This is a genomic window from Variovorax sp. 54 (genome assembly GCF_002754375.1).
Lineage (GTDB): Bacteria > Pseudomonadota > Gammaproteobacteria > Burkholderiales > Burkholderiaceae_C > Variovorax.
Genome location: NZ_PEFF01000001.1, coordinates 6,372,519 through 6,483,886 on the forward strand (window position 1 = coordinate 6,372,519; position 111,368 = coordinate 6,483,886).

Below are 111,368 nucleotides of genomic sequence, written 5' to 3' on the forward strand. Positions count from 1 at the left end.
TCGCGTCGCAAGGCGTGACCAAGGAAGTGACGCCGCCGTACTTCAGCGTGAAGGAAGCCGTGTTCCCGTTCGTCAAGTTCCCGGGCGTGGACACCATCCTCGGCCCCGAGATGAAGTCGACCGGCGAAGTCATGGGCGTGGGCAAGACCTTCGGCGAAGCCTTCGTGAAGTCGCAGCTGGGCGCGGGCACGCACCTGCCGAAGTCGGGCAAGGCCTTCATCTCGGTGAAGAACAACGACAAGGCACGCGCCGTCGAAGTGGCGCGCGGCCTGGCCAAGCTGGGCTTCGAGCTGGTCGCCACCAAGGGCACCGCCGCGGCCATCAACGCCGCCGGCATTGCCTGCGTGACGGTCAACAAGGTGACTGAAGGCCGTCCGCACATCGTGGACATGATCAAGAACAACGAGATTGCCTTGGTCATCAACACGGTGGAAGAGCGCCGCAACGCGATCACCGACTCGCGCCAGATCCGCACCTCGGCACTGCTGGCGCGCGTGACCACCTTCACCACGATCTTCGGCGCCGAAGCCGCGGTCGAAGGCATGGGCTTCATGGACGAGCTGGGCGTCATCTCGGTGCAGGAGATGCACGCGCAGCTGGCCGCTGCCTGATTGGGCACCGCCATCATGGAAACGCAGCTGGTCGAACTGGGCCTGACGGACTGGAACGCGGCCACGCCCAACGAGGCGTGGATCGCGCAGCTGGAAGCCGGCAAGGTGCTGTACTTCCCGCGGCTGGGCTTCGAGCTGCAGCCTGAAGAGCGCAGCCTGCTGACGCCCAGCCTGCTGTCGCCCGACGTGCGCAACATCAGCCTCGACGCCCACGGCAAGCTCAAGGGCGCCGTGGGTGACGAGGCGGTGCAGCGTGCCACGGCGGCGATGGTGAAGCGCTTCCGTACGCAAGCGCAGCAGCTCATCCACGGGCTGCTGCCGCACTACACGCCGGCCCTGCGCCTGGCGCCGACCAGCTACCGGCCGGCCCAGGTGGAGACGCGCGTGCAGTCGTGGCGCGCCGACGACCGGCGCCTGCACGTCGATGCATTTCCGTCGCGGCCCAACTACGGCGAGCGCATCCTGCGCGTGTTCACCAACGTCAATCCCGACGGCGCACCGCGTGTGTGGCGCGTGGGCGAGCCTTTCGAAGACATCGCCAAGCGCTTCCTGCCGCGGGCCAAGCCCTATGCGCGCTGGCAGGCCAAGCTGCTGCAGGCGCTGCACGTCACCAAGTCGTTCCGCAGCGAGTACGACCACCTGATGCTGCAGCTGCACGACGGCATGAAGTCGGACATGGCGTACCAGGAAAATTCACCGCAGGAAGCCGCCAAGTTCCCGCCGGGTTCGGTGTGGGTGTGCTTCTCGGACCAGACCTCGCACGCCGTGATGGCGGGCCAGTACATGCTCGAGCAGACCCTTCATCTGGCCGCATCGAAGCAATACAATCCAGATTCGAGCCCGCTCGCCATCCTGAGCCGGCTGACCGGACGCAATCTCGTCTGATCTGTCCCCCAATCGACCGCCGAACGGCATCGTTCGGCGGTTTCGCTTTATGGAGAACCAACAACATGGCCACCATTCCCATCACCAAGCGCGGCGCTGAAAAACTGCGCGCCGAACTGCACCAGCTCAAGACGGTCGACCGTCCCTGGGTCATCAACGCCATTTCCGAGGCGCGCGCGCAGGGCGACCTGAGCGAAAACGCCGAGTACGAAGTCGCCAAGGACCGCCAGGGCTTCATCGAAGGCCGCATCCAGGAAGTCGAAGGCAAGCTCTCCGCCGCCCAGATCATCGACCCGAGCGAGCTCGACGCCGGCGGCAAGGTGGTGTTCGGCTCGACCGTCGAACTCGAAGAAGAAGAGTCGGGCGAAGCCGTCAGGTACCAGATCGTGGGCGAAGACGAAGCCGATCTGAAGCTCGGCCTGATCAACATTTCCAGCCCGATCGCGCGCGCGCTCATCGGCAAGGAAGAGGGCGACACGGCCGAAGTGCAGGCGCCGGGCGGCCTCAAGCGCTACGAGATCGTGGCGGTCAGCTACCTCTGAACCGGATGAAAGACCGCGTCGCGCTGATGCTGGCCGCCCTCTGGTGGGGCAGCCTCACCACGATCGGCTTCCTGGTCGTGCCGATGCTGTTCGCGAAGCTCGGCAATCCGGCGGTGGCAGGCAATTTCGCCGCTCAGTTGTTCGAAGCGCAGAGCTGGATCGCCATCGGCTGCGGGCTGATCCTGCTGATCCATTTCCGCCAGAAGGCGGACGACGGCATGACCCAACCGGTGTTGACGGCCATCTTCCTGGTGCTGGCGGCGTTGCTGCTGGCGCTTCTGCAGCAGTACGCCGTGGCGCCGCGCATCGTGGCGCGCGACAACCTCAAGCTGTGGCATGCCGTGGGCACGGGTATGTATTTCGTTCAATGGGTGTGCGCCGGCACGCTGCTGTGGCGCATGGGCGGCGCCGCTCGGGCGCCACGCTGAACTGGAGGGGCGGCAGCGACAGAGGATGTCGCCGCCGCCTCCGGCTCTATTACTCTTTCCAGTGCCTGGCGACCCAGCTCGCCGGCCGGATGTAGCGGAAGGCGCGGTTGCGCCGTCCCGCCAGCGCATCGGGCGGGTTGCACTCACCGTGAAACACCATCACGCGGGCGCCTTCGGGCACGAAGGGCTCTTCCCAGTAGTTGGTCGGCCAGGTCGGGATGCCGTGGTACTTGAAACTCGGGCACCAGGCCGCGGGCCAGTAGGCCAGCTTGCCCTGCTTGTGGAGCACGTCCGACAGGTAGGCCTGCTCGTTGCGGTATTCGGCCTGCACCTTGTCCATGTTGGCGCGGAAGTACGCCAGCACGTCGGCGTGGGCACCCAGCTCGAAGCGGTAGACCGATGAATTGCCCGTGATCCGCTCGCGCCGCCAGGGGCGGGCGTAGTCGTGAATGATCAGGAACTCGCCGGGCTGCTCGAAGAAGGCGTCCAGGCTGCCGACGATCACCACGTCGACATCCAGGAAGAGGGCGGTGCCGCGCAGGCCGTGCAGGTCCTGCTCAAAGGTGGTGAGCTTCTTCCAGGCGCCGTCGCGCTGGCCCGGGGCCAGCTGGAGGTTGAGCGGCGGAATGGGCAGGCACGTCACTTCGGGGCGGATGCCGTTGCCGTCGTCGGTCAAGCAGACGAACTTGAAGTCGCCGCTGAGGTGGCGGCGCACCATGGCGTAGAGCCGGTTGACGTACTCGGGGCCGTACTTGGTGCCCCACTTCATGCAGAGGATATGGCGCTGGGCGCCTTGCGCTGCCACCAAGCTCAGTCCGCCTGGTTGCGTTTCTTGGCCGACAGCGGACGCTTGGCCTTGGCGCGCTTGATGGTGCCGCCAGGGGTGAGGCGCTGGTTGCCGAGCACGCGCAGGGTCTTGATTTCAGGGCGCTGGCCGCCGCGCTTGCTGTACTTGACGATTTTCACGTCGCGCGGGCCGGGCATGCGGTCTTCGTCGACCACACGCTCCTTTTCGGGCTTCGGACGCCACAGCACGAGCAGCTTGCCGATGTGCTGGATCGGGGCGGCGTCGAGCTCGTCGGCGAGCTCCTGGAGCATGGCGTCACGGGCGAGGCGGTCGTCGGAGAAGACGCGAACCTTGATCAGGCCATGGGCCTTCAGGGCCGCGTCGGCCTCCTTTTTCACGGCAGGGGTGAGCCCGTCTCCACCGACCATGACGATCGGATCCAGGTGGTGAGCTTCGGCGCGGTGCACCTTGCGCTCGGCAGGGGTAAGTTGAATGGCGGGCATCCCCGTATTATCGACGCGTACACGAACACCCTCATGAGCACCAAAGCCAAAAGCAAAAAAGTCAACAAGGCGTGGCTTCACGACCACATCAACGACCCCTACGTGAAGCTCGCGACCAGAGAGGGCTACCGCGCCCGCGCGGCTTACAAGCTCAAGGAAATCGACGAGTCGCTCGGGCTGGTCAAGCCCGGCCACCTCGTGGTCGACCTGGGTTCGACCCCCGGCGCCTGGAGCCAGTACCTGCGGCGGCGCATGTCGCCGGGCGGTGCGGCGGCCGGCGACCTCAACGGCACCATCATTTCGCTCGACCTGCTGCCGATGGAGCCCATCGAAGGCGTGACCTTCCTGCAGGGCGACTTTCGCGAAGATGCACTGCTGGAGCAGCTCCTGGCGGTGCTGGCCGGCCGCAAGGCCGATCTGGTGGTGTCCGACATGGCGCCCAACCTGTCGGGCATCCATTCGGCCGACGCGGCCCGCGTGGCGCACCTGATCGAACTGGCCATCGACTTCGCCCAGAACCACATGAAGCCCGAAGGGGCGCTCGTGGCCAAGGTATTTCATGGCAGCGGGTATGACGACCTGGTCAAGATGTTCAAGGCCAATTTCCGCGTCGTGAAGCCGCTCAAGCCCAAGGCGTCACGCGATAAATCGGCAGAGACCTTCCTCATCGGCAGGGGATTGAAGGCGCTCGATACGCATTGATACCTTGCCGCAGAGTGCCCTCCAGGGGCGCAAACCCTTGTCAGCCTATGGCTGCTATAGGGAAATGTCCGCTTTTCGCAGCTTGAAAAGCCTAAAATGGGGCGCAATTGCGTACCCTCAGCGCGTATTTCATATTCCCGTCACGCGCTTTCGACTGGAGCTTCGTTTGAACAATCAGTGGTTTTCCAAAGTTGCCGTATGGCTCGTCATTGCCATGGTGTTGTTCACTGTGTTCAAGCAGTTCGACACCCGCGGTGGCGTCGGCTCGGGAACGGTGAGCTATTCCGAGTTTTTGGACCAGGTCCGCAACAACCAGATCAAGAGCGCCATCATTCCTGAAGGCGCCGGCGGCGGCGAAATCGTCGCTGTCACCAATGACGATCGCAAGATCCGCACGACCGCCACGGTCCTCGACCGCGGCCTCGTGGGCGACCTGATCGACCACAGCGTCAAGTTCGACGTCAAGCCGCGCGAAGAAGGCTCGCTCCTCATGACCCTTTTGGTCAGCTGGGGCCCGATGCTGCTGCTGATCGGCGTCTGGATCTACTTCATGCGCCAGATGCAGGGCGGCGGCAAGGGCGGGGCGTTCAGCTTCGGCAAGAGCAAGGCCCGCATGATGGACGAGAACAACAACACGGTCACCTTCGCCGACGTCGCAGGCTGCGACGAGGCGAAAGAAGAAGTCCGTGAAGTCGTCGACTTCCTGAAAGACCCGCAGCGCTTCCAGAAGCTCGGCGGCCGCATTCCGCGCGGCCTGCTGCTGGTCGGCCCTCCGGGCACCGGCAAGACGCTGCTGGCCAAGTCGATCGCCGGCGAAGCCAAGGTGCCGTTCTTCTCGATCTCGGGTTCCGACTTCGTTGAAATGTTCGTCGGCGTGGGCGCGGCCCGTGTGCGCGACATGTTCGAAAACGCCAAGAAGAACGCTCCCTGCATCATCTTCATCGACGAAATCGATGCGGTGGGTCGTCAGCGCGGCGCCGGTCTGGGCGGCGGCAACGACGAGCGCGAGCAAACCCTCAACCAGATGCTGGTCGAGATGGACGGCTTCGAAACCAACCTCGGCGTGATCGTCGTGGCTGCCACCAACCGTCCCGACATCCTCGACGCCGCACTGCTGCGCCCGGGCCGTTTCGACCGTCAGGTGTATGTCACGCTGCCCGACATCCGCGGCCGTGAGCAGATCCTCGGCGTGCACATGCGCAAGGTCCCGCTGGGCCAGGACGTGAACCCGAGCGTCATCGCCCGCGGCACGCCCGGCATGTCGGGTGCCGACCTGGCCAACCTGTGCAACGAAGCCGCCCTGATGGCCGCCCGCCGCAATGCGCGTGTGGTCGAGATGCAGGACTTCGAGAAGGCCAAGGACAAGATCTTCATGGGCCCCGAGCGCAAGAGCATGGTCATGCCCGAGGAAGAGCGCCGCAACACGGCCTACCACGAGTCTGGCCACGCTCTCATCGGCAAGCTGCTGCCCAAGTGCGACCCGGTCCACAAGGTCACGATCATTCCGCGTGGCCGCGCCCTGGGCGTGACCATGAGCCTGCCGGCGCAAGACCGCTACAGCTACGACCGCGAGTACATGCTGAACCAGATCAGCATGCTGTTCGGTGGCCGCATCGCTGAAGAAGTGTTCATGCACCAGATGACCACCGGCGCCAGCAACGACTTCGAACGCGCGACCTCCATCGCCCGCGACATGGTCACGCGCTACGGCATGACCGATGCGCTGGGCCCGATGGTCTACGCCGAGAACGAAGGCGAAGTGTTCCTGGGTCGTTCGGTCACCAAGACCACGAACATGAGCGAGCAGACCATGGAAAAGGTCGACGGCGAAGTGCGCCGCATCATCGACGAGCAGTACGCCCTGGCGCGCGGCCTTATCGAAGCGAACAGCGACAAGATGCACGCGATGGCGAAGGCGCTGCTCGAGTGGGAAACCATCGACAGCGAACAGCTCGACGACATCATGGCCGGCCGCGCACCGCGTCCGCCCAAGGACTGGACGCCGCGCATTCCGCCTTCGGGCAGCGGCGGCAGTGGTGGCACGCCGGCCGTCACGACGGACCCGGCGCCCACTGCGGCCTGAGGTGGGCTTGCAATCAAGCAACAACGGGGCCTCTGGCCCCGTTTTCCATGGGAGCGCCGCATGAACAAGACGGCAACTGCTGTCTGGCAGACCTCGCGCTTCACGATCGACCTCGCGCAGCCGCGCGTGATGGGCATCGTCAACGTCACGCCCGATTCCTTTTCCGACGGTGGCGCGCATGCGTCCACAAGCACTGCGCTGGCGCATTGCGAGCAGTTGCTGAAGGAGGGCGCCGACATCCTCGACATCGGCGGTGAATCGACCCGCCCCGGCAGCCCCGCCGTGCCGCTCGACGCCGAACTGGCGCGCGTACTGCCCGTGGTGCGCGAGGCCGTGAAGCTGAACGTGCCGTTGTCCATCGACACCTACAAGCCCGAGGTGATGCGGGCCGTGCTCGACCTGGGCGCGGACATCGTCAACGACATCTGGGCGCTGCGCCAGCCGGGCGCGCGCGAGGTGGTGGCGGCGCATCCGACCTGCGGCATCTGCCTGATGCACATGCACCGCGATCCGCAGACCATGCAGGCGTTGCCGATGCAGGGCGACGTGATTCCCGAGGTGCTGGCTTTCTGGGACGAACAGCTGGCGCCGCTGAAGGCCCTGGGCATCGACCCCGCGCGCATCACGCTCGATCCGGGTGTCGGCTTCGGCAAGAGCGTGGCGCAGAACTTCGCACTCCTCGGTCGGCAGCGGGAATTGTTGGCGGCTGGTTACCCCTTGTTGCTAGGTTGGTCCCGCAAGTCCTCCATCGGGGCGGTCACGGGCATCGACAATGCGTCCGGGCGTACCGTGCCCAGCGTGGCAGCCGCCGTGCTGGCCGTGGACCGGGGTGCAGCGGTCGTGCGGGTGCACGACGTGCGCGACACCGTCGCCGCCCTCGCCGTATGGCGTGCCATGCGCGCAGAAGCACCGCAGCAGCAACGAACTTCACAACAAGAGCAATAACAGCAAATGACCCGTAAATACTTCGGCACCGACGGCATCCGCGGCACGGTCGGCCAATCGCCCATCACCCCCGACTTCGTGCTGCGCCTCGCACACGCCGTCGGCCGCGTGCTCAAGAAAACCCAGGCCCGCCCCACGGTGCTGATCGGCAAGGACACCCGCATCTCGGGCTACATGCTCGAGTCGGCGCTCGAGTCGGGCTTCAATTCCGCTGGCGTCGACGTGGTGCTGCTCGGCCCGCTGCCCACGCCGGGCGTGGCGTACCTCACGCGCGCCCAGCGCGCCAGCCTGGGCGTGGTGATCAGCGCCAGCCACAACGCCTTTCCCGACAACGGCATCAAGTTCTTCAGCGCGCAGGGCACCAAGCTCGACGACGCCTGGGAGCTGGCCGTCGAGGCCGCGCTCGAAGAAGAGCCGGTCTGGGTCGACTCGGCCAATCTGGGCAAGGCCCGCCGCCTCAACGACGCGGACGGCCGCTACATCGAGTTCTGCAAGAGCACCTTCGCCAACGACCTGTCGCTGCGCGGCATGAAGCTGGTGGTCGATGCGGCCCACGGCGCGGCCTACCAGGTGGCGCCGAACGTGTTCCACGAACTAGGGGCGGACGTCACGAGCATCGGCTGTGCGCCTGACGGGCTCAACATCAACAAGGGCTTCGGCGCCACGCATCCCGAGGCGCTGGTCGCCACGGTGATTGCGCAGAAGGCCGACTACGGCATTGCGCTGGACGGCGATGCCGACCGGCTGCAGCTGGTCGATGCCAGCGGCCGCCTGTTCAACGGCGACGAGTTGCTCTACCTGATGGTGGCCGAGCGCATTGCGCGCGGCGAAAAGCCGGTAGGCGTGGTCGGCACGTTGATGACCAACAAGGCCGTCGAGATGGCTCTGCGCGCACAGGACATCGAGTTCGTGCGCGCCAAGGTCGGCGACCGTTACGTGCTCGAAGAGCTCGACAAGCGCGGCTGGCTGCTCGGCGGCGAGGGCTCCGGCCATCTGCTGGCGCTCGACCGCCACACCACGGGCGACGGCATCGTGAGCGCGCTGCAGGTGCTGCAGGCCTGCGTGCGCAGCGGCAAGACGGTGGCACAGCTGCTTGAAGGCGTCACGCTGTTCCCGCAGACGCTCATCAACGTGCGCCTCGCGCCCGGGCAGGACTGGAAGAGCAACACAGCGCTCGCCAGTGAAACCAAGCGCATCGAAGCCGAGCTGGGCGACGCAGGCCGCGTGCTCATCCGCGCGAGCGGCACCGAGCCCCTGGTGCGCGTGATGGTCGAGGCGCGCGACGCCAAGCAGTCGCAGTCTTGCGCCGAGCGCCTCGCGGCCACGCTCAAGCCCGCCGCATGACGACGGCGGGCCGCATCGAAACGCGCATGGCCGACTACCGCGATCCGCTGCAGGCTGCGGCCGTGGTCGAGCTGCTCGACAGCTACGCACGCGATCCTGCCGGCGGTGGAACGCCGCTGCCGGCGTCGGTGCGCGAAGGCCTGCCTGCCGCACTCGCGGCGCGTCCGCAGGCGTTCAGCGTGCTGGCCTTCGACGGCGACACGCCCGTGGGTCTGATCAACTGCATCGAAGGTTTTTCGACCTTCGCCTGCCAGCCGCTGGTGAATGTGCACGACGTGGTCGTGCGCGCCAGCCACCGCGGCCAGCGCGTGGCGCAGCAGATGTTTGCGCTGGTGGAGCAAGAGGCTCATCGGCGCGGCGCCTGCAAGCTCACGCTCGAGGTGCTGTCGGGCAATGCGCCCGCGCTGCGCAGCTACGAGCGCGAGGGCTTCGTCAGCTACCAGCTCGACCCGGAATTCGGCCACGCCGTCTTCCTGCAGAAGAAGCTCTGACAAAGAAAAAGGGCCGAGGCGAATTCATCGCCGTCGGCCCTCACCCCAACCCTCTCCCCGAGGGGAGAGGGGGGAAGACAGTACCAATCAGAAGCGCGTGACAGGCGCGTCGGCGGTAGCGCCCGACTTGTCGGCGGCGTACTTGCCCAGCTCCCACTTGGCGATCGCGTTGCGGTGCACTTCGTCCGGACCGTCGGCAAAGCGCAGCGTGCGGGCCTGCGCATAGGCCGAGGCCAGCGGGAAGTCGTCGCACATGCCACCGCCGCCGTGGACCTGCATGGCCCAGTCGATGACCTGGCAGGCCATGGTGGGTGCCACCACCTTGATCATGGCGATCTCGGTGCGCGCGACCTTGTTGCCGGCCACGTCCATCAGCCACGCGGCCTTCAGCGTGAGCAGGCGGGCCATGTCGATCTTGCAGCGCGCTTCGGCGATGCGTTCCTGCGTGACGGTCTGCGAGGCGACGGTCTTGCCGAAGGCCACGCGCGACGAGGCGCGCTTGCACATCAGCTCGAGCGCGCGCTCGGCCAGGCCGATCAAGCGCATGCAGTGGTGGATGCGTCCGGGGCCAAGGCGACCTTGGGCGATCTCGAAGCCGCGGCCTTCGCCCAGCAGGATGTTGCCGACGGGCACGCGCACGTTTTCGAAGTGCATCTCGACGTGGCCGTGCGGCGCGTCGTCGTAGCCCATCACGTTGAGCGGGCGCACGATGCGGATGCCCTTGGTGTCGGCCGGCACGATGACCATGCTCTGCTGCGAGTGCTTGGGCGCTTCGGGATCGGTCTTGCCCATGGTGACGAACACGGCGCAGCGCGGGTCGGCGGCACCGGAGATCCACCACTTGTGGCCGTTGATGACGTACTCGTCGCCCTGGCGCTCGATGCGCGTGGCGATGTTGGTGGCATCGCTGGAGGCGACGTCGGGTTCGGTCATGGCGAAGGCCGAGCGGATCTCGCCTTCGAGCAGCGGCTTGAGCCAGCGCGCCTTGATCTCTTCCGAGCCGTAGCGGGCAATGGTTTCCATGTTGCCGGTGTCCGGCGCGGAGCAGTTGAAGGCTTCCGACGCCCATGGCACCCGGCCCATGATCTCGGCCAGCGGGGCGTATTCCTGGTTGGTCAGGCCCGCGCCCTCATAGCCCGAAGCCGAGGCGCTGTCGACCGGCAGGAACAGGTTCCACAGGCCTTGAGCCTTGGCCTTGGCCTTGAGCTTCTCGACGGTCTGCAGGGCGCTCCAGCGCTTGCCGGCGACCGTGTTGGCGGCCAGTTCGGCGCTGTACTCGGCTTCGGCCGGGTAGATGTGGTCTTCCATGAACGCGAGAACGCGCTTCTGAAGCTCCTTGGTTTTGGCCGAATATTCGAAATCCATGCTGTCTCCTGGTGGGGTTAAGGGGGAGGGCTGGCTATGCCTTTTGGGCAAATTGCCAGGCCATCTCGGCCATCGGCCGTGCGCCACGGGCGGACGCCACGGCTTGCTCGCTCGATGCGGTACCGGCTTCGACCCGTTTCGCAATGCCCTGCAGGATGGCAGCCATGCGGAACAGGTTGTAGGCCTGGTAGAAATTCCAGTCGGGCGCCAGCGCCTCGGGCGTGCTGATGCGCGTGCGCTCGCAGTAGCGGCGGATGTACTCGCTCTCGGTGGGAATGCCCAGCGCCGCCACGTCCACGCCGCCGATGCCGCGGCCGGTGGTGGGAGGCATGTGCCACGACATGCAGTGGTAGCTGAAGTCGGCCAGCGGATGGCCCAGCGTGGAGAGTTCCCAGTCGAGCACCGCGATGATCCGCGGCTCGGTGGCGTGGAACATCACGTTGTCCAGGCGGTAGTCGCCATGCACGATCGAGACCTTGGTCTCGTCGCGTGCGCTTGCCGGCATGTGGGCCGGGAGCCAGTCGATCAGGCGCTCCATGGCCTCGATGGGCTGCGACAGTTCGCCGGCGCCATCGGCCGAGGCCTTGTACTGCTTGCTCCAACGGCCGATCTGGCGGTCGAAGTAGTTGCCGGGCTTGCCGTAGTCGCCCAGGCCGCGCGCAGCGAAGTCGACCGTGTGCAGCGCCGCAATGACGCGGTTCATCTCGTCGTAGTAGGCGGCGCGCTCGGCGTTGCTGAAGCCGGGCAGCGACTGGTCCCACAGCACGCGACCCTGCATGAACTCCATGATGTAGAAGGCGCGGCCGATGATGGCCTCGTCTTCGCACAGGCAGTACATGCGGGGCACGGGCACATCGGTGCCCTGCAGGCCGCTCATGACCTTGAACTCGCGCTCGACCGCATGGGCCGAGGGCAGCAGCTTGGCGACCGGGCCGGGCTTGGCGCGCATCACGTAGCTCTGCGTGGGCGTGACGAGCTTGTAGGTCGGGTTGGACTGTCCGCCCTTGAACATCTCGACCGTCAACGGACCCTGGAAGCCCTCGAGGTTCTTTTCGAGCCAGGCCGCGAGCGCGTCCACGTCGAAGGTGTGCTGTTGGGACACCGCACGGGTGCCGATGAAACTGGAGAAGTCCTGGCTCATGTCGATTCTTTTAGTTGTCTGCTACGGAGATTTGCATCAGCGCCGAGCGGTCCAGCACGACCAGTCCGGCCGGCTCGATCCGGATGGTGCCCTCGCGCTCCATCGTCTTGAGTTCCTGGTTGACGCGCTGGCGCGAGGCGCCGAGCAGCTGCGCGAGTTCTTCCTGCGCCAGTTGCAGGCCGATGCGCGTCTGGCTGCCGTCGTCCAGGCTGGGCACGCCGTAGCTGCGCACCAGGTGAATGAGCTGCTTGGCCAGGCGTGCGCGCAAGGGCAGGGTGTTGAGGTCTTCCACCAGTCCGAACAGTGTGCGGATGCGGCGTGCCTGCAGCCGCATCAGCGCTTCGTACAGCTCGACGTGCGTGGCCAGAATTTTCTGGAAGTCGGCCCGCGCCACGCACAGCACGGTGGTGTCGCCGTGCGAGTACGTGTCGTGCGTGCGACGTTCCCCGTCGAACATCGCCACGTCGCCGAACCAGATGCCCGGCTCGACGTAGGTCAGCGTCACCTGCTTGCCCGACACCGCGGTCGAGCTCACGCGCAACGCCCCCTTGGCACAGGCGATCCAGTGCTCGGGCGGGTCGCCGCGCGCGGCGAGCAGGTCGCCGTCCTTGTAGCGTTTGACAAAGGCGCATCGGAGGATGTCGTGCCGTAGTGATGGAGATAGGGAAGAAAACCAGCGACCACTGTTGATCGCTTCACGTTCTTCGATGGTAAGAATGGGGTCGTCCATGGTCTGTCCTCTCGGCGACTGAAAAGCTGGGGGGTGTCACGGGAGCGACGCCGTCAGGCGTTACTCGTAGCGTGGCGGTGTCTTGTCGAGGAACGCGGCGATGCCGATGCCCGCGTTCGTGTGGTGCAGGTTGCGCACGAAATGATCGCGCTCCTGCGAAAGCTGCGAGGCCAGCGTGGCGCCGCGCGCTTCGCTCAGCAGCTCCTTGATGCTGGCCAGCGAATTGGGCGCGCGCGCGTTCAGGCGGGTGGCCAGGGCAATGGCCCCGGCCAGCGCCTGCCCGCTGTCGGTGAGTTCGTTGACGAGGCCGAAGGCATGCAGGCGCGCGGCCGCGATGCGCTCGCCGTTCATCAGCCATTCGCTCGCCAGCTGGCGCGGCAGCGCCTGCCCGAGGTGCCAGCTGAGGCCACCGTCGGGCGAAAGCGCCACGTTGCTGTACGAGGCCGCGAACACGGCGTCGCGCGCGGCCACGACGAAGTCGCAGGCCAGCGCGAGCGAGAAGCCGGCGCCGGCCGCCGCACCCTCGACGGCCGCGATGACCGGCTTGGGGAAGGTGCGGATCGAGTCGATCCAGTTGTGCAGGCCCTCGATGCTCTCGGCCTGCACCGAGCGGTCGAGCTGGCGGTTGGCCAGCAGCCGCTGCAGCGAGCCGCCGGCGCAGAACCAGGCGCCTTCGCCCACGATGACGACGCTGCGGATCTCGTCACTGCTCTCGGCGCCGTTCAGCGCCTCGATGCCGGCGGCATAGATCTCGGGGCCCAGCGCATTGCGCTGGGTCGGGTTGACGATGGTCAGCACCATGGTGCTGCCTTCGCTGGTGCTCTTGAGTTCGGCGGTCATGGCGTGTGTGCCTGTTCGTTTTTGTCTGTCTGTTTATTCTTCTTCGTGCAGCAGGCTCAGGCCCAGCGCGCCGCGGCGGCGCAGCCACGGGCTCGGGCGATAGCGCGGGTCGCCGTACACCGTCTGCAGGTTGAACAGCACCTCGAGCATGTTGGTCGGCCCGTAGAGGTTGCCCATGGCGAGCGGGCCGCGCGGATAGCCCAGGCCCAGCTGCACGGCGGTCTCGAGGTCGGCCGGCGTGCACACGCGCTGTTGGCACATGTCGGCGGCGATGTTGACGATGGCACCGATCACGCGCTGCGTGACGAAGCCGCCGCTGTCGCGGATCACGCTCACGGCCTTGCCGTCGCGCGCGAAGAGGGCGTGCGCGGCGTCACGCACGTCGCGGCGGGTGGCCGGGTTGGTGGCGAGCACGCGGCGCTTGGTGGCGGCGTCGTCGATCAGCATGTCGATGCCGATGGTGCGCGTGGCGTCCAGCCGCTCGACGGCTGCGACCGTCGTCACGTCGAAGCCCAGCGGTGCGACCAGGATGATCGACTGCGGTGCGGGGGCGCTGCCGGTGTCGATCTGCGCACCCAGCGTGTTCACCAGGCGCAACAGCTCGGCGCGGCGCGCAGCGCGCGGCGACACCCAGACCGCGGGCGTGCCCTCGACCACGGGCGCCGGTGCCTCGGTCGTCTGCTGCATCACGCCGTTGTCGTAGCGGTAGAAGCCTTCGCCGGTCTTGCGGCCCAGCGCGCCGGCGGCCAGGCGCTGCGCGGTGATCACGCTCGGGCGGAAGCGCGGTTCTTCGAAGTACTGATGATAGATCGACTCCATCACCGGGTGCGACACGTCGAGCGCCGTCAGGTCGAGCAGCTCGAACGGGCCGAGGCGAAAGCCCGCCTGGTCCTTCAGGATGCGGTCGATGGTCACGAAGTCGGTCACGCCTTCGCCGACGATGCGCAGCGCCTCCGTGCCGTAGCCGCGGCCCGCGTGGTTGACGATGAAGCCGGGCGTGTCCTGCGCCTGCACGGCGCTGTGGCCCATTTGCGCGGCATAGCCGGCCAGCTGCTGGCAGACCTCGGGCGAGGTCTTGAAGCCCGCCACCACCTCGACCACCTTCATCAGCGGCACGGGGTTGAAGAAGTGAAAGCCCGCAAAGCGCGCAGGGTGCTGCAGGCCGGCCGCGATGGCGGTGACCGACAGCGACGAGGTGTTGGTGACCAGCGTGGCGGTGGGCGCGACCACGTCTTCGAGCTCGCGGAACAGCGTGCGCTTGACCTCGAGGTTCTCGACCACGGCCTCGACCACGAGGTCGCAGCCCGCGAGCGCCTGCATGCCGTCGACCGCCTTCACGCGCGCCACATAGGCGTCGCGCGTGGGGGCGTCGATCTTGCCTTTTTCGTGCAGCTTGTTCCATTGGGCGGCGAGCGCCTCGCGGCCGCGCTCGGCGGCGCCTGCGAAGCTGTCGAGCAGCAGCACTTCGCTGCCGGCCTGGGCGGCGATCTGCGCGATGCCGCGCCCCATGGCGCCGGCGCCGATCACGCCGATTCGGGGGTAGTTCACTGTCATGGGATCAAGGTTCTCATGGGTTGGTGGGTGTCCGGGACGGCCGCGCCGGCGCGGGTGCGCGACGCGGACGAAAGCTCCGATTTTGCAATCTCGCGGGAGGCCCGCGCCCCGGGTGTTACGCGGGGCATCGGAATCAGGCCGGGCGGTGGCTGCGGTCGATGGCGATGCTCAGGCCCATGGCCAGCAGCATCAGCGTGAAACCGACCCGGCTCATCCACTCGGTGGCGTCGTTCGCCAGCAGCCAGCCGCCGAGCGCCGCGCCCAACGCCTGGCCGATGTAGATGCCCGAGCTGTTGAGCGCCACCGAGCCCGGCGCCAGGGCGGGTGCCAGCCCCACCAGCCGCGCCTGCTGGGAAGAGTTGGTGGCAAAGCAGCCCAAGCCCCAGGGCACGAGCACCACGGCGAGCCAGGCCAGCGTGCTGGCCAGCGGCCACAGCAGCAGGCTCAGCGCGATCAGCCCGGTCGTCAGCAGCACCATGCGCCCGGCGCCGACGCGGTCGATGTAGCGGCTCACCACCATGTTGCCCAGCAGGCCGAAGGCGCCGAACAGCGCCCACATCAGGCTCAGCGTGTTGGCGTCGGCGCCGAAGCCCTGCTTGAGCAGCGGGCCGAAATAGCTGAACAGCACGAACTGGCCCACGCCCTGCAGCGCCGTGACCGACACGATGCCCATCAGCACCGGGCTGCGCAGCACGCGCGACCAGGCCGCGGCCGTGAGCGCGGCGGGCCGGATGCCGTTGGGCAGTGTGAGCCACACCGAGGCGGCGCTCACGACGCTGAGCGCTGCGATGGCCATGAAGGCCATGCGCCAGCCCAGGTGACCGCCGATCAGCGCGCCGATCGGCAGGCCCAGCACCGAGGCCACCGACCAGCCAAGAAAGACGAAGGTCACGGCGCGCCCGCGCTGCTCGGGCGGCACCAGCATGCCGGCGCAGGCGGCGGCCTGGGGCGTGAAGATGGCCGGCGCGATCACCGTGAGCATGCGCACCGGCAGCAGCGCGCCGAAGCTGGGCATGAGCGCCGCAACCACGTGCCACGCGGCGTACCAGAGCAGGGTGAGGGCCAGCAGCTTGCGGCGGTCCCAACCGGCGACCGCGGCGGCCAGCAGCGGGGCGCCCAGGCACATCACGAAGGCGGCTGCAGTGATCAGCTGGCCCGCCGTGGCGACCTTGATCGCCAGCGAGACGCTGATTTCATTGAGGGTGCCGGGCACGACCATCACGCCCGTGCCGATCACGAAATTGCCGGCCAGCAGCGCCCAGAGCGCGCCCCGTGGCGCGGGCCGGCTCATGAACTCACCGGCGAACCTGCAGTGCGCCTGGATTCACGATGTTCGTGGGATTGCCATTGATGTAGCTCACGACGTTGTCGAACGCCTGGCCGAAGTAGCTTTCGTAGCTTTCCTGCTCGACGTAGCCGATGTGCGGCGTGCAGATGCAGTTCTCGAGACGCAGCAGTGCATGGCCCTGCAGCGGCGGTTCGCTCTCGAACACGTCGATGGCCGCCAACCCGGGGCGTCCACGGTTGAGTGCGGCCAGCAGGGCATCGGCCTCCACCAGCTCGGCGCGCGACGTGTTGACGAACAGCGCCGTCGGCTTCATGCGGGAGAGGTCTTCGAGCTTGATGAGGCCCTGGGTGTCCTCGTTGAGCCGCAGGTGCACCGACAGCACGTCGGCCGCGGCAAAGAATTCGTGGCGGTTCTGTGCCACCTGGAAGCCGTCGGAGCGCGCCTTGGCGCAGCTGGCCTCGCGGCCCCAGATCACGACCTGCATGCCGAAGGCCTGCCCGTAACGGGCCACCAGCTGGCCGATGCGGCCGTAGCCCCAGATGCACAGCGTCTTGCCCTTGAGCACCGAGCCCATGCCGAAATTCGGCGGCATCGACGCCGACTTGAGGCCCGACTGCTGCCAGGCCCCGTGCTTGAGGTTGCTGATGTACTGCGGCAGGCGGCGCATGGCCGCCATGATCAGCGCCCAGGTGAGTTCGGCGGGCGCCTGCGGCGAACCCGAGCCTTCGGCCACCGCCACACCGCGTTCGGTGCAGGCCGTGACGTCGATGTGGCCGCCGACGCGGCCGGTTTGGGAGATCAGCTTGAGCTTGGGCAGCTTCTCGATCAGTTGGCGGGATATCTGGCTGCGCTCGCGGATGAGCACGATGACGTCCGCATCCTTGAGGCGAACCGACAGTTGGCCGATGCCCTTGACCGTGTTGGTGTAGACCTTGGCGGCGTACGCGTCCAGCTTGGCAGCGCACTGCAGCTTGCGCACGGCGTCCTGGTAGTCGTCGAGGATCACAATGTTCATGGCATGCCATTGTGCCTCGCAGCATCGGCACGTCGCACGTGTGAACGTTTGGATACCCGGTGCCAGATGGCGTCCGGACGGCCTGTGCCAGACCGTTGGGGGTGAACCCACCGTGCGCGTACGGAGCACGCGGCTCCCGCAGACACGGCGGGTTTGTTCGCACTTTCTCAGTGCAGGTGGCCGGGGCGGGGCGTGCCGCTCCCGGTTTCCGCCGCTTCCAGTGCGGCGAGCCGGTCGAGTTCGGCACACACATCAGCCATGCGGCCGGAAATCACGACCCGGTTGGCACAGCCGCGCTGCGAGCCTTGGCGGTCGACCACGCGGACCACGCGCAGCGGACGGGCCGGCGTGGCAGCAGCGGAAGGCGAGCTGGCCGGCGTCGGGCTGCCGATGGCGCGTGCCGTGCAGGCCGGGCGGACCGACACGTAGCGCAGGCCGGCGGCAGCGTCACCACTGTCACCGCGCGACGGGCGGCGGGCGGGCATCCAGCGGGTGGCCAGCGATTGCAGGGGCGACCAGAAGTCGGCGATGGCGAGGAGGGCGATTCCCATGTGAACTCCAAAAAAGTATGAGGTTGAACACAGGCAGGATTTCTTGAATCGGCCGCAACAGGGTGATGGCGACTTCACGCCATACGCCCGCCACCTGTCGCGGCCGGATGAGGTGCTGCTGCTCGTGGGCAGCAGCAGGCCCCGGGCCTACATCAGCATGGTGTTGCGGATGAGGCCGACTGCGAGGCCTTCGATTTCGAAGGGCTCGCCGGGCTGGACGATGATGGTCGGGTAGTCGGGGTTCTCGGCGTGCAGCTCGATCACCTGCTTGTTGCGCTTCAGGCGCTTCACGGTGACTTCTTCGCCCAGGCGTGCCACCACGATCTGGCCGTTGCGCGCTTCCTTGGTGGCCTGCACGGCGAGCAGGTCGCCGTCCATGATGCCGGCGTCGCGCATCGACATGCCGCGCACCTTGAGCAGGTAGTCGGGCTGGCGCTGGAACAGCGTGTTCTCGACGTAGTAGGTCTGGTCGACGTGCTCTAGCGCAAGGATGGGCGAACCCGCCGCCACACGGCCGATGAGCGGCAGCGCGAGCTGGGCCATGCCGGGCAGCGAGAGCGAGAACTGGTTGCCTTCGCGGTGGCGCGTTTCGTGGAGCGAGCGCAGCGCATCGCCCTTGAGGCGGATGCCGCGCGAGGTGCCGCTGACGAGTTCGATGACGCCCTTGCGGGCCAGGGCCTGCAGGTGCTCTTCGGCGGCGTTGGCCGACTTGAAGCCCAGCTCGTTGGCGATTTCGGCGCGCGTCGGCGGCGCACCGGTGCGTGCGATGGCGGCCTGGATCAGGTCCAGGATCTGCTGCTGGCGGGCGGTAAGCTTCACTGCGAACTGCATAGTGGTTTCCTTGCGGCACTGGCTAGATATCCAGTACCTGTATTTTTAACCAGTTTTCAAAAGTTGACAAGCTATGACTCATTCCTCTTTGTCCGAGACGCGCCGCGTGGTGGTGCTGGGCACCGGCGGCACCATTGCCGGCAAGGCCGCCAGCAGCGGCGACAACATCGGCTACACCGCGGGGCAGGTGGGGGTGGCGGACCTGCTGGGCGGCATCGAGGCACCGACGGGCGTGACGCTGGTGGCGGAGCAGGTCGGGCAGCTCGACAGCAAGGACATGGACGCCGACACCTGGCGCCAGCTGGCCGCGCGCTGCGCGCATTGGCTGGCGCAGCCCGACGTGGCGGGCATCGTGGTCACGCACGGCACCGACACGCTGGAGGAAACCGCCTTCTTCCTGCACGCCGTGCTGATGCCGACAAAGCCGGTGGTGCTGACCTGCGCGATGCGTCCGGCGACGGCCCTGTCGCCCGATGGTCCGCAGAACGTGCGCGATGCGCTCGCGGTGGCTTCAATGGCGGGCGCGCAGGGTGTGACGGTGGTGTGCGCGGGCGCGGTCCACAGCGGCCTCGACGTGCAGAAGGTGCACACCTACCGCCTCGATGCTTTCGCGTCGGGCGATGCGGGGCCTGTCGGCTATGTGGAAGAGGGCGAGGTGCGGCGCGTTCGCGCGTGGCCGCAGGGGGCGTCGCTCGATGCTTCAAGGCTGGAGGCCGTGTCGAAGCCGTGGCCTCGCGTCGAGATCGTCATGAGCCATGCGGGCGCGAGCGGTGCGATCGTCGAAGCGCTCCTGCTTCCGTCGGCCGAGCCCTTGCGTGGGCTGGTCGTGGCCGCGACCGGCAATGGCACTGTGCACCACGCGCTGGAAGCCGCGGCGCTGAAGGCGCAAGCCACTGGCGTGGCGGTGCTGCGCGCCACGCGCTGCACGAACGGACGCATCCTGCCGAAGCCCGGTGACGGGCTGCGGGATGCAGGCGCACTCACGCCGGTGAAGGCGCGGGTCGCGCTGGTGCTGGAACTCTTGGGAGTGGCCGCCCTGCCGGAGTCGGAGGGCGGCTAAGAAGGCTGACGGATCAGCTGTTCAGCGCGGCAAGCGCGCGCTGCGTGATCTCGTCGACCGTGCCCACGCCCTGGATGGCGCGGTACTTCGGCGCGGCGACCGGGTCAGTCTTGGCCCAGGCCGAGTAGTAATCGACCAGCGGACGGGTCTGCTGGCTGTAGACGTCGAGCCGCTTGCGCACGGTTTCTTCCTTGTCGTCTTCGCGCTGGATCAGCTCTTCACCGGTCACGTCGTCCTTGCCTTCCACCTTCGGCGGATTGAACTTGACGTGGTAGGTGCGGCCCGATGCCGGATGCGAGCGGCGACCGCTCATGCGTTCGATGATGTCGCCGAAGGGCACATCGATCTCGAGCACGTAGTCGAGCTTGACGCCGGCCGCCTTCATCGCGTCGGCCTGCGGAATGGTGCGCGGGAAGCCGTCGAACAGGAAGCCGTCGTTGCAGTCGGGCTGCGCGATGCGTTCCTTCACGAGGTTGATGATCAGGTCGTCGCTGACCAGTGCACCCGAGTCCATGATCGTCTTGGCCTGCAGCCCGAGGGGGGTGCCTGCCTTGACGGCGGCGCGCAACATGTCGCCGGTCGAGATTTGGGGAATGCCGTATTTCTGGCAGATGAAGGTCGCTTGCGTGCCTTTGCCTGCCCCGGGCGCGCCCAGCAAAATAAGTCTCATGGTGTCCTCGGAAGGTTCTTAGATTTTGTGTCGCGCCCCATGCGCACCCTCAGGCGCGCCGAGGCGGAATTGCGTCGAGGATAGCATGCGTGCCCGTGACAAATTACCGCCGTTCCCCTCGGGGCGGCGGGCCGTTCACGCAGGCGAGCCGGCCGCGAAGACCGCACGCACGCGCGCCAGGTCTTCGGGCGTGTCGATCCCGGGGCCTGGGGCGACATCGCTCACATGCACCGCGATGCGGTGTCCGTGCCACAGCGCGCGCAGCTGTTCGAGCGCTTCAGTGGCTTCGACAGGCGCAGGCGACAGCAATGGAAATTGCCGCACGAAGCCTGCGCGATAGCCGTAGATGCCGATGTGGCGCAGTGGTGCGGGGCTGGGCAGCACCGAGGGTGCCGCGCCGCCCGAAGAACCGTCGCGCCACCAGGGGATCGGTGCACGGCTGAAATAGAGCGCATGGCCTTGCGCATCGAGCACGGCCTTCACGACGTTCGGATTCATGAAATCGGCCAGCGAGTCGATCGCGTGGACCGCGGTGCTCATCGCGGCCTGCGGATGGGTGGCCAGCGTGGCGGCCACGGCATCGATGAGCGCGGGGTCGATCAGCGGTTCGTCGCCCTGCACGTTGACGACGATCGCGTCGCCGTCGAGTCCGAGCTGCTCGCAAGCTTCGGCCAAGCGGTCGGTGCCGCTGGCGTGGTCCTGTCGGGTCAGCAGGGCCTCGACGCCGTGCGCCTGGCAGGCCTCGATGATGGACTCGTCGTCGCCGGCCACCACCACGCGAAGGGCGCCGGACTGGCGCGCGCGGTGCGCCACGCGCACGACCATCGGCAGGCCGGCAATGTCTGCCAGCGGTTTGTTGGGAAGTCGCGTCGAAGCCAGCCGGGCCGGCACCAGAACGGTGAAGGTCACAGGCCCAGCTCTTCGTCGGACAGTGTGCGGGCCTCGTTCTCGAGCAGCACCGGGATGCCGTCGCGCACCGGGTAGGCGAGCCGTGCGCTGCGCGAGCAGAGCTCCTGCTTCTCGGCGTTCCAGGTCAGCGGGCCCTTGGTGACGGGGCAGACGAGCAGTTCAAGCAGCTTGGTATCCATCGAGCGATGATAGCTTTGCGTCGAGGGCGGCGAAGAACGCCGGCGAGGGTTCGAAGTGCAGCGGCACGGCGAGCGCATCGGGCGCTTGGTGCCACAGCTTGACGGCGTCTTTTTCGGTGCAGATGAGGGGCAGTGCGGGGCCGGCCGGGCGTTGCCAATCGCTGAAGTCGTGGTGGTCGGGCAGCGCGAAGGTGTCCGCGAGCGTCAGGCCCCGTGCGCGCAGCATCGTGAAGAAGGCTTCCGGCCGCGCGATGGCGGCGAGCGCGATCACGGGCTGGCCGGCAAGCGTGTCCAGCGGGATGCGACGGCCGTCCCTTGCGAGGGCATACGGCGCCAGTTCGCGGGTGGCGGTGTAGCCGCCGGCGAAGGCGGGCCGCTCGCCGCTGTGCAGCAGCAGGTCGCAGCGGCGCGGCCACGGCTCACGCAAGGGGCCGGCGGGCAGCAGCCAGCCGTTGCCGACGCCGCGGTCGTCGAATACGCAGATCTCGATGTCGCGGGCCAGCGCCAGATGCTGGAGGCCGTCGTCGCTGACGATGACTTGGGTGGCCGGGTGCCGCTCGAGCAGGGCGCGTGCGGCCTCGATGCGCTGCCGGGCCACGAAGACGGGCGCGCCGGTCGCATGGTGGATCAGCGCGGGCTCGTCGCCGACGTCCTGCGGATCGCTGCCGCCCAGGACTTCGCGGCAGTCGTCGGTTCGCCGGCCATAGCCGCGCGACACCACGCCCACATGCAGCCCGCGCGCCTGCAGATGGCGCACGACGGCCATCACGACCGGTGTCTTGCCTGCGCCGCCCGCGATCACGTTGCCGACCACGATCACGGGAACCGGTGCGCGCCCGGTCTTCTGCCAATCCCATCGGTAGAAGGCGCGCCGCAGCGCGAAGAGGGCGCCGTAGACCTGCGACAGCGGCCACAGAAGGCAGGCCAGCGCACCGCGGCGCAGCCAGGCATCCTGCAGCCGCGCGCCAGTCGACACTCAGTGACCGGCCTGGGCCGTCGACTGGGCGGCGAAGGTGATCTGCATCAGGCCGGCGCGGCGCGCGGCCTCCATCACCGTCACCACGGCCTGGTGCGGGCTGGCCGCATCGGCGCTGATGATCACGACGCTGTCCTTGCCGCCGGTGGCAGCGGCGCCAAGCGCGGCGGCGACGGTGTCGACGCTGCGGTCCGCAAGCGGCGACTTGTTGATCACGTAGCGGCCATCGGCCGACACCGCCACGATCACCTCTTTCGGGTAGTCGCGCTGGGCTTCGACGTCCGCGGTCGGCAGCCGCAGCTGCATTTCGGTGAACTTGCTGTAGGTGGTCGACAGCATCAGGAAAATCAGCACGACCAGCAGCACGTCGATGAACGGGATCAGGTTGATCTCCGGCTCGTCGCGCGCGCCGTGGCGAAACTGCATGCGGCCCCGCGAGCTCATTTGCGCAGTGCGTTCAGGTGGCGCGCGAAGCGCTCGCCCGAAAGTTCGAGGTTCAGCAGGTACTCGTCGACGCGGCTGCGGAAGTAGCGCCAGAAGATCAGCGTCGGAATGGCCACGATCAGGCCGAAGGCCGTGTTGTACAGGGCGATCGAGATGCCGTGCGCCAGCTGCGCCGGGTTGCCCGAGCCGACCGCACCGCTGCCGGGCGACTGCGAGCCGAAGATTTCGATCATGCCGATCACCGTGCCCAGCAGGCCGAGCAGCGGCGCCGCCGAGGCGATGGTGGCCAGTGCCGGCAGGTAGCGCTCCAGCCTGTGCGCCACGGTGCGGCCCGAGGCCTCCATGGCGGCGCGCAGGTCTTCTTCGGTGCAGCGCGGGTTGGCGTTCAGCGCGCGCAGGCCGGCGGCCAGCACCTGGCCGAGCATCGAGTTGCTTTCGAGTTTGGTCACGACATCCGGGCCGGGAACCGCGCCGCGTGACACGGTGATGGTTTCGTCCAGCAGCTTCGGCGGCAGGACCTTGAGGGTCTTGAGGCTGGTGAAACGTTCAATGACCAGCGCGAGTGCGATGACCGAACAGGCGAGCAATGGCCAGATTGGCCAGCCCGCGGCAACAATGATGGAAAACAAGAAAATCCTCCGGCCCGTAGACTGCAAATGCGCGGCGATTATCCACCGAGCCACCATCGGCTCGCGGCTTGTTTGCGTGTCGGCAAGGACGCACAGATTCTGTGGATAACTTTGTGATTAACCCGTGGCGCCATGTCTCCGAACCCGCATGGGACGGGCTTTCCGTTAGATCGATTGAATTTTGAGCAGCACTTTTTTTAATGAAATCAACAGCTTGCACGAGAACTCGTGCATCTGTTCCACCATACCCCTCCAAAGTGGGGGACGCAGCGCCCGTTGTGGAAGAGTGGCGCTCGGTGGCGGAGGGGCGCGATGAGCTTCAGGGAACCGAATGCAGCGCCCGGGCCGCGTGTGTGGGCTGTGGGCGCGTTGTGCCGCGCGGTGGCCGATGCGCTCGATGCGCGCTTCAACCCGGTCTCGGTGCGCGGGGAAATCTCGGGTTTCTCGCGCGCATCGAGCGGTCATTGCTATTTCTCGCTCAAGGACGAGTCCGGTCAGCTGCGCTGCGCGATGTTCCGCCGCGCAGCGGGCCTGCTCGACTTCGCGCCGCGCGACGGCGACCAGGTCGAGGTGCGCGGCCGACTGGCGGTGTATGAGCCGCGCGGCGATCTGCAACTGGTGGTCGAAAGCCTGCGGCGCGCGGGGCAGGGCGCGCTGTTCGAGCAGTTCCTGCAGCGCAAGGCGCGTCTCGAAGCCGAGGGCCTGTTCGATCCGGCGCGCAAGCGGGCGCTGCCGTCCATGCCGCGTGCCGTGGGCGTCGTCACCTCGCTGGGCGCTGCAGCGCTGCATGACGTCGTGACCGCGTTGCGGCGGCGCGTGCCCCACATCCCCGTGGTGCTGGCCCCGGCGGCCGTGCAGGGCGCCAATGCGCCAGCCGAACTGGTGCGCGCCTTACAGTCGCTCTATACGCTGGAACCGGCCGTCGACGTGATCCTGCTGGTGCGTGGTGGCGGCTCGATCGAGGACCTCTGGGCTTTCAACGACGAAACGCTGGCACGGACCATCGTGCAGAGTCCCGTGCCAGTGATCAGCGGCGTGGGGCACGAAACCGATTTCACCATTGCCGACTTCTGTGCCGACCTGCGCGCACCGACGCCGACGGCCGCCGCGGAACTTGTCAGCGCGCCGCGCGACCTGTGGCTCGGCGCGCTCGATCTGCTCGACGAACGGCTCGGCGATGCCCTGGGCGGGCGACTCGACGTGCTCGGCCAACGGCTGGACCAGGCGGCTGCGCGGCTGGGCCGTCCCTCGGGGCTGGTGGCGCGCCAGCAGCTGCGGCTGGCGCATCACGCGCAGCGGCTGCACTACGCGGTGCTGTCGCGCCGCGAGCGCCTGGCGCAGGTGCCGCAGGCCATCGGCACCGATTTTTCCGCGAAGTTCACGCGAGCGCTGACGCAGCGCCGCGAGCGGCTCGAACGCGTGGCCCTGCGCCTGCGGCTGCTCGATCCGGCCTTGGTGCTGCAGCGTGGCTACGCCTTGTTGACCGACGGCGAGGGCCGCGCGGTCGTCAGCGCAGGCAGCCTGCAGGCCGGCGATGCCGTGGTCGCGCGCCTTTCGGATGGCTCGGTCGATCTGACCGTGACGCCCGGCGGCGCAACGGGAACACGTCCGACGCGGCCTCAATGATTACTTCCTAGAATCCTTCATTCCCCACAACCAACCCACGAGAAAAAATCATGGAACATGTGCTCCCACCCCTGCCGTACGCCATCGACGCACTGGCTCCCGAATATTCGAAGGAAACGCTCGAGTTCCACCACGGCAAGCACCACAACGCCTACGTGGTGAACCTGAACAACCTGCAAAAGGGCACCGAATTCGAAGCGATGACGCTCGAAGAGATCATCAAGAAGTCCAGCGGCGGCATCTACAACAACGCCGCGCAGATCTGGAACCACACCTTCTTCTGGAACTGCATGAAGCCGCAAGGCGGCGGCGCACCGACGGGCGCATTGGCCAAGGCCATCGACGCCAAGTGGGGCAGCTACGACGCCTTCAAGGAAGCCTTCGTGAAGTCGGCCGTGGGCAACTTCGGTTCGGGCTGGACCTGGCTCGTGAAGAAGGCCGACGGTTCGGTGGACATCGTGAACACCGGCGCCGCCGGCACGCCGCTGACCACCGCCGACACCGCGCTGCTGACGGTCGACGTGTGGGAACACGCGTACTACATCGACTACCGCAACATGCGCCCGAAGTTCGTCGAGACCTTCCTGGCCAAGCTGGCCAACTGGGACTTCGCAGCGAAGAACTTCGGCTGAAGCCGGACCTGGCGCTCGTGACCCGTCCTGCCCTAGGCTGACACCTAAGAGAGACACATAGCCGGCGTGTTGAAGCCGGCAATAGACGCCCGATGAACCTCATTAAAAGCCAGCGTGTAGTCCCGCTGGGTGCGTTTGACGCTTGATTCCATTGACTTGCCTTTTCTTGAGGGAAAAGGTGTCAACCCTGGGCAGGACGGGTCAGCGCCATGAAAAAAGCCGACCTGCGGGTCGGCTTTTTTGTGGGCGTTGGGCTCAGCGCTTGGCGGCGGAGAACAGCTCGCCGCCGAGCTTGGCCCCCTTCTTGATGTTCTTCTTGGCAAACCAGCCCTGGTTCATCTCGAGCACGTAGCGCACCGGCTCTTCGGAGCAATGCGAGTTCTCGGTCATCGGTTGCATGTCGACCAGGTTGACGATGCGGCCGTCATCGGCCACGAAGGCGGCGGTCAATGGCAACAGCGTGTTGCGCATCCAGAAGCACTGCGTGGCTGGCTGCTCGAACACGAAGATCATGCCCTCGGCCTGCGGCATCGTCTTGCGGAACATCAGGCCGATCTCGCGCTCGCGGGGCGATTGCGCCACCTGCGCGTCGATCTTGTAGAGGCCGACCGACAACTGCGTGCGTGCCAGATCGGTTTGGGGTTGCGGTTGGATTTGCTGCTGCGCGTGGGCCGGCGCCAGGAAGGACGCGGACACCAAAAGCAGCGCGGCGAGACGCTGAAACATCGGATGACTCTTTCGGGGCCGGGACACAGAAGGTCGGCCCGTGACCAATAAAAATGCCCGCTGAAGCGGGCATTGCCGGGAGCTTGAAAGCTTACACCTTCTTGGCGGCGGCCGCGTGGGCCTTGGACACGTGACGCACCTTGTGCTTCTTGACCGTGTGCTTGGCCTTTGCCTTGTGCGCGGCGGGAGCGGCCGGCGCTGCGGGCGCGGGTTCGGCGGCTTGGGCGAATGCACCGGCTGCGAAAAGGCCGGCGACCAGGGCTGCGATCAGCTTGTTCATGAGAAATCCTTTGAGATTGTTGATTTGGATCACCTCCCTGTGGAAGGTCTCCATTCAACGGGCCTCGGGAACCCCGGTTGACAGTGATCGAGCAAAACTTCAAACGAAAAAAAGCGCTCCGGAGAGCGCTTCTTTTGGGGACAGACCAGCTTACTTGGCGCCGGGCATGTCAGGCGTGCCGCCTTGGGTGGCCTTGCGCTTCACGCTGCCGTCCTTGTTGCGACGACGATCGTCGCGGGTCTTGGCGCGCTTTTCGCCAGCAACGCCAGCCTTGTCGGCGCCGAACGTGCCGCCTTCAGGCGTCTTGGCGATGTCGCCAGCAGCAGGAGCCACTTTGCCAGCGGGCTTGGCTTCCTTCTTGGCTTCAGCGCGGGCTTGCGACTTGCTGTTGGTCGCGTTGCCTTGTTCGGGCGTGGTACCGGCCGGGTTCTGGGCGTACGCGCCAGCGGCGAACAGGCCTGCGATCATGACTGCGAGAAGTTTGCTCATTGATGATTCCTCTATCGAGAATTGGTTGGAAACGCCTCCCGGCGAGCAGAAGGTCAGCCAGTAACGGGCTCTATCGCCCTACGGTTGACAATTGCTCGCTGATGGGTTGCGTCTAAAATGTACAGCGATTTGTTAGCGCGCTGTACAGCGATTCTCCCTCGCTGTCTGTATTCGCAGACAGTCGTTCGAATTACGTCATTTCCCGGAGTCAAGCCCCCTCATGTCCAGCTATCAGCACATCAAAGTCCCGACCGAAGGCCAGAAGATCACGGTCAACGCTGACAATTCGCTCAATGTGCCGGATCAGCCGATCATTCCGTTCATCGAAGGCGACGGCACCGGGCTGGACATCACGCCGGTGATGCTCAAGGTGGTGGACGCCGCAGTGGCCAAGGCCTACGGCGGCAAGAAGAAGATCCACTGGATGGAGGTCTACGCGGGCGAGAAGTCGACCAAGGTCTACGGCCCCGACGTCTGGCTCCCCGAGGAAACCCTGCACGCGGTGCGTGACTATGTGGTGTCCATCAAGGGCCCGCTGACCACGCCCGTCGGTGGTGGCATCCGTTCGCTGAACGTGGCGCTGCGCCAGGAACTCGACCTGTACGTGTGCCTGCGCCCCATCCAGTACTTCGAAGGCGTGCCCAGCCCGGTGCGCGAGCCGCACAAGACCAACATGGTCATCTTCCGCGAGAACTCGGAAGACATCTACGCTGGCATCGAGTTCGAAGCCGAAAGCGAGAAGGCCAAGAAGCTCATCAAGTTCCTGCAGGACGAGATGGGCGTCAAGAAGATCCGCTTCCCGAACACCTCGGGCATTGGCGTCAAGCCTGTCTCGCGTGAAGGCACTGAGCGCCTGGTGCGCAAGGCCTTCCAGTACGCCATCGACAACGATAAGCCCAGCGTGACCCTGGTCCACAAGGGCAACATCATGAAGTTCACCGAAGGTGGCTTCCGGGACTGGGGCTACAACCTGGCCGCGAAGGAGTTCGGCGCCGAGCTGATCGACGGCGGCCCGTGGATGAAGTTCAAGAACCCCCGAACGGGCAAGGAAATCACCGTCAAGGACAGCATCGCCGACGCGTTCCTGCAGCAGATCCTTCTGCGTCCCGCCGAGTACAGCGTGATCGCCACGCTGAACCTCAACGGCGACTACGTGTCCGACGCGCTGGCCGCACAGGTCGGCGGCATCGGCATCGCCCCGGGTGCGAACCTGAGTGACACCGTCGCCATGTTCGAAGCCACCCACGGCACGGCCCCCAAGTACGCCGGCAAGGACTATGTGAACCCGGGTTCCGAGATCCTGTCCGCCGAAATGATGCTGCGCCACATGGGCTGGACCGAAGCGGCTGACCTGATCATCAGCGCGATGAAAAAGTCGATCGCCAGCAAGAAGGTGACCTATGACTTCGCGCGCCTGATGGACGGCGCGACGCAAGTGAGCTGCTCGGGCTTCGGTCAGGTCATGATCGACAACATGTAATTGCAATCGCTGACGTTGAGAAACGTCAGACCCCTATCAAGCCCTCGAGCTTCCGGAAGGACTCGAGGGTTTTTTCTTGCCCGCCACACCCTCGATATCGTTGTTGAACTACCTCCTTTGTATTCCGAACGTAAGGAGCGGCGGGCAAACATCACAGATCAAGAGGCGGCCTCATTTGTTTAACTATTGGTAGAAACTGTGCTGCGATTTGCCTTGCAGCGAGCCGCCAGAATCGCGCCCATTCCAAGAAGCATAAGGGCGCGAAGTGGGGAAAAAGAACGCAGAAATCTGCTCGACGACCTCGGGCGTTGCAGGTGAGTCGACCGAACAAGGCGTGCACACCGCTCGACAGATCGCGCCATGACGATCTCCCGGCGTGCGCTGTTCGGCAAGCTCAATCTCACACTGTTTCGCGGCATCGAATCCGCCACCGCATTCGCCAAATTGCGTGGCAATCCGTACGTTGAACTGACGCACTGGATTCATCAACTCTGGCAGCTCAACGACAGCGACCTGCACCGCATCTGCCGGCACTACCAGATCGACTCGCAAGCCATCGAGAAAGACTTCGCATTGGCGTTGTCCAGCCTGCCATCTGGCGCGACGTCGTTGACCGATTTCTCGAGCCACATCGAAGCAGCCATCGAACGCGCGTGGGTGCTGTCCAGCCTCGAGTTCGGTGCGCATTGCGTGCGTGGTGCCTGGTTGCTTGCTGCGCTGCTTCAGACGCCGGAGCTGCGGCGCGTGCTGCTTGGTATCTCGCCTGCATTCCAGCGAATCCCCGCAGATCAACTGACAGAGGCCGTCAGCGCCATCGTGGCCGGCTCTCCCGAAGGGCAAGAAGGACCGCACGATGGCTCCGGTCTGCCGTCAGCGCTGCCTGGCGAGGCCAGCGGGGCGCTCGCGGATGCGACGTCCGACGGCAAGTCGGCATTGCGACGCTACTGCACGGATCTGACCGAGCGCGCTTTTCAAGGACAGATCGACCCCGTCATCGGGCGCGGACACGAAATCCGCACGATGGTCGACATTCTGCTTCGCCGTCGTCAGAACAATCCCTTGCTCACGGGCGATGCGGGCGTCGGCAAGACTGCGGTTGTCGAAGGGTTGGCACTGGCCATCACCCAAGGTGAAGTTCCTCCTGACCTGAAGAACTGCCGACTCTGGAGTCTCGATGTCGGGGCGCTGCTGGCCGGCGCGAGCATGCGAGGGGAGTTCGAGTCGCGCCTCAAGGCATTGTTGGAAGAGGCGGGCAAGTCCATCCAACCCGTCATCCTCTTCATTGACGAAGTGCACACCTTGGTCGGCGCGGGCGGGCAATCGGGAACCGGCGATGCCGCCAACTTGCTCAAGCCTGCGCTTGCACGGGGAACCTTGCGCACGATCGGTGCCACCACCTGGAGCGAGTACAAGCGCCACATCGAAAAGGACCCCGCACTGACGCGGCGCTTTCAGACATTGCAGGTGGCAGAGCCCGACGAGATTTCCGCGATCGAGATGGTGCGCGGCCTTGTCGCCACCTTTGCCGAGCATCACGGCGTGCTCGTGCTCGATGAGGCTGTGCGCGCTGCTGTGACGCTGTCACATCGCTACATCCCCGCACGCCAGTTGCCCGACAAGGCGATCAGCCTGCTCGACACCGCATGTGCGCGCGTAGCCATGTCGCTTCATGCGCCACCGCCTGAAGTCGAGCAATGGCGGCACCGCATCACAGCGCTTGAGGTCGAACTTGGGCTGCTTGCTCAAGAGGGCGTTGTCGCTCATGGCCGCGAGGAAAGAGTATTGCGCCTTGATGCCGCCAGAGTGCAACTCGATGCCGCGCAGCACACGCTGTCAGAGCACGAGGCGCGATGGCAAGACGAGCTGGCATTGGTTCGCACGATTCATGGATTGAGAACAAAGAAGAGGGAGGAGGCGGGAGAGCTGAGCTGCGCCGAGGGGAATGCACCCTCGGCGCAGCTGGTGACCCTGGAGCAAGAGCTTGCCGCGCACCAGAAGGAGCTGCCTCTGATTTTTCCCCAGGTTGACGAGGCGGTGGTTGCGAGCATCGTGGCCGACTGGACGGGAATTCCCGTGGGGCGAATGGTGACGGATGAAGTTGCCGCTGTCGTCGCACTTCAATCCAGGTTGGAGGCGCGCGTGATCGGCCAGGGGTCTGCGCTCGCGGTGATTGCGGAGCGCATGCAGACGGCGCGGGCACGCCTGACGGATCCGAACAAGCCTGTGGGCGTGTTCCTGCTGGCCGGCCCGTCGGGCGTGGGCAAGACAGAAACTGCGTTGGCACTGGCCGAGGCCATGTATGGCGGTGAGCAGAACCTCATCACCATCAACATGAGCGAGTTCCAGGAGTCGCACACGGTCTCGACCTTGAAGGGAGCGCCTCCGGGTTATGTCGGCTACGGCGAAGGTGGCGTGCTCACGGAGGCCGTGCGCCGCAAGCCCTACAGCACGATCCTGCTCGATGAAGTGGAAAAAGCCCACCCGGATGTCCACGAGATCTTCTATCAGGTGTTTGACAAGGGCTGGATGGAAGATGGAGAAGGGCGTCGTGTCGATTTCAGGAACACCACGATCCTGTTGACGAGCAACACCGGTGCAGAACTCATTGCCGCTCTCTGCGAAGACCCCTTGCTGGTGCCTGAAGTTGATGTCCTGCGTGATGCGCTTCAGCCGTCGCTGCGAACAGTTTTTCCTGCCGCCTTCCTCGGTCGATTGACCGTGGTGCCTTACCTGCCTTTGGCCCCGGGCGCGCTGCGCGACATCGTGAGCTTGCATCTGGATCGCGTGGTCGAACGCATGCGTGCGCAGCACGACATCGCGTTGGACTACACGCCTGCGCTGCTCGCCAAGATCGTCGGCCAGTGCGGCGCCTATGAAACGGGGGCTCGTCGTCTGATCGGCTTCATCGAACAACGAATCCTGCCGATTCTTTCCCGGCAATGGCTGGATGCGCTTCAAGCGCGGCGAAAGATCAAGCGCATGACTGCCGACGTGAAGGCGAGCGACAACGCCAACCCAGCCTTGCAAGGAGGAGGCGCCATCGTCTGTCACACCGAGTTCGGCTGAATCCACCGAGTGGCCTCGTTGGCCCTAGAGATGCATCGCCGCTTCGAAGCCGCGTGATGCCAGTTTCTTGTTTGTTTTTCATCAGGGAGTTTTTTCATGGCTACCAACAACAGCAGCAGTCAGAAGTTCATTGCCCGCAACAGGGCGCCGCGTGTGCAGATCGAGTACGACGTGGAAATCTACGGGTCCGAGAAGAAGATCGAGCTGCCCTTCGTGATGGGCGTCTTGTCCGACCTGTCTGGCAAACCGGCACAGGCCTTGCCGCCGGTGCCCGAGCGAAAGTTTCTCGATATCGACATTGACAACTTCGACGAACGGATGAAGGCGATCCAGCCGCGCGTTGCATTCGCGGTGCCTAACACGCTGACGGGTGAAGGCCAGCTCATGGTCGACATCACCTTCGAGAGCATCGAAGACTTTTCGCCGGCCGCCGTCGCTCGAAAAGTGGAGCCGCTCAGCCGGCTCCTGGAAGCCCGCACGCAGCTGGCCAACCTGCAGACCTACATGGACGGCAAGCCGCCGAGGCTGCGGCGCAGATCGTCGCCTGGGCCGGCCAGCACCTGGGGCAGGACACGCCTTCACTGCACGCGCTGGTGCGATTGCTGGCCCCGTTCCAGCGAACCGGCTCATCGGCACCGCCTGCCGCGGTCGCAACAATGCCAAGCCTGCTCCCGTCGTGGCCGGCAAGCACGCCAGTCGGCGAGGGCCTGGCGACACGCGACGACATCCTGCGTGACATTCGCAAGGCCCGCCGATGGTTCGAGAACCACGAACCGAGCAGTCCCGTTGCCGTGTTGCTCAAGCAGGCCGAACGCATGTCCGGTCAGCGGTTTTCACAGGTGGCCGATGCCATTCCGCTCGATCTGTTGCGCAAATGGGATGCCGACGAGGAGGTTCCGCTGTGACGCTGATCCAGGTCAATTTCCTTGTCGTCTGCTTCGCGGTCGGCGTCGCCGGGGCCTTGCTCGGTTTCTGGGTGTTCTCGCAACGGCTCGGCAGGCAGCTTGAGGCGCAGCGCCGTGCCCTGGATGCAGAGCGCGACCAGACGCGGCAGGTGATCCGCGCCGAATTGGAGTTGCTGGGTCAACAACAGATCGCGCACCAGGACGTGCAGCGCCTGGCCCTGGCGCTTTGGCAGGCCGAACAGGATGCGCGGCGCCGGGCCGAATGGCAGGCCTTGCGGCCAACGCCCCCGACCTTGCTGGCAAAAAGAGAGGGGCCGCTTGAGCGGCCTCTCGCACCACCGCAGCCAGTGCAGCCAGTGCAGCCAGTGCAGCCAGTGCAGCCACGATCGTCGCCGCCAGTCCCGGCGGTGCCCCCCGATCCGGAGCTGGCGACTTCACCGGCCCCCCTCGCACTGCCGACGGCGGCGCGCTGGGAAGCTCTGGCGCCACCCGAGCGCGAACTCACCGACGAAGAAATCGACGCCTTGCCGCCCGATCTACCGGTCGCGACCCGGGTGCCGGGCCGGAAGTTGCCGGCCCCCAAAGGCCCCGTGCTGCGCAATCTGTAAAAAAGACCGGCAATCTGCCGGTTTTTTTACGTCTGTCTTCGTGCTGTCGTACACGACGCATGCCCCTTGATTTGTCGAATAGGCGTCACCAAGTCTGTTGGCGTCGGCACGGTGCTTGCACGCTCTATAGAATCTTTTTCATGGCAACGAGAATTCCCAAAACTCCCAGCACCCCACCGGCGCAGAAACCGGCGGGCGACGACGGAGATTCGGTCGTTCTGGAGCGCCGCCCGCAAAAAACGGCACCGCCCCAGATGTACCAGGTCGTCATGCTGAACGACGACTACACACCGATGGAGTTCGTGATCGTCGTCCTGCAGGAATATTTCAGCAAGGACCGAGAAACGGCGACCCAGATCATGCTCAAGATCCACCTCGATGGCCGGGGTATTTGTGGGGTTTATTCCCGCGACATGGCGGCCACCAAGGTCAATCAGGTGATGGAGGCGGCGCATCAGGCGGGACACCCGCTGCAATGTGTCAGCGAACCGGTCGCGTGAACCAGTTGAATTGCACGCGCTCCAACCCATCTGAGAACTTATTTACAGCAAGGCAAAAGGAAATCACATGATTGCCCAGGAACTGGAAGTCAGCTTGCACATGGCCTTCGTCGAGGCCCGGCAGCAACGCCACGAGTTCATCACCGTGGAACATCTGCTGCTCGCTTTGCTGGACAACCCGAGCGCCGCGGAAGTTCTGCGCGCCTGCTCGGCGAACGTCGACGACCTGCGGGCGTCGCTCACCAACTTCATCAAGGACAACACGCCGCAGGTGGCGGGCTCCGACGATGTAGACACCCAGCCCACCCTGGGTTTCCAGCGCGTGATCCAGCGCGCCATCATGCATGTGCAGTCCACCGGCAACGGCAAGAAGGAAGTCACCGGCGCCAACGTGCTGGTCGCGATCTTCGGAGAGAAGGATTCGCACGCCGTGTACTACCTGCACCAGCAAGGCGTCACCCGCCTGGACGTGGTCAATTTCATTGCCCACGGCATCAAGAAGAGCGATCCGCCGGAAGCCGTCAAGGGCAGCGGCGAAGCCCCCCAGGGCGAAGGTGAAGAGGGCGGCGGCGAACGCAACGAGAAGGCCTCGCCGCTCGAGCAGTTCACCCAGAACCTCAATCAGATGGCCAAGGACGGCAAGATCGATCCGCTGATCGGCCGCGAGTACGAGGTCGAGCGCGTCATCCAGATCCTGTGCCGCCGGCGCAAGAACAACCCGCTGCTCGTGGGTGAGGCCGGCGTGGGCAAGACGGCGATTGCCGAGGGCCTTGCATGGCGCATCACCCAGGGTGACGTGCCGGAAATCCTGGCCGAATCGCAGGTGTTCTCGCTCGACATGGGCGCGCTGCTGGCGGGCACCAAGTACCGCGGCGACTTCGAACAGCGCCTGAAGGGCGTGATCAAGTCGCTCAAGGACAAGCCGAACGCCATCCTGTTCATCGACGAAATCCACACCCTGATCGGTGCGGGCGCAGCCTCGGGCGGCACGCTCGACGCGTCGAACCTGCTCAAGCCGGCGCTCTCCAGCGGCCAGCTCAAGTGCATCGGCGCCACCACCTTCACGGAATACCGCGGCATCTTCGAGAAGGACGCGGCGCTGTCGCGTCGCTTCCAGAAGGTCGACGTGGTCGAGCCGACGGTGCAGGAAACCGTCGACATCCTGAAGGGCCTGAAGTCGCGCTTCGAGGAGCACCATGGCGTCAAGTACGCCGTGGCGGCCCTGCAGGCTGCGGCCGAGCTCAGCGCCAAGTACATCAATGACCGTCACCTGCCCGACAAGGCGATCGACGTCATCGACGAAGCCGGTGCCGCCCAGCGCATCCTGCCGCCAAGCAAGCGCAAGAAGACCATCAGCAAGACGGAAGTCGAGGAAATCGTCGCGAAGATCGCGCGCATTCCCCCGGCCAACGTCAGCAACGACGACCGCGGCAAGCTGCAGACCATCGAGCGCGACCTCAAGAGCGTCGTGTTCGGCCAGGACAAGGCACTCGAAGTGCTGGCCTCCGCGGTCAAGATGGCGCGTTCGGGCCTGGGCAAGGGCGACAAGCCGATCGGCTCGTTCCTGTTCTCCGGCCCCACGGGCGTCGGCAAGACCGAAGCCGCGAAGCAGCTGGCCTACATCATGGGCATCGAGCTGATCCGCTTCGACATGTCGGAGTACATGGAGCGTCACGCGGTGAGCCGCCTGATCGGCGCACCTCCGGGCTACGTCGGTTTCGACCAGGGTGGTCTGCTGACCGAAGCTGTCACGAAGAAGCCGCATTCGGTGCTGCTGCTCGACGAAATCGAGAAGGCGCACCCGGACATCTTCAACGTGCTGCTGCAGGTCATGGACCACGGCACGCTGACCGACAACAACGGGCGCAAGGCCGACTTCCGCAACGTCATCATCATCATGACGACGAACGCGGGTGCCGAAACCATGAACAAGGCGACCATCGGCTTCACGAACGCGCGGCAGACCGGCGACGAAATGGGCGACATCAAGCGCCTGTTCACGCCGGAGTTCCGCAACCGCCTGGACGCCATCGTCAACTTCAAGGCGCTCGACGAAAACGTCATCCTGCGCGTGGTCGACAAGTTCCTGTTGCAACTGGAAACCCAGCTCAGCGAGAAGAAGGTCGAGGTCACCTTCACCGACAAGCTGCGCAAGCACCTGGCGAAGAAGGGCTTCGATCCGCTGATGGGCGCACGTCCGATGCAGCGCCTGATCCAGGACACGATCCGTCGTGCACTGGCCGACGAGCTGCTGTTCGGCCGCCTGACCGATGGTGGCCGACTCGAAGTCGACATCGACGAGAAGGACGAAGTGCTGCTCGACATCCAGCCGATCCCCAAGAAGGAAGGCAAGTCGAAGCCTGAAGCCGAAGAGGCCGCCACGGGCTGATCAAGCGCCTCTGAGGAACCCCGTCAAAGGCCGGTAGCATTCGCTGCCGGCCTTTTTCTTTGGGCAGGCCCCAAACACTCCGCCTTCATCCGCTTTCGCCTTGATCCTTCCCGAACTCAGCCACGAATGGAAAACCGGCCTCTCCCTGGCGTGGAGCGGCTACATCGCCGTGCTGTCGATCTGGATCGTGATGCAAAAGCGCGCGCCGGTGTCCACCATGAGCTGGATCCTGTCGCTGGCGCTGCTGCCGTTCGCGGGCTTCATCGTCTATTACTTCCTGGGACCGCAGCGGCTGCGCAAGCAGCGGCTCAAGCGCCTGCGCATCCGGGCGAGCGCGCATGCACAGGCCGACCTGGCGCGGCTGCGGGACGCCTCGCAGCATGCGCCGCCGGCGCTGCAGCAGATGGCCCGGCTGGGCACGGCCGCCTGCGGCCTGCCGGTGTCGAGCGCCACGAGCGTCGAGTTGCTGTCGGGCGGCGCGCGCACCTTCGACGCCATCTTCGAGGCCGTGCGCGCGGCGCGCGACCACATTCACCTCGAGTACTACATCTTCGAGCCTGACCGGATCGGCACCGCCTTGCGCGACCTGCTGATCGAGCGCGCGCAGGCCGGCGTGCGGGTGCGCCTGCTGCTCGACGCGCTCGGCTCCAAGCGCATCGGCCGAAAGTTCATGGCGCCGATGCTCGCGGCGGGCGTGGAGGTGGCGCTGTTCCACGACACCAAGATCGGCCGGCGCCTGCGCCCCGTGACCAACTACCGCACCCACCGCAAGATCGTGGTGTGCGACGGCCGTGTCGGCTTCACGGGCGGCGTGAACATCACCGACGAGGAAGACAAGCGCACCAACCCCAAGGACGCCTACCACGACGTGCATGTGCGCATCGAAGGCAGCGCGGTGCGCTGGTTGCAGACCACCTTCCTCGAAGACTGGAGCTACGCCACCGGCAAGAACCGGCACCGCTCGGACGAGCTCCTCGACGTGCTGCTGCCCCAGGTGGAAGCGGGCGACATCCCGGTGCAGATCGTCACCAGTGGCCCCGACAACGCACTCGAAGCCATCCACCGCATGCACGTCGAGGCCATCCATTCGGCCACGCGCCGGGCCTGGCTGACCACGCCGTACTTCGTGCCGGGCGAGCCTGCGCTGATGGCGCTGACGAGCGCTGCGCTGCGCGGCGTCGACGTGCGGCTGCTGGTGCCGCGCCGCAGCGATTCGGCCATCGTGAGCGCCGCGGCGCGTTCGTACTTCGACGAACTGATCGCCGCGGGCGTCAAGGTCTGGGAGTACAAGGAACGCATGCTGCACTCCAAGACGCTGGTGGTCGACGACCATTGCGCGATGATCGGCACCGCCAACTTCGACAACCGCAGCTTCCGGCTCAACTTCGAGGTCTGCGCCGTCGTCTACGGGCCCGCGCTGACCCAGCCGCTGGCGGCGCAGTTCGAAACCGACCTGCACAGCTCCGGCTCCGTGCGTGCCCATCGGCCGCAGACTTTCTGGCGCCGCCTCGGCGACGCCATTGCGCGACTGTTTTCTCCCTTGCTCTGAATGAACCACACCTTTCTCTGGCACGACTACGAAACCTTTGGCGCCGTGCCGCGCCGCGACCGTCCCTCGCAGTTCGCCGCGATCCGCACCGACGCCGAACTCAACGAGGTCGGCGAGCCGCTGATGATCTATTGCAAGCCCGCGCCGGACTACCTGCCCAGCCCCGAGGCCTGCCTGATCACAGGCATCACGCCGCAGATCTGCCTGGAGCGCGGCATTCCCGAGCACGAGTTCGCTGCGCACATCGAGCAAGCCTTCTCGCAGCCCGGCACCGTCGGCGTCGGCTACAACACCATCCGCTTCGACGACGAGGTCACGCGCTTCCTGTTCTGGCGCAACCTCATCGACCCGTACGCACGCGAATGGCAGAACGACTGCGGCCGCTGGGACCTGCTCGACGTGGTGCGCCTCACCTACGCGCTGCGCCCCGACGGCATCGAGTGGCCGAAAAAAGAAGACGGCAAGCCCAGCTTCAAGCTCGAAGACCTGGCGCGCGCCAACGGCCTGCTGCACGAGTCGGCGCACGATGCGCTGTCCGACGTGCGCGCCACCATCGCGCTGGCCCGGCTCATCCGCGACAAGCAGCCCAAGCTGTTCGATTTCGCCTTCAGCCTGCACAAGAAGGACCGCGTGGCGATTGAGCTCAGCCTGCCCGCGATGCGCGAGACGGCCAAGCCCTTCCTGCACGTGTCGGGCATGTTCCCAGTCGAGCGCGGCTGCCTGGCCGTGATGTGGCCGCTGGCCAGCCACCCGACCAACAAGAACGAGCTGCTGGCCTGGGACCTGTCGCAAGACCCGAGCGAGCTGCGCGACCTCGACGCCGAGACGCTGCGCCTGCGCCTGTTCACGCGCACCGCCGACCTGCCCGAAGGCGTGACGCGACTGCCGATGAAGAGCGTGCACCTGAACAAATCGCCGATGGTGGTCGGCAACCTGCGCACGCTGGCACCGGCGATGGCCGAGCGCTGGGGCGTCGACATGGACACCGCCATGCGCCACGCCGCCATCGCGCGCGACCTGCCCGACATGAGCGCCATCTGGTCGCAGGTTTTCTCCCGTCCGAAGGAGGCGACGCCCGATGTCGATGAAGACCTCTACGGCGGCTTTGTCGGCAACGGCGACCGCCGGCGCCTGAACCAGCTGCGCGGGTTGTCGCCCGAAGGACTCGCCAAGGAGCGCGTGGCCTTCGACGACGGGCGGCTCGACGAAATCCTTTTCCGCTACCGCGCGCGCAACTGGCCCGAGTCGTTGAACGAGGAAGAGACCGAGCGCTGGGAAGCGCTGCGCGTGGCGCGCCTGTTCAAGGGCGAGGGCGGGGCGCGCACCATCGAGGCGCTGTTCAGCGAGGTCGATGCGCTGTCCGAGAACGCGGACGAGCGCGGCGAGGAAATCCTTGGCGCGCTGTACGAGTACGCCGAGATGATCGCGCCCGAGGCCTGAAGAAAGACCGAGGTGCCGGCATGAGCGTCGCACGTCACACACTGTCTCGCGCAGGCGTGGCGGGCGCATTGGTCGCTGCGGTGCTTGCAGGTTGCGCCGCAGGGCCGCCCGGCAACTGCGCCACAGGCTTCGATGCCTTCGAGCGCGACACCCTCTATTTCGGCCGCGCCATCCCCACGGGCGGTCAGGTGTCCGACACCGACTGGGCCGACTTTCTCGACACCCGCGTGACCCCGGCCTTTCCGCAAGGCTTCACCGTGATCGACGCCGCCGGCCAGTGGTGGGGCGCGTCGGGGCAGGTCGTGCGCGAGCCTTCGAAGCTGGTCGTGCTGCTGCACCCGCGTGACACGAAGACCGATGACGCCATCGCCACGTTGATCGACACCTACCGCCAGCGTTTCGCGCAAGAGGCGGTGTTGCAGGAAAGGCAGTCCGTCTGTGCCCGTTTCTGACATCGTTCCCCACGTTCGCCGGTTGGCCCCCATCGACGCGCCGGCCTACCGCGCGCTGATGCTCGACGCCTACGCGCGGCACCCCGAGGCCTTCACCTCCACGGTCGAGGAGCGCGCCAGCCTGCCGCCGACGTGGTGGGAGACGCGCCTGCGCACGGACGCCGACGCCGCCGAAGTGGTGTACGGCGCCTTCGATGCCGATGGGGTGCTCATCGGCGCAGCGGGGCTCGGCCGCGAATCGCGGCAGCGCACACGCCACAAGGCCACTTTGTTCGGCATGGTGGTGGCGGAGCCAGCACGGCGCGCGGGCGCCGGTCGGCAACTGGTGCTGGCCTTGCTCACCCATGCACGCGCGCTTGACGGCGTGCGTGTGGTGCAGCTGACCGTGACGGAAGGCAATCGCCCGGCGCAGGCGCTGTACGAGCGTTGCGGCTTTCAGGTCTTCGGCGTCGAGCCGATGGCCACCGTGCTCGATGGTGCGTTTTCGTCGAAGGTCCACATGTGGTGCGACCTCGAGGCCGCACCGTCTTCGACTTAGCCGCCGCGCTCGCGCACCATCAGCAGCGCGGGCCCGTCGGGCGTGACCACTTCGCCCAGCGCGCGAAAGCCAGCCTTGGCGTAGCTGCGGATCGCGCGTGCGTTGCGTGGTGACGGATCGGTCTGAATGCGCGTCACCGCCGGGTCGGCGAACAACTGGTCCGTGAAGGCCCGCACCATCGCGCTGCCGAGTCCGCGATTCAGCTGGTCCGCGTGCGCCAGGAACTGGTCGATGCCCCGAGCGCCCGGGTCGCGTTCGTCTTCCCACCAGCCATCGCCCGAACCCACCACGACGTACGACTGGATGAATCCCAAGGGCTGCCCGTCGCGCAGCGCGACGTAGCCGCGATCCGTCGAGTCGGGCGCGAGCATCGGCGTGAAGTCGGCCTCGACCTCGGCGAGCGTGGGAACGGGCATCCACCATTCGGCCACGTGCGGGCGGCACAGCCAGTCGTGGAGCATCGCGAAATCGGAAGCGTGTAGCGGTCGGAACGAGATCGAATGCACGGCGGGTGTCCTAGCGGGAAATCCGGTCCACGATGTCCTGCGCCAGCGACGCGATGGTCAGTGGCGCGCAGCCTTCGGCGTTGTTGCTCACGGTGACGAAGGCGTTCTGTCCGGCGCCCGTGGTGCCGGCAATCACCTTGGCCAGCGCGGCGCGCGTTTCGGGGTCGGGGTCCAGCACCTTGTCGAAAGGGCCGTAGAGCTTTTCGGCGTCTTCATAACCGAAGCGGCCGTGGCGGCGGTGCAGGTTCCAGCGGCACACGAGCGGTCCGGGCCACAGCGCGCGCAGCATCGGCAACTGGTCTTCGATGGGCGGCATCTTCGCGTGCAGGCCCATGCAGAAGGTCGCGCCCACGCTGCGCAGCATGTCGGCGAAGGCGGGGCACAGCAGCTGCGGGTCGCGCACCTCGACGGCGAGCACGGCGTCGGGCGCGGTCGGCTTCAGGTCGGGCATCGCCGCCAGCATCGTGCCGATGCGCGCGATCAGCGCGGGCTGGTCGGCCAGCAGGTGCGCGGGAATCGGGCTCAGCTGAAACACCAGCGCGCCGATGCGATGACCCAGCCCGTCGAGCGCCGGCTGCACGAACTCCTGCAGCGCGATCTCGTGGCTCAGGAACACCGGGTTGGCCTGCGTGCCGCGGCCGCTTTCGTCGCGCACGGTGGCGTCGGTCACGAGGCTCGGGGCCTTCACGACGAAGCGGAAATCGTCCGGCACCATGGCCGCATAGCGCGCGTACTGGCTGGCGGTGAGGGCGCGGTAGAAGTTGCGGTCCAGGCTCACGGTGCGAAGCAGCGGGTGCTGGGCGAGCGCCGACAGGCCATTCTTCGAGAGCACGGTTTCGGCGTAGTCGCCGTCCCAGACCAGGCCGGCCCAGCCGGGGTAGCTCCACGACGAAGTGCCCAGCCGCAGTTGCGGTGGCAACTCGGCGGACAGGGCGACCAGCGCCGCGTCGGGTGCCACCGGCTTCACTGTGGCGCCGCGCGATTTCTTCGGCGAAGGCGATGGCGCCTCGGCCTCCTCGGTCGCCGCGGTCCGGCGCGGAAGTTCGGGGAGATCGGAAAAGAGGGAGTCCTGCACGTCAGCCATGTCTGGGTCGGCATTTTCGGCCAAGCGGGGAGGCCTGTCGGCGCCGGGCACAATCCGCGCCATGACACAGTGGTTGCGTACGCGAGGTGGTTGGTGGCTGGCGTGGGTGGTGCTCACGGCCGCCGGCGCCGTGTGGTTCGCGCGCGCCGAGTTGACCAGCCTTCAGCAGGATTTCGAGACCGACGCGCGCATCGCGCACCGGCTATTGAGCCAGCAGGTGGTGCAGTACGACGCCGTGCTGGCCACGCTCGCACTGCTCGAGCCCAACGCCGGCGCCGACTTCCCCGAGCGGCGCCTGCCGTCGGTGTACTCGTCGATCCTGCGCGTGCAGCGGCGCGCGGCCGACGAGCCCTGGCCCGATGCCGAGCACGCCGACGCGCTGGCCGCCGCCGAGGCTCGCTCGCGCGCCGAACGCCGTGCCGACCTGGCCGTGCTCGATCTGCCGCACGGCCGCTACCAGCTCGTGATCGGCTCCGAGCCGCTCAGCTACGCACTCGAGATCGACCTCGTCGGCTCGGTGCCCTGGCGTGACTGGCCGATGAACCCGCAGCGCAGCCCGGTGCGCCTGATCCTGCAGCGCGACGGCCAGCAGCTGGTGCTGCAACCCGGCCAGTCGGCCGAACACGGCTGGCGCTACAGCCTGAGCAAGGCGCTCGCGTCGCCGAGCCAGCCCTTCGAGCTGGTGGCCGAGCGACAGGTCGGCTGGGCCGAGCTGCCGTGGCGCACTATTGGCGGCTGGGCCGTGGCGATGGCGCTGCTGCTGGCGGGCCTCTGGGCTGCGCAGCGCCAGCGCATTGCGCGTCGCCGCGCCGAAGAGCTGCTGCGCCTGGGCCAGGTCGCGCGGCTCAATGCGCTGGGCGAGCTGTCGGCCGGGCTGGCGCACGAACTCAACCAGCCGCTCACGGCCGTGCTGGCCAACACCCAGGCCGCGCGCCGCCTGCTCGACGATGAGCCGCCGGATCTCGCCACCGCGCGCGATGCGATGGGCCAGGCCGTCGAGCAGGCCCGCCGCGCGGCCGGCGTGGTCGGCCGCCTGCGCCGCGTGATCGAGCGGCCCGAGGCCGGCGGCGACGTGAAGCCGCTGGTGCTGCAGGAGGTGGTGCGCAGCGCCATGCACCTGCTGGCGCCCGAGTTCGCACGCCATGGTGTTGCGGCCCAGTTCGACGCCGCCGCGCAGGCGCCCGTGCGCGTGCAGGCCGAGGCCGTGGCGCTGGAGCAGATCGTGCACAACCTGCTGATGAACGCGACACAGGCGCTCGACCTCGTGCCCGCGGCCGAACGGCGCCTCGTGGTCTCGGTCGGCCGCAATGGCGAGGAGGGCGTGCTGACCGTCACCGACAACGGCCGTGGCATCGCGCCCGAAGCGCTCCCGCGCGTGTTCGAACCCTTCTTCAGCACGCGCGAAGGCGGCCTGGGACTCGGCCTGAGCCTGAGCGAAACGCTGGCCATCGGCATGGGCGGCAGCCTGAGCGCGGCCAACGCCTCGCCGCGTGGCGCGCGCTTCACCTTGCTGCTGCCGCTGGTGGCACCCTCGACATGACCACGCCGACTGCCGACCAGCCCCAATCGCCCCTGATCCACCTGATCGACGACGACCAGGCCGTGCGCGACAGCCTGTCGCTGCTGATCGGCACGGTCGGCCTGCGCGTGCAGGGCTGGGCCGATCCGCAGGCCTTCATCGACGGCTTCGACCGCGCGAGCGTCGGCGCCATCGTGCTCGATGTGCGCATGCCCGGCATCAGCGGCCTCACGGTGCTCGACCGGCTGGTGGCGCAGGGCGTCGACCAGCCCGTGATCATGCTGACCGGCCACGGCACGGTCGAGATGTGCCGCCGCGCCTTCAAGGCCGGCGCGGCCGAGTTCCTCGAAAAGCCGGTGGACGACGAGCAGTTGCTCGAAGCCCTGCAGCAGGCGGTGCGCCAGCACGTGCGAACGCGCGAGCGCTCGCAGGCCGACCACGCGGCGCGGGAGCGGGTGGCGCAGCTGTCGGAGCGCGAGCGCGAGGTGCTGGCCTTCATCGTGCAGGGGCTCACCAACAAGGAGATCGCGCGCGTGCTGGCGCTGTCGCCGCGCACCGTCGAGACCCACCGCGCGAACCTGTTCGCCAAGCTCGACTGCGACTCGCTCGCGCAGCTGATCCGGCGCTACGCCGTGCTGGCGTCGGATGCGGGAGAAGAGGGCGCTCCGTAGAACTACGGAGTGCCGGGCGTAGCCGTACGAATGGCCGCGGCGGGCTGGTTTTTTTACAGTGACACCGCTGTCGGCACAGGCCGGCACGAACCCTCTCATCACTGGAGAAAAACACCATGCAATCGATCATCCGCGTGGGCGGCCTCGCCGTTCTGCTCGCTGCTTCCGTCGCCCAGGCCCAGACGCCGGCCCCCGCTGTCCGCACCGAGAAGAACATCTCGCTTGCGCTGGCCAACCAGATCGCCGCAGAGACCGTGGCTGCCTGCGCCGCCAACGGCTACAACGTCGCCGCTACGGTGGTCGACCGCGCCGGTCTCGTGCGCGCCGTGCAGCGCGCCGACAACGCCGGCCCGCACACGCTGGCATCGAGCGAGCGCAAGGCCTGGACCTCGGCTTCGGCCAAGAGCCCCACGCAAGCCATGATGGAAGGCGCCCAGAAGAACCCCGGCGCCGCCAACCTCGTCTACCTGCCGGGCTTCCTGCTGCTGGGCGGCGGCGTGCCGATCAAGTCGGGCAACGAAGTGATCGGTGCCGTGGGCGTGGGCGGTGCGCCGGGCGGCCACCTCGACGAGCAGTGCGCCAACGCCGCGCTCGAGAAGGTCAAGGGCCAACTCTGATGACGGCGCGCGGTCTCTGGTCGGCGGTGCTCGCCGCCGCGATCGGCTGGAGCGCCGCGCCCGGTGCGGCGGCCCAGGTGCCGCCGCTGGCTGCCGAAGTGCTGGCCTATGAAGGCCTGCACCGCGCAGCCTGGCACGGCGATATGCCGAAGCTCAAGAGCCTGATCGCCTCCGGCGCCAGCCTCGATGTGCGCGACGCGCGCGGCCGCACGCCGCTGCAGGTCGCCACCTATGCGCGCCAGCGCGACGCCGTGAAGCTGCTCGCCAAGGCGGGCGCGAACATCGACCTGCTCGAAGACGACCGCTACGACGCCGTGACGATCGCGTCCGTGGCCGACGACGTGACCACGCTCACGCTGCTGCTGCAACTGGGCGCCAAGCCCGGGCAGACCACCAGCCGCTACGACGGCACCGCATTGATCGCCGCCGCGCACCTGGGGCACGACGAGGTCGTGCGCCGGCTGGTCGCAGCGGGTGCGCCACTGGACCACGTGAACAACCTGCACTGGACGGCGACGATCGAATCGATCGTGCTGGGCGATGGCGGTGCACGCCACCAGCGCACCCTGGCCGCATTGATCGCCGGCGGCGCCAACCTGCAACTGGCCGACCGCCAGGGCCTCACGCCGCTGCAACTGGCGAAGGCGCGCGGCTACAAGGAGATGGTGAAGCAGCTGGAAGCGGCACGCGCTAAGTAGCCTGCTGCATGAGAAGCCGGGGCGACTCGGGGACAATCGGAGCTCCCCACGAGGAACCCGCCCCATGTACATGCCTCCGCAGTTCAACGCCAAGGACCCGGCCGTCGCGCTGGGCCTGATGCGCGCACACCCCTTTGCCAACCTGATCTCGAACGACGACGAGGGCTCGCCCTTCGTCACCCATCTGCCCATCGTGGCCGAGCCGCGCGAGGGCGATGCGCTCGTGCTGCTGGGGCACTGCGCCAAGCCCAACCCGCACTGGCGCTACCTGCAGGCACGACCGCGCGCGGTCGTGGTCTTCCAGGGGCCGCATGCTTACCTGTCGCCCTCGGTCTATCCCGACCTGGCGCGGGTGCCGACCTGGAACTACCTCGCGGTCCATTGCACCGTTGAAGCCCGGCTCGTCGAGACGCCCGAGGCCAAGGATGCGCTGCTCAAGAAGCTCATCGGCGACCACGAACCGGCGTATGCCCAGCAGTGGAAAGACCTCGGCGAAGAGTTCCAGCGCAAGATGCTGGCCGGCATCATGGGCTTCGAGCTGCACGTGACGGCGCTGCAATGCAAGATCAAGCTCAATCAGCACCGGCCCGAATCGCATGCGGCGATGGGCGAGGTCTACCGCACCGGCTCGCCGGACGAGCAGGCGCTGGCCGTGTGGATGGAACGGCTCGGCATGGTCGCCGCACCGGAGGCACGCTGAGATGCGGATGTTCGGATTGATCGGCCTCGTGCTCGCACTGGTCGTCGTCGGCCTGCTGGCGAAGCAGCAGCTGTCGCGCACCGCCATCGCGAAGCAACCGGCCGCACCCGGTGCCTCGGCCCCCGCGGCTGCCGATGTGCGTACACAGGCGCAGCAGGTCCAGCAACAGGTCAAGGACGCCCTCGACGCCGCGGCCCAGGCCCGCAAGATGCCCGATGACAACTGAGCCGGTCGCATCGACATCGGACGCGCACTGGATGGCGCTCGCGCTGCAGGAAGCGCAGCGCGCGGCTGACGCGGGCGAGGTGCCGGTGGGCGCGGTGCTGGTGAAGGACGGGCAGGTCATCGCGACCGGCCGCAACACGCCCGTGGCGCAGCACGACCCGAGCGCGCATGCCGAGATCAACGCGCTGCGTGCCGGCGCTGCCGCGCTCGGCAACTACCGGCTCGATGGCTGCGAGCTGTTCGTCACGCTCGAGCCCTGCGCCATGTGCGCGGGTGCGATGCTGCATTCGCGGCTGGCGCGCGTGGTGTTCGGCGCCGCCGACCCCAAGACCGGTGCCGCGGGCTCGGTGCTCGACCTGTTCGCCGAGCCGAAGCTGAACCACCACACGCGCGTGCAGGGTGGCGTGCTGGCCGACGACTGCAGCGCGTTGCTGCAGCGCTTCTTCCAGCAGCGCCGCAGTGTGGCGCGCGCGCAGGCCGAGCCGCTGCGTGATGACGCCTTGCGCACGTCGGTCGAGCGCTTTGCAGCGCTTGCCGATTTCGACTTCTCGCCGCACCACGTCCAGGACTTGCCGATCCTGCAGGGCTGGCGTCTGCACTGGGTGGATGAGAGCGGTCCGGTCGGCAGCGACGGCCACGTGGCTGACTGCCTGTGCCTGCATGGCCCGGGCGAGTGGGGCTACGTCTTTCGCCACCTCGTCGGCGCACCGGGCTTGCGCACGCTGGTGCCCGACCTGATCGGCTTCGGCAAGAGCGACAAGCCCAAGCGCGAAGCCACGCATCGGCTCGAATGGCACCGCGACGTGCTGCTGGCGTGGCTCGATCAGGTCCATCCCGAACCGCTCGTGCTGGTGCACAGCAAAGCAGCCGGCGAACTGGCAACGCTGCTGCAAGCGGCAGCACCAGGCCGCTTCGTCGCGAGCCTCATCGCCCCCGACAGCGGCGTGCGCGCCAAGGATGCCTGGCGTGCCCCATTCCCCGACCGGGGCTACGAAGCCGCACTGCGTGCGCTCGGTCCGCGTGCCACGTCGGGTGGGCCGACCACCGCGCAGGCCGCCCCCCTGGCCCGGCAGATCCGGGACGCAATGGGATACTCGACGCCGTGACTTCGCAACATATCTACATCTACTCCCCCTCCAGTGCCATCCGCGACAAAGCCGCTTTCCGGCGCGGCGTGGCCCGGCTCAAGGCCCTCGGCCATGAGGTCGAAATCGACGAAGCCGCGCTCACGGCGCACCAGCGTTTTGCCGGCGACGATGCGACCCGGCTCGCCGCCATCTCACGCGCCGCCGCGAGCGGCGCCGACGTGGCGCTGATCGCGCGCGGCGGCTACGGCCTCACGCGCATCCTCGATGCGCTGCCGTACAAGGCGCTGGCCAAGGCGATCGACAAGGGCATCGAGTTCGTCGGCTGCAGCGACTTCACGGCGCTGCAGAACGCACTGCTGGCCAAGAACGGCGCCATCACCTGGTCCGGCCCCGCGGTCGGTGAAGACTTCGGCGCCGAAGGCGGCCCCGACGACATCATGGAAGCCTGCTTCGACGACCTGTTGAGCGGGCAGGGCGAAGGCACCGGCTGGCGCATGCCGGTGCGCGACGCCGAACTCAAGGTCAAGCCGATCGAAGACGCCGTGCTCTGGGGCGGCAACCTCTGTGTGCTGACCAGCCTGCTGGGCACGCCGTACTTCCCGGTGGTCGACAAGGGCGTGCTGTTCATCGAGGACACCAACGAGCACCCGTACCGCATCGAACGCATGCTCGACCAGCTGAAGCTCGCGGGCGTGCTGGCGCGCCAGAAGGCCGTGGTGTTCGGCCAGTTCACGGGCGTGCGCAATATCGCCGGTTACGACCGCGGCTTCGGCATGAACACGGTGATCGACCGGCTGCGCGCCAGCCTGAAGAAGGTGCAGGTCATTGCCGGTCTGCCGTTCGGCCATGTGCAGACCAAGGTGCTGTTGCCGGTGGGCGCAAAGGTGGCACTGGCCGCCGAGGGGCGCGACGTGTTCCTGGTGTGGGGCCATCGGCATGGCCATCACGACCATGGCCATGATCACCACGGTCACGACCATCACCCCCACGATCACTGAGCGCCCGCGCAGGCGCCGACACCTTGCAACAGCGGCCGGCAAGGCCGCTGCGGGTGTCGCTCGGTCAGGCTCTTACTGGTTGGTGAAGCGCTGATGGACGCGTGGGCCCATCGAGCCGGGCAGGCCGCCCTTGAACATGCTGTTGATTTCTTTCATCTGGCGCCGTGCGGCCGATTCGCCGTCGATGGCGCTCAGCGCAACCATCACGTCCTGACGCAGGTACCAGAGGGTTTCGACATCGACCGCAAAGCGCACGCGTTGGCTGATGCGCTGGACCGATTGGCCGCTTCGGCCCTGAAGCACCGACAGCATCGCCGTGCGAATGCGGCCGAGCTGACTTTCACCAGCCCGCTGCGATCCCAGGCCGGGTACGTTCAGGAGCTGAAAAAGGCGGCGAAAGAGCAGCATGTCACGAAAAGCGTATTGCCGGGAGCTGGGACGGTCGCTACCTTAAGCCTCAGTTCGCCGCGACACAAGATGTGAAACACCGTTTCTTGTTTGCAAACAACACGCTTTAGCGGTCACTTTTGTTGTTATTTGAATTTTGAGTTCAAAAGTATTAAAAAACTTTAGAACTCATCTGCACGATGCGCCAAGTCGCCCCCTCGTGCAAAGTCGACAAGAAGGTTCTGCGGATCGTTCCTTGCATGTGATGGCGCATGTCGGGGAAACTTCTCGCAGGAGCGGCGAAAGGTCCTGAGCAATATAACCAGCGCTTGCTGCCACAAGAAAAAACAGTATGGGTGTCAATTCCACAGTCGTTTTCGCGGACTTGACCGGAAGTACCAGGGTCTTCGAGGCCATGGGGAATGCACGTGCCACCGAGACCGTCACACGGTTGACGCAATGGATCGGGCGTGTGTGCGAGGCCCACGGCGGCCGGGTCGTGAAGTCGTTGGGCGATGGCGTGTTCGCCATCTTCACGAGCGGCGCCGCCGCCACGCACGCGGTGATCGAGTTGCAGCGCTACCACCAGAAGCGCCTGGCCGGCTGGCCCGTGCCGCTGCGCATGGCGCTGCAGATCGGCGTGGCCAGCGGTGACGTGGTCGAGGTCGAGGGCGACTGCTTCGGCGACGCCGTCAACCTGGCCTCGCGCCTGAGCGACCTGGCCGGCCCCGGCCAGATCTGGGTCACCGAGACGGTGATCATGCAATTGCACGAAGGCGCCGTGCAGCACCGCGACCTCGGGCCCATCAGCATCCGCGGGCGCAGCGAGATGTCGATCGTCCACCGCATCGACTGGCAGGAAGACCTCACCAGCTTCCTCACCGTGCCGGCCGCGCTGCTGCCGGCGCGGCTGCCGCCCGATTCCACCTTCGGCCACATCGAGCTCGCGTGGCTCGACGTGCGCTCGATGTTCCGCATCGACCAGCTGCCCATTCACCTGGGCCGCGTGGGCGATGCGCAGTTCGTGGTCAACGACCCGCGCGTGTCGCGGCTGCATGCGCGCATCGAGGTGCGGCAGGGCAGTTGCGTGCTGATCGACGTCAGCACCTACGGCACCTGGGTGCGCTTCCATGGCAACGGCGGGCCGAGCAACGAGATCGCACTGCGGCGCGACGAGTGCGTGCTGCATGGCCGCGGCGAGATCGGCCTGGGCGCGCCATTGAGCGACTTCAGCGCGCCGACCATCGCCTTCAACACGACCGGCGACGACGTGATGCTGTCGCGCCGCGCGATCGTGGGCTGACGGACGACTGCGAATCTCGTTCACGTTTGGCAACCAGCTGGTGACGTTTGACGTGCACCACGCGGGGGCGTGCGACGTTGCAGGACGACCTCGGCGCCGTTCGCGCCGGGCCTGGAGCCACCATGCATTCCCAAAGTGATTCTTCTGTTTTCAGATGGGCAGCCGTCGCCGCCATTGCGGCCGGCGCGCTGCTCGCCACGAGTGCCGCCAGCGCACGCACCAGCTGGTCGGTGCAGATCGGCACACCCGGCGCGGTCTATGCGCCGCCGTACTACGTGCCGCCGCCCGTCTACGGCTACCCGGCCCCGATCTACTACGCACCCCCGCCACCGCCGCGGGCCTACTACCGTCCGCCGCCACCCGTGTACTACCGGCCGGCCCCGATCTACGTGCCGCCGCGCGGACGCCTGTACTACGGTCCCGGCTATCCCTACCGTGCGCCGAACGATGACGACGACGAGGATGACGACCGCGATTGACCCGCCGCCCGCATGCACGCGGGCATGCCAATTCTTGGCCTGACTCCTGACGAAAACGTCACAATCAGTCACATTTGTAAGTTCAAAGAATTCATTTCATGCCTGGAAGAGGGTTTCAGTCCGGGGCATGACACTTGCCTCGCATCGTTCAACCGGCGCGGAGGGTGCCGAAGGAGCGACAAAAAATGCAGACCAGCGTTCGGCCTTTCACCAATGTCGAGGCTGCCATTGCGGCGGTGGAGGCCCTGGACGGCGAACTCCGTAAGTTCGAGCTGGCCGTAGGGGACAACCTCCAGGACAGCATCGGCCTGCAGATGGCGCAGATCACCGACCGTGCACTCGCACGCGGGTGGGAGCCCAGCGGCTTCATCCAGAAGGAAGGTTTTCGCCTCTACCGCTACCGCGCGATGCGCTGAAAGGCGAGGGAGCCTGGCTCAGCCCGGCGTGAGGATGCGCTCGAGCGCCCCGATGTCGATCGGCTTTTGCAGGTGGTGGTCGAACAGCACCTCGCCCGGCGCTGCATTCGCCGCGTCCCGTTCCGAAAAACCAGAAATTGCCACCAGCAACCGTGGCGCGCCTTGGGCCGTGCCGGCGCGCAGGCGGCGTGCCACCTCGGTGCCCGGAAAGTCGGGCAGGGTGAGGTCGATCAACGCCACATCGAAGCGCTCGCCGGCGGCGGCATCCAGCGCCTGTTGCGCCGTGTAGGTGCAGCGGGCCGTGTGGTCCTGCAGCGTCAGCAGCTCCCGCAGCAGGTCGGCTGCGGCCTCGTTGTCGTCGACGATCAGCACATTCACAGTTGTTTTCTCTCGGCATCCATTGATTGCGATCCCGCAGTATCGACGCAGCGCCTACGGGAATCCGTGACAGGGGCCTTGTTTGTTACTTCTCGGCGTCGGGTGCGGCGGCAGGCGTCTGCAGCGGCAGCTCGACGAAAAAGCGCGCGCCCTGGCCCGGCGTGCTCTCCACGCCGATGCGGCCCGCATGCAGGCTCACGATCTTGTGCGTGATGTACAGCCCCAGGCCCAAGCCGGCCGCGTGCTTGCGGCTGACGTCGGTGCGCTCGAACTGTTCGAAGATGCGCTGATGGTCTTCGGTCGAAATGCCGATGCCCTGGTCGCGCACGCTCACGACCGCCTGGTCGCCGTCCAGCCGTACCGTCATCTCGACCGGCTTGCCGCCGCCGTAGCGCAGCGCGTTGGTCAGCAGGTTGGTCAGCACCTGTTCGATACGGAACTCGTCCCACACGCCGCGCAGCGTGTCGGGTGCCTCGAGCGTGATCGTGCTGCCCGCCGCTTCGGCCTGGTGGCGCAGGTTGTCGACCACGGCGCGGGCCAGCTCTGCCAGGTCGACGGGCTTGGTCTGGATCGACAGCGCATCGCGCCGCAGCCGCGTCACGTCGAGCATGTCGTCGATGAGCCGCACCATGTTGCGGATCTGCCGCTGGTCGCGTTCGATCATCGTGGGCAGCTTGTCGGGCGCGAAGCTGTCGAGCTTGCCTTTGGCCAAGTGCAATTGCCGCAACTGCGCTTCAAGGTACAGCGTGTTCAGCGGCGTGCGCAGCTCGTGCGACACCATCGACATGAAGTCGTCGCGCATGCGCACCGCGCGCTCCAGCTCGCGCTGCGTGTGCTGCAGCTGCTGCACCAGTTCTTCCTGCTTGCGGTGCGCGGCGGCCAGCGATTCCATCTCGTGGCGCAGCGCCTTGCGATGCTGGTGCAGGTCGACGAACACGCTCACCTTGCTGACCACCGCGTGCGGGTCGAGCGGCTTGTGCAGGAAGTCGACCGCGCCGCTCTCGTAGCCCTGGAAGGCGTAGTTCATCTCGCGCCCCGCGGCGCTCACGAAGATGATCGGAATGTGCCGCGTGCGCTCGGTGCCGCGCATCAGTTCGGCCAGCTCGAAGCCGTTCATGCCGGGCATCTGCACGTCGACGATGGCGAGCGCGAATTCATGCTCCAGCAGCAGCGTCAGCGCCGCCTCGGCCGAGCCGGCGCGGAACACCAGCCGACCCGGCGCGCGAATCAGCGCCTCGAGTGCCAGCAGGTTCTCGGGCAGGTCGTCGACGATCAGCAGCTTGCTTTCGACCTCAATGGGCATGGACGGGCTCCAGTTGCTGCAGCAGGGTGCGCAGGTCACGCAGGGGAAGCACGTGGTCGGGCGTGTGGCGCGCAATGGCGGCGAGGGGCATGGTGGGAACCAGGGCTTCTTTCGGGTCTTGCACGGCGGTGAGCCCGCCGGCGCGGTGGATGCGCAGCAGGCCTTCGGCGCCGTCCTCGTTCGCGCCGGTCATGAGGAAGCCTGCCACCGACGGCCCGTAGGCGTCGGCGGCCGAGGCCATGAGCACATCGATGGAAGGGCGCGAATACAGCACGGGCGGCTCGCAGCTCAGCGAGAAGCGCCGCCCGCGTTCGATCGACAGGTGGTAGCCCGGCGGCGCGAAGTACAGGCAGCCGTCTGCGATCGGCATCTTGTCGAGCGCCTCGTGCACGGGAATCGGCAGGCGCTGCGCAAAGATTTCGGCCAGGTGGCTCTCGTGCGATTCGGGCAGGTGCAGCACCACCGCCATCGGAATGCGCCAGCCTGCAGGCAGGCCGTCGAGCACCGCACTGAGCGCGTCGATGCCGCCGGCCGAGGCGCCGAGCACCACGGCCTCGACGCGGCGAACCGGAAAGGAGCGGTGCTGTGTGCTGCCGCGCTTCATGCGACCTTGCGGTAGATGCGCTCGGCGCGCGCGTGGGCGTCGAAGCGGTCGGCGTAGCCCGAGAAGTCGATGCTCTCCTTCGAGCCCAGTCCGAGAAAACCGCGGTGCGACAGCGACTCGTGGAACAGCCCGAGCGCGCGGTCCTGCAGCTGGCGGTTGAAGTAGATCAGCACGTTGCGGCATGACACCAGCTGCGTCTCGGCGAACACGCTGTCGGTGGCCAGGCTGTGGTCGGCAAAGATCACGTCGGCGCACAGCGAAGGGTCGAAGCGCGCGGCCTCGTAGGCGGCGGTGTAGTAGTCGGAGAACGCGCTGAGCCCGCCCGCGCGCTGGTAGTTCGACGTGTAGCCGCGAATGGCCTCGAGTGGAAAGATGCCCTGGCGCGCCTTCTCGAGCGAGGCCGGGTTGATGTCGGTGGCGTAGATCTGCGTGCGTTCGAGCAGGCCTTCCTCGCGCAGCAGGATCGCCAGCGAGAACACCTCTTCGCCCGTGCTGCAGCCCGCCACCCACACCTTGACCGAGGGGTAGGTGTGCAGGATCGGCACCACATGCTGGCGCAGCGCCAGGAAGTAGGCCGGGTCGCGGAACATCTCGCTCACCGGGATCGTCAGGAACTGCAGCAGCTGGCCGAACAGCGTGGCATCGCGCAGCACGCGGTCCTGCAGCACCGAGATGCTGGGCAGCTCCAGCTGCTCCAGCGCGTACAGCACGCGGCGCTTCTGCGAGGCGGTGGTGTAGTTGCGGAAGTCGTAGCTGTACTTGAGGTAGATGGCCTCCATCAGCAGGCGCAGCTCGATCTCGGTGTCGCTCAGCGGTTGCGCCGCCGGCATGGCCGGCATGGCCGCAGGTGAGGCAGGGAGGGGCTTGCGGGTCACAGGCGCTCCATCTTCGGCATCCACACGCGCAGCAGCGAGAACAGGCGCTCCAGGTCCACCGGCTTGGCCAGGTAGTCGCTGGCGCCTGCGGCCAGGCATTGGTCGCGGTCGTCCTTCATGGCCTTGGCGGTGATGGCAATCACCGGCATCTTCACGAAGCGCGGGTCGGCACGCAGCCGGCGCGTGGCTTCCAGGCCGTCCATCTCCGGCATCATCACGTCCATCAGCACGAGGTCGATCTCGCTCACCTGGTCGAGCCGCTCCAGCGCCTCGCGGCCGTTGCGCCCGATCTCGACCGTGGCGCCGCGCTGCTCCAGCGCGCTCGTCAGCGCGAAGATGTTGCGCACGTCGTCGTCCACCAGCAGGATCGTGCGGCCCTCGAAGATGCGGTCGCGTCCGCGTGCCGTCTTCAGCATGCCCTGGCGCTCGCTCGACAGCTCGGCTTCCACCTTGTGCAGGAACAGCGTCACCTCGTCGAGCAGCCGCTCGGGCGAGCGCGCGCCCTTGATGATGATCGAGCGCGAGTAGCGCTGCAGCTCCGTCTCTTCGTCGCGCGTGAGGTTGCGCCCGGTGTAGACGATGACGGGCGGGAACGACACGATCTCTTCCGCCGCCATCTGCTTGAGCAGCTCGCTGCCCTGCATGTCGGGCAGGCGCAGGTCGGTGACCATGCAGTCGAACACGCGCGTGCGCAGCAGCGCCAGCGCCTCTTCGCCGGAGCCGACCGCGACGATCTCGATGTCGTCGTCGCCGATCAGCCGGATCACGCTCTCGCGCTGCAGCGCGTCGTCTTCGACCAGCAGCACGACCTTGACCTTCTGCGTGAGCTTTTCTTCCAGGCGCGCGAACACTTTGGTCAGCTCTTCGCGCGTGGCCGGCTTCAGCGCGAAGCCGATGGCGCCCATGTGCAGCGCGGCGGCCTGCGCGTTGTCGGCGGCCGAGACCACGTGGATCGGAATGTGGCGCGTGTGCGGCGAATCCTTGAGCTTTTGCAGCACGTCGAGGCCGGTGCTGTCGGGCAGGCGCATGTCGAGCAGGATCGCGTCGGGCACGAACTGCGTGGCCAGCTCGAAGCCGTCGGCCGCGCCGTGCGCCACCAGGCAGCGGTAGCCCAGCTCGTGCGCCAGGTCGTACAGGATGTGGGCGAACTGGGGCTCGTCTTCGATCACCAGCACGCGGCGCACCTGGTCGCGCGGAATCGATCGGTCGTCCGCGAAGCGCGGGGCCGGCACAACGGGCGCCGGGGCAGGGGGCGCGAGCGGCGGCGGCGACAGCACGGCGGGCGCATGCGACGGCGACGACGTCGACATGGACCGCAACGTGCCCACGGGCGAGGCCGGCGCGGGCATGGTCTGCGGCGCGCGCGGCGGCAGCTGCAGCGTGAAGGTGCTGCCCTGGCCCGCTTCGCTCTTCACCGTCAGCGTGCCGCCGAGCAGCTGCGTGAGGTCGCGTGAGATCGACAGGCCCAGGCCCGTGCCACCGTAGCGCCGGCTCGTGGTGCCGTCGGCCTGTCGGAAGGCTTCGAAGATCAGCTCGTGCTGTTGCGGGTCGATGCCGATGCCCGAGTCGTGCACCGCAAAGGCCGCGCCGCCGTCGGCCGTGGCCGACACCGTGAGCGCCACTTCGCCGCGCTCGGTGAACTTGATCGCGTTCGACAGCAGGTTCTTCAGAACCTGCTCTACGCGCTGCCGGTCGGTGACCAGCAGGGCCGGCGTGTCGGGACGCAGCTCCAGCCGGAACTCCAGGTTCTTGTCGGTTGCGATCGGGCGGAAGGTGCTTTCGAGGCTCTGGGCCAGCTTGTCGAGCGGCACCTCTTCGGGCACCAGCTCCAGCTTGCCGGCTTCGACCTTGGCGATGTCCAGGATGTCGTTGATCAGCACCAGCAGGTCGTTGCCCGAGGCGTAGATCGACTCGGCGAACTTCACCTGCTCCAGCGACAGGTTGCCCTGCGGGTTGTCGCCCAGCAGCTTGGCCAGGATGAGCGCGCTGTTCAGCGGCGTGCGCAGCTCGTGCGACATGTTCGCCAGGAACTCCGACTTGTAGCGGCTGGCGCGCTGCAGCTCGTCGGCGCGGTCTTCCAGGTCGCGCTGCACGCGGCGCAGCGCGGTGTTGCGCTGGTCGAGTGCCTCGGTGCGTTCCGACAGCTGGCTGTTGGTCTGCTCCAGCTCGGCCTGCTGGTTCTCCAGCATGGCCTGCGAGGCGCGCAGCGCGCGCGACTGTTCTTCGAGCTCTTCGTTGGCGGTGCGCAGCTCTTCCTGCTGCACCTGCAGTTCTTCATTGAGCTGCTGCGTTTCGGCGAGCACGTCCTGCAGCTGCTCGCGGTAGCGCGCCGCCGCCAGCGAGATGCCGATGTCGTCGGCCACCAGGTCGAACAGCTGCTCGCTGCGCGCGTCGGGCGTGCCCGGCAGGCCGAGTTCGAGCACGCCGTTGACGGCGCCGTCGCTCGACACCGGCAGCAGCAGCACGGCCCTGGGCGCCATCTCGCCGAGGCCGGAATTCACCTTCAGATAGTCGGCCTGCACCGGGTCGATCAGCATGCGGCGCCGCTCGGCCGCCGCCTGGCCGACCAGGCTTTCGGTGGGGGAGAACACCTGCGGCGAGGCTTCGGCCTCGCTGGAAAAGCCGTAGCTCGCGGCGCGGCGCAGCGGGCCGTGGCGTTCGCGCACATAGAGCGCGCCGACCGAGCTGCCGAGGTGGCGCGAGAAAAACGCCAGGATCTTGCGGCCCATGTCGGGTGCGCTGAGTTCGCCGACCAGCTCGCCCACCAGCTCGGTCTGCGCATTGCGCAGCCAGGCCTCCTGCGCCAGGCGCTCGGCGTGCGCCGCTTGCTCGCCCAACACCGTGTCGTAGCTGTCGGACAGCCGCATCAGCTGCCGGCGCCCGAAGAACGCCACCAGCCCGGAGTACACCAGCGTGAACAACAGGAACAGGCCGACCACCCACCAGCTCGTGCGGTTGGCCTCGTTGTTGCGCTGGAAGCGCAGCGCCTGCTCGGTGTCCATGAAGGCCGTGTACTCGGCGCGCATCTCGTCGGTCAGGTGCTTGCCGCGGCCCAGCCGGACCGTGGCCTGTACGTCCTGGCCCGTGCGACGCGCCTCGATCATCTCGCGCGAGAACGCCAGCCAGGAGTCCTGCAGGCCGGCGATGCGCTCGATGCGCTCCACCTGCCGGCGGTTGTCCGACACCAGTGTGCGCAGCGCCTCCGTGTCGGACTTCAGGCGCGGCTCGGCATTCTGGTAGGGCTCCAGGAAGGTCTCTTCACCGGTGAGCAGGTAGCCGCGCATGCCGGTTTCCATGTCGATCGAGCGGCGCTGCAGTTCGCTGGCCGCGCGCGTGACCTGGTCGGTGTGCTCCACCCAACTGATGGTCGACAGCAGATACAGGATGAGCGCGACGAACGCCACGGCCCCGACCAGGCCGCCGAACAGCGGCAGCTTGAGGTTGCGGCTGAGCAGGCGGTCGAATTCAACCGGGTCGATCGCGGAGGGAGTTTTCATGAATGCATTTGTAAGCAAAACTTGTCAAGTCTTGCCGAAAAAGATCAATTGACCTGTCGGAGAAGACCTCGATAGCGCTTTGTGTGACGTATTGCCGCATTCGGCGCTCGCTATACTGTGATTTCATCCAGTATCGGCAGCATGCCTTCCGAACCCCATTCCGTTCCGTCAGCCGCTGTTTCAGCGGCGCACGTCGTGTCCGTCAAGGCCTTGTGCGCGTTCGGCGCCAAGGCGGGCGACCTCGACCTGCGCTTCGTGCCTGCGCCCAGCGCGCTCGAAGGCATGGCCGGCCACGCGCTCGTGCAGGCCCGGCGCGGCGGCGACTACCGCAGCGAGGTGCCGCTGGACACCACCTGCGGCCCCTTGCGCGTGCGCGGCCGGGCCGACGGCTACGACCCGGCGCAGGCGCGGGTGGAAGAAATCAAGACCTTCCGCGGCGACTTCGACGCCATCCGCGCCAACCACCGCGCCTTGCACTGGGCGCAGGTGCGCTGCTACGGCTGGATGCTCTGCGAGCAGGAAGGGCACGACACCCTGACCGTCGCGCTGGTCTACCTCGACCTGGCCAGCGGCGACGAAACCGTGCTCGAAGAGCAGCACACGCGCGACACCCTGCGCAGCCACTTCGAGACCCTGTGCGCTTGCTACAGCGACTGGGCACAGCGCGAAGCAGCGCATCGCGGCGCGCTCGACGCGGCGCTGGTGCGGCTCGAATTTCCCCACGCCGCCTTCCGCACCGGCCAACGCGAACTGGCCGAGGCGGTCTACCGCGCGGCCGTCGGCGCGCGCTGCCTGCTGGCGCAGGCGCCCACGGGCATCGGCAAGACGCTGGCCACGCTGTTTCCGCTGCTCAAGGCGCGGGCGGCACACCGGGTCGACAAGGTGTTCTTCCTCACCGCCAAGACCTCCGGCCGGCCCGTGGCGCTCGACGCCTTGCGGGTGCTGGGGCAGGGCGGCGCCCGGCCGCGCGTGCTCGAGCTTGCGGCCCGCGAGAAGGTCTGCGAGTACCCCGACCGCGCCTGCCACGGCGAAGCCTGTCCGCTGGCGCGCGGCTTCTACGACCGCCTGCCCGCCGCGCGCGCCGAGGCCGCACGGGCGGGCTGGCTCGACCGCGAGGCCCTGCGCCAGGTCGCGCTCGCGCACGAGGTGTGCCCCTATTTCCTGGCGCAGGAGATGACGCACTGGAGCGACGTCATCGTCGGCGACTACAACTACTACTTCGACAGCAGCGCCTTCCTTTTCGCCAGCATGAAAGACGCCAACTGGCGCGTCGCCGTGCTGGTCGACGAGGCGCACAACCTGCTGGAGCGGGCGCGCGGCATGTACACCGCCAAGCTCGAAGGCGCCGCGCTCGAAGAAGCGCACCGCATCGCACCCGCCGCCGTGCGCGGCCCGCTCGCACGGCTGTTCCGCGAATGGGACACGCTGCAGCAGGCGCAGACCGCCGACTACGACACCGCCGACGAGATTCCCGAGCGCTTTTTGCGCACGCTGCAGGCCGCCAACACCGCGATGGCCGAGCACTTCGCCGCCACGCCCGACGCCGCGCAGGGGCCGCTGCAGCGCTTCTTCTTCGACGCGCTGCACTTCGCGCGGCTGGCCGAGGTCTTCGACGACCACTCGGTGTTCGAGCGCACCTTGGGCAGCACGCAGGAACAGCGCGGCCTCGCCATCCGCAACCTCGTGCCCGGGCCGTTTCTCGAAGGCCGCTTTGCCGACGCGGTGTCGGTCACCTGCTTCTCGGGCACGCTGTCGCCGTTCGCGTTCTATCGCGACGCGCTCGGCCTGCCCGAAGACACGGCGCTGCTCGACGTGGCGTCGCCGTTCAGCAGCCGGCAGCTGCGCGTCGAGGTGGCGACCGGCGTCTCCACGCGCTTTCGCGACCGCGCCGGCTCGCTGCGCCATGTGGCGGACATCATCGGCGCGCAGTTCGAGCGCCTGCCCGGCAATTACCTGGCCTTCTTCAGCAGCTTCGACTACCTCGACAAGGCCTGCGCCGCGTTCTCGCTGCGCCACCCCGGCGTGCCTGTGTGGGCGCAGACGCGCGGCATGCGCGAGGCCGACCGCCACGGCTTCGTCGCGCGCTTCGAAGAGGGCGGGCAGGGCATCGGCTTCGCCGTGCTCGGCGGTGCGTTTGGCGAGGGCATCGACCTGCCGGGCAGCCGATTGATCGGCGCCTTCGTCGCGAGCCTGGGGCTGCCGCAGTACAACGAACTCAACGAAATCACGCGCGAGCGCATGCAGTCGCGCTTCGGCAAGGGCTACGAGTACACCTACCTCTACCCGGGCCTGCAGAAGGTGGTGCAGGCCGCGGGCCGCGTGATCCGCACCGAGGCCGACACCGGCGTGCTGCACCTGCTCGACGACCGCTTTGCACGCGCCGAAATCCGCGAGCTGCTGCCGAGCTGGTGGCATGTGCAACTGGCCGGGGAGGCCGGAGAAGACGATGCGCGCCACCCGACGCCTTGAGCACGCCGGCCAGCCCGACCTGTTCGGCGAGGCGCCCGTCGCCGCCATCGAGGGCCTGCGCTACGAACCCGAATTCCTGTCGCGCGACGAAGAGGCCGATCTGCTGCGCATCGTGCAGGGCCTGCCGCTCAAGGAGATGCGCTACAAGGAATACACCGCGCGCCGGCGCGGCACCAGCTTCGGCGGCAGCTACGACTTCGACACCCACCGCCTCAAGCCCGGCGCGCCGCTGCCCGAGGTGCTGCATCCGCTGCGGGCCAAGGCCGCCGCCTGGGCCGGCGTCGCGCCCGAAGACTTCACGCACCTGCTGATCGCCGAGTACCGCCCCGGCACGCCGCTGGGCTGGCACCGCGACGTGCCCGACTTCGAGGACATCGTCGGCGTCTCGCTGCACGGCGATGCGGTGATGCAGTTCCGGCCGTACGTGCCCGCCTCCGGGCCGGCCGCGCTCGAGGTTCTCATCGAGCCGCGCTCCGTGTACCTGCTGCGCGGACCGGCGCGCTGGGCATGGCAGCACGCCATTGCGCCGACCGAGGCGCTGCGTTATTCGATCACCTTGCGCACCCGCTCGCACGCCAGGCGGTAGTTGCGAAAATCGGCCAGATCGCCTGTCTGAAAGCAGGAATGCGCCAGGCACCACCAGCGAAAAGCGGACATTCCTTCGCCATCTGTGGCGGCAGCCGGACAACTTGCAATAGCCCTCCGGTGGCGCGGCCTTCGAGGAAGTCGCCAGCTTGCGCGACGTTGCCCTGAACGCACACGCTACGCCGCCCAACCTCAGTCATTGCACCTTCTTTTTGCTCGCGTCCCGGGCGTTTGCCGGGGCGCGTTCGCGTCGATACGATCCGCCGCCTTGCCCTCCAGAAAGGAACGCGCGGGTGCCTCCCTCGAACGTTTTCTCCCCCACGACCGCCCCCAGCGCTCCTGCCAACGCCAACGCGGACTGGCAACAACGCAGCCGCCGCCACGTCTGGCACCCCTGCACCCAGAGCATCCGCCTGGAGGTCGCGCCGCCGCTGCCCATTGCGCGCGGCGAGGGCGTCTGGCTGACCGACCACGAAGGCCGGCGCTACCTCGACGCCACCAGCTCGTGGTGGGTCAACCTGTTCGGCCACGCCCACCCGGCGATCAATGCCGCGCTCAAGGCGCAGCTCGACACGCTGCCGCATGTGATGCTCGCGGGCTGCACGCACGCGCCCGCAGTCGAGCTGGCCGAGCGGCTGGCGGCGCTCACGGGCCACGCGCTGGGCCATTGCTTCTATGCCTCCGACGGCGCCTCGGCCGTGGAGATCGCGCTCAAGATGAGCTTCCACGCCTGGCGCAACGCGGGCCGCGCCGACAAGCGCCGCTTCGTGGCGCTGCGCGGCGGCTACCACGGCGAGACGCTGGGCGCGCTGCACGTCACCGACGTGCCCGTGTTCCGCGACGCCTATGCGCCGCTGCTCGCCAGCGCGCACCTCGTGGCCTCGCCCGACGCGCGCGCCGCACGGCCCGGCGAAGACGCCGCTGCCGTGGCGAACCGCGCCGCCGACGAACTCGAGGCGCTGCTGGCCGCGCAGCACGACAGCATCGCCGCCGTGATCGTCGAGCCGCTGGTGCAGTGCGCCACCGGCATGGCGATGCACGACCCGGCCTACCTGCGCCGCCTGCGCGCGCTGTGCGACTGCTTCGGCGTGCACCTGATCGCCGACGAGATCGCGGTCGGCTGCGGGCGCACCGGCACCTTCTTCGCGTGCGAGCAGGCGGGCATCTGGCCCGACTTCCTGTGCCTGTCGAAAGGCATCAGCGGCGGCTACCTGCCGCTGGCGCTGGTGATGACGCGCGACGCCATCTACCAGGGCTTCGTCGACGACGACGCCACGCGCAGCTTTCTGCATTCGCATTCCTACACCGGCAATGCGCTGGCCTGCCGTGCGGCGCTCGCCACGCTCGACCTGTTCGACGCAGAAGACGCGTTGAACCGCAACAAGGATCGCGCCGCGCGCCTGTTCACCCGCCTGCGCGAAGGGCTGGCCGGCCAAGCCGTTGATCACCTGCGCCAGCGCGGAATGATCACGGCCTTCGACGTGCGCGCGCCCGGCCCGCGCTTCGCCGAGCGCTTCCACCTCGCGGCGCGCGACCACGGCCTGCTGATGCGACCCATCGGCGCGACCGTGTACCTGATGCCGCCGTATGCCATCGCCGACGACGAGATCGATCAACTGGTGGACGGCACGCTCGCGACGCTCAATGCCGTCACCACCGCATCCGGCGCCATTGCCGAAGAAGGAGTCCGCGATGCTGCGCTTGCTTGAACGCCTGCAGAACGAAATCACCGCACTCGACGCGCGCTCGCTGCGCCGCCGCCGGCAGATCGCCGAAACAGCCTGCGCGCCCGAGCAGATCCTCACGCTGGCCGGCGCCACTGCGCCTCGCACCATGCTCGGCTTCAGCAGCAACGACTACCTGGGCCTGGCCGCGCACCCCGCGCTGGCCGAGGCGCTGGCCGAAGGCGCGGCGCGCTACGGCACGGGCAGCGGCGGCTCGCACCTCATCCTGGGCCACTCGCGCGCCCACGCGCAGCTCGAAGAACGGCTGGGCGAATGGATGGCGCCGCACATTCCCGAGGCGCGCAGCCTGTTCTTCTGTACCGGCTACATGGCCAACCTGGCGGTGCTGTCGGCGCTGGGCGACGGCGAGGCGGTGATCTTCTCGGAGACGTTGAACCACGCCTCGCTGATCGACGGCGCGCGGCTGGCCCGTGCCCGCGTGGAGCGCTACCCGCACTGCGACCTGCAGGCGCTCGACGCGCAGCTCGCCGCCTGCGACGCGCCGGTCAAGATCATCGTGAGCGACGCCGTCTTCAGCATGGACGGCCACATCGCCCCGGTGGCCGGCCTGCTCGCGCTGGCCGAGCAACACGACGCCTGGCTGGTGATCGACGACGCGCACGGCTTCGGCGTGCTCGGCGCCACCGGGCGCGGCGCGCTGCAGGCGCTGGCGCTGCGCTCCGAGCGGCTGGTGCTCATCGGCACGCTGGGCAAGGCGGCCGGCGTGTCGGGCGCCTTCGTGGCGGCGCACCGCACGGTGATCGACTTTCTGGTGCAGCGCGCGCGGCCCTACATCTTCACCACGGCCGCGCCGCCGGCGGTGGCGCATGCACTGCTGACGAGCCTGGCGCTCATCGAGGGCGAGGAGGGCGTGCGCCGCCGCGCGCAGCTGCGTGCCCGCATCACGCAACTGCGCAGCGGCCTGAAGCAGGTGCTGCCCGTCGACGGCAGCGCCTGGCTGGCCGATTCGCCGACCGCGATCCAGCCGCTCATCGTGGGCGACAACGCGCGCGCCATGCAGACCATGGAACGGCTCGACGCGCACGGCCTCCGGGTCGGCGCGATCCGTCCGCCGACCGTGCCCGCAGGCACCGCGCGGCTGCGCATCGCGCTCTCGGCGAGCCACACCGAGGCCGACGTGGCACGGCTGATCGGTGCGCTGGGCGAAGCCCTGGCCGAATCGTGGCCGGAGGCCGCATGACAACGACGGCAGCAGCGACACAGCGCCGCTGGTTCGTCACCGGCACCGACACCGGCGTCGGCAAGACGCTGGTGAGCAGCGCCATGCTCGCGTTGCTGGCCGCCTCGGGCCTGCGCGCGGTCGGCATGAAGCCGGTGGCGGCGGGGCTCGATGCCATCGATGGCGAATGGCGCAACGAAGACGTCGAGCGCCTGCAGGCGGCCGGCAACGTCGATGCGCCGCTCGCCTGGCGCTGCCCCTACGTGCTGAAGGCGCCCATGTCGCCGCACCTGGCGGCGCGGGAAGAGGGCGTGCATGTCTCGCTGCCCGTGCTGCTCGACGCCTTCGAGCGGCTGTCGGCGCAGGCCGATGCGGTGGTGGTCGAAGGCGTGGGCGGCTTCTGCGTGCCGTTGGGCGACGACCTCGACACCGCCGACCTCGCGGTGGCGCTGGGCCTGCCCGTGATCCTCGTGGTCGGGCTGCGGCTGGGCTGCCTCAACCACGCGCTGCTCACCGCCGAGGCGATCCGTGCGCGCGGGCTGGTGCTCGCGGGCTGGGTCGCGAGCGTGGTCGAGCCGCAGATGCTCTCGCCCGAGGGCAACCTGCAGACGCTGCGCGCCCGGCTCGGTGCGCCGCTGCTGGGCGTGGTGCCGCACCTGGCGGAACCCGAGGCCGCGCGCGCCGCCGAGCACCTCGACCTGCGCGCGCTGCGGGCGAGCGCGGCCCATGCCGCGCGTCGCACCGAGGCCCCGCTCGTGTCAGCCGCGACGGCCTGAGTCGATCAGCCGCTGGGCGCGCACGCCGCCCTGGCGCGTGAGCATCCAGCCCGGGTACTCGGGCGCCAGCGCGCTGGCGGTGTCGAGCGCCGCCAGCTCGTCGGCCGTGAGCTTCACCTCGGTGGCGGCGATGTTGTCGTTCAGCTGGTCGATGCGCTTGGCGCCGACGATCACGCTGGTCACCACTGGCTGGTGCAGCAGCCAGGCCAGCGCGATCTGCGCCACCGACACGCCGCGTGGTTCGGCGAACTGACGCATGAGGTCGATGCAGTCGTAGGCGCGCTCCACGTTCACCGGCGGAAAGTCGAAGCTCGCGCGGCGGCTGCCTTCCGCGGTGGCCGTGTGGCGGTCGACCTTGCCGCTCAGCAGGCCGCCGGCCAGCGGGCTCCAGACCATCAGGCCGAGCTGTTCGCTGCGCAGCATCGGCACCAGCTCGCGCTCCAGGTCGCGCCCGGCCACGGTGTAGTAGGCCTGCAGCGACTCGAAGCGCGCGAGCCGGTCGCGCTCGGCAATGCCCAGCGCTTTCGCGATCTGCCACGCGGCCCAGTTCGACACGCCCACGTAGCGCACATGGCCCTGGCGCACGAGGTCGTCGAGCGCACGCACCGTTTCCTCGATGGGCGTGAGCGGGTCGGTGCCGTGGATCTGGTACAGGTCGATGTGGTCGAGCTGCAGCCGCTTCAGGCTGGCCTTCACGCCGTCCATGATGTGATAGCGCGAGGCGCCGGCGGAGTTCACGCCCTTGCTGCCGGTCTCGCCGAGCACCTTGGTGGCGACCACCACGCGGTCGCGCGGCACCTTCAGGTTCTTCAGTGCCTGGCCGGTGATGGTTTCGGACAGGCCGTCGGAGTACACGTCGGCGGTGTCGATGAAGTTGATGCCGGCGTCGAGCGAGCGGCCGATGAGGCCTTCGGCCTCGCCTTGCTGCAGCTGGCCGATGTGGTCCCAGATGCCGGGCGCGCCGCCGAAGGTCATCGTGCCGAGGCAGAGTTCGGAAACCAGGAGGCCGGTGCGGCCGAATTTGCGGTATTGCATCGAAAGTGGTCCTTTGCGTGAGGAGAGGCCGTCCGGCTTGCACGGTCTGCAGGAATGCCGGTGGTTGCGAAAAGTATCCGGCCGGCGCCCCCTGGCGGGCGAGCGCGTTTCTGCAAAGTCTTTGCCTATTCCTCCAGACCTCGCGCCGGGGCCGTGCAGATTCGAAGGTGCGGCGCTAAGCTGCGGGCAGCCCAATCCTCCATGGCCGTGACCGCGGCCGCGCCCCTTTTGTCAGAGGCCCACCCATGTCCGACGAAACCCCCGACACCGCCACCGTCCTCGCCATGCCGATGCCGCTGGACCCCGAACTCGATGCCGCCCGCGAAGAGCTGGTGCAGCTCATCCGCCACATCACGCGCGGGCAGGACGGCACGGTCGAGTGCGCCGTGCCCGGCCTGCAGGTGCACTGCATCAGCAAGCCCGACGGCCCCAAGCACGGCTTCGCCACGCCGGCGCTCGGCCTCATTGCGCAGGGCTCCAAGCGGATCATCGTGGGCGACGACATCTACGTGTACGACCCGATGAACTACCTCGTCACCTCGGTCGACCTGCCGGTGTGCGGGCAGGTGTGCGTGACCAGCGAGAACGAGCCCTACCTGGGCGTGCGGCTGGAGCTGGCGGTCGACGAGATCGGCGACCTCATCGGCGACGAAAAACTGCCGGCCAAGGCCAATGCTCCGGCCTCGCGCGGCATGTACGTGAACCGCATCGCCATGCCGGTGCTGGAGCCCGTGCTGCGCCTGCTGCGGCTGCTCGACACGCCCGAAGACATTCCGATCATGGCGCCGCTCATCAAGCGCGAGATCATGTACCGGCTGCTGGTGAACGGCGAGGGCGCGCGGCTGCGCCAGATTGCGCTGCACGACAGCCACACGCAGCGCATCGCCAAAGCCATCAGCGCGCTGCGCACGAACTACGCGCAGTCGCTGCGCGTGGAAGACATGGCGCGCGCGGTGCACATGAGCGTGTCGTCGTTCCACCACCACTTCAAGGCCGTGACGGCGATGAGCCCGCTGCAGTACCAGAAGCAGCTGCGCCTGCAGGAAGCGCGCCGCCAGATGCTGATCGCCGGCACCGACGTGGCGAGCGCCGCGCACAACGTCGGCTACGAAAGCCCCTCGCAGTTTGCGCGCGAGTACGGCCGCATGTTCGGCGCGCCGCCGTTGCGCGACAAGCGGCGTTGGCTCGGCGAAGCCGGCAACGACGCGTTGGGTGCGGCGTCGATGGAAGCCGCATGAGCGAGGCCGCCGCCGCGCCCTGAGCCACAGCACGTTCAGCAGAGCGAGCGGTACTGCGAAGGCGTGAGGCCGCAGGATTGCTTCCACGCGCGCACCAGGTGCGCCGAATCGAAGAAGCCCGAGGCATGCGCGATGGCGGTGAGCGATTCGCCGCTCGTGCTGCACATCGCATGGCTTGCGAGCGTCAGGCGCACGGCCTGGCGCAGCAGGCGAAAGCTCAGGCCGGCCTGCGTGAAAGCGCGCTGCAGCGTGCGGCGTGAAGCGCCTACCGCATCGGCACATTGGTCCAGCTCGGCGAAGGGGTCGGCATACAGGCTGTCGACGCTGTCTCGCAACGCGGCGTTCGCATAGCCGAGTTCGCCGAAGTGGCGTGCGAGCGGCCTGATTTCGTCGTTGCGTTGGCGCAGCGGGCTGTCTGCGGCCATGAGGTGCGACACGCAGATCGCGCCCGCCTGCTCGCGCATCTCGTCTTGCAGCCCGGCAGCGCGCGTCTCGCGTTGCAGGCGAAGACCGGCATCGCAGGAGACCAGCGTTTCCACGCCCAGCGGCGCCATGCGGTTGAAGCCGTTCCATCGCATCTGGAAAGCGGATGCATCGTGGACCGTGCGCATCAGCTCTGCGACGGGGTTCGCATCGAGGGCCATGAGCTGCAGCATGCGCCGCTCCGCGCGCTGCATGGCGCCTTGCCGCGTGGCGGCCTTCGCAACGGTCTGCGAATAGACATCGTGATCGGTGAGGCCATCGACCACGCGCTCGACCGCCCAACGGAACAGCGAGGCCGGGGCATCGTCCGTGTCGGCAAAGGATTCGCCGAGCAGGTGATAGCTTTTCCAGTGCGTCATGGTCTTGGGGAAGGTGGCCGGGATTCTAGTGACGGCCCGTGGCGCACAGATACAAGCCTCGGACGCAGGTCGCGAAAAACAATGCGGCTCCATTCATCAGGAGCGCATTCACCGTGGACAGACGTCAACTTCTTTCAAGCGCCGGCGCCAGCCTCGGCGGCATCGCCCTGGCCGGCTGCGCCGCCTTCGAGCGCCCGACGGCCGCGCGACGCGACGACTTCGCCGGCCTGGACGCCACCGCGCAGGCCGAACTGGTGCAGCGCCGCGAGGTCACGCCCGGCGAACTGCTCGAAGCAGCGATCGCGCGCATCGAGGCGCTCAACCCCAGGCTCAACGCCATCGTGACGCCGCTGTACGAGCGTGCGCGCGGCGAGGTTCGCACCCCGCTGCCGGCAGGACCATTCCAGGGCGTGCCCTACGCCATCAAGGACATGCTGGACCTGCAGGGCACGCGCCGCACCTCGGGCTCGCGGCTGCTGGCGCGCAACATCTCGCAGGACACCAGCGCGATCGTTGCGCGCTCCACGGCGGCAGGCCTCGTGATCCTGGGCAAGACGAACACGCCGGAGTTCGCGCTCAACGGCTCCACCGAGCCGGTGCTGTTCGGGCCTTCGCGCAATCCGTGGGACGCGGCGCGTTCCTCCGGCGGCTCGTCGGGCGGTGCCGCCGTCGCGGTGGCCTCGGGCATGGTGCCGATCGCGCATGCCAGCGATGGCGGCGGCTCGATCCGCATTCCCGCGTCGTGCTGCGGTCTTTTCGGTCTCATGCCGAGCCGCAGCCGCATGGTCGGCTCGCGCGCCACCGATTCAGGTGTGGATCATTGTGTGAGCCGCTCTGTGCGCGACAGCGCGCGCCTGTTCGCATGGAACCAGCGACAGGATGCACAGGCGCCGCTGAAACCCGCGCCGGTGCTCGAACCGCTGGGCGCACGGCGGCTGAAGATCGGCTTCTCGACCGCCAATGTGTTCGGGCAGCAAGCCACGCCTTCTGTTCGTTTAGCGCTCGAAGAAAGCGCAGGGCTCTGCGCGAGCATCGGCCACCATGTCGAACCGGCGCGCCTGCCCGTGGATGGCGAAGCGTTTTTCACGCATTTCATGGTGGCGTGGAGCAGCGGCGCCGATCACATGCGGCGCATGGCCGAGAAGCAGGGCCTGCGAGCCGAAGACGTGCTGGAGCCCTGGACGCTGTACCTCAGCGCGCATTTCCGCAGGCAACCCGCCGATGCCGGTGCGAAGGCCGGTGTGTATTTCGCGGAACTCTCGCGGCGCTTCGACGCCTTCTTCCAGGCCTTCGATGTGATGCTGACACCGGTGCTTCACGAAGAGCCGCCCCCCTTGGGTTTCCTGGGGCCGGACGTGCCCGGTTCGCAGATGTTCGAGCGGCTCCTGACCTACGTGTCGTATACGCCGATCCACAACGTGGCGGGCACGCCCGCGATGTCGGTGCCACTCGGCCAGAGTGCATCGGGCTTGCCCATCGGCAGCCAGTTCGCGGCACGCGTGGGCAACGAATCCACGCTGTTCGGCCTGGCCTTCGAGCTGGAGCGCGCCGCGCCCTGGGTGCAACGCAAACCGGGAGCCGTGTAGCAGGGCTCTGAGAGGGCGGAGGGTCCGCCCGGCCAATCTTCCGACCTAGCACTTGCCGCGATTTCTTGCGTCGTCGTGGAAATGCAGGTTTCGCAAAATCTCGTTATCGTTTTGTTGCTGCAGCACCCCATCCGTCCGTGGAGGCGGGACTACTCAACAACTCGGAGAGATGCATGCTTTGGGAAAAGAAGCTGGCGCAGTGGAGCGCCGCGGTTCGCGCACGGGCCAACCTGCCCGCGCGGCTCACCTTGTGGGACGGCCAGTCCTACGACTTCGGTGACTTCAGCGGGCCGGCGGTCACGCTGCACGTGAAATCGCCCGCGGCGCTGTCGCTGATGCTGCAGCCCACGCTCGACAACCTGGGCGAGGCCTACGTCAAGAGCAAGATCGACATCGAAGGCAAGCTCAGCGACGTGATCGACATTGCCTACGGCCTGGCGAAGACCTCGCTCGACAAGCCCGGCGGTGCGCTGCAGAGCATGGCCCGCTACTTCGCGCACACCAAGTCGTCGGACAGGAAATCCATCGAGTACCACTACGACGTGTCGAACGCGTTCTACCAACTCTGGCTCGACGCGAACATGGTCTATTCGTGCGCCTACTTCGAGAACGGCGACGAAGACCTGGCCACCGCGCAGCTGAAGAAAATAGACCACATCCTCACCAAGATCGAACTCAAGCCGGGGCAGACACTGCTCGACATCGGCTGCGGGTGGGGCGCGCTGGTGATCCGCGCGGCGCAGAAGTTCGGTGCGCGCTGCGTGGGCGTCACGCTGTCGCAGAACCAGTTCGACCTGGCGACCGAACGCGTGAAGGCCGCCGGCCTGCAAGACCGCATCGAGATCCGCCTGCAGGACTACCGCGACGTGACCGGCCAGTTCGACCGCATCACCAGCGTCGGCATGTTCGAGCATGTGGGCCGCAAGAACCTGCCCGAGTACTTCAGGCGCGTGCAACAGCTGCTGGCCGACGACGGCATCGTCATGAACCACGGCATCACCTCGTCCGACCCCGAGGGCGGCGGCGTATCGTACGGCGGCGGCGACTTCATCGACCGCTACGTGTTCCCCAACGGCGAGCTGCCGCACATCAGCCTCGCGCTGCAGGCCATGCAGCAGGGCGGGCTCGAAGCCTTCGACGTGGAGAACCTGCGCCGCCACTACGCGCAGACGCTGCGCCACTGGAGCGACGCCTACGAGGCCCATGCCGACGAGGCGCGTGCGCTGGTCGACGAAGAGAAGTTCCGCATCTGGCGCATCTACCTCGCGGGCTGCGCCTATGCCTTCGAGAACGACGACGTGGCGATCTACCAGATCGTCGGGCGCAAGGCGGGCAGGGCGGCAAGCACGCTGCCGTGGTCGCGCCGTTTTATCTACGAAGGCACATCGGCGCTGCGCGCCTGACCCGTCAAGGCCGCGTTGCGGCTACTCGAGCGTGAAGCCGATCTTCACCGTCACCTGCCAGTGCGCGATCTTGCCGTCCACCACATGGCCGCGCGTCTCGGTGACGGTGAACCACTGGATGTTGCGCACCGTCTCGTGCGCCTTGGCGATGGCGGTCTGCACCGCGTCTTCGATGCTCGTGGGGGACGAGCCGGTCAGCTCGAGCGACTTGTAGACATGGTTCGACATGGCGGCTGCTCCTTGGGTGTTTGCGTGCCCATCGTAGCCAGTGCACGGGGGGCGGGGCAACTCCTTTGAGCGCGTGGATGCGATGCAAACCGCATCAGCACATTCGCAATCCGTCGTTGGCAAGGGCGCGGGTGCTTCGCAGAATCGGCGGCATTGATCCAGGGAAACCGCCCGCCATGCCACTGCACACCGTCGTCTCTTCGTCTCCCGCCGCACAGGCCCGACACATCCTCGCGCTGACCGCCATCGCCTGGTGCATCGCCACACCGTCGCCGCATGAAGTGGCACGCCGCGCGCCGCACGGCCATGTGCCGCTGCGCGTGCGCAGGAGGCTGCACGCCACGGCCGTGGCGGCACTTCTTCCGTATGCATGGTGAGCCGCGCGACCCCGCAGATTCCAGATATCGATAGAGGAATTCAGCGCAAACGGCCCGCGCGATGGCTCGCAGAATTTGAAGCACACCCGCTTCCACTGCGCCATCGCCGAACACCGTGTCCTACTCGCTTTCCCTGCTCGACAAGAGCCTGATCCCCGAAGGTGCCGACGCCGCGCAGGCGTTCCAGCACACCATCGCGCTGGCCCAGCGCGCCGAACGTCTGGGCTACCGGCGCTACTGGCTGGCCGAGCACCACGGCAACCGCACCTATGCGGGCTCGGCGCCGGAAGTGCTGGCCTCGCATCTGCTCGCGAAGACCTCGCGCATCCGCATCGGCACTGGCGGCGTGATGCTGCAGCACTACAGCCCGTTCAAGGTCGCGGAGACCTTCAAGGTGCTGGCCTCGCTGGCGCCCGGCCGCGTCGACCTGGGCATCGGCAAGGCGCCGGGCGGCCTGCCGCTGACCAGCAAGGCGCTGCAATCGCTGCACGATCCGGTGAAGGCGAAGGCGCTCGATTTCGAAGCGCGCCTGCAGGAGCTCGATGCCTTCCTGCACGACGGCGTGCCTGCCGACCATGCACTGGCAGGTGCGGTCGCCACGCCGTTCCCGCCGCAGCCGCCGCAGCGCGTGCTGCTCGGCGGCAGCCCCGAGAGCGCGTTGCTTGCGGCGCGGCTGGGTTGGCAGTTCGTCTACGCGGGTCACTTCAACGGCGACCCCGTGAACATCGAGCAATCGATCGACGCGTATCGCACCGCGACCGGCCGCGCGCCGCTGCTCGCGCTCTTCGCCTTTGCGGCCGAGACGCACGACGAAGCCGCGCAGTTGGTGGGCGCATTGCGCAGCTTCCGCGTGACCCTGTCCACCGGCCAGAGCGTGAACCTGCCGAGCCTCGAAGCCGCTGCCGAGTTCGCACGGCAGGCCGGCGCCAGCGACTACCGCACCGAAGAACGGCGTCCGCATGTCATCGCCGGCACCGGCGACGAGGTGCGCGACGCGCTCGATGCCCTCAGCGCGCGCCACGGCATCGAGGAGTTCGTGATCGACATCCCGGTGGCGAACTTCGCCGCGCGTGCCACGGCGGTCGAGCTGCTGGCGCAGGCCCGCGAGCCCGCACTGGCCTGAGCGTCTTCTCTTTTCCTTTCTTCCCATCACAAGAACGATCGTCATGAGCAACATCCAGTTCGGCGTCATGCTGCAAGGGGCCGGCAGCCACATGAATGCCTGGAAGCACCCGGGCGGCCCGGCCGATGCCAGCGTCAACCTCGACTTCTTCATCCGCAACGCGCAGAAGGCCGAGGCCGCGGGCATTGCCTTCGCCTTCGTGGCCGACGGGCTCTACATCAACGAGAAGTCGATCCCGCACTTTCTCAACCGCTTCGAGCCGATCTCCATCCTCTCGGCGCTGGCCGCCGTCACCTCGAAGATCGGCCTGGCGGGCACCATCTCCAGCTCGTACAGCGACCCGTTCACGGTGGCGCGGCAGTTCGCTTCGCTCGACCTCATCAGCGGCGGGCGCGCGGGCTGGAACGTGGTGACCACGCCGCTCGAAGGCAGCGCCAAGAACTACAGCCGCGCGCACCCCGAGCACGCGCTGCGCTACGAGATCGCCGACGAGTACCTGGCCGTGACGCAGGGCCTGTGGGACAGCTGGGACGACGACGCCTTCGTGCGCGACCGCGAGAGCGGCCAGTTCTTCGACCGCGACAAGCTGCACACGCTGGACCACAAGGGCCGCTTCTTCCAGGTGGCGGGGCCGCTGAACATCCAGCGTTCGCCGCAGGGCCAGCCGGTGATCTTCCAGGCCGGCTCGTCGGACGCGGGCATCGGCCTCGCGGGCAAGTACGCCGACGCGGTGTTCACGCATTCGCCGTCGCTCGAAGACACGCGCGCGTTCCTGAAGCAGGTGAAGGCCAGTGCCGTGGCGCAGGGGCGGCAGGCGGGCGACGTGAAGATCTTCCCGGGCATCGGCCCGGTGGTCGCTGCCACCGAGGCCGAGGCCGAGGCCAAGTACCTCGCCATCCGCGCACTGCTGACGGTCGAAGAGGCGTTGGCCTACCTGGGCCGCTTCTTCGACCACCACGACTTCAGCCAGTACCCGCTCGATGCGCCGTTTCCCGAACTGGGCGAGATCGGCCGCAACAGCTTCCGCTCGACCACCGACCGCATCAAGGCGAATGCCAAGGCCAAGGGCCAGACGCTGCGCGAAGTGGCGCTCGAAGTCGCCACGCCGCGCACGCAGTTCGTGGGCACCGGCGAACGCATCGCCGACGAGATCATCCGCTGGGTGGACGAGGGCGCGGCCGATGGTTTCATCCTCGGTTTTCCGGTGCTGGGGCAGGGCCTGGACGACTTCATCGAGTTCGTGGTTCCCGCACTGGAGGCCCGCGGTCGCTACCAGCGCACGCTGCCCGGCCAGACCCTGCGCGACCACCTGGGCCTGCCGCGCAAGGCGAGCCGCCATGCGCTGCCCCAAGGCGACGCTGCCATCGAGCGGAAAGCCGCCTGATGGGCGCCGCATTGCCACGCCCGGCCCTCAAGGACATCCACCGCGTCGAATCGACCATCGCCGGCTACGGCGACGCGTTCATCGCGCTGCGACGCGACATTCACCAGCACCCCGAGCTGTCGTTCAAGGAGCACCGCACCTCGGCGCTCGTGGCCGAGCGGCTCGCGGCCTGGGGCTACGAGGTCACGACCGGCCTGGCCGGCACCGGCGTGGTGGGCACGCTGCGGCGCGGGCCGGGGCGCAGCCTCGGCATCCGCGCCGACATGGACGCGCTGCCGATCCACGAAGCCACCGGCCTGCCGTATGCGAGCGAAAACGCGGGCGTGATGCATGCCTGCGGCCACGACGGCCACACGGCGATCCTGCTTGCGGCGGCGCGCTTCCTCGCCGAAGCGGGCGCCTTTCGGGGCACCTTGCACCTGATCTTCCAGCCCGCCGAAGAACTCGGCGCAGGTGCCAAGAAGATGATCGATGAGGGCCTGTTCACGCGCTTCCCGTGCGACGCCGTCTTCGGCCTGCACAACTGGCCCGGCGTGAGCACGGGGCATGTGGGCTGCGTCACCGGGCCCGCGATGGCGGCCATCGACCAGGCACACATCACGGTGCGCGGCAAGGGCGGCCACGGCGCACAGCCGCACGAGACGGTCGACCCCGTGGTCGCGAGCGCGCACCTGATCGCGGCGCTGCAGACCTTGGTGTCGCGCAACGTCGATCCGCTGGACATGGGCGTGATCACGGTGGGCTCCATCCACGGCGGCGAGGCCTCCAACGTGATTCCGAACACCGTCGAGCTCAAGCTCACGGCACGTTCGTTCAAGCCCGAGGTGCGCGCGCTGCTGGCGCGGCGCATCCCGGCACTGGCGCGGGCGCAGGCCGAGAGCTTCGGCGCCGAGGCCGAGGTCGACTACCGGCCGGGCTTTCCGCCAGTGGTCAACCATGTGGAAGAAACCGCCTTTGCGCGCGCGGTGGCGCTCGACACCTTCGGCGCGGAGCGGGTCGATCCGGCCTTCCGCCCGCGCACCGCCAGCGAAGACTTCGCCTACATGCTGCAGGCGCGCCCCGGCAGCTACGTGTTCTTCGGCAACGGCGAGAGCGCCTCGCTGCACAGCCCGCGCTACGACTTCAACGACGCGATCCTCGCGCCCGCGGCCGTGTACTGGGCGCGCCTGGCCGAGCGCTTTCTTTCCGCCGACAGCGACCTGCAGGAAACCACCCCATGAGCGAACAGTTTGTCTACACCACGCCGTTGGACCCACGGGCCCGGCCGTTGATCGAAGGGCTCACCTTCGAGTACGACAGCCGCTACGGCGATGTGATGCGCGAGCCCGGCGCACCGCGCGAGATCGACCGCTACGCGCCCGAGGTGTTCGCACCGCCGCACGGCAACTTCGTGCTGCTGCTGCGCGACGGCGTGGCGATCGGCGGCGGCGCCTTCATGCGCCACGACGAGCGCACCGCCGAACTCAAGCGCGTGTGGACGCACGGCGCGCTGCGCCGCCAGGGCCTCGCAAGCCGCGTGTTGGCCGAGCTGGAGGCGCAGGTGCTGCGCCAGGGCTACGAGCGCATCTACCTCACGACCGGCTTTCGCCAGCCCGAGGCCGTGGGCCTGTACCGCAGCCATGGCTACACGGCGCTGTTCACGGACGACGCCGATCCCGAGACGCCGCGCAAGCTGCCGTTCGAGAAGCACCTGGCGCAGTGGGCCGCGCAAGGCCGTGCCGGTGCAGCGCTGAGCGGGGCGGTGTCGCGATGAACACGACCACCATCCTGGACGTCGGCCCGGAGCCGCGCAGCCCCACAGCACCCGCACGACCGATCGGCCGCAGCGATGCGACACCACCCGTCAAGGGCGACTACTCGCATTTGCGCATCGTCCCCGCGACGTATCCCGCGCGCGCGGTCGGCACCATCTTCGCGGTGGCGGTGATTGGCCTCGTGCTGCATTCGGTGCTGACCAACCCGCGCTGGGGCTGGCCGGTGTTCGCCGAGTGGTTCTTCTCGGAGCCGGTGCTCGCCGGCCTGGGTCGTACGCTGCTGCTCACGGCGCTGGGGGCGGTGCTGGGTTTCTTCTTCGGCACCGGGCTGGCGCTGGCACGGGTGTCGCGCTCGCCGCTGCTGGCGCGGCTGGCCTGGGTGTTCACCTGGCTCTTCCGCTCGGTGCCGGTGATCGTGCTGCTGCTGATCATCAACAACCTGGGCTACCTGTACGAGACCGTGTCGCTGGGCGTGCCGTTCACCGACCTCACGTTCTTCTCGTACCCGACCACGCAGCTCATCAGCCCCTTCGTGGCGGCGCTGCTGGGCCTCACGCTGAACCAGGCGGCCTTTGCCTCGGAGATCGTGCGCGGGGGCATTCTGTCGGTGGACCAGGGGCAGCTTGAAGCGGCTGCCGCGCTCGGGCTTTCGCGCCGGCGCCAGGCTTCGCGCATCGTGCTGCCGCAGGCCATGCGCAGCATCCTGCCCACGGCCTTCAACGACATCATCGGGCTGGCCAAGGGCACCTCGAACCTCTACATCCTGGCGCTGCCCGAGCTGTTCTACACGATCCAGATCATTTACCGGCGCAACCTGGAAGTGATTCCGCTGCTCATGGTGGCGACCGTGTGGTACCTCGTGATCCTCACAGTGCTGTCGGTGGCGCAGCACTACATCGAGCGGCACTTTTCGCGCGGGGCCCTGCGCCATGCGCCGCGCTCGTGGCTCGGCGGTGTGGTGCAGGGGCTGTGGGCGCGGGGCAGGGTGCCGGCGGTGGTGCCCGTGTCCGTGCCGGCGCCGGCCCCCGCACAGGTGCCGCGCTGGAACGGCGCGCGCGCCCCCGGCGGCGAGGTGACGATCCACGGCGTGTCCAAGCGCTTCGGCGCGTTGCAGGTGCTCGACGACGTGACCTTCACCGCGCCGCGCGGCAGCGTCACCGTGATCCTCGGGCCGTCGGGCTCGGGCAAGTCGACGCTGCTGCGCACCATCAACCACCTGGAGCGCGTGGACGACGGTTTCATTGCCATCGACGGCGAGCTCATCGGCTACCGGCGCGACGCCGACACGCTGTACGAGCTGCACGAGAAAGACATCCTCACGCGCCGCGCCGACGTGGGCATGGTGTTCCAGAACTTCAACCTGTTCCCGCACCTCACGGTGCTGGAGAACATCGTCGAGGCGCCGCAGTCGGTGCGCGGCCTGCCGCGCGCCGAGGCCGAGGCACTCGCTACTGACCTGCTGGCCCGCGTCGGCCTGGCCGACCGCAAGGATGCCTACCCGCGTCAGCTCTCGGGCGGCCAGCAGCAGCGCGTGGCGATTGCGCGGGCGCTGGCGCTCAAACCCAAGGTGCTGCTGTTCGACGAGCCCACCTCGGCGCTCGACCCCGAACTCGTGGGCGAGGTGCTCGCGGTGATCGAGGAGCTGGCGAGTTCCGGCACCACGCTGCTCATCGTGACGCACGAGATCGGCTTTGCCCGCGAGGTGGCCGACACCGTGGTCTTCATGGAGCAGGGCCGCATCCTCGAAACCGGCACGCCCGAGCAGGTGTTCAACGCGCCGAGGCATCCGCGCACGGCCGAGTTCCTGGCCAGGGTGCTCTGAGCTTTTTCTTCTTTTCTCCTTTTTCCAACCGACCGCTTTTCATGACCCATCGACGCCATCTCCTGTTCGTTCTTCTGGCCGCTTTGCTGCCGATCGCCGCCACGGCCCAGACCGCCCCGGCGCCCGACCTGAGCCCCGAGCAGCCGGGCCGCCCGCGCGCGCAGAGGATCGAAGAGGCCGTGCGGCTCGCGAAGGACTTCAAGTTCCAGAAGGAAGGCGTGCTCGTCGTCGGCACCACCACCGGCCGGCTGCCGTTCGCGGCCTACGCCACCGACACCAAGACGCCCGTGGGCAACGCGCCCGACATCGCGCAGCTCGTGGCCGACAGCCTGGGTCGCAAGCTGGAGCTGGTGTCCACCGCCTGGGCCGACTGGCCGCTAGGCCTGCAGTCGGGCAAGTTCGACGTGGTGGTGTCGAACGTGACTGTCACCGAAGAGCGCAAGGAGAAGTTCGATTTTTCGACCTACCGCAACGACCAGCTGGGCATCTACGTCAAGTCGGACAGCAAGCTCGGCGCCATCAAGGAGCCCAAGGACATCGCGGGCCTGAAGCTCATCGTGACGGCCAGCACGAACCAGGAGCAGATCCTGCTGCGCTGGAACAAGCAGAACCTCGCCGCCGGGCTCAAGCCCATCGAGATCCAGTACTACGACGACGATGTGGTGCAGCGCCTGGCCATCCAGTCGGGCCGCGCCGATGCGTACGTCGGCCCCAATGCGATCGCGGCCTACGAGGCACGCGACGGCAAGACCCGGCTCGCGGGCCTGGTGTCGGGCGGCTGGCCGCTCAACGCCGAGATCGCCGTCACCTCGCGCAAGGGCTCGGGCATTGCCGAGGCCGTGACGCTGGCGCTGAACACGCAGATCAAGAACGGCAACTACGGCAAGGCGCTGTCGCGCTGGAACCTGGCATCGGAGGCGATCGAGGTGGCACGCACCAACCCGCCCGGCCTGCCGAAGCACTGAGGGGCGGGGACCATGTCGCTCAAGAAAAAACTGGGGGCGCTGGCCGCCCTCGGGCTGATCGCGCTCGCGCCGGCCCAGGCCGCCGACCCTTTCGACTTCAGCCCCGCGCAGCGCAGTCGCCTGCACACGGGCAAGGACGCCGAGGCCGTCAACGCCATTCCGCCCAACTTCAAGTTCGTGAAGGAGGGCGTGCTGACCATCGCCATCGCGCCGTTCGCACCGCCGATCTCCACCTACGCCACCGACGCGAAGACCGTGGTGGGCTTCGACCCCGACTTTGCCCACCTCATCGCCGAGGCGCTGGGCCTGAAGCTGGAGCTGCAGCCCATCGCCTGGGCCGACTGGCCGCTGGGCCTGAGCTCGGGCAAGTACGACGCCGTGATCTCCAACGTGGGCGTGACCGAGCAGCGCAAGGAGAAGTTCGACTTCTCGACCTATCGGCTCGGACTGCACGGCTTCTACGTGCGCACCGACAGCGCCATCCAGTCGATCAAGGAGCCGAAGGACGTGGCGGGCCTGAAGCTCACGACCGGCGCCGGCACCAACCAGGAACGCATCCTGCTCGAATGGGACCGGCAGAACGTGGCCGCGGGCCTGAAGCCGGTGTCGATCCAGTACTACGACGACGATGTGACGCGCTGGCTGGCGGTGACGACCAAGCGCGTCGATGCCAACTTCAACCCCAACGCGCCGCAGGCCTACGAGGCCGCGAAGAACGGGCTACTGCGGCTCGCAGGGACGGTCAACGCGGGCTGGCCGCTGAAATCGGACGTGGCCGTGGCCACGCGCAAGGGCAGCGGCCTGGCCGTGGCGCTCACCACCGCGGCCAACGGCCTGATCCGCAGCGGCACCTACGCCAAGGCGCTCGCGCGCTGGCGCCTCGCGGAAGAGGCGTTGCCGAAGTCCGAGGTCAACCCGCCCGGATTGCCGAAGTTCTGACCCTGCGAGCCACACGACCATGACCATCCACCACATCGGTTTTCTCACGCCCGGCAACTACGACGAGGCCGACCCGCACGCGGGCCTCGAAGCTGCGCTGCGGCTGTTCGAGTTCGGCGAGCGGCGCGGCTTCGACAGCGCCTGGGTGCGCCAGCGCCACCTGGAGCGCGCCGTGTCGTCGGCGCCGACCTTCCTGGCCGCCGCCACGCAGCGCACGCGCCGCATCGAACTCGGCGCGGCCGTGATCCAGATGGGCTACGAAAACCCGTTCCGGCTGGCCGAAGACCTCGCCACCGTCGACGTGCTCTCGCGCGGGCGCCTGCAGGTGGGCCTGAGCGCGGGCGCGCCGCCGCATGGCGCCTTGCTGGGCGGTCGCTTCCAGGACGCACCGCCGGCCACCATCGACTTCACGCACAAGCGCGTGGCGCGGTTGCGGGCCAACCTCGAAGACGTGCTGCTGGGCGATGAAGACACGGTGATCGAATCCGCCGGCGGGCGCGTGCGTCCGCGCGTGCAGCCCTATGCGCCCGGCCTGGTCGGGCGGCTCTGGTACGGCGGCGGGTCGCTGCGCTCGGCCGAATGGGCGGGGCGCAACGGCTTTCATCTGCTGCTGGGCAACGTGCTCACGGGCGAGACCACCGACGATTTCCTCGAAGCCCAGACCGGCCTCGTCGAACGCTACCGCGCCAGCGAAGTGCCGGGCGCACGCGGACGGATCGCGTTGGGTCGCGTGATCGTGCCGCTCGATGGGGCCGATGCCGCCACGCGACGCCGCTACCGCGCGTTCGCGGCCGGGCGCGTCGAACGCACGCAGACGCCGCAGGGCGAACGCCGCACGCTGTTCGCCGGCGACCTCGTGGGCAGCGCCGACGAGATCCTGGAGCGTCTGCATCGCGACCCGGTGCTGCCGCTGGTGAGTGAGCTGCGCGTGGAGCTGCCCTACAACTTCGACAGCGAGGCCTACGAGCAGATTCTTGACGACATCGCCGTGCGCATCGCGCCCGAACTGGGCTGGCGCGTGCGTGCCGAACTATCACGAGAAGCAGTAGCGCTCGCCTGAGCCTCAGAAGCTTTGGGTATGCGCTTATCGCAAACGCTTCGTTGGTGATCGCGCGATGCCTGCCTAGAGTTCGCTCTGATCTGTTTCAGATGTCTTCCATTCAACACAAGGAGTCCCGCATGTCGATCTTCAGCAGATGGTGGCGCGCCGCGTCCCTCGCCACGCTGACCTTTCTGGCCACCGCGCCCGCTGCCTTTGCCCAGGCCTCGGCCGACGGCAGCGGCCCGCTGGTCTCGACCGACTGGCTCGAGAAGAACCTGCGCAACCCGAAGCTGCGCGTGATCGAGGTCAGCGTGAACCCGGGCCTGTACGAGCGCGGCCACATTCCGGGCGCGGTGAATTTCTCGTGGCACAACGACCTCAACGACCGCGTGCGCCGCGACATCGTGAGCCAGGCCGAATTCGAGAAGCTGCTGTCGACCGCCGGTGTCGACAAGGACACCACCGTCATCCTCTACGGCGACACCAACAACTGGTTCGCGGCCTGGGGCGCCTGGGTGTTCGACCAGTACGGCGTGCAAAACGTGAAGCTGCTCGACGGCGGACGCAAGAAGTGGGAAGCCGAGAACCGCGTGCTCGACAACCGCGCGCCCGAACACGTCGCCACGCGCTTCAAGGTGACGCAACCCAACCCGCAGCTGCGCGCAAGGCTGGCCGATGTGCTGGCCGTGGCCGAGGGCCGCTCCGACGCGAAGCTGGTCGACATCCGCTCGGCCGACGAGTACAGCGGCAAGATCTTCGCGCCGGCCGGCGCCGCCGAACTGGCGGTGCGCGCGGGCCACGTGCCCGGTGCGGCCAACGTGCCCTGGGGCCGTGCGGTGAATGAAGACGGCACCTTCAAGTCGGCCGCCGAGCTGAAGGCGATCTACGCGGCCGTGGGCATCGACGGCAGCAAGCCGGCCATCACCTACTGCCGCATCGGCGAACGCTCGAGCCACACCTGGTTCGCGCTGCACAAGATCCTGGGCTACAAGAACGTGCGCAACTACGACGGCTCGTGGACCGAGTACGGCAACGCCGTCGGTGTGCCGGTCAACAACCCGGCCGGCACGGTGTGGGCGTCCAAATGATTGAGTTGAGGTGAGATGAGTTCGAGGTGAGTCGGCGTTGGAGGGACCTCGCGGCCTCTCTGATGAGCGACATTGGGCGAGCCCTCGGGCTCGCTTTTTTTTGGGGTCAACACAAAGGGGCCGGGGCATGTCCGCTTCGTCAATCAACGCGGCGCCTGCGCCGCTTTCTCGCACGGGCCTGGCCGCTGCTGTCGTGGTGTTGCTGCTGATCGCGGCCGGCGTGCATCTGCTGGGCGGGCGCAGCGGCGGCCGCGCGCTGGCCTTCGCACTTGGGCTGGGCGCGGTGCTCGGCGTGGTGCTGCAGCGCTCGCGCTTCTGCTTCTATTGCCATGCGCGCGACTACTTCGAGGGCGGCGATGCGCGCGGCCTGCTGGCCATCGTGGCCGCGCTCGCGGTCGGCACCGTGGGCATGCACGTCGTCATGACCGGCTGGCTGCCCGTTCCGCAGCCGGGGCGGTTGCCGCCCGATGCGCACATCGGCCCGGTCAGCGGCGCGTTGGTGCTGGCAGGGCTGGCGTTCGGCGCGGGCATGGTGGTATCGGGCTCGTGCATCAGCGCGCACTGGTACCGGTTGGGCGAGGGCTCGCCGACCGCACCGTTCGCGTTGCTCGGTTCCGCAGCGGGCTTCCTGCTCGGCTTCGCGAGCTGGAACTGGCTTTACAGCGCCACCATCGCCACCGCGCCCGTGGTGTGGCTGCCGCATCACCTGGGCTATGCGGGCTCGGCCGCGCTGCAGTTGGCGGTGCTCGCGGTGCTGAGCGCCTGGCTCTGGCGAAAGCTGCCGGCGGGAGAGGCTGCATTGCCCGCACCGCGCAGCTTCATCGACGCGGCGCGCCGCCTGCTGCACGGGCGCTGGCCGTATGCCTGGGGCGGCCTCGCGGTCGGCGCGATCGCCGTGATCGTGGTGTTTCGGCTGCGCCCGCTGGGCGTGACGGCTGCGTTGGGCAGCGCCGCGCGCGACCTCGGCAACGCACACGGCCTGCTGCCGCAGCGCCTGGACGGGCTCGACGGGTTCGGTGGCTGCGTCACGTCGGTGGTCGAAAGCCTTTGGCAAACACCCAATGCGTTGCTGGTCGGCGGCCTCGTGGCGGGCGCGCTGGCCGCAGCGCTCGCGAGCGGGCAGTTCAAGCCCACCTGGCCGAGCGTGGGGCAAGTCGTTCGCGGGCTCGGCGGCGGCGTGCTGCTGGGGTGGGGCGCGATGACCGGGCTGGGTTGCACGGTCGGCAACCTGCTCTCCGGCACGATGGCCGGTGCGCTGTCGGGCTGGGTGTTCGGTGCGAGCGTGCTGCTGGCGGTGTGGGGTGGGCTGCGGTTGAAGCGCCTTGCGGCGAGGGCGTGACCGCCGTTGATCGCTGCGCGGCAGACACCGCATTTCCATATGCGGAGTCCTTCTTTCGGAGCGGTGCGGCGCAGGGCACAGTCCCTCACGCATCGACAGGCACGTGTCCACGCACAGCGGCCATCTGCCTGTTTCAACTTCACAAGAACACCCGAGGGATTCCATGTTCCGACCACTTCTGACCGCGGCCCTGCTGGCCGCCGGCCTGCTGCAGGCGTCCGTCGCCACCGCCGAAACCGTGCGATGGGCGCGCAGCGCCGACCCGGCCACGCTCGACCCGCATGCGGTCAACACCGGCACCAACTTCGGGTTGCTGCACCAGATCTACGAGCCGCTGATCCTGCGCGGCGCCGACAGCAAGCTGCAGCCCGCGCTGGCCACCTCGTGGAAGCTCACGGCCGACCCGACGGTGTGGGAGTTCAAGCTGCGCCCCGGCGTCAAGTTCCATGACGGCGCGCTGCTCACGGCCGACGACGTGGTGTTCTCGCTGCAGCGCGCGCAGGCGCCGAGCTCGGCGCTCAAGTCGCTGCTGTCGTCGGTGGCCGAGGTGAAGAAGGTCGATCCGCTCACGGTGCACGTGCGCACCAAGGGCCCGAACCTGATCTTCCCGAACAACCTCACGAACCTCTTCATCCTCAACGAAGCCTGGGCCAAGGCCAACAAGGCCGAGCAGTCGCAAGACGTGGCCAGCAAGACCGAGAACTTCGCGACCCGCAACGAGAACGGCACCGGCCCCTACGTGCTGGCCTCGCGCGAGGTCGATGCGCGCACGGTGCTCAAGCAGTTCCCGCAGTACTGGGGCCGCGGCCAGTTTCCGCTGGACGTGACCGAGCTGGTCTACGTGCCGATCAAGTCGCCCGCCACGCGCGTGGCCGCGCTGCTGTCGGGCGAGGTCGATTTTGTTCAAGACCTGCCGGCGCAGGACGTGGGCCGGCTCAAGGCCGACAAGCGCCTGCGCGTGACCGAAGGGCCCGAGAACCGTTCGATCTTCCTGGGCCTGAACGTGGGTGCGAAAGAGCTCAAGTACGCCGACGTGAAGGGCAAGAACCCGCTGGCCGACCCCAAGGTGCGCGAGGCCATCGGCGTGGCGATCGACCGCGACGCGATCAAGGCGGCCGTGATGCGCGGCCTGTCGAACCCCTCGGGCATCATCGCGCCGCCTTTCGTGCACGGCTACGAGAAAGGCTTCGCGGCCTACCCGAAGGCCAACGCCGCGCAGGCGAAGAAGCTGCTGGCCGAAGCCGGCTACCCGAACGGCTTTGCGATCACGCTGCACACGCCGAACGACCGCTACGTGAACGACGAAGCCATCAGCACGGCGGTGTCGGGCTTTCTGGGCCGCATCGGCATCAAGACCACGGTGGCGGCGCGCCCGATTGCGCTGCACAGCACCGCCATCAACTCGGCCGACACCGACTTCTACCTGTTCGGCTGGGGCGTGCCGACCTACGACTCGGCCTACATCTTCGATTACCTGGTGCACACGCGCGGCAAGGACGGCCGCGGCCCGACCAACGCCACCGGCTACAGCAACGCCGAGGTCGACGCGCAGATCGCATCGCTGGCCGCCGAAAGCGACAAGGCCAAGCGCGACGCCACCATCAAGCGCATCTGGCAAACCGTGCAGAAAGAGCGCATCTACATCGCGCTGCACGACCAGGTGCTCAACTTCGCCTCGACCCCGAAGCTCGACATTCCGGTCAGCCCCGACGGCAGCGTGTTCTTCAAGAACGTGAAGGTGGCGAAGCCTTAAGCACACACACGCACGCACACCATGTGGGTTCATCTCTTGCGCCGGCTCGGCCAGTCCGTGCTGGTGCTGCTGGCGGTGTCGTTCGTGTCCTTCCTGGTGTTCCGCCACATCGGCGATCCGACCATCAGCCTGCTCGGCGAAGACGCCACGATCGAAGAACGCGCCGCGCTGACGGCCGAACTGGGCTTCGACCGCCCGGTGCCCGTGCAGTACCTGCGCTACGTGGGCCATGCGCTGCAGGGCGACCTGGGCGTGTCGTACCGGCTCAAGCGGCCGGTGGTCGAACTCATCGCCGAGCGCTTGCCGGCCACGCTCGAACTGGCGCTGGTGGCGGCCGTGCTGGCGGTGGCGGGCGGCGTGGCGCTGGGCGTGTACACCGCGATCCGGCGCGACAGCGTGGCGAGCCGCGCGGTCATGGCGGTGTCGCTGGTGGGCGTGTCGCTGCCCACCTTCCTGATCGGCATCGGGCTCATCTACCTGTTCGCGGTCGAGCTGCGCTGGCTGCTGTCGTTCGGGCGCGGCGACACGGTGCAGCTGGGCGGCTGGAGCACCGGGCTGCTCACGGCCTCGGGCTGGGCCTCGCTGCTGATGCCCGCGCTGACGCTGGGCTTGTACAAGCTGACGCTGATCATGCGGCTGGTGCGCGCCGAGATGCTGGAGGTGCTGCGCGCCGACTACATCCGCTTCGGCCGCGCGCGCGGGCTGCGCGAGCGCGACCTCAACTACGGCCACGCGCTGCGCAACACGCTGATCCCGGTCATCACCATCACGGGGCTGCAGATCGGCTCGCTGGTCGCCTTTGCCATCGTCACCGAGACGGTGTTCCAGTGGCCGGGCGTGGGCCTGCTGTTCATCACGTCGATCCAGGGGGTGGACGTGCCGGTGGTGGCGGCCTACCTGCTGCTGATTGCGCTGCTCTACGTGGCGATCAATTTCATCGTCGACCTGTTGTATGTGCTGGTCGATCCGCGCCTGCGGCGCGCCTGAATCTTTTTCCCTCTTTCCCGAATGACGTCTTCTTCTTCGACCGGCGCCCCCGCGCCGCGCCGCTGGCGCAACGCCGAGTCGCCCGTGCTGCGTGCCTTTGCACGCTCGCGCACCGTGCAGCTGGCCGCCTTCGTGCTGCTGCTGGTCGCACTGGCCTCGCTGTTCGCGCCGTGGATCGCGCGGCAAGACCCCTTCGATCCGGCTGTGCTCGACCTGATCGACGCCTTCACGCCGCCGGGGCAGCAGGGCGCTTCGGGCGCCTTCTATCCGCTGGGCGCCGACGACCAGGGGCGCGACGTGTTCTCGGCCATCCTCTACGGGCTGCGCATGTCGTTGCTGGTGGGCGTGAGCGCGGTCGGGCTGTCGCTGGCCATCGGCGTGCCGCTCGGGCTGGCGGCCGGCTATGCGGGCGGCTGGTTCGATACGCTCGTGATGCGCGTGGCCGATGTGCAGCTGACCTTTCCGGTGCTGCTGGTGGCGCTGCTGATCTTCGGCATCGCGCGCGGCCTGCTGCCCGCGGGCTACCGCGACGACATGGCGGTGTACGTGATCGTCGCGGCCATCGGGCTGTCGGAGTGGGTGCAGTACGCGCGCACGGTGCGCGGCGCGGTGATGCTGGAAAAGCACAAGGACTACGTGGCCGCCGCGCAGATCATCGGCCGCTCGCACACCGGCATCCTGGTGCGGCACATCCTGCCGAACCTGCTGGCGCCGATGCTGGTGATTGCCACCATCAGCTTCGCGCTGGCCATCGTGGCCGAGTCGACGCTGTCGTACCTGGGCGTGGGGCTGCCACCCACGCAGCCGTCGCTGGGCACGCTGATCCGCATCGGGCAGGGCTTCCTGTTCTCGGGCGAGTGGTGGATCCTGCTGTTTCCCGCGCTGGTGCTGCTGGCGCTGGCGCTGTCGGTCAACCTGGCGGGCGACTGGCTGCGCGACGCATTGAACCCGAGGCTGCAATGAGCGCGCGCGACCCATCGCCATCGCCTCATGGCGAGACACCCGTGCTGCGGGTGCGCGGGCTGGACGTGGCCTTCGACACGCACCGGGGTGTCGTGCAGGTGCTCGACGGTGTCTCCTTCGAGATCGCGCCGGGCGAAATCCTCGGCGTGGTCGGCGAGTCGGGCGCGGGCAAATCGATGGTCGGTGCGGCCGTCATCGGCCTGGTGCCGCCGCCGGGGCGCATCGCGGGCGGCACGGTCGAGCTGCACGGCGAGCGCATCGACACGCTGCGCGGCGAAGACATGCGCCGTGTGCGCGGGCGCCGCATCGGCAGCGTGTTCCAGGACCCGCTGACCAGCCTGAACCCGGTCTACCCGATCGGACGGCACCTCATCGAAACCATCCGCACGCACCTGCCGGTGAGCGAGCCCGAGGCGCGCCGGCGCGCGCTGGCACTGCTGGCCGACGTGGAGATTCCCGACCCCGAAAGCCGCATCGACCAGTACCCGCACCAGTTCTCGGGCGGCATGCGCCAGCGCGTGGCGATTGCGCTCGCGCTGTGCGCCGAGCCGCAGCTGCTGATTGCCGACGAGCCCACCACCGCGCTCGACGTGTCGGTGCAGGCCCAGGTGATCCGCGTGTTCCGCCGTGTCTGCCGCGAGCGCGGCACGGCCGCGATGCTGATCACGCACGACATGGGCGTGATCGCCGAGGCGGCCGACCGCGTGATGGTGATGTACCGGGGCCGCGTGCTCGAGACCGGTCCGGTGCGCGAGATTCTCGACCGCCCGCGTGAGCCGTACACGCGGGCGTTGATGGCGGCGATTCCTTCGGTGCACGCACGGCTGCATCGCTTGCCGGTGCCGGAGATTGGCGCGGACATCGCCGTGGCTGCCGCGTTGCCGCCTGCGCAGATCGAGACCGTGACGGCATCGGCCGACAGCGCACCACTGATCCGCGTGCAGGGCCTGTCGCGCGCGTTCGATCTTTCGGCCGGCTGGCTGGTCCGCACGCTCGCACGCCAGCCGAAGAAGGTGCTGCACGCGGTCGACGGCGTGAGCTTCGACATCGCGCGTGGTCGCACCTTCGGGCTGGTCGGCGAGTCGGGCTCGGGCAAGTCGACCGTGGCGCGCATGATCGCCGGCCTCACGCGGCCCACGGCCGGCACGGTGCATTTCGACGGCATCGACCGCTGGGGCGACGCCGCGCAGACGGCCGCGTTGCGGCGGCGCTTCCAGATGATCTTCCAGGACCCGTACGCCAGCCTCAACCCGCGCTGGCGCGTCGACCGGCTCATCGCCGAGCCGGTGGAAGTGCTGAGCCTCGCCGCCAGCGCCGAGGAAACCGCCGAGCGCGTGGCCGAAGCGCTGCGCCGCGTGCGCATGTCGCCCGACGACGGCCGGCGCTACCCGCACCAGTTCTCGGGCGGGCAGCGCCAGCGCATCGCCATCGCGCGGGCGCTGGCCAGCCAACCCGAGTTCATCGTCTGCGACGAGCCGACCTCGTCGCTCGACGTGTCGGTGCAGGCCCAGGTGCTGAACCTCATGCGCGACCTGCAGGACGAGTTCGGCCTGACCTACCTGCTGATCAGCCACAACCTCGCGGTGATCCGCCACATGTGCGACGACGTGGGCGTGATGCAGCGCGGGCGCTTGGTGGAGCAGGGGAGCGCGGACGAGGTGCTCGATGCGCCGAAGCACGCGTACACGCGGGCGTTGATGGCGGCGGTGCCGGACATGCGGCACGCACCGGCGGCTGCCGTGTTCGCCACGGCATAGATCGCTTTCAGGGCACGCGCTGCAGCTGCTCCCGCAGGATGCGCCGGATCTCCAGGATCGCCAGCGGGTTCTCCTGCACGCTGTGCGCCGACGGAATCACCAGCTCCGATACCGCGCCGTCGAGGTGCGCGCTGGTGTAGGGCACGATGCCGTCGCTCGACTCGGCCAACGGCACACCGGGTGTGTCGTTGCCGATGATGGAGTGGAAGCGCACCTTCGGGCTCAGCGGCAGCTGTGACGACACGCGCACGAAGGGGTCGCGGTCGCTGAGGTTGTCGATGCTGTTGGGAATGCGCAGCGGGCCCAGGTCCTGCGAGCTGGGCGCCAGGCGCATCAGCTCGCGCGAGACGTCGTTGAGCTGACCCAGCATCGCCACGGGCAGCGTGATGAGGTTGGCCACCCAGCGCGAGATGCGCTTGTTGGCGAACGAGGTGCCGCGGTGCGGCGAGGCGATGAAGATGACGTCGCTGACCTCCGGCAGGGGTTCGAAGCGCAGGTACGGCCCGAGTCCTTGCTCGATGCGGCGGCGTTGCGCGCCCTGCATGGGGTAGCCCTCGCTCAGCGCGTCCCACAGTACCTCGCCCGACGACGACACCAGGAGGCGCGAGAGCACGCCGCCCATGCTGTGGCCGATGAGCGTGACGTTGCGCGACGCCTCGGCGCGGCCCTGCGGATCGAAGTGCGCGAGCGTCTGCGTGATGGCTTCGCGGATGGCGAGGTTGTTCAGCGGCAGCGGGGCGTTGGTCGGGTAGTACACCTGCCAGATCTGGTAGCGGCGGCGCAGCGTTTCGTCGCCGAGCACTTCGTTCGCGACGTTGATCCAGGCCTCGGGGCTGCTGGCCAGGCCGTGCAGCATGACGATGGTGCGGCGCTTCGGGTCGTAGGGCTGCATCAGGTAGATGTGCGGCCGGGTCAGGCCTTCGGCGCCGCCGAACAGGCTGCGCAGCGCCTGCAGCGCGAAGTCGGAGCGGGCCAGCCACAGGCCGTAGCCCGAGGTGAAGTTGGCGGCCAGCGGAATCTCCTCGCCGGCCAGCTGGATCGTGCTGGTGCGGTAGGGGTCGAACACGGCGATGCGCAGCGTGCGCGTGGCCAGCACGTCCTGCAGGGTGGTGCCGTCGAACTGCAGCAGCGCGGTGAGGGCGGGGAAGGGGGTTTCGCTGAAAGGCGGCGCGTCTTCTTTGGCCTGGGCATCGGTCGGCCGCTCGTTGCTCGCGGCCACCAACTCGGCACCGAAGCCGTCGCGGCGGTAGATGTTGCGCAGGCCCGAGAAGGTCAGCGAGGCGGCGGGAATCAGCTCTTGCGGCGGCGGCGTGTCGGGCGCGAGTTGCACCGCCGACAGGTCGGCGTCGATGCGCCAGCCGCTCACCTGCGGAATGCTGGCCACCGGCATGTCGTCCTTGCGGTAGCGGCTGAACAGGCCGGTGATGGCGCGCTGCACCGCGTAGTTGTAGTAGTCGCGCACCTGCGTCTGGCGGTCTTCGAAGGCGCGGTCGCGCGGCTTGCGTGCGGTGAAGAACAGGTAGGCGTAGGCATGGCGCGCGGTCTCGAGCCAGGCGTCGATGGCCTCGGGCGCGGTGGGCTGCGCGGCCGAGCCGCCATCGCCACCCGCCAGCGCGAGCTGCAGCCACACCTCGGACAGCGCCGACAGCCGCTGCTCGTCGCTCAGGCCGGCCGAGGTGGCGAGGTTCTGGCGGCAGGCACGGCCGTCCTTGCGGCACTGGTCGGCGTCGGAGCCGATGACGCGCAGCACCTCTTGCGCGGAGCTGCTGAGCGTGCCCGTGGTGAGCACGTCGCCGCGCCGCTGCGCAAGGTACTCGGCCGGCGAGATGGTGCCGACCGTGACGCCGGCGCAGCCGGTGAGCAGCGACAGGGCCAGCAGCAGGGCGAGGAAGCTGATGCGCCTCATGGCGCAGCGCCCGGCAGGCCGTGGCGGATGGCTTGCGAGAAGTTCACGCCGGGTTGCTTGTCCGTGGCGAGGGCCCGGTCGGTGATGCGGCCGGCGCTGCGCAGCGCGTCCATGCTCAGCCCCGGCGTCAGGCCGCCCACGTCGTGCAGGTACTCGGGCAGGTAGCCCGAGGCCAGCAGGCGGTAGTCCATCGGCAGGCCGGGCACGACATGTTTGGCGAGGTCGTAGACGATGGTCGTGCAGTTGGCCGTGAGCGTGTTGTAGAAGCTCGGCGCGCGCGCCAGGGCCTCGGCCTCGCCCACATAGCCGAGGAACAGCGAGCGCATCTCGGCCGGCGGCAGCTGCACGCGGTACATGTAGACGTCTTCGCCGCGCACATTGGTGCGCACGCGCAGGATGTCGTGCTCGTCGGCCGCCACCAGGCTGTTCTCGAACTGCTTGAAGAAGCCGCCGATGGACGAGAAGCTCTCGCCGCGTTCCTTGCGGATTTCGATGGAAAACGTGACGAACTGACCGTCGTCGAAGCCGAAGGACACCAGCGTGTGGGCGATGGCCGGGCCGGTCCAGTACGACAGCGACACGTCGACCGAGCGCAGACGGTCGAGGTCGTAGCGGCGCGTGTCCCAGCGCACGGTGTAGTCGGTGTTGCTGCGCCAGTCGAAGTTGCGCATGTTCTCCATCGTGACCACGTTGCCTTCGACGCGCGGCTTCAGGTGGCGCGCCACATCGTCGGCCCATTCGCGGTCCTGCGAAGGCTGGATGGTGTTCCACCACCCGAGCAGCATGGCGAAGCCGATGGCATACGACAGCAGCGGCCGGGCCGCCTTGCCGCGCCACACGAGCACGATCGCCGCCAGGCCGAAGAGGCCCCACAACACCATCGCGCCGACCTTGAGCGGCGCGGCCACCGGCAACTGATACCAGAGGGCCGCGCAGGCCCAGGCAGCGGACAACAGCACGGCGAAGCTCACCAGCAGACGGCCGAGGGAGCGCAGAAGGATTCGGAGCATGAAGAAACGCGGAGGTGGAGGGCGGCCGATTCTCGTCGAGTTGCAGCCACCCTCCGATGGGCTACAGCGGGTAGGTCACGAGCTTGAAGTCCGGGTCTTCGGGGAACGACTTCACCGTGAAGCCCAGCCGGCGCACCAGCTTGAGCATGTCGGGGTTGCCGGCCAGCACCAGTCCGTCCATTTCGGACAGGCCGCGGTCGCGCGCCACGTCGATGATGCTTTCCATCAGGCGCGAGCCGATGCCCTTGCCGCTGAACTCGTCGGCCACCACGAGCGAGAACTCGCAGCTGGTCTGGTCGGGGTTGGTGATGTAGCGCGACACGCCCACGATGCGCTCGGTGTCGAGCACGGTGCCGTCGGGCGCGGTGCTGCGTTCCATGATGGTGGCGACCAGCGCCATCTCGCGGTCGTAGTCGATGAGCGTGAAGCGCGACAGCATCGACGGCGGCAGCTCGTGGAAGCGCGAGACAAAGCGGAACCAGCGGCTCTCGGGCGACAGGCCCTGCACCAGCGCCTGCAGCATCTGCGCGTCGTTCGGGTGCACCGGCCGCACGACGTACGCGCCACCACCCGGCAGCGGCCATTCGCGCCGATAGCGCGCGGGGTACGGCATGATGGCCAGGTGCTGGTAGCCGTTGCCCACGGGCCCGCCCACCGCCTGCGTGCTGCTGTCGACCACGATGCGCGCATCGACCGACACCGCGCCGTGCTCGTCCACGATGATGGGGTTGATGTCCATCTCGCGCAGCTCGGGCAGCTCGCACACCATTTCAGACACGCGCAGCAGCACGTCTTCAATGGCCTCCATGTTCACCGCGTTGGCGCCGCGCCATTCGCCCAGCGTCTCGGCCACGCGCGAGCGCTCGATGAGGTGGCGCGCCAGAAACTGGTTGAGCGGCGGCAGCTCCATGGCGCGGTCGTTCATGAGTTCGATCATGGTGCCGCCCGCGCCGAAGACGATCACCGGGCCGAAGGGCTGGTCGGTCACGAGGCCGACGTAAATTTCGCGCCCGCGCCGCGCGCGCACCATCTTCTGCACGGTCACGCCGTTGATGCGGGCGTCGGGCGCGAGCTGCGCGACGCGCTCCATCATCTCCAGGTAGGTGTCGCGTGCGCTGGTGCCGTTCATGACGTTCAGCGCCACGCCCTCGACGTCGGACTTGTGCGAGATGTCGGGCGAGTCGATCTTCAGCGCCACCGGAAAGCCCAGCTGCGTGGCGATCATCATGGCCTCGTTGGCGCTGCGCGCGAGCAAGGTGCGCGTGATCGGGATGTGGAAGCACGACAGCAGCGACTTCGACTCCATCTCGGTCAGCACCTTGCGCCGCTCGGCCAGCACGCTCTCGATGAGCAGGCGTGCGCCGTCGATGTCGGGCTTGGCCAGCGCCGAGAGCGGCGGCGGTGTCTGCTGCAGCAGCTGCTGGTTCTGATAGAAGGCCGCGATGTTGCCGAAGGCGCCCACGGCCGCCTCGGGCGTGCGAAAGCTCGGAATGGTGGCCTCGGCCAGCACGGCCCGTGCGTTGCCCACTGAGGCATCGCCCATCCAGCACGCCAGCAGCGGCTTGGGCATGGGGCGCGGAACGTCGGCCAGCGCGCGCGCTGTGGCAGCAGCGTCGACGCCGGCCTTGGGCGAGAAGATGGCGAGCACGCCGTCGATCTGGCTGTCGGCCGAGGCCGTGTCGATGGCCGCCCGAAAGTGCGCGGGCGTGGCGTCTTCCGACAGGTCGATGAGGTCGGTGAGCGACGCGAGCGCGGGCAGCGAGGGCTGCAGCAGCTTCTGCGCGGGCGCCGAGAGACGGCCCAGGTCGAGGCCGATCTCGTTGATCCAGTCGGCTGCGAGCACGCCGGGGCCTCCGCCGTTGGTGACCACGGCCAGCCGCTTGCCCACGGGCCGGTAGCGCGAGGCCAGGCACTTGGCGGCCGAGAACAGCTCGATGAAGGAGCGCACCCGCACCGCGCCCGCGCGGCGCAAGGCGGCGTCGAACACGTCGTCGCTGCCCACGATGGCGGCGCTGTGCGTCTGCGCGGCCTCGTTGCCGGCGGGCTTGCGGCCCGCCTTGAGCACGACCACCGGCTTGGCGTGCGAGGCCGAGCGCAGCGCGCTCATGAAGCGGCGCGCGTCGGCAATGCCTTCGAGGTACACGATGATGCTGTGCGTGGCGGCGTCGTTGGCCAGGAAGTCGAGCACCTGCGGAATGTCGACCGAGGTGTGCGGCCCGAGCGAGACCACGCTCGAAAAACCCACGCCGTTCTGCCGCGCCCAGTCGAGCATCGACGCCGTGAGCGCGCCCGACTGCGACACCAGCGCCAGCGGCCCGGTGCGCGCAAGCGGGCCGGCCACACTGGCGTTCAGATGCAGCGGCGGGCGTTGGAAGCCCAGCGAGTTGGGGCCCAAGAGGTGCACGCCTTCGCGGCGCGCGATCTTGCGCCACTGCGCGGCCTGGTCGGCGGCGATGCCGGTGGAGATGACCACCGCGGCCTTGCAGCCGATGCGGCCCGCGATTTCGAGCGCGGCGGCCACGTCGCGCGGCGCCAGCGCGATCAGCGCCAGGTCGGCATGCGTCTGCGCCAGCTCTTCGAGCGTGCCCTGCGTGCGGATGTCGATGAAGCGCAGCGTGCCGTCGAAGCGGTCGGCGCGGAAGGCTTCGCGCAGCGTGCGGCCCAGGGCGGTCTGGCCGCCCGGATCGCTGGGCTCGCCGACGAAGGCCGCGATCGACGCGGGGGCGAACAGGGGGGTCAGGAAATGCTTGTCCATGCCCTAGTTTGCCCGGATCGGGGCCTGCCGCAAGCACCGCGTGTACACTCGCCGGCTCATGTCGTGCCTTTCACTTTCCCCTGTTGCAGCATCCAGCGCCGCCGTTATCGGCCGCACGATGCCGTGCGCCGCTTGCGTGCGAACGAGCGACGCAGTGAATGCACGAATGATTACCACCATGACCGCCGCGGCCCCCTAGCTCGCGCAGGTGGCCGCTCCGGCAGCCACCTGGTGTCTCTTCTCCCGAATGAACGAAACCCAGCTGGCAGCTGGGTTTTTTTGTTTTTGTCTTGTTCGTTCGTTGTTTGGAGAAGCCCATGTACCGCGATCCCGTCTCGTCCTTCCTGCCCCAGCCCAGCCACGGCGCGGCCATTCGCCCCTTGCGCGTCGGCATGATCGGGATCGGGACCGTGGGCTCGGGCACCTTCCGCGTGCTGGCCCGCAACCAGGAGCTCATTGCCGCCCGCGCCGGGCGCGGCATCGAGGTGACGGTGGTGGCGGCACGCAACCTCGCGCGCGCCCAGGGCATCGTGGGCGAGGGCGTGACGCTCACGGCCGACCCGATGCAGGTCGCCACCGACCCCGATGTCGATGTGGTGGTCGAGGTGGCCGGCGGCACCGGCCCGGCGCGCGACTGGGTGCTGGCCGCCATTGCCCACGGCAAGCACGTGGTCACGGCCAACAAGGCGCTGCTGGCCGTGCACGGCCCCGAGATCTTCGCCGCCGCCAGCGCGCATGGCGTGGCCGTGATGTACGAAGGCGCGGTGGCGGTGAGCATCCCCATCGTGAAAGCGTTGCGCGAGGGCCTCACCGCCAACCGCATCGAATGGGTGGCGGGCATCGTCAACGGCACCACCAACTTCATCCTGAGCAAGATGCGCGACGAGGGCCTGGACTTCGCCGACGCGCTCGCGCAGGCCCAGGCGCTGGGCTATGCCGAGGCCGACCCGGCCTTCGACATCGAGGGCGTCGACGCCGCCCACAAGACCGCGCTGCTGGCCGCCAACGCCTTCGGCATGCCGGTGCGCTTCGCTGACGCGCAGATCGAGGGCATCACCGCGCTGCAGCGCCTCGACGTGGCCTGCGCCGAGCAGCTGGCCTTTCGCGTCAAGCTGCTGGGCGTGGCGCGTCGCCGCGAAGAAGGCGTGGAGCTGCGCGTGCAGCCCGCGCTGGTGCCGGCGACGCACCTGCTCGCGCAGGTCAACGGCTCGATGAACGGCATCATGGTCAAGGCCGACGCGGCGGGCGTCACGATGTACTACGGCGCGGGCGCCGGCTCGGAGCAGACCGCCTCGGCCGTGATCGCCGACCTGGTCGACGTGGCGCGCCTGGACGGCACCCACGCCGGCCAGCGCGTACCGCACACCGGCTTCCACGCGCATGCGGTGCGCGAACTACCGGTGCTGCCGCGCGCGGCCGTGCGCAGCGCGCACTACCTGCGGGTGCCGGTGCAGGCGGCGACCGACATCGCCGCCGTGGCCGAGCTGCTGGCCGCGCAACGCTTGCCGGTGCTGCAACTGGTGCTGGCGAACGGGCCGGCCGACGCGGCGCCGCAGGTTCTGGTGATCACCGAATCGGCGTTGCAGGGGACGGTCGATCTCGTGCTGCATGCGTTGCAGGCGAGCCCGGTCGTGGTGGGCCCGGTGATCGCGCTGCGCGTGGAAACGCTAGACGACTGAGGCGCTCAGATATCGGGCGCGGGTGCGCGCAGCCGCGGCTCCCAGTCTTCAACGCGCCCCGCATCCACCCGCTTGCGGAACGTGGCGCGCCAGCGCTCGGCCAGCACGGGCAGGGCGGCGGCCTGTTCCCACTCAGGCATGAAGCGCGCGTCGCGCGAAAACAGCAGCGCGATGAGGCGCGACAGCGGCCACTCGGGGTGCGGCCGTTCCACGCGCGTGGCCATGGCGCCGGCCCGCACCCAGCCGGGTTCGAGCACGCGGTAGTACCAGCCCGTGCAGCCGCGCGCCTGCATCTCGCGCGCCATGCCGGGCACGCCGAAGTGCGCGTCGAGCTTCCAGCAGGGTTGGCGGCCTTGCGACACCTGCACGTGTGCATCGCCGAGCTGGATCACGTCGCCGATGCACACGGCCGATTCGTCCCAGCCGGTGGTCGAGATGTTCTCGCCGAAAGCGCCCGCGTGGGTCAGCAACTCGCTTTGTTGGCTTGCCGACGCCCAGCTTGCGTAGTGCTCGCGCGGGTAGTGGTGCACGGCCTTCTCGACGCCGCCGTGGACGCGCAGGTCGGCCTGCGCATCGCCCTGCAGGCCGGTGGGCGAGAGCCACAGCGCGTCGGCTGTCGGCGTCTTGCGGATGCCGCTGCGCGAACGGCCGTCGGGCAGCAGGGCCACGGGGCCGACGAGCAATGCGTCGATGGGCAGGGTGGTCTGTGGAGTCATGCGGGGCAGCCGTTGTCGTTGCACGAGCCATCAGGCGGCACGTCATCTGCAGGCTGCGCAATGAGATGCGCGGGAATGTCTTCAGCCGCAAGCTGCCCGATGGCGGCGCCCAGCGCCATGTCGTCGATCAGCCCGAAGTGGCTCATGCGCAGGCGCCCCCGCCGGTCGATCAGCACCGTGCTCGGCGTGCCCTGCCACTGGTAGTCGCGCATCGTGGCGGGGATGCCGCCGGTGGGCGAGGGCTGGTCGATGCCGATCGGGAAGCCCAAGCGGTACTCGCGCACGAAGGCGTCGAGCGCGGCGGGCGTCATGACGTCGTGGTGCTCGAACACCGTGTGCAGGCCGATCACCGCGACGTCCTTCTCTGCGAACAGTTGCCGCGTCTTCTTCGCCTGCGGCAGGCCGTGCGACACGCAGGCCGGGCACAGCATCTGGAACGCGTGCAGCACCACGACCCGGCCCCGTAGCGACGCGAGCGTGACGGGTGCGTCGCTGTTGAGCCATTGGGCGACCTGCAGCTCGGGCGCCTCGGGGTGCGGCCAGGCCATGTCAGGCCGCCTCGGTGCGCAGCTTCACCTGCGGGAAATCCACCGGCGCCTGGAAGGCCACGTTCACGTAGTTGGTGAACAGGTTGAGTGCCACGTGCGCGAGGATCTCGACGATGTGCCGGTCGTCGAAGCCCACGGCGCGCAGGGCTTGCACGTCGGCGTCGTCGATCTGTCCGCGCGCGTCGACGAGCTTCAGCGCAAAGCGCAGCGCCGCCGCCGTGCGCGGGTCGGCCGATTCGCCGGCCTGCGCGGCCGTCATGTCGGCGGCGGACACACCCGCCTTGCGGCCCAGTGCGGTGTGCGCTGCAAGGCAGTAGTGACAGGCGTTGCGATCGGCGACCGCCACGGCGATCTGCTCGCCGAGCTGCGCCGGAATGACGCCGCTGCCGAGCGCGCCGAACGACCCCCACAGGCTGCGCAGCGCCGCGGGCGAGTTGGCGACGGCGCGGAACATGTTGGGCGTGGCGCCGAAGGCGCCGTGGATTTGAGAGAGCAAGACTTGGGTGTCGCCGGTGGCGGCGGTGTCCGAGACGAGGTTGATGCGGGGCATGAAGACTTCCTTCCAGTGATGACGATGGAAGCAGTGTCTTCCCGGAATCCGTATGATTTGAACGCTTTCATCCATTCAACATACCTTTTCGTCCAATGCCGAGCGCATCATCGTCACCGCCCATCGACAGGCTCTCGTCTCTGCTCGAGCGCTTCCGTGTCCGGGCCCATCTGTTCCATACGGGGCCGCTGTGCGGCGTGACGCACTTCGCGGCGAAGGAGGGGCGCAGCTTCCTGCATGTGATGCGGCGCGGCGAGATGGTCGTCACGCATTCGGCGCCGTCGGTGCGTTCGGCCGGCGTGCCACGCAAGCTGGTCGTGAAGGAGCCCAGCCTGCTGTTCTATCCGCGCCCGTTGGCGCACGACTTCCACAACGCGCCCACGGAAGGCGCGGATTTCGTCTGCGCCACGGTCGACTTCGACGGCGGCGAGGCGCACCCGCTGGTGCGTGCCTTGCCGCCGCTGGTGCAGCTGCCGCTGAATGCGGTCGACGGCCTCGAAGCCTCTCTGGCGCTGCTGTTCGCGGAAACCGGGCGCGTGCTGTGCGGCCATCGCCTGCTGGCCGACCGGCTGTTCGAGGTGGTGCTGATCCAGCTGCTGCGCTGGCTGCTCGACCATCCGCAGGAGAGCGGCGTGCCCGCCGGCTTGTTGACGGGCCTGGGCGACCCGCAGCTGGCGCGCGTGCTGGTCGCGCTGCACGAACGGCCGGGCGAGCCGTGGCCGCTCGAACAGATGGCCGCGGAAGCCGGCATGTCGCGCAGCGCGTTCGCGGCGCGCTTCAAGTCGGTGGTGGGCGCGACGCCGGCGGACTACCTCGCGCACTGGCGCCTGACGATTGCACAGGCCGAGCTGCGCACGGGCGCGTCGGTCAAGACGATTGCCGACAGCCTCGGCTACGCGAATGCTTCTGCGCTGTCGCGCTTGTTCGCGCAGAAGGTCGGCGTGTCGCCGCGCGAATGGCTCGCGCGGCAATCTGCCTGAGCGTTCAGTTCAATCCGGCGCACGCAGAAATCGCTCGGTCAGCAGCACCCAGTAGGCGCCGCCCACTGCCACATTGCTGTCATTGAAGTCGTAGCCCGGGTTGTGGACCATGCAGGCGCCGTGCGCGTCGCCGTCGCCATTACCGATGAGCAGGTAGCAGCCGGGCACGCGTTCCAGCATGAAGGCGAAATCTTCGCTGCCCGACAGCGGCGGTGTCTGCCAGGTGACCTGCGCCGCGCCCACGAGTTCTTCGGCCACGGTGCGCGCAAAGGCGGTTTCTTCGGGCGTGTTGACCAGCACCGCGTAGCCGGGCCGCCAGTCGATCTGCGCCTGCACGCCGAAGCTTTCGGCCTGCGAGGCCACCAGCGCCTTGACGCGGGTTTCGATTTTCTTGCGCACGTCGCGGTCGAGGGCGCGCACGCTGAGTTCGAGCACGGCGCTCTGCGGGATCACGTTGTTGGCCTTGCCGGCGTGGATGGCGCCCACCGTCACCACGGCCATCTGCAGCGGGTCGATGTTGCGCGAGACCACGCTCTGCAGCGCCATCACGGTGCTGGCGGCGGCCACGATCGGGTCGGCCGCGCGGTGCGGCATGGCGCCGTGGCCGCCCACGCCGGTGAGCGTGATCGTGGCGTAGTCGGACGAGGCCATGGCAGGTCCTTCGCGCATGGCCAGCCGGCCCTGCGCCATGCCGGGCATGTTGTGCATTGCGAAGATGGCGTCGCAGGGGTAGCGCTCGAACAGGCCGTCGTCGATCATGCGCACCGCGCCGCCGCCGCCTTCTTCGGCGGGCTGGAAGATCAGGTTCAGCGTGCCGTCGAAGCGCCCGCGTTCGGCCAGGTGTTGGGCAGCCGCCAACAGCATCGCCGTGTGGCCGTCGTGGCCGCAGGCGTGCATCACGCCGGTGTGCGCGCTGGCGTAGGCCAGGCCCGTGGCTTCGTCGATGGGCAGGGCGTCCATGTCGGCGCGCAGGCCGAGGCGGCGCGTGCCCTTGCCGCGCACCAGCCGGCCCACCACGCCGGTGCCACCGATGCGGCGCTCGACGGTGTAGCCCCAGGCTTCGAGTTTTTCGGCCACCAGCGCCGAGGTGCGGTGCTCGTCGAAACCGAGTTCAGGGTGCTGGTGGATGTCGCGGCGGATGCCGATGAAGGTGTCGGCGCTGGCGTGCAGGTCGTTCAGGAGGGCGGTGGTGGTGCTCATTGGGGCTCCAGTCGGATGGACTTGGCGATGTCGCGGTAGCGCGCGGTTTCGGCCTCGTAGAACTTCGCGGAGTCGGCCAGCGTGGTCGATGGCGAGGCCTGCTGCGTCTGGGCTGCGAGCTGCTCGCGCACGCTGCTTTCTTTCAGCGTCGTGCCGATGGCCTGGTGCAGCTTCTGCACCACGTCTTCGGGCGTGTTCTTGCGCACGAAGAAGCCGCTCCAGGTCTTGTAGTTGACGTTCTTCAGCTCCTTGCCTTCGCTGGCCGTGGGCACGTTCTTCAGCAGCTCGGAGCGCTGCCCGCCGAGCTGGCCGAGGATCTTCAGCCGGCCCTGTTCGGCCAGCGCACCCATGGCGGCGCTGTAGACCAGCACGGCGAAGTCGACCTGGCCGCCGCCGATGTCCTGCAGCAGCGGCGCGTTGCCCTTGTAGGGCGCGTGCATGAGCTTCACGCCGGTGTCCAGCTGCACCTTCTCTAGGATCAGGTGGTAGAGCGAGCCGATGCCCACGCTGCCGTACGACAGCGGCTTGTCGGCCGACTTGCGCGCCAGCGCAATGAGCTCGTCGACGCTGTTGGCCGGCAGGTCCTTGCGCGCGACGAAGACCATCACGGCCTCGGCGACGGGGTGGACCATGCGGAAGTCTTCGGCCTTGAGCTTGACGGCCGCATTGGCCAGCGGCGACAGGATGATTTCGTTGGGCGAGCCCTGGAAGATGTAGTAGCCGTCGGCCGGCGCGGCCAGCACCTTCTGCGCGGCCATGGCGCCGCTCACGCCGCCCAGGTTCTCCACGATCACCTGCTGGCCCAGCGCCTTGCCCAGCGGCACGGTGAAGATGCGCGCGGTGGCGTCCGAAGGGCCGCCGGCCGGGTAGGGAACCATCAGGTTCACGGGCTTGGTGGGAAAGCTGTCGGCGCTGGCGGGGCCCGCGGCCAGCATCAGCCCGCAGGCGAGGCAGAGCGCGGAACGGAAGAACGAGGTCGTCAAATCATGTCTCCTTCGTGGGAAGCCGGCTCGTGTGGCCGGATGCAAGGGGATGCTAGGAGCGAGCCTGTCGAACGTCCAATGCATTGTTGTCTGCATTAGCATGAGTCCAATGCATTCGAAATAACGAGGCTTTCGCCATGACGCTGGTTCAACTGAGGCACCTGATTTCGCTGGCCCACACGGGCTCGTTCAGCAAGTCGGCCGAAGCCCTGCACCTGACGCAGCCCGCGCTCAGCCGCAGCGTGCGCGCGCTCGAGGACGAGCTGGGCATGCCGCTGTTCGACCGCATCGGCCGGCGCAACGAGCTCACAGCCTTCGGGCGCGAGGTGCTGGAGCGCGCGCGGCTGCTGGTGTCGGAGGCCGAGGCGCTGCGCGACCGCGGCCGGCAGATGCGCGAAGGCGAGGGCGGCACGGTGCGCATCGGGCTGGGCTCCGGGCCGGGCGCGCTGCTGATGACGCCCTTCCTGCTGCACATGGCCAAGCACCATCCGGCCGTGCGCACGGAGATCGCGCGCGGCAGCACCGACCTGCTGGCGCAGGCGCTGCGCGAGCGCAGCCTCGATGCGCTGGTGGTCGATGCGCGTGCGCTCAAGCCCGCGCCCGACCTGGTGCTGACCCACGTGTACGAACTGCGTGGCGCCTTCCTGTGCCGCCGCGGCCATCCGCTCACACGGATGCGCAAGGGCGTGAGTTTCGAGGCGGTGCAGCGCTACCCGATCGCCTCGACGCCGCTGAGCGACGAGGTGGCGCGCGGGCTGGTCGAGACCTACGGCCCGCAAGCTCATCCTGCCAACTGCGTGACGCTGCAGTGCGAAGAGCTGCCCAGCATCGCCGACGTGGTGCGCCAGAGCGACACGGTGCTTCTCGCGGTGCACGAGTCGGCACCCGACCTGGTCGAGTTGCGGATGGAGCCGCCGATGCGCGGCACGGCGCGCTTCGGGCTGGTGACCTTGCGTCAGCGCACCGAGGCGCCGGCGCTGGATATTCTTCGCCGATTGATGAAGGAGCGGATGGCGGGGGAGTAGGGCGCCGCCTGCTCAGGACGCCGCCGCAGACAGCGCAAGCTGGAGTTCGTCCAGCAGGTCCGCCACGCGCATGTGATCCGAAGCGGTTTCGTCGCGGGCGATTTCCTCCAACGCATCGGCGGGCGCTGCCACGGCCGCAGCGTCGACCATCAAGGCCGCGCCCCTGATGCGGTGCGCATGGTGCGCCGCGCCTGCGGTGTCGCCCGCAGCGAACGCCCGACGCAACGCCGCAAGATCTTCCGCCATGGCCTCGTGAAACTGCGGCGGCAAGGCCGTGTCGGGCCGTTGCGGCGACGAGGGCGCGCCGCCCAGCCAGAGCTGCAGCATGCTCGACAGCTCGTCCAGGCGAAGCGGCTTCTTGAGCACGCCGCCCATCCCGCTGTCCATGCATTTTTCGAGATGCGCCAAGTCGGTCGCAGCCGAAATCGCGATCACGGGCAGATGGCTGGCACCTGCCTGGCGCTCGCGCTCACGGATGCGGCGCGTCGCTTCGTAGCCGCTCATGCCAGGCATGTGGCAGTCCATGAGCACGAGCGCAAAGGAATGCGGCAGCTCGAGCGCGGCCAGCGCCGCCGCGCCATCGGCTTCAATCCGCGCTTCATACCCCAGCGTGCGCAACTGCTCGGCAATGATGAACTGGTTGCCTGGATGGTCCTCCACGACCAACACGGTGGCCACCGTACCGAAGGACTGCACGCCACGCGCCACACTGCCATCCTTGGACGAGGCTTGTGCGGGCGATGCAAGCCGCACCGGCAAGGAGAACTCGACCGAGGTGCCTGCACCGAGGCGGCTGGTCAGTCGGATCTCTCCGCCCATCAACTCGACCAGCTCCTTGCAGATGGTCAGTCCCAGGCCCGTGCCGCCAAAGCGCCGGGTGGTGGCGTTGTCGGCCTGCGCGTAGGCATCGAAGAGGGCGGCCTGTTGCGAGGGCTCGATGCCGATGCCGGTGTCGCTCACGGTGACCGTCAGCAGGCCGTTCATGTCGCCATCGTCGAGAAGCTCCAGCGTCACATCGATGCGCCCGTGCTCGGTGAACTTCACGGCGTTGCCCAGCAGGTTGAGCAGCACCTGCCGCAGCCGTGTGGGATCGATCAGCACCTGCCGGCCCGACGGGTTGCTCGTGCGTACCTCGATGACCAGCTTCTTTTCCTGCGTGTTCACGCGCGCCACATGCGCCACCTTCTGCGCCAGCGCGTCGACGTCGGTGCGGATCAGTTCCAGTTCGAGGCGCTTGGCATCCAGCTTCGACAGGTCGAGCACGTCGTCCAGCAGCGACAGCAGCGCTTCGGCGGCGGCGGAGGCGGTGCGCGTGAACCGCTTCTGCCGCGCATCCATCGGCGTGTGCGCCAGCAGCTCGATGGAGGCCAGCACCGCGTTCATGGGCGTGCGGATCTCGTGGCTCATGACGGCCAGAAAGTGCGACTTGGTGCGCTCGCTCTTCTGTGCGGCGCGCTGTGCCACGCGGGCGCGCCAGGCGAACCAGCCGAGCAGCACGACCCCGCCCAGGAGCATCAACAGCTGCGGCAAGCGGTACCGGATGATCGACAACAGCGACGGCTCGCCGAAGTCGGTCTGCTCCAGCCATCGGTCGTTCATCTGACCGGTTTCTGCCGCTGAGAGGCTGCGCAGCGACTTCTCCACGATGGCGTGCAGCAGCGGCAGGTCTGCGCGAACGCCCATCTGGGCGACGTACAAGAGGTCGCCGATTGCGCCGGAGATGCTCAACTGACTTGCATACCTGCGGCGCAGCATGGGCAGAAACACCGCGTCGGAGCCGATGGCGGCGTAGGCCTCTCCGGCGATCACCGCATCGAGGCTCTCCATCGGTTCGCTGGTCGCAAGCACGCGGACACCGGGAAAACGCTCGGCGAAAACATGGGCGTAAGACCCCCCGCCGCGCACGGCCGCCACTTTGCCGTCCAGATCCTTCATGTGCAGGACGATCGGGGCATTGGTCCGCGTGACGATGATGGTTTGTGCGACGAAGAAAGGATCGGTCAAGCGCAGCTTGGCGCCGACCTCGCGCGTGGTTCGCTGGGCGCTGGTGTTCGGAAACATGTCGACCTTGCCTTCCAGAAAGGCCTGCTGCGCTTCCTGCCAGTCCCGCGTGGGGAGCAACTCGAAGCGCAGGCCCGATTTGCGGGCGACCGCGTCAAGGTACTCCGCGATCAACCCTTTGTAGCGGCCGTTCTCGGTGTATTCCAGGGGGCTCAGCCGTGTGTCTGCTGCATACCGTACGACCGGGTTCGCGTTCATCCAGCGCTGCTCTTCCTCGGTGAAGACGGGCAGCGTCTGCGCCCGCGCGAGGTTGGCCGGGAGCGCCATCGCGACCCATACAGGCCACATGGACCACAGGGCCACTCGCCTGAAAAAGTTCCTGCGCCTCATGTCTTGTCCAGCTGGTGGCGGATCTTGAACAGCTCGTTGTCCCGTCGAATGCCCAGCTTGCGGAACGCCGCCTGTTTTTGCGTGCTGATGGTGTTCACATTGCGAGAGAACTTCGCGGCGATCTGCGTGACCGACAGGCCTTCCAGGCAGCAACGCAGCACCTCGCGCTCGCGCGGGGAAAGCAGGGGGTTCTTCGTGAGCGCTTCGGCGTTGGTGGGGCCGGGCGACGCTTCGGCGTGGCTCGCGATGTCCGCCGCCATGTGGGGATGCAGGTGGATGCGGCCCTTGCTCACCGTGCGGATGGCCGCGACCAGCTCGCCCAGTTCCTGGCCCTTTCCGACGTAGCCGCGCGCGCCGGCCTTCAGCGCCAGGGCCACGGTGGCCACGCTGTAGTGCGCGGAGATGACGATCGTCTTGCTGCGCGGATGCCGAACCGTCAGTGCCCGGATGAGATTGAGCCCGTCGATGTCCGAAGGGCCGAGCGAGAAATCCATGAGAACGATATCGACCGGCAGGGTGGCCAGGGCACCGAGCAGTTCGCGGCTGGTGCCATAGCTGCCGACCACCGACAGATCGGGCTCGTCGGCCAATCGGGTGATCAGGCCATGCCGGACCACCGCGTGATCGTCGAGGACCATCAGGCGAAGCGGCTGCGCGGTGAGGCGTGTCATCAGGACCTCCCAGTGGACGAATCGTAGGCCGCTTGCCAACGCGTCAACACCGCCAAAACGGGGGGGCAAGTGGCCGCGCGCACGACAACGGATTTCGACCAGGTTTCACAAGGGAAGAGCGGCTTCGCGCCTGCCGCTCGGATCGAAATTTAGAACTATCCCTAGACCGCCCCTGCGATTTTTCGTTGCATTCCTATATCGGGAGAAGCGCCCGAAAAGAACAATGAGCCGGACGAAAAGGCTCACAGACGCCGGCTTCTTGCAACAGGCGCAAGGCCCTTGAAATGCCGCACTGCTTTTTGGATCTGGGCTTGTTCCGATGCCGTCGAAAGCATCGTTTCGGGGCCATGGGTGGGTCTCGACGAATCCCTCGTTGAAACTTTTTTTGATTCTTAAGGAAATACGTATGAAGAAAATTGCAACTCTCGCCGCGATCGCCGGCGTGGCCGCCGTGATGTTCGCGCCCGTCCATGCGAGCGCCGAAAGTGCCGAGCTCCGGATCACCGGCACCATCGTGCCGTCCGCCTGCAAGCCCTCCTTCGCAGGCGGTGGCGTGGTCGACTACGGCGCCATGTCCGCCGGCTCGCTGAACCCGACGGCCCAGACCACGTTGGCGGACAAGTCGATCCAACTGACCCTGACCTGCGAGGCGTCTGCGCTGTTTGCCTTCAAGGTGATCGACGAACGCGCGGGGACCGCGGTCGCTTCGCTGGAAACCATCCCGACGTATGACGCGAGCTCGAAGTTCGGCCTGGGTGCTGTGGACGGCAAGAACATCGGCGCCTATTCGTTGCAGATCACGAACGAGACCGCCGATCAAGGCACCACCAAACACATCCACAGCGCAGACGGCGGAACCACCTGGTCGGACTTTGCCGGCGGCATGACCGTGGACGGCAGCCAGATCGTTGCATTCGCCGGCAGCGCCACGGGAACGACGCCGGGCCCCCACACCTCCGTCACGGCCGATATCCGTGTGGTCACTGCCATCGACAAGGGCAGCAACCTGCCGTTGACCCAACGGATTCCGCTGGATGGCCTGTCGACGTTCGAACTCGTCTACCTCTGAACCTCGGCTGACGGAAAGTCCGTTTTTTTGAAGTCCTCAAGGAAATACCCATGAAGAAAATTGCAGCGCTTGCCGCTGTCGCTGGCGTGGCCGCCGCGATGTTCGCGCCTGCCGGTGCGAGCGCCGAAAGTGCCGAGCTCCGGATCTCCGGCGCCATCGTGCCGTCCGCTTGCACGCTCGCCTTTGCAGGCGGCGGCGTGGTCGACTATCCGTGTGGCAACCGCCATCGACAAGGGCAACAACCTGCCGTTGACGCACCGGATCCCGCTGGATGGCCTGTCGACGTTCGAACTCGTCTACCTGTAAGCAACACGGCCGTATCGGGCGGGCCCTCCGCTCGAGACAGGGTTGCGTCGGCCATGGTGCCCGGCGCAACCCTCTGGCGTCACGGCTGACGAACAGCCCGTCGATCCATCTCCATTTTTGATTCTTCTCGAAACACCCCTTTCGAGACGGCGGACGCGCTCGTCCGGAAAGAGGAAAGAGAACCATGAACTTCATCCCCGCGACTTTTGTTTTCGCACTGTCTGCCTCGACCGCACTGATCGTGGCCCTCGCCCCGCTGCCGCTCCATGCCGCAGGCATGCTGCCGGAAACTTCCGTCGTCATCGTCAACGAGAGCGATGGCGAAGCCAGCATCAACGTCAAGAACACGGACGCCAAGCCGGCCCTCATGTTCACGTCGTTGACGGGCATCCCCGGGGACGACGAAACCCTGCTGATCGTGACCCCGCCGGTCGCCCGCGTCGAGCCCGGTGAAACGCAGCTCGTGCGCTTTCTGTTGCAGACCCATCAGCCGCTCAGGACGCAGCGCCTGCGGCGCGTGATCTTCGAGGGCATCCCTCCGAAGAACAAGGAGCCGGGCATCCGCGTGAACATGAACGTTCGCCAGAACCTGCCGGTGCTGATTCATCCCAAGGGCCTGGCGCAGGACGACCAGCCGTGGAAGCGACTGAAATGGTCGGCCGGGGCCGACACGCTGCGCGTCAGGAACGACAGCCCGTACGTGGTGCGCATGGCAGCCTCGGTCCAGTTGCTCCCGTCGACCGCGACGGTCGAGTTGCCGCGCCCCTATGTGCTTCCCGGTGAGACGGTGGACGTTGCCCTGCCGGTCGCCGCCCGGGGTACCACACGAGCCGGCTGGAGATTGCGACCCGATCGCTGCCTCGCAACGTCGACCTGGTGAACGGCTATCAGGAGCTCGATGCAGGCCGCGGATCGGTGAACCACATCCGGTTCGGTGTGATCAATGCCCGCCGGGTTCTCCTGAAGGCCATCGGCCCCGAGGGGAAGGTGCTCGAGAAGGGCTTGGCCGTGGTCGACGGCGACAACCAGTACGTCACCTCGGTCGTGGACCGCGGGCAGGTCTTTCTGCCCGATGTGCACGGCGGCGCGAACCTGAGGGTCACGTTGTCGAATGGCGACACCTGCAAGCTCGATTTTTCGCTGCCGGAGACATCCGACGCATCCACCTACTTTGAATCGGCCGACGCCACCTGCACGGCCACGGGAGCACACCAATGATCATCACAAGAAGCCTGCGCCGCAGAAGCGCGGTGTTCGGTATTGCGCTTGCCGCGCTTTCCACACTGGCAGGAACGCGGGTTCACGCGCTGGCATCGGCACACTGCGATGCGCAACTGAGCGAGTCGCTCGTCGACTATGGACGGATGACCCGCGCACAACTGCAGGAACGCCAACCCGACCCCGCCCGGGCATCGTTGGGCAAGCGCCGGGTGACGCTCACGGCGGTGTGCGCCGAGCGCACGGCGATGGAGCTTTCGTTCCAGGGCGCGGCAGCAGACGACACAGGTTTTCGGTTTGCCACAAACGATCGCTTCACACTCAGGATGCTGGATGCGCAGCTCGACGGCAAACCCGTTCGCCTGGCTGCACCGCAGGTGGACGCCACGGGCCTGGCACCGTCGCCTGTCCTTCGGCCCGGCGACAGGATGTCTCCGGTGGACGGCGCGGGCCTGGCCCAAGGCCAACGCCTGACGGTGCAGCTCGAGATCGAGCCGTTCGTGGGGGCCGCTGCGACGCGCGTTGCGGGCGAAAGCAGGTGGGAGGGCGCGGGGCGTTTCGAGGTGCTGCGCCGTTAGATCGGGCGGGGGCCGTGTGCCGCCCGTTTTCGAACCATCCCGAAGCCGTTGGCCCGACTTTTCGATGCATCCCTATTGGGGGAAAACCGCTCGGCGAAAACAATGGATCGCAAGAAACGGGACCGCCCTTGGAGGCTGTCCCGGCCCGATATTCAACTTGCCCAGAAAGCGATGCGAAGTCCGATCCATCTCTGGAGCGATCCTTGAAGCAGAGTCATTGCACTGTCCCCACCACCCTCCTGACCACGCGGCGACTGCCCATCTTGTTGAGCGAGTCCGAGTCCTGCACCATTGCGGTGATCGACCCCGACCTCCAGACCCGAAGCCTGATGGGGCGTGCCATCCGCAGGCTCGGCCACTGGCCAATGGTCTTCACCAGCACACTGGAATTGACACAGGCGTGCCGCTACTTCGAACCCCGCTTTGCTGCCGTGGTTGTGGCATGCCCGGTCGACGTCGGCGCTGCAAGCACGCTGATGGCCCAGGTGCGAGAACAGGCAGGCCCGGAGTGCCCGCTGGTCATGAGCGCCGGCAAACGCGGCGTCCGCGAGTTGGCGGTCTTGCATGCGCACGCGTCCGATCACGTGGAGGTCACGCCGTCTTCATTCGAAGAGGCGTACCTCCTGATGCGGTCTTTCCTGCAGCAGCGCCGGACACCGATGCTGGACATGTTCGTCGAATGGGGGGCGTTTCGCCTCGACCTCTCTGCGGACAGCGCACAGGTGGCCGGCACCCGGGTCGACCTGACGCCCAATGAATTCGAACTGGCCATCGCGCTGTTCAGGAACGTCGACCGGGTCTTGACCCACCACGGGCTGCGCTCGCTGGTGTGGGACCGCGGCCCTCGCTGCGGCTCCGGGGTGCTCTCCACCAACGTGTGCCGCCTGCGCCGCAAGCTCGGCTTGAGCGCCGGACGCCACGGGTTGGAACTGCAGGCGGTTCCGGGGCACGGCTACCGGTTGAGCGCAACTGAAAGCGCGCCGGGCGCGCACTGAAGCTAGGCGGCCTGTGCGTCGGCAGGCGCCGCATCGGGCCGCGCCAGCCCCGACGCCACCGCCGCCAGGATGCCGCGCAGCCAGCGGTGCGCCGGCTCGTGCTGCGAGCGGTCGTGCCACAGCTGGTAGAAGCGCATGCGCGGAAAGCCCTGCGGCGCCGGCACCGCCACCAGCGGCAACGTATCCACGAACTGCATCGCGAAATGGCGCGCGGTGGTGAACACCAGGTCGGTGCCCACCAGCAGGTGCGGCGCCACGGTGAAGTAGGGCACGGCAATGCAGGCCTCACGCGTCTGGCGCAGCGTGGCCAGGTGCGTTTCGACCACGCCGCGCTGCGACGCCGCATACGGCGTGGGCACCACGTGGCGCGCCGCGATGTAGCGCTCCATCGTCATGGCGCCCTTGGCGGCGAGCGGATTGTTCTTGCCCATGAGGCACATCAGGTCGTCTTCGAGCAGCAGTGACAGGTGCAGCCGCTCGGGCGGCTGCGGCCAGTTGCCGATGACGATGTCGAGCTCGCCCTGAGCCAGCGCGCGCTCGTAGTCGTAGGTGACGCTCAGCGGGTGCACCACCAGCCGTGCATGCGGCGCCTCGGCACGGAACCGCGTGGTCACGTCGGCCAGGAAGCTCATCGCCAGGTAGTCGGGCAGCGCGAGGTGGAAGGTCATCGCGCTGGAGGCGGGCTCGAACTGCTCGGGCCCCGAGAGCATGCGGTCGATTTCGAGCAGTGCGCCGCGTGCGCGGTCGCGCAGCTGCAGCGCACGCTCGGTCGGGACCATGCCGCTGCGCTCGCGCACGAGGATGGGGTCGGCGAACACCTCACGCAGCCGGCGCAGGGCGGTGCTGATGGCGGGCTGGGTCTGGTTCATGCGCACTGCCACCCGGGAGACGCTGCGTTCGGCCACCAGGGCCACCAGCACGCGCAGCAGGTAGGTGTCGATCGGGGCGTGGGAGCGTGACATGGCGGAGAGAAATGGCCTCTGGGGGCGCTACGGGCGGCGGGCCCCTCATGGCAAACCGTTATGCCGCACATTCTAGAGAGCGTGATCCAGCCCGACGATATCTGCCTACAGTTCGCCACCAACGGGAATGGCAGCCGCAAGCGGACCCACAGAAGGTCTCAGGCGGCACGTCCCGTCCACACCCACAATGGAGACAACCATGCGCATGGACGCCACGCTGGCGCCGATCCGGGAACACACCGCCACGGCGGAACTGGACGGCATCTACCGCAAGATCATCTTTCGCCTGATTCCCTTTTTGATGCTGCTCTGGGTGCTGGCCTGGATCGACCGGGTCAACATCGGCTTCATCAAGCTGACGATGCTCGACGACCTGAAGTGGAGCGAGGCGTCGTACGGGCTGGGCGCGGGGATCTTCTTTCTGGGCTACTTCTTCTTCGAGGTGCCGAGCAACCTGCTGCTGCAGAAGATCGGCGCCAAGAAGACCATCATGCGCATCACCATCGGCTGGGGCCTGACCTCGATCGCCACGATGTTCGTGAAGAGCACCGAGATGTTCTACCTGCTGCGCTTTCTGCTGGGCGTGTTCGAGGCGGGCTTCTACCCCGGCATCATTCTTTACCTGACCTACTGGTTCCCGGACGGCCGCCGTGCCAAGGCCTTCGGCATGTTCATGTCGGCCTCGGCTTTCGCGGGCGTGATCGGCGGGCCGCTGGCCGGCTTCATCATGAACAACATGCACGGTGTGAACGGCTGGGCCGGCTGGCAATGGGTGCTGCTGCTCGAGGGCATTCCCTCGGTGCTGGCCGGCATCGCCACGTATTTCTACCTGACCGACCGGCCCGAGCAGGCCCACTGGCTCACGGCGCGTGAACGCCAGCTGGTGCACGACGACCTGGAGCGCGACCGCAAGGCGCTGGGCCATCGCGAGCACAGCATGCTGGCCTCGCTGAAGAACGGCAAGTTCTGGCTGTTGATCCTGATCTTCTTCTGCATCATCGCGGCCAACTCGTCGCTCACCTTCTACGGCCCGACGCTGGTCAAAGAGATCGGCTTCACCAACCCGCTGACCATCGGCTGGATCATGGCCGGCGCCTACCTGTGCGGCGCGGCCGGGATGATCTGGAACGGCTTCCACTCCGACCGCCACCAGGAGTCGCGCTACCACTGCGCGCTGGCCGCGGCGCTCGGTTCGGGGGCATTGCTGGTGGTCGCGCTGTTCCTGCGCCAGAGCCCGGGCCTCGTGCTGGCCGGCCTCACGCTCGCCATCGTCGGCACCATGAGCGCGATCCCCGTGTTCTGGCAGATGCCCAACCGCTTCCTGGCGGGCACCGCAGCCGCCGGCGGCGTGGCGCTGATCAACTCGATCGCCAACCTCGCGGGCTTCGGCGCGCCGTGGATGCTGGGCCTCATCAAGACCGCCACCGGCAGCCTCGCGCCGGGGCTGTATGTGGTCGCGGCGGTGGAAGTCTGCGCCGCCGTACTGATCCTGCTGTTCGTGCCGCGTCTGCAGAAGACGTCTGCGCGCTGATTCTTCCCACCCCCCTCTGTCCGTCTGTCTGACTACAAGGAGATGCGCTCCATGCCTTCCCACGCCCATCGTTTCGATCTCCAGGCGCTCAACGCCATGGACTGCGACGCGTTCGTCGCCGCACTCGGGCCGACTTTCGAAAACTCGCCCTGGGTCGCACGCACGGCCTGGCAGCTCCGGCCTTTCGCCAGCATCGACGCCTTGCACGACGCCATGCTCGATGTGGTGCGCCGCGCCCCCGATGCCCAGCAACTCGCCTTCCTGTGCGGCCACCCCGAACTGGCGGGCCGCGAAGCCCAGGACGGCACGATGACCGCCGAGTCGGTCGGCGAGCAGGGCAGTGCGGGCCTGAACGCCCTGAGCCGCGAAGAGATGGCCGAGATCCAGCGGCTGAACCGCGTGTAC

General features: G+C 67.7%; 109 protein-coding genes and 1 pseudogene (2 of these 110 cut by a window edge). 68 read left to right on the forward strand and 42 right to left on the reverse strand.

Annotation, left to right across the window (positions count from 1 at the left end; translation table 11 throughout):
- The 4 genes from carB to CLU95_RS29225 form a co-directional block, all read left to right on the forward strand.
- Positions 1-611, forward strand: the final stretch of a protein-coding gene (gene carB / locus CLU95_RS29210; protein ID WP_099796816.1) for a carbamoyl-phosphate synthase large subunit. It extends 2,638 nt beyond the left edge of the window; only the last 611 of its 3,249 coding nucleotides appear in the window; its start codon lies beyond the left edge, outside the window; it ends in the stop codon at positions 609-611.
- 15 nt (positions 612-626) lie between these two features.
- Positions 627-1,496 (forward strand): Kdo hydroxylase family protein, encoded by an 870-nt coding sequence (locus tag CLU95_RS29215; RefSeq protein ID WP_099797525.1) that lies wholly within the window; start codon positions 627-629, stop codon positions 1,494-1,496.
- A 65-nt stretch (positions 1,497-1,561) separates the two neighbouring features.
- The gene (greA, locus tag CLU95_RS29220; RefSeq protein ID WP_099796817.1) at positions 1,562-2,038 is read left to right on the forward strand and encodes a transcription elongation factor GreA; all 477 of its coding nucleotides are present in this window, start codon (positions 1,562-1,564) and stop codon (positions 2,036-2,038) included.
- 5 nt (positions 2,039-2,043) lie between these two features.
- Positions 2,044-2,466 (forward strand): DUF4149 domain-containing protein, encoded by a 423-nt coding sequence (locus CLU95_RS29225; protein ID WP_099796818.1) that lies wholly within the window; start codon positions 2,044-2,046, stop codon positions 2,464-2,466.
- Positions 2,467-2,515: 49 nt separating this feature from the next.
- Here the strand turns inward: CLU95_RS29225 and CLU95_RS29230 are convergent, their stop codons facing one another.
- Positions 2,516-3,274, reverse strand: a complete 759-nt coding sequence (locus CLU95_RS29230) for a glycosyltransferase (protein WP_099796819.1) — start codon at positions 3,272-3,274, stop codon at positions 2,516-2,518.
- A 2-nt stretch (positions 3,275-3,276) separates the two neighbouring features.
- On the reverse strand, positions 3,277-3,756 hold the full coding sequence (locus CLU95_RS29235) for a YhbY family RNA-binding protein (protein WP_099796820.1): 480 nt from the start codon (positions 3,754-3,756) through the stop codon (positions 3,277-3,279).
- Between the two features lie 33 nt (positions 3,757-3,789).
- On the opposite strand from CLU95_RS29235, the gene CLU95_RS29240 reads away from it, so the two are divergent.
- The 5 genes from CLU95_RS29240 to CLU95_RS29260 all read left to right on the forward strand — a co-directional run bounded on the left by CLU95_RS29240 (position 3,790) and on the right by CLU95_RS29260 (position 9,321).
- Positions 3,790-4,458: an RlmE family RNA methyltransferase gene (locus CLU95_RS29240; protein ID WP_099796821.1), complete on the forward strand. Its 669-nt coding sequence runs from the start codon at positions 3,790-3,792 to the stop codon at positions 4,456-4,458.
- Between the two features lie 166 nt (positions 4,459-4,624).
- Positions 4,625-6,541, forward strand: a complete 1,917-nt coding sequence (gene ftsH / locus CLU95_RS29245) for an ATP-dependent zinc metalloprotease FtsH (protein WP_099796822.1) — start codon at positions 4,625-4,627, stop codon at positions 6,539-6,541.
- A 60-nt stretch (positions 6,542-6,601) separates the two neighbouring features.
- Positions 6,602-7,486, forward strand: coding sequence for a dihydropteroate synthase (folP, locus tag CLU95_RS29250; RefSeq protein ID WP_099796823.1), 885 nt, complete (start codon positions 6,602-6,604; stop codon positions 7,484-7,486).
- 6 nt (positions 7,487-7,492) lie between these two features.
- The gene (glmM, locus tag CLU95_RS29255) at positions 7,493-8,830 is read left to right on the forward strand and encodes a phosphoglucosamine mutase (protein WP_099796824.1); all 1,338 of its coding nucleotides are present in this window, start codon (positions 7,493-7,495) and stop codon (positions 8,828-8,830) included.
- Positions 8,827-9,321, forward strand: coding sequence for a GNAT family N-acetyltransferase (locus CLU95_RS29260; protein WP_099796825.1), 495 nt, complete (start codon positions 8,827-8,829; stop codon positions 9,319-9,321). Before glmM ends, CLU95_RS29260 begins: the two co-directional genes overlap by 4 nt.
- An 87-nt stretch (positions 9,322-9,408) precedes the next feature.
- Here CLU95_RS29260 and CLU95_RS29265 read toward each other — a convergent pair whose 3' ends face one another.
- From CLU95_RS29265 to lexA, 9 genes are all read right to left on the reverse strand, one after another.
- Positions 9,409-10,686, reverse strand: coding sequence for an acyl-CoA dehydrogenase family protein (locus tag CLU95_RS29265; RefSeq protein ID WP_099796826.1), 1,278 nt, complete (start codon positions 10,684-10,686; stop codon positions 9,409-9,411).
- Between the two features lie 34 nt (positions 10,687-10,720).
- On the reverse strand, positions 10,721-11,827 hold the full coding sequence (locus CLU95_RS29270; RefSeq protein ID WP_099796827.1) for a phosphotransferase: 1,107 nt from the start codon (positions 11,825-11,827) through the stop codon (positions 10,721-10,723).
- A 10-nt stretch (positions 11,828-11,837) separates the two neighbouring features.
- Positions 11,838-12,557 (reverse strand): Crp/Fnr family transcriptional regulator, encoded by a 720-nt coding sequence (locus CLU95_RS29275; RefSeq protein ID WP_056581250.1) that lies wholly within the window; start codon positions 12,555-12,557, stop codon positions 11,838-11,840.
- 60 nt (positions 12,558-12,617) lie between these two features.
- The gene (locus CLU95_RS29280; protein ID WP_099796828.1) at positions 12,618-13,397 is read right to left on the reverse strand and encodes an oxepin-CoA hydrolase, alternative type; all 780 of its coding nucleotides are present in this window, start codon (positions 13,395-13,397) and stop codon (positions 12,618-12,620) included.
- A 33-nt stretch (positions 13,398-13,430) separates the two neighbouring features.
- Entirely contained in the window at positions 13,431-14,951 is a 1,521-nt protein-coding gene (locus CLU95_RS29285) for a 3-hydroxyacyl-CoA dehydrogenase (protein ID WP_099796829.1), read from the reverse strand.
- Positions 14,952-15,084: 133 nt separating this feature from the next.
- Positions 15,085-16,242 (reverse strand): MFS transporter, encoded by a 1,158-nt coding sequence (locus CLU95_RS29290; protein WP_099796830.1) that lies wholly within the window; start codon positions 16,240-16,242, stop codon positions 15,085-15,087.
- Between the two features lie 4 nt (positions 16,243-16,246).
- Entirely contained in the window at positions 16,247-17,254 is a 1,008-nt protein-coding gene (locus tag CLU95_RS29295) for a D-2-hydroxyacid dehydrogenase family protein (RefSeq protein WP_099796831.1), read from the reverse strand.
- A gap of 167 nt (positions 17,255-17,421) precedes the next feature.
- Positions 17,422-17,805: a hypothetical protein gene (locus CLU95_RS29300; protein ID WP_099796832.1), complete on the reverse strand. Its 384-nt coding sequence runs from the start codon at positions 17,803-17,805 to the stop codon at positions 17,422-17,424.
- A 147-nt stretch (positions 17,806-17,952) separates the two neighbouring features.
- On the reverse strand, positions 17,953-18,636 hold the full coding sequence (lexA, locus tag CLU95_RS29305; RefSeq protein WP_099796833.1) for a transcriptional repressor LexA: 684 nt from the start codon (positions 18,634-18,636) through the stop codon (positions 17,953-17,955).
- Between the two features lie 73 nt (positions 18,637-18,709).
- Between lexA and CLU95_RS29310 the strand changes: the two genes are divergently transcribed.
- Complete coding sequence (locus CLU95_RS29310; protein WP_099796834.1) at positions 18,710-19,696, forward strand: asparaginase; 987 nt, start codon at positions 18,710-18,712, stop codon at positions 19,694-19,696.
- Positions 19,697-19,709: 13 nt separating this feature from the next.
- Here the strand turns inward: CLU95_RS29310 and adk are convergent, their stop codons facing one another.
- The 6 genes from adk to CLU95_RS29340 form a co-directional block, all read right to left on the reverse strand.
- Positions 19,710-20,366, reverse strand: a complete 657-nt coding sequence (adk, locus tag CLU95_RS29315) for an adenylate kinase (protein ID WP_099796835.1) — start codon at positions 20,364-20,366, stop codon at positions 19,710-19,712.
- A gap of 135 nt (positions 20,367-20,501) precedes the next feature.
- On the reverse strand, positions 20,502-21,275 hold the full coding sequence (kdsB, locus tag CLU95_RS29320; RefSeq protein ID WP_099796836.1) for a 3-deoxy-manno-octulosonate cytidylyltransferase: 774 nt from the start codon (positions 21,273-21,275) through the stop codon (positions 20,502-20,504).
- Positions 21,272-21,454 (reverse strand): Trm112 family protein, encoded by a 183-nt coding sequence (locus CLU95_RS29325; protein WP_013541700.1) that lies wholly within the window; start codon positions 21,452-21,454, stop codon positions 21,272-21,274. Before CLU95_RS29325 ends, kdsB begins: the two co-directional genes overlap by 4 nt.
- Positions 21,435-22,430 (reverse strand): tetraacyldisaccharide 4'-kinase, encoded by a 996-nt coding sequence (gene lpxK / locus CLU95_RS29330; RefSeq protein ID WP_099796837.1) that lies wholly within the window; start codon positions 22,428-22,430, stop codon positions 21,435-21,437. Before lpxK ends, CLU95_RS29325 begins: the two co-directional genes overlap by 20 nt.
- Positions 22,431-22,856, reverse strand: a complete 426-nt coding sequence (locus CLU95_RS29335; protein ID WP_099797526.1) for an ExbD/TolR family protein — start codon at positions 22,854-22,856, stop codon at positions 22,431-22,433.
- A 14-nt stretch (positions 22,857-22,870) separates the two neighbouring features.
- Positions 22,871-23,503, reverse strand: coding sequence for a MotA/TolQ/ExbB proton channel family protein (locus tag CLU95_RS29340; RefSeq protein WP_099796838.1), 633 nt, complete (start codon positions 23,501-23,503; stop codon positions 22,871-22,873).
- Between the two features lie 312 nt (positions 23,504-23,815).
- On the opposite strand from CLU95_RS29340, the gene xseA reads away from it, so the two are divergent.
- Both xseA and CLU95_RS29350 read left to right on the forward strand, forming a co-directional pair.
- Complete coding sequence (gene xseA / locus CLU95_RS29345; protein WP_099796839.1) at positions 23,816-25,129, forward strand: exodeoxyribonuclease VII large subunit; 1,314 nt, start codon at positions 23,816-23,818, stop codon at positions 25,127-25,129.
- 50 nt (positions 25,130-25,179) lie between these two features.
- On the forward strand, positions 25,180-25,761 hold the full coding sequence (locus CLU95_RS29350) for a superoxide dismutase (RefSeq protein ID WP_099796840.1): 582 nt from the start codon (positions 25,180-25,182) through the stop codon (positions 25,759-25,761).
- Positions 25,762-26,016: 255 nt separating this feature from the next.
- Here CLU95_RS29350 and CLU95_RS29355 read toward each other — a convergent pair whose 3' ends face one another.
- The 3 genes from CLU95_RS29355 to CLU95_RS29365 form a co-directional block, all read right to left on the reverse strand.
- On the reverse strand, positions 26,017-26,487 hold the full coding sequence (locus CLU95_RS29355; RefSeq protein WP_082548869.1) for a DUF192 domain-containing protein: 471 nt from the start codon (positions 26,485-26,487) through the stop codon (positions 26,017-26,019).
- Between the two features lie 91 nt (positions 26,488-26,578).
- A complete protein-coding gene (locus CLU95_RS29360) occupies positions 26,579-26,767 on the reverse strand; it encodes a hypothetical protein (RefSeq protein WP_099797527.1) in 189 nt (62 codons plus the stop codon).
- A 150-nt stretch (positions 26,768-26,917) separates the two neighbouring features.
- Positions 26,918-27,256 carry a cell envelope biogenesis protein TolA gene (locus tag CLU95_RS29365; protein ID WP_099796841.1) on the reverse strand — a complete coding sequence of 113 codons (339 nt, stop codon included), beginning with the start codon at positions 27,254-27,256 and terminating at the stop codon, positions 26,918-26,920.
- Between the two features lie 220 nt (positions 27,257-27,476).
- On the opposite strand from CLU95_RS29365, the gene icd reads away from it, so the two are divergent.
- The 11 genes and pseudogenes from icd (at position 27,477) to CLU95_RS29415 (ending at position 40,183) form a co-directional block, all read left to right on the forward strand.
- Positions 27,477-28,736, forward strand: a complete 1,260-nt coding sequence (icd, locus tag CLU95_RS29370; RefSeq protein ID WP_099796842.1) for an NADP-dependent isocitrate dehydrogenase — start codon at positions 27,477-27,479, stop codon at positions 28,734-28,736.
- Between the two features lie 360 nt (positions 28,737-29,096).
- Positions 29,097-31,802, forward strand: a complete 2,706-nt coding sequence (gene tssH / locus CLU95_RS29375; RefSeq protein WP_099796843.1) for a type VI secretion system ATPase TssH — start codon at positions 29,097-29,099, stop codon at positions 31,800-31,802.
- 96 nt (positions 31,803-31,898) lie between these two features.
- Positions 31,899-32,318: pseudogene (gene tssB / locus CLU95_RS29380) on the forward strand (type VI secretion system contractile sheath small subunit); the annotation flags it as partial.
- A 140-nt stretch (positions 32,319-32,458) separates the two neighbouring features.
- Positions 32,459-32,707, forward strand: coding sequence for a hypothetical protein (locus CLU95_RS30970; RefSeq protein ID WP_180288493.1), 249 nt, complete (start codon positions 32,459-32,461; stop codon positions 32,705-32,707).
- A complete protein-coding gene (locus CLU95_RS29385) occupies positions 32,704-33,315 on the forward strand; it encodes a hypothetical protein (RefSeq protein ID WP_143606068.1) in 612 nt (203 codons plus the stop codon). The genes CLU95_RS30970 and CLU95_RS29385 overlap by 4 nt, the downstream gene beginning before the upstream one ends.
- A gap of 140 nt (positions 33,316-33,455) precedes the next feature.
- Positions 33,456-33,815 carry an ATP-dependent Clp protease adapter ClpS gene (gene clpS, locus CLU95_RS29390; protein ID WP_099796845.1) on the forward strand — a complete coding sequence of 120 codons (360 nt, stop codon included), beginning with the start codon at positions 33,456-33,458 and terminating at the stop codon, positions 33,813-33,815.
- Positions 33,816-33,882: 67 nt separating this feature from the next.
- A complete protein-coding gene (gene clpA, locus CLU95_RS29395) occupies positions 33,883-36,204 on the forward strand; it encodes an ATP-dependent Clp protease ATP-binding subunit ClpA (protein WP_099796846.1) in 2,322 nt (773 codons plus the stop codon).
- Between the two features lie 100 nt (positions 36,205-36,304).
- On the forward strand, positions 36,305-37,753 hold the full coding sequence (gene cls, locus CLU95_RS29400; RefSeq protein ID WP_099796847.1) for a cardiolipin synthase: 1,449 nt from the start codon (positions 36,305-36,307) through the stop codon (positions 37,751-37,753).
- Positions 37,754-39,193 carry an exodeoxyribonuclease I gene (sbcB, locus tag CLU95_RS29405; RefSeq protein WP_099796848.1) on the forward strand — a complete coding sequence of 480 codons (1,440 nt, stop codon included), beginning with the start codon at positions 37,754-37,756 and terminating at the stop codon, positions 39,191-39,193.
- 20 nt (positions 39,194-39,213) lie between these two features.
- Positions 39,214-39,645, forward strand: coding sequence for a DUF3574 domain-containing protein (locus tag CLU95_RS29410; RefSeq protein ID WP_099796849.1), 432 nt, complete (start codon positions 39,214-39,216; stop codon positions 39,643-39,645).
- 22 nt (positions 39,646-39,667) lie between these two features.
- Positions 39,668-40,183: a GNAT family N-acetyltransferase gene (locus CLU95_RS29415; protein ID WP_257214764.1), complete on the forward strand. Its 516-nt coding sequence runs from the start codon at positions 39,668-39,670 to the stop codon at positions 40,181-40,183.
- Here CLU95_RS29415 and CLU95_RS29420 read toward each other — a convergent pair.
- Both CLU95_RS29420 and CLU95_RS29425 read right to left on the reverse strand, forming a co-directional pair.
- A complete protein-coding gene (locus tag CLU95_RS29420) occupies positions 40,180-40,689 on the reverse strand; it encodes a GNAT family N-acetyltransferase (protein WP_257214765.1) in 510 nt (169 codons plus the stop codon). The genes CLU95_RS29415 and CLU95_RS29420 overlap by 4 nt on opposite strands.
- Before the next feature lie 10 nt (positions 40,690-40,699).
- Positions 40,700-41,773, reverse strand: coding sequence for a DUF72 domain-containing protein (locus CLU95_RS29425; protein WP_099796851.1), 1,074 nt, complete (start codon positions 41,771-41,773; stop codon positions 40,700-40,702).
- Between the two features lie 61 nt (positions 41,774-41,834).
- Between CLU95_RS29425 and CLU95_RS29430 the strand changes: the two genes are divergently transcribed.
- From CLU95_RS29430 to CLU95_RS29465, 8 genes are all read left to right on the forward strand, one after another.
- Entirely contained in the window at positions 41,835-43,313 is a 1,479-nt protein-coding gene (locus CLU95_RS29430) for a sensor histidine kinase (protein WP_099796852.1), read from the forward strand.
- Positions 43,310-43,963, forward strand: coding sequence for a response regulator transcription factor (locus CLU95_RS29435; RefSeq protein WP_099796853.1), 654 nt, complete (start codon positions 43,310-43,312; stop codon positions 43,961-43,963). The genes CLU95_RS29430 and CLU95_RS29435 overlap by 4 nt, the downstream gene beginning before the upstream one ends.
- A gap of 116 nt (positions 43,964-44,079) precedes the next feature.
- Positions 44,080-44,580, forward strand: coding sequence for a GlcG/HbpS family heme-binding protein (locus CLU95_RS29440; protein WP_099796854.1), 501 nt, complete (start codon positions 44,080-44,082; stop codon positions 44,578-44,580).
- Positions 44,580-45,278, forward strand: coding sequence for an ankyrin repeat domain-containing protein (locus CLU95_RS29445; RefSeq protein WP_099796855.1), 699 nt, complete (start codon positions 44,580-44,582; stop codon positions 45,276-45,278). The genes CLU95_RS29440 and CLU95_RS29445 overlap by 1 nt, the downstream gene beginning before the upstream one ends.
- A 64-nt stretch (positions 45,279-45,342) precedes the next feature.
- Positions 45,343-45,978 carry an FMN-binding negative transcriptional regulator gene (locus CLU95_RS29450; RefSeq protein WP_099796856.1) on the forward strand — a complete coding sequence of 212 codons (636 nt, stop codon included), beginning with the start codon at positions 45,343-45,345 and terminating at the stop codon, positions 45,976-45,978.
- A gap of 1 nt (position 45,979) precedes the next feature.
- Entirely contained in the window at positions 45,980-46,204 is a 225-nt protein-coding gene (locus CLU95_RS29455; protein ID WP_099796857.1) for a hypothetical protein, read from the forward strand.
- A complete protein-coding gene (gene tadA / locus CLU95_RS29460) occupies positions 46,194-47,309 on the forward strand; it encodes a tRNA adenosine(34) deaminase TadA (RefSeq protein WP_099796858.1) in 1,116 nt (371 codons plus the stop codon). The genes CLU95_RS29455 and tadA overlap by 11 nt, the downstream gene beginning before the upstream one ends.
- Positions 47,306-48,289: an LD-carboxypeptidase gene (locus CLU95_RS29465; RefSeq protein ID WP_099796859.1), complete on the forward strand. Its 984-nt coding sequence runs from the start codon at positions 47,306-47,308 to the stop codon at positions 48,287-48,289. The genes tadA and CLU95_RS29465 overlap by 4 nt, the downstream gene beginning before the upstream one ends.
- A 72-nt stretch (positions 48,290-48,361) precedes the next feature.
- Here the strand turns inward: CLU95_RS29465 and CLU95_RS29470 are convergent, their stop codons facing one another.
- A complete protein-coding gene (locus tag CLU95_RS29470) occupies positions 48,362-48,697 on the reverse strand; it encodes a hypothetical protein (protein WP_099796860.1) in 336 nt (111 codons plus the stop codon).
- 331 nt (positions 48,698-49,028) lie between these two features.
- Here CLU95_RS29470 and CLU95_RS29475 point away from each other — a divergent pair, with 331 nt between their 5' ends.
- The 3 genes from CLU95_RS29475 to CLU95_RS29485 all read left to right on the forward strand — a co-directional run bounded on the left by CLU95_RS29475 (position 49,029) and on the right by CLU95_RS29485 (position 50,874).
- Positions 49,029-49,979, forward strand: coding sequence for an adenylate/guanylate cyclase domain-containing protein (locus CLU95_RS29475; RefSeq protein ID WP_099796861.1), 951 nt, complete (start codon positions 49,029-49,031; stop codon positions 49,977-49,979).
- Positions 49,980-50,101: 122 nt separating this feature from the next.
- A complete protein-coding gene (locus tag CLU95_RS29480) occupies positions 50,102-50,458 on the forward strand; it encodes a hypothetical protein (protein WP_099796862.1) in 357 nt (118 codons plus the stop codon).
- 185 nt (positions 50,459-50,643) lie between these two features.
- Complete coding sequence (locus tag CLU95_RS29485; RefSeq protein ID WP_257214766.1) at positions 50,644-50,874, forward strand: hypothetical protein; 231 nt, start codon at positions 50,644-50,646, stop codon at positions 50,872-50,874.
- A gap of 18 nt (positions 50,875-50,892) precedes the next feature.
- Here the strand turns inward: CLU95_RS29485 and CLU95_RS29490 are convergent, their stop codons facing one another.
- The 5 genes from CLU95_RS29490 to CLU95_RS29510 form a co-directional block, all read right to left on the reverse strand.
- Positions 50,893-51,252, reverse strand: coding sequence for a response regulator (locus tag CLU95_RS29490; protein ID WP_099796863.1), 360 nt, complete (start codon positions 51,250-51,252; stop codon positions 50,893-50,895).
- Positions 51,253-51,337: 85 nt separating this feature from the next.
- On the reverse strand, positions 51,338-52,555 hold the full coding sequence (locus CLU95_RS29495; RefSeq protein WP_099796864.1) for a hybrid sensor histidine kinase/response regulator: 1,218 nt from the start codon (positions 52,553-52,555) through the stop codon (positions 51,338-51,340).
- Positions 52,545-53,159 carry a chemotaxis protein CheB gene (locus CLU95_RS29500; RefSeq protein ID WP_099796865.1) on the reverse strand — a complete coding sequence of 205 codons (615 nt, stop codon included), beginning with the start codon at positions 53,157-53,159 and terminating at the stop codon, positions 52,545-52,547. The genes CLU95_RS29495 and CLU95_RS29500 overlap by 11 nt, the downstream gene beginning before the upstream one ends.
- Complete coding sequence (locus CLU95_RS29505) at positions 53,156-53,989, reverse strand: CheR family methyltransferase (protein WP_257214825.1); 834 nt, start codon at positions 53,987-53,989, stop codon at positions 53,156-53,158. Before CLU95_RS29505 ends, CLU95_RS29500 begins: the two co-directional genes overlap by 4 nt.
- Before the next feature lie 41 nt (positions 53,990-54,030).
- A complete protein-coding gene (locus tag CLU95_RS29510; protein ID WP_099796867.1) occupies positions 54,031-57,531 on the reverse strand; it encodes a response regulator in 3,501 nt (1,166 codons plus the stop codon).
- 141 nt (positions 57,532-57,672) lie between these two features.
- Here CLU95_RS29510 and CLU95_RS29515 point away from each other — a divergent pair, with 141 nt between their 5' ends.
- The 5 genes from CLU95_RS29515 (at position 57,673) to bioD (ending at position 64,265) form a co-directional block, all read left to right on the forward strand.
- Positions 57,673-60,000, forward strand: a complete 2,328-nt coding sequence (locus CLU95_RS29515) for an ATP-dependent DNA helicase (protein ID WP_099796868.1) — start codon at positions 57,673-57,675, stop codon at positions 59,998-60,000.
- On the forward strand, positions 59,978-60,586 hold the full coding sequence (locus CLU95_RS29520; RefSeq protein ID WP_099796869.1) for an alpha-ketoglutarate-dependent dioxygenase AlkB: 609 nt from the start codon (positions 59,978-59,980) through the stop codon (positions 60,584-60,586). The genes CLU95_RS29515 and CLU95_RS29520 overlap by 23 nt, the downstream gene beginning before the upstream one ends.
- A 292-nt stretch (positions 60,587-60,878) precedes the next feature.
- Positions 60,879-62,294 (forward strand): adenosylmethionine--8-amino-7-oxononanoate transaminase, encoded by a 1,416-nt coding sequence (locus CLU95_RS29525; RefSeq protein WP_099796870.1) that lies wholly within the window; start codon positions 60,879-60,881, stop codon positions 62,292-62,294.
- Entirely contained in the window at positions 62,278-63,510 is a 1,233-nt protein-coding gene (gene bioF, locus CLU95_RS29530) for an 8-amino-7-oxononanoate synthase (RefSeq protein ID WP_099796871.1), read from the forward strand. Before CLU95_RS29525 ends, bioF begins: the two co-directional genes overlap by 17 nt.
- The gene (gene bioD / locus CLU95_RS29535; protein WP_099796872.1) at positions 63,507-64,265 is read left to right on the forward strand and encodes a dethiobiotin synthase; all 759 of its coding nucleotides are present in this window, start codon (positions 63,507-63,509) and stop codon (positions 64,263-64,265) included. Before bioF ends, bioD begins: the two co-directional genes overlap by 4 nt.
- On the opposite strand, the gene CLU95_RS29540 is transcribed toward bioD, so the two are convergent.
- Positions 64,248-65,300 (reverse strand): aldo/keto reductase, encoded by a 1,053-nt coding sequence (locus CLU95_RS29540; RefSeq protein ID WP_099796873.1) that lies wholly within the window; start codon positions 65,298-65,300, stop codon positions 64,248-64,250. The genes bioD and CLU95_RS29540 overlap by 18 nt on opposite strands.
- Before the next feature lie 245 nt (positions 65,301-65,545).
- Between CLU95_RS29540 and CLU95_RS29545 the strand changes: the two genes are divergently transcribed.
- Positions 65,546-66,538: an AraC family transcriptional regulator gene (locus CLU95_RS29545; protein WP_099796874.1), complete on the forward strand. Its 993-nt coding sequence runs from the start codon at positions 65,546-65,548 to the stop codon at positions 66,536-66,538.
- A gap of 35 nt (positions 66,539-66,573) precedes the next feature.
- Here the strand turns inward: CLU95_RS29545 and CLU95_RS29550 are convergent, their stop codons facing one another.
- Positions 66,574-67,380: a helix-turn-helix domain-containing protein gene (locus tag CLU95_RS29550; RefSeq protein WP_180288695.1), complete on the reverse strand. Its 807-nt coding sequence runs from the start codon at positions 67,378-67,380 to the stop codon at positions 66,574-66,576.
- Between the two features lie 113 nt (positions 67,381-67,493).
- Between CLU95_RS29550 and CLU95_RS29555 the strand changes: the two genes are divergently transcribed.
- Positions 67,494-68,966: an amidase family protein gene (locus CLU95_RS29555; RefSeq protein ID WP_218967449.1), complete on the forward strand. Its 1,473-nt coding sequence runs from the start codon at positions 67,494-67,496 to the stop codon at positions 68,964-68,966.
- A gap of 173 nt (positions 68,967-69,139) precedes the next feature.
- A complete protein-coding gene (locus tag CLU95_RS29560; protein WP_099796876.1) occupies positions 69,140-70,369 on the forward strand; it encodes an SAM-dependent methyltransferase in 1,230 nt (409 codons plus the stop codon).
- Between the two features lie 21 nt (positions 70,370-70,390).
- Here the strand turns inward: CLU95_RS29560 and CLU95_RS29565 are convergent, their stop codons facing one another.
- Entirely contained in the window at positions 70,391-70,597 is a 207-nt protein-coding gene (locus CLU95_RS29565) for a dodecin (protein WP_056581096.1), read from the reverse strand.
- A gap of 176 nt (positions 70,598-70,773) precedes the next feature.
- Between CLU95_RS29565 and CLU95_RS29570 the strand changes: the two genes are divergently transcribed.
- The 15 genes from CLU95_RS29570 to CLU95_RS29640 all read left to right on the forward strand — a co-directional run bounded on the left by CLU95_RS29570 (position 70,774) and on the right by CLU95_RS29640 (position 87,890).
- A complete protein-coding gene (locus tag CLU95_RS29570; protein WP_099796877.1) occupies positions 70,774-70,974 on the forward strand; it encodes a hypothetical protein in 201 nt (66 codons plus the stop codon).
- A gap of 115 nt (positions 70,975-71,089) precedes the next feature.
- A complete protein-coding gene (locus CLU95_RS29575) occupies positions 71,090-72,097 on the forward strand; it encodes an LLM class flavin-dependent oxidoreductase (protein ID WP_099796878.1) in 1,008 nt (335 codons plus the stop codon).
- 43 nt (positions 72,098-72,140) lie between these two features.
- On the forward strand, positions 72,141-73,481 hold the full coding sequence (locus tag CLU95_RS29580; RefSeq protein ID WP_099796879.1) for an LLM class flavin-dependent oxidoreductase: 1,341 nt from the start codon (positions 72,141-72,143) through the stop codon (positions 73,479-73,481).
- Positions 73,481-74,701 carry a M20 aminoacylase family protein gene (locus CLU95_RS29585; RefSeq protein WP_099796880.1) on the forward strand — a complete coding sequence of 407 codons (1,221 nt, stop codon included), beginning with the start codon at positions 73,481-73,483 and terminating at the stop codon, positions 74,699-74,701. Before CLU95_RS29580 ends, CLU95_RS29585 begins: the two co-directional genes overlap by 1 nt.
- Positions 74,698-75,234 carry a GNAT family N-acetyltransferase gene (locus CLU95_RS29590; RefSeq protein WP_099796881.1) on the forward strand — a complete coding sequence of 179 codons (537 nt, stop codon included), beginning with the start codon at positions 74,698-74,700 and terminating at the stop codon, positions 75,232-75,234. The genes CLU95_RS29585 and CLU95_RS29590 overlap by 4 nt, the downstream gene beginning before the upstream one ends.
- On the forward strand, positions 75,231-77,057 hold the full coding sequence (locus CLU95_RS31310; RefSeq protein ID WP_099796882.1) for an amino acid ABC transporter permease/ATP-binding protein: 1,827 nt from the start codon (positions 75,231-75,233) through the stop codon (positions 77,055-77,057). The genes CLU95_RS29590 and CLU95_RS31310 overlap by 4 nt, the downstream gene beginning before the upstream one ends.
- 41 nt (positions 77,058-77,098) lie before the next feature.
- A complete protein-coding gene (locus tag CLU95_RS29600) occupies positions 77,099-78,022 on the forward strand; it encodes an ABC transporter substrate-binding protein (RefSeq protein WP_099796883.1) in 924 nt (307 codons plus the stop codon).
- Between the two features lie 12 nt (positions 78,023-78,034).
- Positions 78,035-78,961, forward strand: coding sequence for an ABC transporter substrate-binding protein (locus tag CLU95_RS29605; RefSeq protein WP_099796884.1), 927 nt, complete (start codon positions 78,035-78,037; stop codon positions 78,959-78,961).
- 19 nt (positions 78,962-78,980) lie between these two features.
- Complete coding sequence (locus tag CLU95_RS29610) at positions 78,981-80,021, forward strand: LLM class flavin-dependent oxidoreductase (RefSeq protein WP_099796885.1); 1,041 nt, start codon at positions 78,981-78,983, stop codon at positions 80,019-80,021.
- A gap of 119 nt (positions 80,022-80,140) precedes the next feature.
- Complete coding sequence (locus CLU95_RS29615) at positions 80,141-81,091, forward strand: sulfurtransferase (protein ID WP_095745245.1); 951 nt, start codon at positions 80,141-80,143, stop codon at positions 81,089-81,091.
- 127 nt (positions 81,092-81,218) lie between these two features.
- A complete protein-coding gene (locus tag CLU95_RS29620; RefSeq protein WP_099796886.1) occupies positions 81,219-82,430 on the forward strand; it encodes a YeeE/YedE family protein in 1,212 nt (403 codons plus the stop codon).
- Between the two features lie 163 nt (positions 82,431-82,593).
- Positions 82,594-84,183, forward strand: coding sequence for an ABC transporter substrate-binding protein (locus CLU95_RS29625; RefSeq protein WP_099796887.1), 1,590 nt, complete (start codon positions 82,594-82,596; stop codon positions 84,181-84,183).
- Positions 84,184-84,204: 21 nt separating this feature from the next.
- Positions 84,205-85,170 carry an ABC transporter permease gene (locus CLU95_RS29630; RefSeq protein WP_099796888.1) on the forward strand — a complete coding sequence of 322 codons (966 nt, stop codon included), beginning with the start codon at positions 84,205-84,207 and terminating at the stop codon, positions 85,168-85,170.
- 21 nt (positions 85,171-85,191) lie between these two features.
- The gene (locus CLU95_RS29635; RefSeq protein ID WP_099796889.1) at positions 85,192-86,133 is read left to right on the forward strand and encodes an ABC transporter permease; all 942 of its coding nucleotides are present in this window, start codon (positions 85,192-85,194) and stop codon (positions 86,131-86,133) included.
- Positions 86,130-87,890 (forward strand): dipeptide ABC transporter ATP-binding protein, encoded by a 1,761-nt coding sequence (locus CLU95_RS29640; RefSeq protein WP_099796890.1) that lies wholly within the window; start codon positions 86,130-86,132, stop codon positions 87,888-87,890. Before CLU95_RS29635 ends, CLU95_RS29640 begins: the two co-directional genes overlap by 4 nt.
- Before the next feature lie 7 nt (positions 87,891-87,897).
- Here CLU95_RS29640 and CLU95_RS29645 read toward each other — a convergent pair whose 3' ends face one another.
- The 3 genes from CLU95_RS29645 to CLU95_RS29655 all read right to left on the reverse strand — a co-directional run bounded on the left by CLU95_RS29645 (position 87,898) and on the right by CLU95_RS29655 (position 93,561).
- Positions 87,898-89,796 (reverse strand): esterase/lipase family protein, encoded by a 1,899-nt coding sequence (locus tag CLU95_RS29645; RefSeq protein ID WP_099796891.1) that lies wholly within the window; start codon positions 89,794-89,796, stop codon positions 87,898-87,900.
- Positions 89,793-90,806, reverse strand: a complete 1,014-nt coding sequence (locus tag CLU95_RS29650; protein WP_099796892.1) for an Lnb N-terminal periplasmic domain-containing protein — start codon at positions 90,804-90,806, stop codon at positions 89,793-89,795. Before CLU95_RS29650 ends, CLU95_RS29645 begins: the two co-directional genes overlap by 4 nt.
- Positions 90,807-90,867: 61 nt before the next feature.
- Positions 90,868-93,561, reverse strand: a complete 2,694-nt coding sequence (locus tag CLU95_RS29655; protein WP_099796893.1) for a bifunctional acetate--CoA ligase family protein/GNAT family N-acetyltransferase — start codon at positions 93,559-93,561, stop codon at positions 90,868-90,870.
- 317 nt (positions 93,562-93,878) lie between these two features.
- On the opposite strand from CLU95_RS29655, the gene CLU95_RS29660 reads away from it, so the two are divergent.
- Positions 93,879-95,240, forward strand: a complete 1,362-nt coding sequence (locus CLU95_RS29660) for a homoserine dehydrogenase (protein ID WP_099796894.1) — start codon at positions 93,879-93,881, stop codon at positions 95,238-95,240.
- Between the two features lie 5 nt (positions 95,241-95,245).
- On the opposite strand, the gene CLU95_RS29665 is transcribed toward CLU95_RS29660, so the two are convergent.
- The 3 genes from CLU95_RS29665 to CLU95_RS29675 are packed head-to-tail and all read right to left on the reverse strand — an operon-like array spanning position 95,246 to position 97,054.
- Positions 95,246-95,956, reverse strand: a complete 711-nt coding sequence (locus tag CLU95_RS29665) for an MOSC domain-containing protein (RefSeq protein ID WP_099796895.1) — start codon at positions 95,954-95,956, stop codon at positions 95,246-95,248.
- Positions 95,953-96,504, reverse strand: coding sequence for a redoxin domain-containing protein (locus tag CLU95_RS29670; RefSeq protein ID WP_099796896.1), 552 nt, complete (start codon positions 96,502-96,504; stop codon positions 95,953-95,955). Before CLU95_RS29670 ends, CLU95_RS29665 begins: the two co-directional genes overlap by 4 nt.
- Position 96,505: 1 nt before the next feature.
- Positions 96,506-97,054, reverse strand: a complete 549-nt coding sequence (locus CLU95_RS29675) for a carboxymuconolactone decarboxylase family protein (RefSeq protein ID WP_099796897.1) — start codon at positions 97,052-97,054, stop codon at positions 96,506-96,508.
- A 95-nt stretch (positions 97,055-97,149) separates the two neighbouring features.
- Between CLU95_RS29675 and CLU95_RS29680 the strand changes: the two genes are divergently transcribed.
- Positions 97,150-98,034 (forward strand): AraC family transcriptional regulator, encoded by an 885-nt coding sequence (locus tag CLU95_RS29680; RefSeq protein WP_099796898.1) that lies wholly within the window; start codon positions 97,150-97,152, stop codon positions 98,032-98,034.
- 9 nt (positions 98,035-98,043) lie between these two features.
- Here CLU95_RS29680 and CLU95_RS29685 read toward each other — a convergent pair whose 3' ends face one another.
- Together CLU95_RS29685 and CLU95_RS29690 are read right to left on the reverse strand one after the other, a co-directional pair.
- Complete coding sequence (locus CLU95_RS29685) at positions 98,044-99,234, reverse strand: M20 aminoacylase family protein (RefSeq protein WP_099796899.1); 1,191 nt, start codon at positions 99,232-99,234, stop codon at positions 98,044-98,046.
- Entirely contained in the window at positions 99,231-100,169 is a 939-nt protein-coding gene (locus CLU95_RS29690) for a tripartite tricarboxylate transporter substrate binding protein (RefSeq protein WP_099797530.1), read from the reverse strand. The genes CLU95_RS29685 and CLU95_RS29690 overlap by 4 nt, the downstream gene beginning before the upstream one ends.
- Before the next feature lie 185 nt (positions 100,170-100,354).
- Here CLU95_RS29690 and CLU95_RS29695 point away from each other — a divergent pair, with 185 nt between their 5' ends.
- Complete coding sequence (locus CLU95_RS29695) at positions 100,355-101,242, forward strand: LysR family transcriptional regulator (RefSeq protein WP_099796900.1); 888 nt, start codon at positions 100,355-100,357, stop codon at positions 101,240-101,242.
- Between the two features lie 12 nt (positions 101,243-101,254).
- On the opposite strand, the gene CLU95_RS29700 is transcribed toward CLU95_RS29695, so the two are convergent.
- Both CLU95_RS29700 and CLU95_RS29705 read right to left on the reverse strand, forming a co-directional pair.
- Positions 101,255-103,633 carry an ATP-binding protein gene (locus CLU95_RS29700; RefSeq protein ID WP_099796901.1) on the reverse strand — a complete coding sequence of 793 codons (2,379 nt, stop codon included), beginning with the start codon at positions 103,631-103,633 and terminating at the stop codon, positions 101,255-101,257.
- Positions 103,630-104,304: a response regulator transcription factor gene (locus CLU95_RS29705; protein WP_180288696.1), complete on the reverse strand. Its 675-nt coding sequence runs from the start codon at positions 104,302-104,304 to the stop codon at positions 103,630-103,632. Before CLU95_RS29705 ends, CLU95_RS29700 begins: the two co-directional genes overlap by 4 nt.
- Before the next feature lie 406 nt (positions 104,305-104,710).
- Between CLU95_RS29705 and CLU95_RS29710 the strand changes: the two genes are divergently transcribed.
- The 6 genes from CLU95_RS29710 (at position 104,711) to CLU95_RS30980 (ending at position 108,470) form a co-directional block, all read left to right on the forward strand.
- Positions 104,711-105,373, forward strand: a complete 663-nt coding sequence (locus tag CLU95_RS29710; protein WP_180288697.1) for a DUF1120 domain-containing protein — start codon at positions 104,711-104,713, stop codon at positions 105,371-105,373.
- A 50-nt stretch (positions 105,374-105,423) separates the two neighbouring features.
- Positions 105,424-105,768: a hypothetical protein gene (locus tag CLU95_RS30775; RefSeq protein WP_143606069.1), complete on the forward strand. Its 345-nt coding sequence runs from the start codon at positions 105,424-105,426 to the stop codon at positions 105,766-105,768.
- 95 nt (positions 105,769-105,863) lie between these two features.
- Positions 105,864-106,559, forward strand: a complete 696-nt coding sequence (locus tag CLU95_RS29715) for a fimbria/pilus chaperone family protein (protein WP_099796903.1) — start codon at positions 105,864-105,866, stop codon at positions 106,557-106,559.
- Entirely contained in the window at positions 106,556-106,897 is a 342-nt protein-coding gene (locus CLU95_RS29720; RefSeq protein ID WP_180288698.1) for a FimD/PapC C-terminal domain-containing protein, read from the forward strand. The genes CLU95_RS29715 and CLU95_RS29720 overlap by 4 nt, the downstream gene beginning before the upstream one ends.
- Entirely contained in the window at positions 106,894-107,475 is a 582-nt protein-coding gene (locus tag CLU95_RS30975) for a hypothetical protein (protein ID WP_180288699.1), read from the forward strand. The genes CLU95_RS29720 and CLU95_RS30975 overlap by 4 nt, the downstream gene beginning before the upstream one ends.
- Before the next feature lie 203 nt (positions 107,476-107,678).
- Positions 107,679-108,470 carry a winged helix-turn-helix transcriptional regulator gene (locus CLU95_RS30980; RefSeq protein WP_180288700.1) on the forward strand — a complete coding sequence of 264 codons (792 nt, stop codon included), beginning with the start codon at positions 107,679-107,681 and terminating at the stop codon, positions 108,468-108,470.
- A gap of 2 nt (positions 108,471-108,472) precedes the next feature.
- On the opposite strand, the gene CLU95_RS29730 is transcribed toward CLU95_RS30980, so the two are convergent.
- A complete protein-coding gene (locus CLU95_RS29730; protein ID WP_099796905.1) occupies positions 108,473-109,432 on the reverse strand; it encodes a LysR family transcriptional regulator in 960 nt (319 codons plus the stop codon).
- A 205-nt stretch (positions 109,433-109,637) separates the two neighbouring features.
- On the opposite strand from CLU95_RS29730, the gene CLU95_RS29735 reads away from it, so the two are divergent.
- Positions 109,638-110,963 (forward strand): MFS transporter, encoded by a 1,326-nt coding sequence (locus CLU95_RS29735; protein WP_218967473.1) that lies wholly within the window; start codon positions 109,638-109,640, stop codon positions 110,961-110,963.
- A gap of 51 nt (positions 110,964-111,014) precedes the next feature.
- Positions 111,015-111,368, forward strand: the 5' portion of a protein-coding gene (gene uraD, locus CLU95_RS29740; protein ID WP_099796907.1) for a 2-oxo-4-hydroxy-4-carboxy-5-ureidoimidazoline decarboxylase. Its footprint extends 201 nt past the window's final position; only the first 354 of its 555 coding nucleotides appear in the window; its start codon is at positions 111,015-111,017; the stop codon falls past the right edge of the window.

Excerpts from the sequence above, each read along its gene's own strand:
- CLU95_RS29215 (WP_099797525.1), top strand. The coding sequence starts at position 627 with ATGGAAACGCAGCTGGTCGAACTGGGCCTGACGGACTGGAACGCGGCC.
- greA (WP_099796817.1), top strand. The coding sequence starts at position 1,562 with ATGGCCACCATTCCCATCACCAAGCGCGGCGCTGAAAAACTGCGCGCC.
- CLU95_RS29225 (WP_099796818.1), top strand. The coding sequence starts at position 2,044 with ATGAAAGACCGCGTCGCGCTGATGCTGGCCGCCCTCTGGTGGGGCAGC.
- CLU95_RS29235 (WP_099796820.1), bottom strand. The coding sequence starts at position 3,756 with ATGCCCGCCATTCAACTTACCCCTGCCGAGCGCAAGGTGCACCGCGCC.
- CLU95_RS29240 (WP_099796821.1), top strand. The coding sequence starts at position 3,790 with ATGAGCACCAAAGCCAAAAGCAAAAAAGTCAACAAGGCGTGGCTTCAC.
- folP (WP_099796823.1), top strand. The coding sequence starts at position 6,602 with ATGAACAAGACGGCAACTGCTGTCTGGCAGACCTCGCGCTTCACGATC.
- glmM (WP_099796824.1), top strand. The coding sequence starts at position 7,493 with ATGACCCGTAAATACTTCGGCACCGACGGCATCCGCGGCACGGTCGGC.
- CLU95_RS29260 (WP_099796825.1), top strand. The coding sequence starts at position 8,827 with ATGACGACGGCGGGCCGCATCGAAACGCGCATGGCCGACTACCGCGAT.
- CLU95_RS29265 (WP_099796826.1), bottom strand. The coding sequence starts at position 10,686 with ATGGATTTCGAATATTCGGCCAAAACCAAGGAGCTTCAGAAGCGCGTT.
- CLU95_RS29270 (WP_099796827.1), bottom strand. The coding sequence starts at position 11,827 with ATGAGCCAGGACTTCTCCAGTTTCATCGGCACCCGTGCGGTGTCCCAA.
- CLU95_RS29275 (WP_056581250.1), bottom strand. The coding sequence starts at position 12,557 with ATGGACGACCCCATTCTTACCATCGAAGAACGTGAAGCGATCAACAGT.
- CLU95_RS29280 (WP_099796828.1), bottom strand. The coding sequence starts at position 13,397 with ATGACCGCCGAACTCAAGAGCACCAGCGAAGGCAGCACCATGGTGCTG.
- CLU95_RS29285 (WP_099796829.1), bottom strand. The coding sequence starts at position 14,951 with ATGACAGTGAACTACCCCCGAATCGGCGTGATCGGCGCCGGCGCCATG.
- CLU95_RS29290 (WP_099796830.1), bottom strand. The coding sequence starts at position 16,242 with ATGAGCCGGCCCGCGCCACGGGGCGCGCTCTGGGCGCTGCTGGCCGGC.
- CLU95_RS29295 (WP_099796831.1), bottom strand. The coding sequence starts at position 17,254 with ATGAACATTGTGATCCTCGACGACTACCAGGACGCCGTGCGCAAGCTG.
- CLU95_RS29300 (WP_099796832.1), bottom strand. The coding sequence starts at position 17,805 with ATGGGAATCGCCCTCCTCGCCATCGCCGACTTCTGGTCGCCCCTGCAA.
- lexA (WP_099796833.1), bottom strand. The coding sequence starts at position 18,636 with ATGCAGTTCGCAGTGAAGCTTACCGCCCGCCAGCAGCAGATCCTGGAC.
- CLU95_RS29310 (WP_099796834.1), top strand. The coding sequence starts at position 18,710 with ATGACTCATTCCTCTTTGTCCGAGACGCGCCGCGTGGTGGTGCTGGGC.
- adk (WP_099796835.1), bottom strand. The coding sequence starts at position 20,366 with ATGAGACTTATTTTGCTGGGCGCGCCCGGGGCAGGCAAAGGCACGCAA.
- CLU95_RS29325 (WP_013541700.1), bottom strand. The coding sequence starts at position 21,454 with ATGGATACCAAGCTGCTTGAACTGCTCGTCTGCCCCGTCACCAAGGGC.
- CLU95_RS29335 (WP_099797526.1), bottom strand. The coding sequence starts at position 22,856 with ATGCAGTTTCGCCACGGCGCGCGCGACGAGCCGGAGATCAACCTGATC.
- xseA (WP_099796839.1), top strand. The coding sequence starts at position 23,816 with ATGAGCTTCAGGGAACCGAATGCAGCGCCCGGGCCGCGTGTGTGGGCT.
- CLU95_RS29350 (WP_099796840.1), top strand. The coding sequence starts at position 25,180 with ATGGAACATGTGCTCCCACCCCTGCCGTACGCCATCGACGCACTGGCT.
- CLU95_RS29355 (WP_082548869.1), bottom strand. The coding sequence starts at position 26,487 with ATGTTTCAGCGTCTCGCCGCGCTGCTTTTGGTGTCCGCGTCCTTCCTG.
- CLU95_RS29360 (WP_099797527.1), bottom strand. The coding sequence starts at position 26,767 with ATGAACAAGCTGATCGCAGCCCTGGTCGCCGGCCTTTTCGCAGCCGGT.
- CLU95_RS29365 (WP_099796841.1), bottom strand. The coding sequence starts at position 27,256 with ATGAGCAAACTTCTCGCAGTCATGATCGCAGGCCTGTTCGCCGCTGGC.
- icd (WP_099796842.1), top strand. The coding sequence starts at position 27,477 with ATGTCCAGCTATCAGCACATCAAAGTCCCGACCGAAGGCCAGAAGATC.
- tssH (WP_099796843.1), top strand. The coding sequence starts at position 29,097 with ATGACGATCTCCCGGCGTGCGCTGTTCGGCAAGCTCAATCTCACACTG.
- CLU95_RS30970 (WP_180288493.1), top strand. The coding sequence starts at position 32,459 with ATGCCAAGCCTGCTCCCGTCGTGGCCGGCAAGCACGCCAGTCGGCGAG.
- clpS (WP_099796845.1), top strand. The coding sequence starts at position 33,456 with ATGGCAACGAGAATTCCCAAAACTCCCAGCACCCCACCGGCGCAGAAA.
- clpA (WP_099796846.1), top strand. The coding sequence starts at position 33,883 with ATGATTGCCCAGGAACTGGAAGTCAGCTTGCACATGGCCTTCGTCGAG.
- sbcB (WP_099796848.1), top strand. The coding sequence starts at position 37,754 with ATGAACCACACCTTTCTCTGGCACGACTACGAAACCTTTGGCGCCGTG.
- CLU95_RS29410 (WP_099796849.1), top strand. The coding sequence starts at position 39,214 with ATGAGCGTCGCACGTCACACACTGTCTCGCGCAGGCGTGGCGGGCGCA.
- CLU95_RS29425 (WP_099796851.1), bottom strand. The coding sequence starts at position 41,773 with ATGGCTGACGTGCAGGACTCCCTCTTTTCCGATCTCCCCGAACTTCCG.
- CLU95_RS29430 (WP_099796852.1), top strand. The coding sequence starts at position 41,835 with ATGACACAGTGGTTGCGTACGCGAGGTGGTTGGTGGCTGGCGTGGGTG.
- CLU95_RS29435 (WP_099796853.1), top strand. The coding sequence starts at position 43,310 with ATGACCACGCCGACTGCCGACCAGCCCCAATCGCCCCTGATCCACCTG.
- CLU95_RS29440 (WP_099796854.1), top strand. The coding sequence starts at position 44,080 with ATGCAATCGATCATCCGCGTGGGCGGCCTCGCCGTTCTGCTCGCTGCT.
- CLU95_RS29445 (WP_099796855.1), top strand. The coding sequence starts at position 44,580 with ATGACGGCGCGCGGTCTCTGGTCGGCGGTGCTCGCCGCCGCGATCGGC.
- CLU95_RS29450 (WP_099796856.1), top strand. The coding sequence starts at position 45,343 with ATGTACATGCCTCCGCAGTTCAACGCCAAGGACCCGGCCGTCGCGCTG.
- CLU95_RS29455 (WP_099796857.1), top strand. The coding sequence starts at position 45,980 with ATGCGGATGTTCGGATTGATCGGCCTCGTGCTCGCACTGGTCGTCGTC.
- tadA (WP_099796858.1), top strand. The coding sequence starts at position 46,194 with ATGACAACTGAGCCGGTCGCATCGACATCGGACGCGCACTGGATGGCG.
- CLU95_RS29470 (WP_099796860.1), bottom strand. The coding sequence starts at position 48,697 with ATGCTGCTCTTTCGCCGCCTTTTTCAGCTCCTGAACGTACCCGGCCTG.
- CLU95_RS29475 (WP_099796861.1), top strand. The coding sequence starts at position 49,029 with ATGGGTGTCAATTCCACAGTCGTTTTCGCGGACTTGACCGGAAGTACC.
- CLU95_RS29480 (WP_099796862.1), top strand. The coding sequence starts at position 50,102 with ATGCATTCCCAAAGTGATTCTTCTGTTTTCAGATGGGCAGCCGTCGCC.
- CLU95_RS29485 (WP_257214766.1), top strand. The coding sequence starts at position 50,644 with ATGCAGACCAGCGTTCGGCCTTTCACCAATGTCGAGGCTGCCATTGCG.
- CLU95_RS29495 (WP_099796864.1), bottom strand. The coding sequence starts at position 52,555 with ATGCCCATTGAGGTCGAAAGCAAGCTGCTGATCGTCGACGACCTGCCC.
- CLU95_RS29500 (WP_099796865.1), bottom strand. The coding sequence starts at position 53,159 with ATGAAGCGCGGCAGCACACAGCACCGCTCCTTTCCGGTTCGCCGCGTC.
- CLU95_RS29505 (WP_257214825.1), bottom strand. The coding sequence starts at position 53,989 with ATGCCGGCGGCGCAACCGCTGAGCGACACCGAGATCGAGCTGCGCCTG.
- CLU95_RS29510 (WP_099796867.1), bottom strand. The coding sequence starts at position 57,531 with ATGAAAACTCCCTCCGCGATCGACCCGGTTGAATTCGACCGCCTGCTC.
- CLU95_RS29515 (WP_099796868.1), top strand. The coding sequence starts at position 57,673 with ATGCCTTCCGAACCCCATTCCGTTCCGTCAGCCGCTGTTTCAGCGGCG.
- CLU95_RS29520 (WP_099796869.1), top strand. The coding sequence starts at position 59,978 with ATGCGCGCCACCCGACGCCTTGAGCACGCCGGCCAGCCCGACCTGTTC.
- bioF (WP_099796871.1), top strand. The coding sequence starts at position 62,278 with ATGCTGCGCTTGCTTGAACGCCTGCAGAACGAAATCACCGCACTCGAC.
- bioD (WP_099796872.1), top strand. The coding sequence starts at position 63,507 with ATGACAACGACGGCAGCAGCGACACAGCGCCGCTGGTTCGTCACCGGC.
- CLU95_RS29540 (WP_099796873.1), bottom strand. The coding sequence starts at position 65,300 with ATGCAATACCGCAAATTCGGCCGCACCGGCCTCCTGGTTTCCGAACTC.
- CLU95_RS29545 (WP_099796874.1), top strand. The coding sequence starts at position 65,546 with ATGTCCGACGAAACCCCCGACACCGCCACCGTCCTCGCCATGCCGATG.
- CLU95_RS29550 (WP_180288695.1), bottom strand. The coding sequence starts at position 67,380 with ATGACGCACTGGAAAAGCTATCACCTGCTCGGCGAATCCTTTGCCGAC.
- CLU95_RS29560 (WP_099796876.1), top strand. The coding sequence starts at position 69,140 with ATGCTTTGGGAAAAGAAGCTGGCGCAGTGGAGCGCCGCGGTTCGCGCA.
- CLU95_RS29565 (WP_056581096.1), bottom strand. The coding sequence starts at position 70,597 with ATGTCGAACCATGTCTACAAGTCGCTCGAGCTGACCGGCTCGTCCCCC.
- CLU95_RS29570 (WP_099796877.1), top strand. The coding sequence starts at position 70,774 with ATGCCACTGCACACCGTCGTCTCTTCGTCTCCCGCCGCACAGGCCCGA.
- CLU95_RS29580 (WP_099796879.1), top strand. The coding sequence starts at position 72,141 with ATGAGCAACATCCAGTTCGGCGTCATGCTGCAAGGGGCCGGCAGCCAC.
- CLU95_RS29585 (WP_099796880.1), top strand. The coding sequence starts at position 73,481 with ATGGGCGCCGCATTGCCACGCCCGGCCCTCAAGGACATCCACCGCGTC.
- CLU95_RS29590 (WP_099796881.1), top strand. The coding sequence starts at position 74,698 with ATGAGCGAACAGTTTGTCTACACCACGCCGTTGGACCCACGGGCCCGG.
- CLU95_RS31310 (WP_099796882.1), top strand. The coding sequence starts at position 75,231 with ATGAACACGACCACCATCCTGGACGTCGGCCCGGAGCCGCGCAGCCCC.
- CLU95_RS29600 (WP_099796883.1), top strand. The coding sequence starts at position 77,099 with ATGACCCATCGACGCCATCTCCTGTTCGTTCTTCTGGCCGCTTTGCTG.
- CLU95_RS29605 (WP_099796884.1), top strand. The coding sequence starts at position 78,035 with ATGTCGCTCAAGAAAAAACTGGGGGCGCTGGCCGCCCTCGGGCTGATC.
- CLU95_RS29610 (WP_099796885.1), top strand. The coding sequence starts at position 78,981 with ATGACCATCCACCACATCGGTTTTCTCACGCCCGGCAACTACGACGAG.
- CLU95_RS29615 (WP_095745245.1), top strand. The coding sequence starts at position 80,141 with ATGTCGATCTTCAGCAGATGGTGGCGCGCCGCGTCCCTCGCCACGCTG.
- CLU95_RS29620 (WP_099796886.1), top strand. The coding sequence starts at position 81,219 with ATGTCCGCTTCGTCAATCAACGCGGCGCCTGCGCCGCTTTCTCGCACG.
- CLU95_RS29625 (WP_099796887.1), top strand. The coding sequence starts at position 82,594 with ATGTTCCGACCACTTCTGACCGCGGCCCTGCTGGCCGCCGGCCTGCTG.
- CLU95_RS29630 (WP_099796888.1), top strand. The coding sequence starts at position 84,205 with ATGTGGGTTCATCTCTTGCGCCGGCTCGGCCAGTCCGTGCTGGTGCTG.
- CLU95_RS29635 (WP_099796889.1), top strand. The coding sequence starts at position 85,192 with ATGACGTCTTCTTCTTCGACCGGCGCCCCCGCGCCGCGCCGCTGGCGC.
- CLU95_RS29640 (WP_099796890.1), top strand. The coding sequence starts at position 86,130 with ATGAGCGCGCGCGACCCATCGCCATCGCCTCATGGCGAGACACCCGTG.
- CLU95_RS29645 (WP_099796891.1), bottom strand. The coding sequence starts at position 89,796 with ATGAGGCGCATCAGCTTCCTCGCCCTGCTGCTGGCCCTGTCGCTGCTC.
- CLU95_RS29650 (WP_099796892.1), bottom strand. The coding sequence starts at position 90,806 with ATGCTCCGAATCCTTCTGCGCTCCCTCGGCCGTCTGCTGGTGAGCTTC.
- CLU95_RS29655 (WP_099796893.1), bottom strand. The coding sequence starts at position 93,561 with ATGGACAAGCATTTCCTGACCCCCCTGTTCGCCCCCGCGTCGATCGCG.
- CLU95_RS29660 (WP_099796894.1), top strand. The coding sequence starts at position 93,879 with ATGTACCGCGATCCCGTCTCGTCCTTCCTGCCCCAGCCCAGCCACGGC.
- CLU95_RS29665 (WP_099796895.1), bottom strand. The coding sequence starts at position 95,956 with ATGACTCCACAGACCACCCTGCCCATCGACGCATTGCTCGTCGGCCCC.
- CLU95_RS29670 (WP_099796896.1), bottom strand. The coding sequence starts at position 96,504 with ATGGCCTGGCCGCACCCCGAGGCGCCCGAGCTGCAGGTCGCCCAATGG.
- CLU95_RS29675 (WP_099796897.1), bottom strand. The coding sequence starts at position 97,054 with ATGCCCCGCATCAACCTCGTCTCGGACACCGCCGCCACCGGCGACACC.
- CLU95_RS29680 (WP_099796898.1), top strand. The coding sequence starts at position 97,150 with ATGCCGAGCGCATCATCGTCACCGCCCATCGACAGGCTCTCGTCTCTG.
- CLU95_RS29685 (WP_099796899.1), bottom strand. The coding sequence starts at position 99,234 with ATGAGCACCACCACCGCCCTCCTGAACGACCTGCACGCCAGCGCCGAC.
- CLU95_RS29690 (WP_099797530.1), bottom strand. The coding sequence starts at position 100,169 with ATGCTGGCCGCGGGCCCCGCCAGCGCCGACAGCTTTCCCACCAAGCCC.
- CLU95_RS29695 (WP_099796900.1), top strand. The coding sequence starts at position 100,355 with ATGACGCTGGTTCAACTGAGGCACCTGATTTCGCTGGCCCACACGGGC.
- CLU95_RS29700 (WP_099796901.1), bottom strand. The coding sequence starts at position 103,633 with ATGAGGCGCAGGAACTTTTTCAGGCGAGTGGCCCTGTGGTCCATGTGG.
- CLU95_RS29705 (WP_180288696.1), bottom strand. The coding sequence starts at position 104,304 with ATGACACGCCTCACCGCGCAGCCGCTTCGCCTGATGGTCCTCGACGAT.
- CLU95_RS29710 (WP_180288697.1), top strand. The coding sequence starts at position 104,711 with ATGAAGAAAATTGCAACTCTCGCCGCGATCGCCGGCGTGGCCGCCGTG.
- CLU95_RS30775 (WP_143606069.1), top strand. The coding sequence starts at position 105,424 with ATGAAGAAAATTGCAGCGCTTGCCGCTGTCGCTGGCGTGGCCGCCGCG.
- CLU95_RS29715 (WP_099796903.1), top strand. The coding sequence starts at position 105,864 with ATGAACTTCATCCCCGCGACTTTTGTTTTCGCACTGTCTGCCTCGACC.
- CLU95_RS30975 (WP_180288699.1), top strand. The coding sequence starts at position 106,894 with ATGATCATCACAAGAAGCCTGCGCCGCAGAAGCGCGGTGTTCGGTATT.
- CLU95_RS29730 (WP_099796905.1), bottom strand. The coding sequence starts at position 109,432 with ATGTCACGCTCCCACGCCCCGATCGACACCTACCTGCTGCGCGTGCTG.
- CLU95_RS29735 (WP_218967473.1), top strand. The coding sequence starts at position 109,638 with ATGGACGCCACGCTGGCGCCGATCCGGGAACACACCGCCACGGCGGAA.